Raw genomic sequence first — 115,343 nt, 5'->3', positions numbered from 1 at the left:
AGGCTTTTTCCGCTTCCGTCGTCTGCGTCATACGGTTCAGCAGCGGGGCCGTCACCAGCATCAGCACAGCGATGACGGCGGTGGCAATCCCGATCTGCTGGAACACTTTGCCGTACGTGACCAGCGAAATCAGCGGATCGGTAACGTTTTCAGGCACCGCCATCAGGTTGGCCACTTTACCGGCAATGACGGCAGCACCCGCGGTGGTCAGGAACCATGAGCCCATGATAAAGCCCATCAGGCGCTGTGGAACCAGCTGTGCCACCATCGCCAGGCCCAGTCCCGAAATCATCAGTTCGCCGATACTTTGCAGGCCATAGCTGAGAATGAGCCAGTTCAGGGACACGATACCGGCATCGCTGGCAAATTTCGCGCCGACAGGCAATACCAGGAACGCGGCAGAACACAGCACCATGCCGATAGCGAACTTGTGCGGCATCGGCAGCTTGTCGCCCAGCTTGTTATACACGGCTGCCAGAATGGGGCTGGCCAGCATAATCCAGAACGGGTTCAGCGCCTGGAACTGCTCTGGCGCAAAGGTAATGCCAAAAAGGGTGTGCTCAACGTTACGAATCGCAAAGAAGTTCAGCGACGTAGGCATCTGCATGTAAAGCACGAAGAAGACGATGGCTTCGACCATCAGCAGGAAAGCGACAATCATACGGCGACGTGCCGCGCCCTTCAGTGCGAAGGCTTCTTTGGCAAAGATCACCATAATGCCCAGCGCAATCAGGCCCAGCAGAATACGGGCAATGGCCTGATGGTGCAGCATCCAGTTAGCCAGGGCGATCAACACCACAATACCTGCCAGCGTCATCAGCAGTTTGCCGAACTGGAGTGGGGCAAAGTCCGGTTTGGAACCAAAGTCTTTCACCAGGCGCTTACAGAACAGGAAGTTAAGCAGCGTGATGACCAGGCCGATCACCGACAGCGAAAACGCCACGTTATAGCCATATTTTTCGGCTAACCACGGCGTCAGCATCATTGAAAACAGTGAGCCGATGTTGATGGACATGTAGAACATGGTAAAGGCGCCATCAATGCGCGGATCGTCTTTCTCGTAGCAGGTGGAAAGCAGGGAAGAGGGGTTCGCTTTAAACAAGCCGCTGCCCACCGCAATAGTCGCCATACCGATATAGACGACGCTGACGTTATGACCGGAGAAGGCGACAAGCGCGTAGCCGATGGCCAGCACCAGTACACCCAGCACGATAACGCGTTTGGTGCCCAACACTTTATCGCCCAGCCAGCCGCCGATAGCGACCAGACCATAAACCAGTGCGCTAAAGGACGAGAACAGGGTAATGGAGTCGGACTCCGACATGCCCAGCTGTCGAACCAGATAGACGGCCATAATGGCCTGCAGGCCGTAGTAGCCAAAACGTTCCCATAATTCGATTGAAAAGATCAGGTAAAACGCTTTGGGCTGTTTAAAAGCATTAAGGCTGACGGCCTCGTCGGTGTGTTTGTTTGCAGTTGACACTTGTACCTCTGTTATTTCATATCCTGCGTCGTGACAGGCATTCCGTCCGCGCCATGTGATCACACCATGGGCCAGATTTTTATTAGATGGGAAAAACGGCGACTAATTTGGCTGAATAAAGGCGGCAGGGCAAGCGTTTTCTACCTTCTGCCAGACAGGGTCAATATGGTGTTAAAACCTAAATAAATATTACTGATTGAAATTTTGTCATGTTTTCGGGTTTTTTATTGGTTCAAAATACCTGCGTGGAGCTTTTCAGATCGTCAATAATGACATTAACCACTAAACGGCGGTTGCGTAGAGCTTTGCTTTGGAAAGTGATCTTTCATCAGAATAAAGCGCCGGAAATGCGGCTTTTGACGTCGTTTTGCTGAAATAATCTGCATATTATGACGCAAAACGACGTCGGGTGCGCAATAAAGTTGATTAAACTCACATTATTCGCTGTTATTTCAGCAGAAGAAAAATGGTTTCATCAGGAAATAATGCGTCCGGCCCTTAATTAACAGGCGTAAAAAACCAGCAAAAATGCGCTCACCTGCTCGACAGCGCACGCGCACTCACGTAGCCTCTTTATTTCCTAAAAAGGATGTTGCTATGTCGTTATCTTTACGTCTCGCCTTAGTGGGGGACTACCGCCCGGACGCTGTTTCGCATCAATCCATTCCCCTGGCGCTGGCGCGCGCCGCGGCGCACCTTGCCATTCCGATTGAGCCTGACTGGATTCCCACCCCGGATTTAGATGATCTGTCCGCCGTTACGCAGCATGATGCCGTCTGGCTGGTGCCAGGCAGCCCCTATAAAAACGATGACGGCGTGTTTAGCATGCTGCGTTGGGTACGGGAAAACGGTAAGCCCTTTCTCGGCTCCTGTGGCGGGTTTCAGTATGCGGTTATCGACTATGCCCGCCACGTATTGGGCTGGGAAGATGCCAGTCATGCCGAAACCAGCGAAACCGGTCGGATGGTGATTGCGCCGCTAAACTGCTCACTGGTCGAACAGCGAGGGGAGGTCACGTTTGCACCCGGCTCGCGTATGGCCAGCGCCTACGGTGCGCTGACCAGCGATGAAGGTTATCATTGCAATTTTGGCGTGAATCCGGCTTTCAGTGCGGCGCTGCAGGGTAAAAACATGCGGATCACGTCCTGGGATCTGAACGGCGATGTGCGCGGCATTGAACTGACCGATCATCCTTTCTATGTCGCCACCTTATTCCAGTCCGAACGGGCGGCATTACAGGATAAGGATTCGCCGCTGGTGATGGCCTGGATGCGGGCGGCGCTGGCGCAGCGTCAGCGCTGAACAGTAAAACAGCCTGTGACCAGTCACAGGCTGTTATCCGGGCTTATTCGACCTTATCGGGATATTCACACAGATCTTCAATCAGGCAGGACCCGCAACGCGGTTTGCGCGCCACGCAGGTGTAACGACCGTGCAGAATCAGCCAGTGATGGCAGTCGACTTTAAACGCCTTCGGCACGACTTTTAACAGTTTCTCTTCGACCTGCTCGACGTTCTTACCCGGCGCAAAATTCGTCCGGTTGCAGACGCGGAAAATGTGCGTATCCACCGCAATCGTCGGCCAGCCAAAAGCCGTATTCAGCACCACGTTAGCCGTTTTACGGCCGACGCCAGGTAAGGCTTCGAGCGCGGCGCGATCTTCAGGCACCTGACCGCCGTGCTGGTCCAGTAAAATACGGCAGGTCTTAATCACGTTCTCGGCTTTACTGTTGAACAGGCCGATCGTTTTGATGTACTCCTTCACGCCGTCCACGCCCAGCGCCAGCATTGCAGCAGGTGTATTCGCCACCGGGTACAGCTTTGCAGTAGCCTTGTTAACGCTCACGTCCGTCGCCTGAGCCGACAGCAGAACCGCAATCAGCAGTTCAAACGGCGAGGTGAACTGCAGCTCGGTCGTAGGGTGAGGGTTGGCCTGCTGCAGACGACTGAGAATCTCAATGCGTTTCGTCTGGTTCACACGGCTTTTCCCGTGTTGCCCTGCGGCGCATCAAGCGCCGCGTCTTCTGCGCGACGCGCTGCGCGCTGCTTCATTTTCTGATCGATCACATATTTCCCCGCCAGCATCATGCCCAGACCGATAAAGGCACCCGGCGGGAGCATTGCCAGCAGCATTGGCGAGTTAAAATGAATCACGTCAATCCGCAACACTTTAGCCCAGGGACCCAGTAACTGATCCGCACCGTTAAACAATGTGCCGCTGCCGATGATTTCACGGATCGATCCCAGTACCACCATTGCGCAGGTGGCGCCCATACCGATAGCAAAGCCATCCAGTGCGGCAAGGGGAATACTGCTTTTCGAGGCCACGGCTTCAGCCCGGCCCACAACGATGCAGTTGGTCACGATCAGCGGAATAAAAATACCGAGTGACTGATACAGACCGTAGGCGTAAGCGTTAATCAGCATCTGCACGCAGCTTACGACAGAGGCGATGATCATCACGTAGATAGGAATACGGATCTCAGAAGGCACCCAACGACGCGAGGCCGAAATAAAACTGTTTGTCAGGGTCAGCACCAGCGTCGTGGCAAGCCCCAGCCCCAGAGCATTGGTGGCCGTAGCGGTCACCGCCAGCAAAGGGCACAGGCCCAGCAGTTGCACCAGCGCCGAGTTATTTTTCCACAGCCCGCCGACCAGCAGGTTTTTCGCTTCACTCATTGGCGTCTCCACATTCGGGTAACGAAGAGAGTTTCCCTTTCAGGGATTCAATTAACAATGCCGTACGTTTGGTGGCATTCACGACGGCGCGCGGGGTAATGGTGGCACCGGTAAACTGGTCGAATTCGCCGCCATCTTTTTTGACGGCAAACGCTTTGTCATTCGGCCCGGTTACCACTTTGCCATTAAAACTGTTGATCCAGTCAGAAATCCGTAACTCGATTTTGTCCCCCAGGCCTGGCGTTTCATGGTGCTCAATCACCCGCACGCCGAGTACCTTACCGTGAAAATCCGCGCCGACCAGCATCTGAATCGCGCCAGAATAGCCATCCGGAGCGGTGGTTTCCAGGGCGGCGGCCACAGGTTCGTTGCCTTTTCGCGCCAGATAAAGATGATGAGGACTGGCATTACCCAGCGCCGCATCAGTGACAACGTAACATTCCTGCTGAATGTGGTTATCGTACATATCGGTCGGCACCACCTGATCCAGCAGATTTTTTTGCTGTAACTGCGTCTGGTGCTCGACGGTGGGTTTGGTCACGGTATTTACAACAGCAGTAACGCCGGTGGTAATCGCGGCAAAGAGAGCCAGGGTCACGCCATTCTTGCGTATGGTGTCCAGCATCATTTAATCCTTTTGATGACCGTAAACGCGCGGCTGCGTGTAATAGTCAATCAGCGGTACGCATATATTAGCCAGCAGAACGGCGAAAGCAACGCCGTCCGGATAACCGCCAAAACTCCGAATGAGCCATACCAGCAGACCAATAAGGGCACCATAAATCAGACGGCCACGGTCAGTGGTGGAGGCGGTAACCGGATCGGTGGCGATAAAAAATGCGCCCAGCATCGTCGCCCCGGAAAACAGATGAATCAGCGGACTGTTCAGCGAGGCGGGAGCCAGTAACCAACCAAGCGTGGCGCAGACGGTCAGCGACAGCAACATCGCGGCCGGAATATGCCAGCGAATGGTGTTTTTCCACAGCAGGAATACCCCGCCAAGCAGGTAACCCACGTTGACCCATTGCCAGCCCAGACCGGCCAGAACGCCGCTGTAAATGGGCTGGGCTAACAGTTGCTCTGCACTGTGGCCTGCGCGCAAGCCGGTTTTAAAGGTATCCAGCGGTGTGGCCTGGCTGACACCGTCCACGCCCAACTGCAGTTGCTGTAACGTATCGCCCGCCAGCGTATGACCCGTAAAGATCATGCTCAGCGAGTCCAGCACGCCGGGTTTAATCACCTGTAAGGCTTCTGGCGGCATCCAGCTGGTCATCTGAACCGGAAATGAGATCAGAAGAACGACATAGCCGACCATGGCCGGGTTGAAGGGGTTTTGTCCCAGGCCACCGTACAACTGTTTGGCAATAACAATCGCAAATACCGTACCGACCACCACTAACCACCAGGGGGCCAGAGACGGGATGCTGATCCCCAGCAGAATTGCCGTCAGCAGGGCGGAGTTGTCGGCCAGCTGAGGGGCGACCGGTGTGTTACGCAGGCGCAGGATAGCCGCTTCTGTCAGCAACGCTGTCAGCGAGGCCAACACAACCTGCAATAAGGTTCCCACGCCAAAAAAGTAGCACTGCGCGGCAAAACCAGGCAGCGCCGCCAGGATAACCAGCATCATGATGTTGCCGGTACTGCGGCGGTTATGAGTATAAGGTGAACTTGCGATACGGAACGCCATTTAATCCTCAGGTGTCAATGTCGATTGCGCTTTACGCGCTTTGGCACGGGCGACAGCCGCCGCAATCGCGGCTTTACGCGCATCGGCGGGGTGATCGAGTTCAGGTGCCTCTTCGGCTTCGGCATTGGCATGATTAGCCTGCTCCTGCGCCCTCTCTGCCTGCTCAACGTCCCTGTGCGCTTCGGCCGCCGCGACAGCCGCCTCACGGGACGCGTCTTCTGCCTGCGCCTGTGCGGCAGCGCGCTTTTTCGCTTTGGCACGTTCAACGGCGGCAGCCACCGCGGCCTTACGCGGGTCTTCGGGTGCAGTGTCGGCCGTCTCACCGTCAGCCGCCTGGGCGGCTTTCTTCGCTTTGGCTCGTTCGACGGCAGCGGCTACCGCGGCTTTGCGCGGATCGTCGGATGCTGTGTCGGCAGCCTCAGCGTCAGCCGCCGCCCGGGCGGCTTTCTTCGCTTTGGCACGTTCAATGGCAGCGGCTACCGCGGCCTTGCGCGGATCGTCGGATGCGGTGTTGGCCGTCTCAGCGTCAGCCGCCTGGGCGGCTTTCTTCGCTTTGGCACGTTCGACGGCAGCGGCTACCGCGGCTTTACGCGGATCGTCGGATGCGGTGTCGGCAGCCTCAGCGTCAGCCACCGTCTGGGCGGCTTTCTTCGCTTTGGCACGTTCGACGGCAGCGGCCACCGCGGCTTTACGCGGATCGTCGGATGCGGTGTCGGCAGCCTCAGCGTCAGCCGCCGTCTGGGCGGCTTTCTTCGCTTTGGCACGTTCGACGGCAGCGGCTACCGCGGCTTTACGCGGATCTTCGGATGCGGTGTCGGCCGTCTTAGCGTCAGCCGCCTGGGCGGCTTTCTTCGCTTTGGCACGTTCGACGGCGGCGGTCACCGCGGCTTTACGTGGATCTTCAGATGCGGTGTCGGCAGCCTCAGCGTCAGCCGACGCCTGGGCGGCTTTCTTCGCTTTGGCACGTTCGATGGCGGCGGTCACCGCGGCTTTGCGTGGATCCGCCACCGCCGTTTCAGTCGTGTCCGTACTGTCAGGCGTCACCGGTTTCTTCGCTCTGGCACGCGCAATTGCCGCTTCAACCGCAGCCTTGCGTGGATCGGTCGTCTGACGACTCAGCGCCTGGGTTTCCGCCTGTGCCTCAGCCTGCCGTAACCGGGCCTGCGCATGTCGTGCCTCGGCAGCGGCATCTTCATTCTCAGCAGATTGTTTCGCCCGGGCGCGGGCTTTTGCCGCAGCCAGTTCTCCGCTTTCGCTGCGGGCTACGCGCTGTTTGGCTTCAGCATGACGTGCTTCACGCGCCTGCTTTTCCCGCTCCAGTCGTGCCTGGCGTGCCTCAAAACGCGCTTTCGCTTCCAGCGTGCGTTTGGCTTCCAGGTCGATGGCGCGCAGCTCAGCTTTCTCCTGGCGATAGTACTGCACCAGCGGAATGTTACTCGGGCAGACGTAGGCGCACGCACCACATTCAATGCAGTCATCAATGTGATGAGCACGGGCTTTATCGTGATCGCCTCCCTGGCTATACCAGTACAGCTGCTGTGGCAGCAGGTTGGCCGGACAGGCGTCAGCACAGGCAGAGCAACGAATGCAGGACTGTTCCTGTTGCGTGTTGCCCATCTCAGTGCCGGACGGGGCCAGAATACAGTTGGTGATCTTCACGACCGGCACATCCAGCGACGGCAGGGTAAAGCCCATCAGCGGGCCGCCCATAATGACCATTTGTCCTGGTGAAGGGTGAAAACCGACCTGGTGCAACAGGTGGCTGATTGGCGTCCCTAAGCGGCTCCACACGTTCCGGGGTTGCGCGATGGCTTCACCGGTGAGTGTCACCACGCGCTCGGTGATCGGTTCGCCATTGATAATGGCGCGCTTCACGGCCCATGCCGTACCGACGTTTTGCATCACCACGCCAATATCCGTAGAGCGACCACCATGCGGCACTTCCATGCCGGTGAGTATTTTGGTCAGCTGCTTAGCGCCGCCGGACGGATATTTCGTCGGGATAACGCGGATCTGTAAATCCCGCTCACCACCCAACGCCTGCTTCAGGGCGGCGATAGCCTCGGGTTTGTTATCTTCGATACCAATCAGCACGCGCTCCGCCTGAAGCACCCAGGCCAGAATGCGGCATCCTTCCAGCACCTCGGCGGCGCAGTCCTGCATCAGACGATCGTCAGCGGTGATGTAAGGTTCGCACTCAGCCGCGTTAATGATCAGCGTGTTGACGCCCTGCAGGCCGCCTTTCAGTTTGGTGGCCGTCGGGAAGCCCGCGCCGCCCAGACCGGCGATGCCGGCATCATGTATGCGTTTAAGAATGGCGCTGCGTTCATGCTGACGGTAGTCCGGAAGCGGGGAGAGCGGCATCCAGCGATCGTCACCGTCAGGCGTCAGAAAAATACACAGCTCTGACAGGCCAGACGGGTGCGCTGTCATGTGCTGAGCGATAGCGTCAATGACGCCCGACGTGGGCGCATGTACAGGCAGCATTCTGCCCTGTCCAAACGTAAGCGGCTGGCCGCGCAGCACCTTATCGCCAGGGGAAACGCAAATTTCGCCTTCGTGGCCAATATGTTGCTTCAGGGGAATGATAAACCGGTGCGGCAGCGGCAATTCAGCGAGCGGCGTGCCGTTGGACTGGGTTTTCATCTCAGGCGGATGAATCCCGCCCTGAAAATCCCAGATCTTCTCTTTTTTAAAGAAATTAAGCAGATTAAGCATGACTCTCTACCGGGATCACCCGAACAGGAATGGTATTCAGATCCCACTTCCAGTTGGCCGTGGTGGTGGCAACCGGACGCATTTCAATGCAGTCGGTAGGACAGGGGGCAACACACAGATCGCAGCCGGTGCAGACATCGCTCAGCACGGTATGCATGGCGCGCGTGGCACCGACGATGGCGTCAACCGGGCAGGCCTGAATGCACTTTGTGCAGCCAATACAGTTTTCTTCGTCAATCCACGCGACGGTACGCACGGGCGCTTTGGCCTCGTCATCGCCATCGATCGGTTGTGGCTCAACATTGAGCAGGGCGGCCAGCTTAAGCATGGTCTGCTCACCACCGGGCGCGCATTTGTTAATGGCTTCGCCATTGTTGCCCACGGCGTCAGCATAGGGACGACAGCCGGGGTAACCACACTGACCGCACTGGCTCTGCGGCAACACGGCGTCAATCTGCTCAACAATGGGATCTTCTTCGACTTCAAAGCGGCGTGAAGCGTAACCCAGCAGGGCACCAAAGACCAGGCTCAGGGCGCTCAGTACCGCCACCGCTATCCAAATTGCACTCATCAGAATTTCACCAGACCTGTAAAGCCCATAAAGGCCAGTGCCATCAGCCCCGCGGTGATCAACGCAATAGAATTCCCTTTGAAGGGGGCCGGGACATTCGCCAGCACCAGACGCTCACGCATCCCGGCAAATAACACCATCACCAGCGAGAAGCCCAGCGAGGCGCTGAATCCATACAGCGCCGCCTGAAGAAAGGTGTGATTGAGGTTAACGCTCAACAGGGGGACGCCCAGTACCGCACAGTTTGTCGTGATCAACGGCAGGAAAATACCCAGCAGGCGATACAGCGATGGGCTGGTTTTGCGCACCACCATTTCGGTGAACTGAACGACAACCGCGATCACCAGGATATAAGCCATGGTCCGCAGATACACTAAGTCCAGCGGAACCAGAATGAGGTGATTCACCAGCCACGCGCAAATGGAGGCCAGCGTAATCACAAACGTGGTGGCGAGGCCCATGCCAATGGCCGTTTCCAGCTTTTTGGAAACGCCCATAAACGGGCAAAGGCCGAGAAACTTCACCAACACGAAGTTGTTCACCAGCACTGTGCCAACAAAAAGGAGAAGATAATCGGTCATTTTTTCGCCTGAATACCAGAAAGCGGCTTATTATCATTGATAAAGCGCTGCATCACAACTCCATCGCATTATTGTCAGCCGCCAACCGCACTCAGAATTAAACTCTTGACGAAAACAGCAGCGTTATCGCTGAGTAAATGTCGCTTTTACCCGCGCGGAACGTTTGAAATAGGGAACAAAAACGGCGGCGGCGGCCAGTGAGAGTAGCAAAGTCTGCAACGCGCGTGCATCAGACACCGGCGTAAAGGCAAAGGTTTTCAGCGCCAGCAAAACGGTGATCAGCAACCACACGATATAGTGACGCGGCAGACGGTGCGAACGTTTAAAGAACATCCACACAACCCACATGCTGTAAGCCCACAATGCGGTGGCGGTCAATAATGAAATGGCCCAATAGCCCGTCACCAGCGAACGGTGGTTAAACAAGGTTTCGCGCCATTGCGCATCAAACAGTGGCGTCAGATACATGGCCATCACCAGCGCGGTGGTCAGCAGCGTCATCAGCAACCATGCCAGTGGCAGTAAAAGCCAGCCGCCAATACGTGGGGCTGTCATCGGGGTCGTCATTGCGGTTCATCCTGTTTCAACGTCGTCAGCGGGTCAGAATAGCATGTTAAGACAGACGCAAACCAACAGTGAAAACAGGAGGGCGGGAACAGGGGAGATGCGCGGGATTACACCACGTAGCGCCAGACTGACTTTGGTACGCAGCCCAGGTCGAACAAGCGGCCACCCGATGCGAGTTCGGCACGACGATGGTCGGCTGCCCGGTACATATTGATAATGTCTTTGTCGTCCGACAGCGAATAATTCAGATGGTCATACAGTTTTTCAAGACTTTCAAGGTTATTCACTTTGCGAAATTTTAACAGGTAATCGTGCGCAGTCATTTTTGTCATAACGAATCAATAAGAAAGAAGGCCAAGTATAGGGAGCCGCTTAACGCTGTCCAGTTCCGCGGATGAAAAAAAGCAAAAATCAGACAAACGTGGGGCATAGCTCGCTAAAGGTGAATTTTATCAGGTTTTGAATCGTCGCCATAATCCTGTCGCTGTAAAGCGGTGCATCCAGACCCAACCTAAAAGAATCATTTCTGAGTCACAAGTCACTTTTTATCTGCTTTTATGTACGAATCGATTGTGTATAACTGCGATTCAGGGCCGGATAACAAAATAACCAGGATAAACCTCAGGCCAGTGCGGTCAGCGGAATCGTTTCATGCCGGAGACAGGGGATTTCTGTGTGTGCTGGAAATCACAAAACAGACTTTTCCCGGGGCTGAAAACGGGATGGCTCATTCTGTACGCCTGGCTGTAATCGTTTTCAGCAGAGTCACACTTAAGCGATTCTGTTTATTACATTTATTTAACGTAAGTTGAAAAAAGACACAGGCGTTTTGTCCATAAGCCCGCGCTGAGAGCATTCCGTTAATCAACGTAACCCCTTTAAATCGCTCAGTTTTGTGAGGCGTGTCGCCCTAATCTGCCCTTTTTTACGTCAGGCTACACAGGCACTTTACCCTGTACAGCAAACGCCCTTCAGAGGAAGAAAAACTATGTGGAAACGTTTACTCCTGACGACAATGGTCAGCGCCGCATTAAGTGGCTCAGTGTTAGCGGCGGAAATGACAGTGGGATTCTCACAGGTAGGCTCAGAATCCGGCTGGCGTTCGGCTGAAACCAATGTCGCAAAAAGCGAAGCCAAAAAACGCGGCATTAATTTAAAGATCGCCGATGGTCAACAGAAACAAGAGAATCAGATTAAAGCCGTGCGCTCCTTTATCGCGCAGGGCGTGGACGCCATCTTTATTGCGCCTGTTGTGCAGACGGGCTGGGAGCCGGTATTAGAAGAAGCCAAAGATGCCAAAATCCCGGTATACCTGCTGGACCGCGCCATCGTCGTAAAAGATAACTCGCTCTATCAGGCCGTTGTCACCGCCGATAACGTTCTGGAAGGTAAGCTGATTGGTGACTGGCTGGTAAAAACCGTCGGCGATAAAAAATGTAATGTCGTAGAGCTGCAAGGCACGGTCGGCGCGAGCGTCGCCATCGATCGTAAAAAAGGCTTTGCTGAAGCGATCAGTGGCCACCCGAATATTAAAGTGATTCGCTCTCAGTCTGGCGACTTTACCCGCAGTAAAGGGAAAGAAGTCATGGAAAGTTTCATCAAGGCCGAGAACAACGGCAAAAATATCTGCATGGTTTATGCCCATAACGACGATATGGCCATCGGGGCCATTCAGGCGATCAAAGAAGCCGGTCTGAAACCGGGCAAAGATATTCTGACCGGATCGATCGATGGTGTGCCGGATATCTACAAAGCGATGCTGGCCGGGGAAGCCAACGCTAACGTCGAGCTGACGCCAGATATGGCCGGCCCGGCCTTTGACGCGCTGGAAAAATTCAAAAAAGACGGCACCCTGCCTCCCAAAATTATCAGAACCGAATCAAAACTCTTTTTACCTGCTGACGCGCAGGCCGAGTTAGACAAGAAAAAGAACATGGGTTACTAAGCCGCAGGCCGCCCTTCGGGGCGGTCTTCTTTGATGTAGGGCGGAGTTGACAGCATGACGATACACAATGAATCACCTCTTTTAGCCATCAACGGCGTCAGTAAAGGTTTTCCCGGCGTGAAAGCGCTGGACGATGTCTCTTTCAGCCTGCGCAAAGGCGAAATCATGGCGCTGTTAGGTGAGAACGGCGCAGGCAAATCAACCCTGATCAAAGTGCTGACCGGCGTGTACACCCGCGACAGCGGCACGATTACGTTAAACGGTCAGGCCATTTCGCCGCGCAGTACTGCTGAAGCACAGAAAATCGGTATCGGCACGGTCTACCAGGAAGTGAATATGCTGCCGAATATGTCGGTGGCCGATAATCTGTACATTGGGCGCGAGCCGCGTCGGTTCGGCATGATTGATCGTAAGCGCATGGTGCGCGAGGCGGATGCCCTGATGCGCAAATACGGTTTTGCACTGGACGTCACGCGGCCGCTTGGTCATTACTCCGTCGCGATGCAGCAGATTATTGCGATCTGCCGGGCGGTGGATCTCTCCGCCCAGGTATTAATCCTCGATGAACCCACCGCCAGTCTGGATGCCAGCGAAGTGGAAATGCTGTTCACCCTTATGACAGAGTTAAAACATCGCGGGATGAGCCTGATCTTCGTCACCCATTTTCTGGACCAGGTTTACCGCATTACCGATCGCATTACCGTTCTGCGCAACGGCAAGTTTATTGCCACGCACGACACCGCTACGCTGCCGCAACTTGAGCTGGTCAAACTGATGATTGGCCGGGAACTGATGGCGACCGCGCTGCAGCGTCAGGGCAGTACGCTGAAGAGCAACCAGCCGGTCGTGTCATTCGAAGATTATGGTAAGAAGGGCACGATCGAACCTTTCACGCTTCAGGTCCGGCCGGGTGAAGTGGTCGGGCTGGCAGGCTTGCTGGGCTCGGGGCGGACCGAAACCGCAGAGGTGCTGTTTGGCATTCGCCGCGCCGATCGCGGCACGGCAAAAATCAAGGGCAGGGTTGAACCGATCCGTACGCCCGCGCAGGCTTCCCGTCTGGGGATGGGCTTTTGTCCGGAAGACCGAAAAACCGACGGAATTATCGGGGCGGCTTCTGTCCGCGAGAACATCATTCTGGCGTTACAGGCGCAGCGCGGCTGGCTGCGCCCGATCAAGAAACGCGAGCAGCAGGCGATTGCCGAGCGTTTTATTAAAAGCCTGGGCATTCGCACACCGCACGCGGAGCAGCCCGTCGAGCTGTTGTCGGGCGGAAACCAGCAAAAGGTGCTGTTGTCTCGCTGGCTGGTGACAAAACCGCAGTTCCTGATTCTGGATGAACCCACGCGCGGCATTGACGTGGGCGCACATGCCGAAATTATCCGCTTAATTGAATCGTTATGTGCCGATGGGCTGGCACTACTGGTCATTTCCTCGGAGCTGGAAGAGCTGGTGGGCTATGCCGATCGCGTCATCATTATGCGCGATCTGAAACAGGTAGCAGAAATCCCCCTCGAGGCGCTTTCTGTGGCGGCAATCGTTAACGCCATTGCTGATGGAGGTACGCAGCATGCTTGAATCACCGGTTACCCCGACCCGGGCGACACGTCGCACGTTCAGGCTGCCGCCAGGCATGCCGCAACTTATCGCGCTGTTGCTGGTGCTGTTGGTCGACAGCCTGGTTGCCACGAATTTCTTCGCCATCCATTTACAGGATGGCCGGCTGTTTGGCAGCCCGATTGATATCCTCAACCGGGCTGCGCCGGTAGCCTTACTGGCCGTCGGCATGACCTTAGTGATTGCCACAGGCGGGATCGATTTATCGGTCGGCGCCGTTATGGCGATTGCCGGCGCGACGGCGGCCACGCTGACCGTGGCGGGCCACAGCGTGCCGTTTATTATTCTGGTCACGGTGGCCAGCGGGCTGGCCTGCGGGCTGTGGAACGGCATTCTGGTTGCGTTGTTACGCATACAGCCATTTGTGGCGACCCTGATTTTGATGGTGGCCGGGCGCGGCATCGCCCAGTTAATTACGCAGGGACAGATCGTGACGTTTAACAACGACAGCCTGGGCTGGTTCGGCAACGGCGCGCTCTGGCTGTTGCCGGTGCCGGTCTGGATCACGATTGCGGTCGCGCTGCTGGTCTGGCTGCTGGTGCGTAAAACGGCCCTTGGGTTGTTTATCGAAGCCGTCGGGATCAACCTGCGCGCTGCGCGTAATGCGGGCGTGAATGGCTGGCTGGTCGTGATGTCCACCTATGCCATCAGCGGAATCTGCGCAGCGGTGGCGGGGCTGATTGTGGCGGCCGATATTCGCGGGGCCGATGCGAACAACGCGGGGCTGTGGCTGGAGCTGGACGCCATTCTGGCGGTGGTGATTGGCGGTGCCTCGCTGATGGGCGGGCGATTTAACATTCTGCTGTCGCTGATGGGGGCACTGATTATTCAGGCGATGAATACCGGTATTTTACTGTCGGGCTTTCCGCCGGAACTTAATCAGGTGGTGAAGGCGGTGGTGGTGATGTGTGTACTGCTGCTGCAATCCCCGCGCTTTATTGCGATGTTTAAACGGAGACGTGCATCATGATTAAACGTCATCTGCCTTTAATGATTACGCTGCTGGTGTTTGTACTCGGCTATCTGTTTTGCCTGAGCCAGTTTCCCGGTTTTGCCTCGACGCGGGTCATCTGTAATATTCTGACGGATAACGCGTTTCTGGGCATTATCGCGGTGGGCATGACCTTTGTGATTCTGTCGGGCGGCATCGATCTGTCTGTGGGGGCCGTCATCGCGTTTTCTGGCGTCTTCCTGGCCAAAGTCATCGGCGATTATCACCTTAATCCGCTGGTGGCCTTTGCCCTGGTCCTCTGCATGGGGGCGCTGTTTGGTGCGATGATGGGCTGGCTAATCGACGCACTCAAAATCCCTGCGTTTATTATTACGCTGGCGGGCATGTTTTTCCTGCGTGGATGCAGCTATCTGGTCTCCGAAAACTCCATTCCGATTGATCATCCGCTGTACGCCACGCTTTCCGGCCTGGCCTGGAAAGTGCCGGGCGGCGGGCGGCTCAGTTTGCTGGCGTTGATCATGTTGCTGGTGGTTGTAGGCGGGATGATTCTGGCGCACCGCACCCGGTTCGGTAATCAGGTGTACGCCATCGGGGGCAATATGACTTCCGCGCAGCTGATGGGCGTTTCAACCCGCGCCACGACCATCAAAATCTATATGTTGTCGACCACGTTAGCCTCGCTGGCGGGTATTGTGTTTTCCATCTACACCTCTGCGGGTTATGCGCTGGCCGGGCTGGGCGTTGAGCTGGATGCCATCGCCTCTGTCGTCATCGGGGGAACCCTGCTGTCCGGTGGTGTAGGAACCCTTCTCGGCACGTTATTTGGCGTCCTGATTCAGGGGCTGATTCAGACCTGGATTAACTTCGACGGCACGCTCAGTTCCTGGTGGACCAAAATCGCCATCGGCATCCTGCTGTTTGCCTTTATCGCCCTGCAACGGTTACTCACCGTAATGTGGGACAGGCAGCAGAATGCACCGGTGAAGCGGCTGAGTTGACGTCAGGCAGGTGCATGAGAAAGCGGCGCTGCGGCGCCGCTTTTGTCGGTGTCGGGCAGGGAAGACGGACGCGACGAACCTGCGGCAACCTTATCGTCATCTCAGGCGCGGGCATCAACGATGAGGACTCGGGCGCAGGGGGAATAAGCCCGCACGGCCGCCGGGCTCTGTCTTTGAAACCGCCGCGCCGGTACCCGACGCGGTAAGGTTATTAAAAGCTCGTCCAGCCGTCGTCGGCATTGTCCGCCTTCGTGGTAACCGCCTTCGTCTGGCGTGAAGACATGACCGTGGGCGCGACACCGGCCGTCGCCACCGTGGTCGCCGGAGAACCCAGGCTGAACACGGAAACGGCCTGTAACAGCATGTCGGCCTGTTCTTTCAGACTGGATGCGGCAGACGCGGATTCTTCCACCAGTGACGCATTCTGCTGTGTGGTGCTGTCCATTTCCGTCACGGCGGTGCCCACTTGCTCAATGCCACGCGCCTGTTCGGCACTGGCAGTGGTAATCTCTTCTACCGTATCTGTCAGTTTGCCCACAGCAGACAGAATGCCTGACATGGTTTCAGACGCGTGAACGACCAGTTCATTTCCCTGGCCTACGCTTTGGGCGTTTGCCGCGATCAGCTGGCGAATTTCACCGGCTGCGGTGGCGCTGCGCTGTGCCAGCGATCGCACTTCACTGGCGACGACCGCAAAGCCTTTGCCGTGCTCGCCTGCACGGGCGGCTTCCACCGCGGCGTTAAGCGCAAGGATATTGGTCTGGAAAGCGATCCCGTCGATAACGGCGGTGATTTCAGCGATACGGCCGGAGCTGTCGCTGATGGATTTCATGGTGCCGGTGATCGCCTCTGTCGCGTCACTGCCTTTATTGGCCACTTCCCGCACACTGACCGCCAGTTGCCCCGCCTGACGGGCATTGTCGACGTTATTTTTGACCGTCATACCCAACTGCGTCATCGTTGCGGCGGTCTGTTCCAGCGAGCTGGCCTGTTCTTCGGTTCGTTGTGAAAGCTCTGCATTACCCTGAGCAATCTGTGTGCTGGCCGAGGCAACACTCTCCGCGTTTTTCCTGACCAGGCTGACCGTATTGATTAGCGAATCCTGCATTTCGCGGATGGCGGACAACAGTTTGCCCGTTTCATCTTTACCCGTGGTTACGACGACACCACTCAGATCGCCGTGGGACACGCGATAGGCGGCCTCAACCGCTTCTTTCAGTGGACGTGTAATACTGCGGGTGATAATCGCGGCGGATATGGCGGCCAACAGCAGCGCAACAATCCCGGCAATAATGAGTATCATCAGCGCATCGGCGCGATCTTCCCCCGATTTGTCGGCCGCGTATTTCATGCGCGCTTCCTGAAACGTCTGCATCTCTTTCAGCGACGCCATGAAGTCACCCTGCGTCTGGTAACGGGGGCCAAAAAGCAGCTGCGTCGCCTCATCACTTTTTCCCTGCTGAGCCAGCGCGACAACCTCATCGATAAAAGGCAGGAACAGGGCTGAGCGGGCGTTCAGTTGGTCAAAAATCGCTTTGCCCTGAGACGTGCTGACCTGTTTGCCCATCTGCGCGATCAGCGTATCCACTTCATGACGTTCCCCACGGTAATCACTTATGGCTTTCTCTCTTTTCGTCACGTCTTTAAGAAGAATGGCATTTCGTGCCAGACGGCTCATATCAGAGGTGTAATAGCGCAACGCAGCAGACGAGGAGGATTTGCTGTAGAGCGCGCCCGAGATCTCATCATTGGCGTTGCCGAGTGAGTTAATTTTTATCACGCCGATCAGGACCATAAAAATAACCAGCAGCGCCATAAAGCCGAAGGCGGCCCCAAGCCGTATTCCAATTCTGATGTTGTTCATATGCATTCCATAGTGTCAGGCCCCGGCATGAACGAGCCCGATGGGCGAGCTGATGCGAAGATGTTTTACGTAAAAGTCGGAAGGTGATCGGTATAAAATTTTGTAAGGTTAACTATCGCCAGTCGTGGTATCGGCATTATTCGGCAAAGGCTTTAGGTGAAATATTCACGTTGAGTAACATTTAACCATGTGAATAATTTGTTAAATAAAGCACGGCTGAGTGGTTGTCTTATGGCCTCGTGCGGCGCATCGTCAGAACGAGACCGCTAAAAGCCGTGACAGGCGTAAACTGCCAGGTTCAGAAAGGGCGTAACCCGTCGGGTGAGGAAAAAACGTGTCTGTGTCGATATGGCCGCCAGACAGCAGCGGTAGTGGGCGCAAAACGGCCGGACAGGGCGCGGACCCACACCGCAACGAAACAGACGGAAAGGCGGTTCAACGGTTGATGTCTCAGGTAACGCCCGTCCCCGTGCACAGGCCCGTTACTTGCCTATTCCCAGCTGCAGTTTCCGTTGGCAATTTCGCTCAACGGTTCTTCCCGCCACGGCCAGGGGTGCCTGAGCACCACGCGGCTGGCGAATTTGGCAATGCCGATTTCGTCGTCCAGCAGCCGCGCCATTAAATCCTGAAACCGGTAAAGGTTGGGGGCGATGATTTTCAACAGATAATCGTAGCCGCCGCTGATGTTGTAGCACTCGACAATCTCCCGATACTGACGGGCACCGGTTTCAAACCGCAGGAAATCAGCAGGGTAATGACTCGCCAGGGTGATCTCGGAGAACACCACCAGATTGCAGCCCAGTTTATTCAGTGAAATCCGGGCGGCATAACCGGCGATAATGCCGCTCTGCTCCAGACGGCGGGTTCGCGCCAGACAGGGACTGGGGCTGAGGTTTATTGCCTCAGCCAGTTCGACAATCGAACAGCGCCCCTCGCGTTGCAGATGCTCAAGTATCCGGATATCGGTGCGGTCAGGGAGCCTGGCATGTGACATAGATGGCGTATTCTCTCAGGTTGAATGGCCCATGCGTGCTGCGGTGGCGTCCGTCAACGCCTGGTCGAGCACGTCGATTATTATATCCGCCTGTTCGGCCGTCAACACCAGAGGAGGACGGATCTTCAATACGTTATGGCCCATGGCGCAGGCACTCAGCAATACGCCTTTTTGCCGCATCCGGTTCACCACCTGACTGGTCAGCCAGCGGTCGGCTGCGCGGCTCTGCCGATCAGAAACCAGTTCCACGCCGACAAACAGGCCCGCCCCCCGGACATCGCCGATGGCTTCGTGCCGGTGGCTCAGGCCGCGAATGCCTTCCAGCAGCCTGTTCCCGGTTTCACGCGCATGCGCAATCAGTCACTCTCGCTCAATGGTATCCAGCACCGCCAGGGCCGCCGCGCAGGAAACAGTATTACCGGCAAAGGTATTGAAGTAGCGGGAGCGCTGCCCAAACTCCGCCAGCACGTCGGCTGTGGCCAGTAAACCGGCAACAGGCTGACCGTTGCCCATGGGTTTGCCCAGCGTCACGATATCCGGTCTGAGTCCGTGACGTTGAAAGCCCCACATGTTTTCGCCCGTGCGGCCAAAGCCGGGCTGGACTTCATCGGCGATAAACAGGCCGCCAGCCTGCCGGATGGCGTTCACCGCGCCGTGCAGGAAGCCGGTCGGTCCGGGCAGGATCCCGTCGCTGGTAAAGAGTGAATCCACGATCAACGCGGCAGGCTGAATGCCGTGACGTTGCAGATCGGCAATGGCCATTTCCACATCCTGGGTAAAACGTTCGCTCAGATCGACACCGTCGGCGTGATAGGCGCGCGGGGCAGGGACCAGCCGAACATGCGGCCCCAGATCGACGCTTTTGCCCAGCGAGGGTGAGAACTGTGAGACGGCGTCCGTAATGCCATGATAAGCGGTTTCGGTCACAATAATTCCGGTGCCACCGGTCCGGATTTTGGCAATACGAAAGGCCAGATCGTTGGCTTCACTGCCCGTGCAGGTCAGCATCAGGTGAGCCAGGTGGGTTTCAGGTACCGTCGCCAGCAGGCGCTCGGCCAGAGTCAGAATCGTGTCATGCAAATAGCGCGTGTTGGTGGCCAGCGTTTTGACCTGATTGCAGATGGCGTCCGTCACCGCCGGATGGCAGTGCCCCAGCGAGGTCACGTTGTTATACACATCCAGATAGCGACGCCCTTCGGGATCGAACAGCCAGGCACCCTCACCGCGCACGATGTGCAGAGGATGTTCATACATCAGGCGATAGGCCGGGCCCAGCAACGCATCGCGGCGGTCAATCATCGCCGCGGTCACCGGGCCAACATTGGCCTGTCCGGGGATATAGGCATTAACCATATTCAGGTCGGTGGTGCTTTTCATGGAAGTCTCCCGTATCAGAGTTCGGCCAGCAGGCGATCACGTGCCGTGTCGCGGGTCAGGTCTGCCAGCATCGACAGCGCCTCCCAGGCGGCAGGATTGTGACGCATGATGTAAGGGCGGTTATGTGGATAGCGGGCCGCGCGCCATTCGGTAATCAGGACTGTAATCAGATGACGCGTCGCCATCAGGTCGGTGACAATAGCCTGTTCCAGATCGGTGAGCGGCAGGGTTTTGTGGTAGGCACCGACGAACTGCGCAGCTCCTGCGAAAGGATCGTCACAGCCGGTCATCTGAAAGGCCGCAGCAGTGGCCACTTCGCCTACCAGCGGTGCATAGATCATGTCGCCAAAGTCAATGATGCCAGTGAGACGCTCCTGTGCATCTGGCGCAACCAGCACGTTATACAGGTGATAATCGTTATGGATCACCTGCGCCCGCAGCGAGCCAAGACGCGGCAATACCTGGGTGGTGAAGCGCATCATAAATTTTTCTGCGAGGCGACGCCGTGCCGGATCGATGACTGCCTCCAGTTTGTCCATCAGGCGATGCGCGGCGGAAACATTCCACAGCAGATCGTGGCGGGCGGCCGGATGTAAAAAATCCTGTAACGCCAAATCCAGCCGGCCCAGACAGCACGCCATGGCCCGACGCTGTGCGGGGGTAGGTTGGGTATCCCTGACCTGAGTGCCCTCCAGCCAGCTCAGCATACGAACCAGCGTGGTGCTCCCTGCTGGTAACGTGACAACGTCACACTTCTTGCCCGCTGATGTGCGCACGACGCGCGGTATGGGCAGATCCGGTGCCACCTCGGCGATATGCTCAAGCGCGGCGATCTGGAAATCGACAATCGCCTTCGCTTCGGCGGGATTACTGATTTTCAGGACAAAACGCGTACCGGTCGGGGTTTCAATGCAGCAGTTCTGGTCGCGTTCGCTTGCCAGTGGCTGCACAATGGTATCCGTCATACCGTACCGCTCTGCCACTAACGCCTGTACGGCAGATAACGACAGCGCAGGCGCGGCGGTATTTAGAGCGACAGCCTGATGTGTCTCAGTTTCAGACATGATGTTTCCCTGCCGTTGAAGAGATTACAGGCCCAGCAGGCCGGGAAGCTGGCGGAAGTCGGTCAGGCGGTTCACACCGTAACCGTCAATGGCCGGCTCATGACCGCGATCGATAAACGCCCTGGCCATAAAGCCCAGATCGCACGCTGTCATCAGGTCATAACGAAAACTGGATGAACAGTGCATCATCTGTTCGGGGCCGCAGCCCAGTTGGTCGAACATATACTCAAAAATCCGGGCACGCGGCTTGTAGGCCTGGGCTTCTTCGGCGGTGTACACCGCATGAAAGGGCGCGCCGAGACGGGTAACGCTGTGCGGGATCAGGTCGATCATGGAATTGGATAAAATCACTAACGGAATATGCTGTGCTATCGTCGTCAGCGTCTCAACCACATGCGGATGAGGTTGCCAGCTGGCCACGGCAGCATAAAGCGTCTGCGCATCGCTTTCCTGATAGACGACGCCATGGGCATGACAGGCGCGCTGAAGCGCATTTTCAATCACCTGGTAAAATGGTTTCCAGGCACCCAGCACCTCATCAAGCCGGTAGAAACGAAAATGCGCCAGGAAAGTCGCCATGTGCGCTTCGCTGACCCGATCGGCATAAATGCCCTTTGCCGTTGGGCCCATTTCGAAATTGATTAGCGTGCCATAGCAATCAAAGCTGATAAATTTTGGCCTGAAAATCATTTGCTTAACCTCTTTCATGTGGATGAAAGAAGTATATCGCGCGACGCAAACACATAATTTCTTATTACCGCGACAAAGAAGGGGTTTTTGCTCAATTGCGGCCGCTTTACGGCATCGGCCCGGGTGGTGGGGAAGATCCTCACTGACGGGGCAGGCTGAAACGGCGGGACCGGACGTAATGATGCCCAAAAACGTAGTGCGTACGGGCATTGTGTTTTACACTGCGCGCTGCAAAAATTAAGGTGATAAACGATTAAACAGGCGACAATGGCGATGAACGGTACAATTACTACCTGGTTTCAGGATAAAGGCTTTGGTTTTATTAAAGATGAAAACGGCGATAACCGTTATTTTCATGTCATCAAAGTTGCCAATCCTGACCTGATTAAAAAAGATGCCTCGGTCACGTTCGAACCTACGACGAATAATAAAGGGCTGTCAGCGTTTGCGGTGAAAGTCCTGCCGGAGAGTAAATACATTTATATTGCGGGTGAGCGCATCAAACTTACCGCGATTAAATCTTACGTTGTTTTCAGTGAAGACGTTCCGGCAGATGCAGGGATTGATAAAGAAAACACGGTGCTGTCGGTGGGAATACTGATGAATAATATCCGACCCAAATCAGCGCAAAAGACGAAAGCGATGCGCACCCTGAAAAAACTGGCAATCACGACCTTTCAGGGCGCAACCTTAATCTTCACGGAAGATGAGATTGATATTGACGCTACCGTCAAAATGCTCAAAGTCTGATGCCCGATAACGCCGCTGGCCCGCTGGGACGACGGTCTGGCCGATAAGGCGATGTTCATGGAGCGAGGTCATGCGCCGCCAGCAGCCCATCCGGCAGCGCGGTTATGACGATGTACCGCCTGCCACGCGCCGCAGATCCGCACCTGACCTCGCGCTTTCCGCCTGTCTGCCGACGCAAAAAGGCGGGGCGGTAACGCCTCAGGCTCACTTCTACACTCTAATTTCACCGATGCAGAGACGACAATGACAAAACTCACTCTTCAGGAGCAGTTATTAAAAGCGGGACTGGTAACCAGTAAAAAAATGGACAAGGTCCAGAGAACCGCGAAAAAATCACGCGTGCAGGCGCGCGAAGCGCGAGAAGCCGTAGAAGAAAACAAAAAAGCGCAGATCGAGCGGGACAGGCAGCTCAGCGAACAGCATAAACAAGCGGTGCTGGCGAAAGAGTATAAAGCGCAGGTGAAGCAGTTAATTGAAATGAACAGAATCGTCGTGGCAAAAGGTGAGATCGGTTTTAACTTCACGGATAACAACCTGATTAAAAAAATCATGGTCGATAAACCTGTGCAGACCCAACTGATTAACGGTCGCCTGGCCATTGCCCGTCTGATGGCAGAAAACAGCGACGAGCCACACTACGCGATTATTCCGGCCAGCGTCGCGGATAAGATCGCGCAGCGCGATCCCGGCAGCATTGTCTTAAACAGCGCACTCAGTCAGGACGCGCAGGAAGAGGACGATCCCTATGCCGATTTCAAAGTGCCAGACGATTTGATGTGGTAATCCACGCGACATCAGCCGCTTCAGAGCGCCTCCGCCTGGTCGCGGGGGCGCGCAGAATAACCGCGTGGCGTTTTCCCCCTAAAACGGACTGTCATGACGGGCCTGAATCGCTTCTCCGCTGACAGGATGGGTAAAATGCAGCTCGCTGGCATGCAGCATCAGTCTGGGTGCCCGTGCGCTGTGCGGCGGCAGACCGCCATACCACTCACAGCCTAAAATAGGGTGCCCCAGGTGCTGACAGTGAATACGCAGCTGGTGAGTGCGACCGGTTTCAGGACGTAACTGCACCCGCGTGACCGGCAGAGACGGCCCGTCATCTGGGACATACGTAAAACGCGCCAACACCTGATAGCGCGAGCGCGCTGGTTTGCCGGTGCGTGCGCAAATCGCCATCAACGGAAACTGCTTCGCAATCGGCGCATCCACTCTTCCCTCATCGTGTTCAACGTGGCCGCAAAGTAGCGCGGTGTAAACTTTGCTGACGCTTCGCTGACTGAACTGCGCGCACAGGGCGGCATTGATCGCCTTATTACGGGCAATGACCATCAGCCCGGAGGTGCCGAAATCCAGCCGGTGAACCAGGGTACAACCGGGAAAGCGCGCTGCCAGCCGGAAATGGACCGAGTCCTGATTTTTCGGGTGCCTGCCGGACAGGCTCAGCAGCCCGCTGGGTTTGTTAATCAGCAGCAGGTGCGCGTCCTCATAGAGGATCGCGATCGCCTCATGGCAGGGCGGCGCAATAAAATCGTCGAACAGGGCAGACATCAGGCAGCCTCAAAGGGAAGCGGGCGCGGATAGTAACCCATTTTCCGCCCGCAGGCGAATTACGCCAGGCGCAGGACAAGCCCGCGCACGCCGCGTTAGTTAATGCCGGTCACTGCGGCTAACGGCTGATAGCCAGCGCGGTGATTGCTGGCGTGCTTACCGGCAGGCCGGACGTCATCAGTTCACTGCGGGGATCTGACCAGATCAGCACGGTTGCGGGCACCGCGCCAGTAAGCTCCGGGCGTGACTCGCTGTTCACCGCCTTGTTGCAGGCGGGAACAGACATCACGACAGGGCGCGACAGACCAGGCGCATCCTGCCAGATAACCGGGCCCGCGCCACAACAGGCTGCATTATCTTTCCGTCTTTCCCTGGCGCTGGCAGCGACACAGCCGGTTACGGGGCGTCAAAAAAGGTTAATAAAAAATACCTAAAGGTTTTTCATGAATACCCGTTATAGATAAATGCAGTGTGATCATTATAACTGCATAAAAAATAACGATTTAGGGCGGCTGAATAAAGGGAATGGCATTCATGATGAACAAAATTATCGTTACGGGCACGCTGGCTTTACTCTTTCTGACGGGATGTGCGGAGAATAAAAATACGCATTTGATCAAGGCGGAGAACGGCAGTTCACTAACCGTCAACACGATTTTCGCACCTACCGATATGAATAATAATACCTACGCGGATGTTAAACTGCGCCAGGTCACGCCGGCCCGAGCCGGGACAGGAATGGGAATAGCGGTACTGAGTGCCGTGCTGGGGGCGGCATCAGCACGGGTTCATTTGATAAGAATAACTACAAGGGCAGTGATATTGACAGCATGCCGGAACCCACCGCCGCGTATTTCACGCCCAAAGCCGACGTCAAAATCCAGCAATGGCTGAATAAAAATGGCGGGGGTTATGCTTACACACAACCCTTGTTCATTGCTGCCTCAAAATGGTCGCTGGTGTACACCGATATGTCGTCCGGCAACAGTAACTACGATTTAACGTATCGGGTCCTGTTTTATAAACGTCCGGAAGGCGGCACGATCCTGAGTCCCTATGTGGTTGCGGAATGTGAACCCGCGCATGTCACCGCACCGCTGAATGACTGGACGGCCAACCATTACGCCAAAGTCACGCAGGTGACGCAAAAGATGATGGATGCCTGCCTGCTGGAGCTGGATAATCAACTGCCACGCTTACTGAAAAAATAGTGAGCAGTACGGCCTGTTTTAACCGGCAGGCCGTGCAACAAGCGCCTTAGTCTCCGCTGTAAATCCGTCTCCCAACGTCCTTTATCCGCTGCGCCATAAAGATAATGACCACAGCAATTAATTTTCAGGCCGCGCCTGCCGATAATCTAATCACAACTCTGAACGGAGGGCGTTTCGATGTCTGAACTTAAACTGTCTTTATCTGCGGATGATACGCGCACACTGATCATTCGTGCAGGTTTTATGCTGCGTAATTTACGTAACAGCCTACGTGAACTGGGCTACGATCAAACCCTGTCCGAGGTCGCGGGCGGGATCCCGGATGCCCGCGCGCGTCTGGGCTATGTGGTGACCATGACCGAAAATGCGGCCAGTGAGGTACTGGGCTGCGTGGAGCTGACGCAGCCTGCGCAGACAACGCTACAGGATACGGCGGAAAGTCTGCTGGCGCGCTGGAACAGCACGGCTATCACACCGGAAAACGAGGCCGCGGCACGGGCGCTGGCGGAAGAAACGCGCACATGGCTTGGCACAGTGCCGCAGTTAACCGGTTTCACCCGTCAGCAACTTCAGGCGGTGATGATGGCTCAGGGTTTCCAGGACCTGACCGGCCAGATTATCCAGCGCATGACGAAAATGCTGAACGAGCTGGAAGTCCACCTGGTTCAGGTGCTGAGGGATAACGTGCCCGCACAGCCTGTGGCCAAAGTGGCCAGTCCACCGGCTGCTGCACAGCCATCAGAGAGCCCGTCAGCCTCGCAGGATGACGTGGACGATTTGCTCGCCAGCCTGGGACTCTAAGGCTGGACTCGCTCTCTTTAAGACCCATCTCTTCCGGCATACTAAAGGGTTGCCTGCGCCATTCGTCAGGCAGGGGGGCGACCTCTCAGCGATACCGCCCACCGGCGCCTTTTCCGCAACACCGACGGCACAGCGGGACAGTTTTCTTCTCCCGTTTTGCCAGCCGCACCGCGCATCCTGGCGCGGTACTGTCAACGGCGGCAGTCGCGTATGCCTGCCTGGCCGTCGGCTGTCAGGGCTTGCGCTGACATAAACATCCCCACACAGAACGGCGATCCGCTGCTTCGCGAAAGAATAAAAATGCTATAAATAACAGTTAATTGCATTCGGCTGTCTCGGGCCATATGCATGCTGGCAGGGCTTTTTTACCGACAGGTCAGTCAATTGTTAAAAAATTTCATAAACTAATGTGCGCAATGACTTCATTCGTAGATAACCGGGAACACAACGGTTACTGATTTTAGTGACTTATCCGACAACTCAGGTTGCTGACGGACTATAAGGGGAAATGATGCCATTACTTATTGGGGAGTTATCGGGTGCGCCAACATGGATACCTGCTGTATTGCTCGTCACGCTTTCATTTATCGTGGGCTTTCTGGCCCGGTTTATTTTTCTCAGGTTCATCCGCTTCTGGCAGAACCGGGACCGAAAACTGTTCAAATCACTGGAAAAGCACCTGCGCGGTTCGCTGTTTCTGTTTATCCCCTTGGTGTTGATCAATATCGGCATTAACTACATCGATCTGCGTCCTGAAACCGTGGCGTTTATCACCTCCACCGCCAATATCTTTATCATTTTATCGATTTGTTCCATTTTGATTCGGTTGACCAATGTGGCGCAGGATATGCTTTTCATTCGCTACGATATCAATCTGTCGAACAATCTGCGTGCCCGTAAGATTCGCACGCAGTTAATTTATGTGAAAAAAGTGGCCATCGTGATCCTGGTCTCGCTGAGTCTGTCGATGATCTTGCTCAGCTTTCCCGGCGTGCGTAAATTCGGCACGACCATCCTGGCCGGTGCGGGCGTCGCAGGCATCATCATCGGTTTTGCGCTGCAAAAGTCGCTGGTTAACCTGTTTGCCGGTATTCAGATTGCCTTTACCCAGCCGATCAAAATTGATGACGCTGTTGTGGTGGAAAAAGAGTGGGGCTGGATAGAGGAGATCAATCTGACGTATGTGGTCGTGCGTATCTGGGATCTCCGTCGGCTGGTGCTGCCGATTACCTATTTCACGGAAAACGCCTTCCAGAACTGGACGCGCAACAACGCGCAAATCCTGGGCTCGGTGTTTCTGTATGTGGATTACTCCCTGCCGCTTGAGCCGCTGCGCCAGCATTTCGAGAAAGTGCTCAGTGAAACCAAACTCTGGGATCAGCAAACCCAGGTGCTTCAGGTCACCGACACCTCTGAAAAAACCATGACAATCAGATTATTAATGACGGCACAAAATTCGCCCACCGCCTGGGATTTGCGCTGCTACGTGCGGGAAAAAATGATCGAATTTATTCAGCAGAACTACCCGCAGAGCCTGCCGCATGTCAGGGCAACGCTGACTGAGACGGACTCGCGCTGACGCCAGGGGTTCTCACGTCTGTATTGAGGCAGGAGGCTGGCTCACCCGTGTGGGGCAAGCGGGCGTGGGGCAAGGAAAGTGTGGCGTTAAGCCACAGGCGGGCGCGACGTCTGGACTGCATTGACACGCCGGTCTCAGGGACGGTCAGCGGCACCGCTGCGTGCGGGGCGGTGGCGTTCCTGGCGCACAGCGTGATTGAGCAAGATAACTGCCGCTGTCGACAGTCCGTCAGGGACAGGCTTTGTCGTGACGACGCCCACCTGTTCCTGGCGGTTTGTGCCGAATTTATTGCTCTCTGGCGGCGGTTGCCGCCTTTTTTACACCTGAAATGCCGCGACCATGCCGCGCAGCGCATGCGCCTGTTCCGACAGTGAGCGTGACGCCGAAGACGATTCTTCAACCAGTGCGGCATTGTTCTGCGTCACGCCATCCATCTGGCTCACCGCGATACTGACCTGCGAAATGCCCTGCATCTGCTCGGAGGAGGCCAGAGAGATATTATCCATGGCGTCAGCCAGTTCGCCGACCATTCCAACGATTTTCAGGATGCTCTGCCCGGTTGAGGAGGCAACCGTCACGCCGCTTTCCACCTGTTCAACGGCCTGTTCTATCAGCGTTTTAATGTCACGTGCTGCCGTAGCGCTGCGCTGGGCCAGCGTGCGCACTTCGCCCGCAACCACGGCGAAACCGCGTCCTTCCTCGCCGGCACGGGCCGCCTCAACAGCCGCGTTCAGGGCCAGGATATTGGTCTGAAAGGCAATGCTTTCGATCACGGCGGTGATGTCGCGCACTTTAGTGGCGCTGACCGAAATGTCATGCATGGTGTGCGTCATGCGCTGCACGTCAGATTCGCCCGTGCGGGCAAGCTGTGCGGTTTCACGTGCCGAATCGGCCGTCTGCTGTGCACCGGCCGTATTGCTTTTCACCGTGGCCGTCAGCTGCTCCATGCTGGCGGCCGTCTCCTGCAAAGCCGCCGCCTGCTGTTCGGTACGTGAGGACAGTTCGGTATTGCCCTGCGCGATTTCATCGGCAGCCAGCGCAACGGAGGCCGAAGCCTCTTTAATCTGGGAAACCAGTGCACGGAGCCTGGCTTGCATGACGTCAAGGGAGGCCAGCAGGCTGGTGGTGTCCTTGCGGCGCAGTGACACGGTGGCGGTCAGATCGCCGGCTGCGATGGAGGCGGCCAGCGCCTGCGCCTGCGCCGGTTCACCGCCCAGCTGGCGCATCAGCACGCTGATAGTGACCGCACAGGCACCGACCGCGACAATCACAGAAGCGGTGGCCAGTAGCATCAGAATCAGCGAGGCGCGGGCAGTAGAATGGCTGTTTTGTTGCACAGCAGCCTGGCTGTTTTTCTCCTGAATCTCTGTCATATCGCGCAGAGCATTCAGTAACTTAGTCTGAACAGGACGCACGTCCTTTAACAGATAGTCCGTGGTTTCTTTATCAAGATTGGCCAGCCCGAGCCTGGTTGCCTGATCCAGGGCGGCAAACGTTGGTCCTTCGCTGTCGGTAATTCTTTTGAAAGCCTCACGACCCGCCGGCGTAGAGTCGGTTGCCAGGATAGCGCCGAGCGCCTGACGGTTAGCAATAAAGAGCGCTTTCTGTTTCTGAATCCGCGTGACTTCAGGCTGCATCGCCTGGGTGTCGCTGAGCAGCGCGATATTCCTGACGGCAATGCCCATATCTCTGACTTCACCGTACATGGATTGCGCTAACTGATACTTTTTCATCTTGATGTTGACGGTATCGTCCATGCCTTCACGGGCATGATGCAGGGCCTGTTGGGCGATCCCGGTGCACAGGATGAACAAAAGAATAAGCAGGCCAAAACCTGCAATAAGGCGTGTGGATATTTTCATTATTGTCTCATTATGTAGGTTAAATTTGCTGTGTTTGCGTTCGTAGCAAAAAGGACATTACTTTTTACGGCTACGTTTAAATCGTATCAGAAATAAGCAGTTTTGCTTTTTCGTGCGCACATTTTGCCGAACAGGCCTCATCACATTTTCCAATGACGCATGGCCTTGTCACTTCAGCGTGAGCATGACACTATCCTTGCCTGTCTATACATGTACTGTCACCCTGCGTTGGCATCCGCCGGACGTAAACAGCAACGCACCCCATACACTGCCCAGTGAGGAAATGATGCCAGCCGAAACATCTGCAGCAGGTTATTCAGGCGTTGAGAAACCGCGCCTCTCTGAAAGCCGTTCCATTGATTACATCCCACTGCGGGAGCGACATGGTCATCCTTTTAGCCAGTTCACACTGTGGTTTGGCGGAAATCTGCAAATCACCGCGATAGTTACGGGTGCGCTGGCGGTGGTGTTGGGGGGCGATGTGGTCTGGTCACTGGTGGGATTACTGGTCGGACAGATCCTGGGCGCAGGCATCATGTCATTACATGCGGTTCAGGGGCCGCGCCTGGGTTTACCGCAAATGATCACCAGCCGCATGCAGTTCGGCGTCTATGGGGCGGTCATTCCGCTGCTGCTGGTATGCATGATGTATGTCGGTTTTTCGGCCAGCGGTACCGTGCTGGCCGGCCAGGCGCTGGCTAAGCTGGTGCATATCAGCAATGCGACGGGCATGATCCTGTTTAGCGCGATAATCATCGTCATTGCGGTGCTGGGTTACCGGGTGATCCATCAGCTTGGCAAACTGGCCAGCCTTGTTGGTGTACTGGCTTTTGCTTATCTGTTTATCACATTGGTGGTAACGCATGACTTAACGCCTGTCTGGCAGAATCAGCACTTCACGCTGGCTCATTTCCTGTTGGCGGTGTCGCTCTCCTCCTCATGGCAGATCGCATTTTGCCCTTATGTCTCCGACTATTCGCGCTATTTGCCTGCGAATGTCTCCGCGAAAACGTTGTTCTGGTCAGTGTTTTTCGGCACCGTAACGGGGACGCAGGCGTCCATGACGCTGGGTGTGATTGTCGCGGCGCTGGCCGGAAAGGCGTTTGCGGGCAATGAGGTTGGCTATATTGTCAGCCTGGGCAGTACGCCCACGATGGCGATGGTGATCTATTTCGCTATCTGCTTCGGCAAAATCACGTTCACCACCCTGAACGCTTACGGCAGTTTTATGGCACTGACCACTATTGTCTCGGGTTTCCGCCAGCAATCCGCAATGGGTCGGAGTGCACGCATTCTGTTTGTGGTCCTGATGGTCAGTGTGGCCTGTGTGATTGCATTGCTGAGTGAACCTGCTTTTCTGAAAACGTTCACCCATTTTCTGTTGTTTTTACTGGCGTTTTTCGTGCCATGGAGCGCGATTAGCCTGATCGATTTTTATGTGATCACCCAGGGCAAAGTGGATATTCCTGCGCTGTCACAGCCAGACGGACGTTATGGCCGCTGGAACAGGGTGGGGATTACCGTTTATGTCCTGGGTGTGCTGGTACAACTGCCGTTTATCGACAATCCACTTCACCATGGTTCACTCACCTGGCTGTTTGCCGGTAACGATGTGTCGTGGTGTATTGGCTGGTGCATCACGGCACTGCTGTGGTGGATGGCCCGCCGCTGGGATCGCCGGGGCACACCCGTCCATTCAGTCTCACCGGCAGAATAGCCGTTGCCATGCTTTCTGGCGGCAGGTAAGACGGGTTAACGGGGGAATGGAAAAGCGTTTTACGGCATCTTCCCCGTCTGAACAACGGACAACATCGCGTCACAGGCATTTCCGAAAGGGACCCGATGAATCATCCTGACCGTGTCGATGCTCATCGCAAACCGGGCACAGAACCGCCTCCGCCCGTACAGAATTCATGAGGTTACGTCTGGCCTTCGGGCGTTGCCGTCAACGTAACACACTGCTGTTCACAGAAGCTGGAGATCGCATTCGAACAGCATGATCCCCCTGTGTCGGGAGATGTCTGATACGCCGCGTTTTATCGTGACATGTTTACTAACAATATTCTGAAAAAAGAGTTTTCGCCCTCCCAGCCGCGCTATGCGCGACTTTGCCGTATTGGCTTTGCTTTCTGTCCGCTCTGTCCCACCCGAATTCCATTTTGTCATCTATATAGATTTCCCTGTCAGCCGTTACTGACAGGTGAAGGAAACACACATTTTCATTTGCAGAGATCTTTCCGGCAAATGTATTCAGCAAAATCGGACTACACACAGCAGTAGCAACATTATCGGGGAAAACACCATGAAAATTGCCACACGTCTCGCTGCAGGCTTCAGTCTGCTCATCCTGCTTTTTGTGCTCTGCACAGGCATTGCGCTTCACGCACTCTGGCAGGCACGGGACGACATGGATAATGCCGTCAACAATAAAATGTATCGGTACAATCTGATCCAGGATATGCGCAGTGCTGCCCGGGATATGTCCGTTGCGGTAAGAAATATTGCCTTACTGAGCGATGCAAAAGAGAAGCAAACCGAGTGGGAGCGGGTGCAGAACCAGAAAGCGAACTACCTGGCGAAACGCGAAAAACTGGTGAGCAGCATGTCGCAGAATGTATCAGCCGAAGGGAAAAATGCCCTGGAGAACCTGCTCGCTAAAGATGACCAGGCGCTGAACCTGATCACCATGGCAGGCCAGAAGGCGATGCAAAGCGACCAGGCGGCCATAATTGATTACCTGCTGAAAACGGTACGGCCGGTACAGCGGAAAATGCTGGATGCACTGGATCGGCTTTCTGAAATTCAGATGGAGGTGAGTCAAAAAACGGTTTCTGATGCCAGAGAGTCAGCGTCACGTACGGCCAGTCTGATGGCGATAATGGTCTTTTTGTCTGTGGTTGTTGCTGTGATGGCCTGCGTTATCATTATCCGTACGCTGATGCGCCAGCTGGGCGGCGAACCGGCGCAGGCACAGGCGCTGGCAGCATCGATTGCGTCCGGAAATTTAACGTCACCTGTCACACTTCGTCGCAACGACACGACCAGCCTGCTGGCTTCCCTTCATGTCATGCAGGCCAACCTGCGCAACATGGTCGCGAATATCCGGGATACGTCGAACGCTGTCGCGTTAGCCGCCGATGAAATTTCTAAGGGGAATGCCGAGCTTTCTTCCCGCACCGAACAGCAGGCGGCAGCTTTACAGGAAACGGCCGCCAGCATGGAGCAGCTGACGGCCACGGTGAAAAGCAACACCAGCGGCGCACGGCAGACCGCCGAATCTGCCCGCGAAACCGCCCGTCTTGCCCGAGGCGGCGAAGAGGATGTGCAGCGGATGGTCGATACCATGCAGGACATATCCATGAGCGCAACGAAAGTGCGTGATATTACGACCGTCATTGAAGGCATCGCTTTCCAGACCAATATTCTGGCGCTCAATGCTGCGGTTGAAGCGGCACGCGCAGGCGAAGAGGGCCGGGGATTTGCGGTAGTGGCCGGTGAAGTCAGAACGCTTGCGCAGCGCAGCGCTACGGCTGCGCGCGATATCAAACTGCTGATTGAAGAGGCGGTAGGTCAGGTAGAAAACGGCACCACGGTGGCGTCTACGACCGGACAGAGCATTGTCAACATTGTGGGGAGGGTGAACGAGCTGGCTGAGGCTATGGATAATATTTCTCTGGCTTCCTCTGAGCAAATGCAGGGCATTTCGCAGGTCAGCATCGCGGTGAGCCAGATGGATGGCGTAACGCAGAACAATGCAGCCCTGGTCGAGGAGTCATCCTCTGCCTCCCATTCGTTGTCAGAACAAGCGCATGCGCTGCGTAACATGGTGGAGGCATTTCAGGTCTGACAGATCACCGCCCGCCGGGCTATCCGGGCGGGCGGTGCAGTAACCGGATGAACCCTGTTATCTGATGCAACGTCATGAATGTTGAGGGGGATATCCTCACTGTCTCAGCTGACAGCGAGTCATTATCAGCATGACACGGGTGACTAACAGGATGCGCCTGGCTGCGAAAATCAACGCCCGGTGAGGCGCAGCCCCTGTCAGGGCTTTCTGATGCGCGCTGACCGGCTGATGGCGAAAGCCGCCTGTGAGACACTTTTCTGTTAACGTAAATATGTCCCGCGCCTGCGTCGTAAAAAAATAACCTCATGTTCACGATGCCGTTTAAAAAAGCAGACAGCAGCAAAGCGTTTATATGGCTGCAATGACACAGCATTGCAGAAAAGAGAAAAATGATATAAGGCTATTAAAATAGTGCGGCGCTTAATTGAGTTTTGCGAAAAAATAACATCTGATTACATCTCTTATGGTATTCCCTACAGTAATAATGCGGCGCTCAACTACACTTCCTGCGCTGCGCTATACAGTGTCGGCCTAAAGGTGGCAGTTTATTGATTGGTGTTAGCCCGGCATGCCGGGCTTTTTTTATGGCTATAAGTAATGAGTTATCGCTTAAGGATAAATTAAAAATAGGGTTTTATGCGTTGCCGGTTCATCACTGTACAGGCATTCAGCGTGGCTGATGACGTGAAATGTTCCCGTATTGAAAACGACAGGGTAACGGTTTAATGGCACGTGTCGCCACGCGATTTTGCCATAATTGTTTGTTTTAACAGTATTTTTATGGCGTTTCGTGTAGTGAGGCTGGCTGTCGCATCAGAAAGCAGCAGGACGCCGCTCTGCAATGTGAGGACGCGATGCAGGATTCCCCCCCTTACAGAACAGCGCTCCCGCGTAAAGAAAAAATATTTAAATATGTCATTTAAAATACTGCTTTAATTTTCTTGATGGTTTTTCCCTTTTAACAGGAAAAATGAATGATAAAGGCGGGGGCTTAACGTCAGGCACAGAAAAAGTGGTGTTATTACGTTTTAAATGCGCGGCATTAAATTTTTAGAAAACAGCGTTGCAAAAATAACTGAGGCCTTTCAGTGAGTTGTTTTTTCAGGAGGGAGGCATGTATAAATGGCGTGTAAACAGAGCGGGAACTCTGTTTGATTATTTTTTTATGGCGCCGATATTTTATTTGACTGTCTGTATGTCGCCTCTTTTCTGAATCATATCAGACGTATTTCTTTTCTCTTTTACCAGGTAAAAACAATGACTATAACTCAGCGTCTTTTATTCACGTTTTCGCTGCTTTCCGCAGCGCTGGTCGCTATGGTTGTCGTATCTGTCAGCGTGTCGCAAGGGTTTCAGACCCGCTTCAAATACGTTAACGAAAATACGGTCCCGTCAATCACCGGTATTTCAAAGATGATTGAAGGCAGTAATGCCGTCATCATCGCCCTTTATCATCATCAGAGCGTGACTGACCTGGCCAGGCAGGCTGTCATCGAAAAAGAAGTCAACGACACAATCAAACATATTCGTGCGCTTAATCAGCACTACCTTGCAGAGGACACGTCCAACGAGCAAGACAGGCAAATGACGGAAAAGGCGTTTACGATGATTAATAAAATAGAACGCGACCTGCCAGCCTTTCTGGCCGCCTCACGTGCTCAGAATGATGCTGTGTCTCTGGGAATGTTGCAGGGGACAATAGGGATTGGTGCCGAAGCCCGACAGCTCATTGCGAATTATCAGCAGCAACTTCAGCTTAATACCGATCTCGCCAATGCGCTCAGCAGAGAAAACGACAGAACCTATCACCATACACTGTTAACCCTGATCACCGGCTCAGCCGCCGCTATTTTGCTGCTGGGGTTTTTTACCGTTAAGACAATTTTAGCCATTCGCCGCCAGCTGAATGCCATGCGCCTGACGATGGAGCAGGCCAGCGAAAACCTCGATCTCACTCTCAAAGCAGATGACACACGCTCTGATGAAATCGGCCTGACGGCAAAAGCGTTTAATCATCTGATTCAGACTGTGTCGCTGTCACTGAACGCTGTGGAAAGTGCCGCGCAGTCTGTCAGTACAGCGTCATCGCAAATGTCAGCGGGTAACGAGGATTTATCGGCAAGGACTGAAGAGCAGGCGGCATCACTTGAGCAAACGGCTGCCAGTATGTCAGAGCTGAGTGAAACGGTGCGTCAGACGGCAGAAAATACCCGACTGGCCAGCCAGTTAGCGAAAAATGCGCGCGAGATTTCAGAAGACAGCGCAGATCGGGTGAAAACAATGCTGACGACGATGGGCGATATACGCGAAAGCTCGGCCAAAATTACCGACATTATTTCTCTCATTGAGGGGATTGCCTTTCAGACCAATATCCTTGCCCTGAATGCGGCGGTCGAAGCCGCACGGGCAGGTGAGCAGGGCCGTGGTTTTGCGGTCGTGGCTGGCGAGGTGCGCAACCTGGCGCAGCGTTCGTCATCATCAGCCCGCGAGATTAAAGCGCTGATTGAATCGTCAATGGGCTTTGTGGAAGCCGGTGCGGTACAGGCTGAAGGGGTGGGTACAAATATGCACAAAATGAACGATGCCGTCCGGCAGGTTACCGATTTGGTCGATGAAATCTCTGTCGCCGCCCAGGAACAGTCTCAGGGAATTAGCCAGGTCCATCTGGCCGTCAATCAAATGGATGATGTGACGCAGCAAAATGCGGCCCTGGTGGAAGAAGCATCCTCTGCGTCGCGTTCATTAATGGAGCAGGCCTCAGCATTAAACCGCCTGGTTGCTGCGTTTGTTATCCAGCGTGCAGGACCTGACGCGCTTAAGGAAGTGAAAAGCGCGATAGCTCCGCCCGCCATGATGCGCCCTGTCAGCAATATTGTTCCCGCTGCAGCGGAGACCAACTGGCAGAGTTTTTGAAAATCAACACAAACGCCTGTGCTGCTGAAAACGGGCGCAGGCTCTGAACGGGCAGGGGTCACCACAGATTCTCCGTGGTGACCTTGCGGTTCTTACAGAACGTGACCCTTGCAAAAAAACCACCTGCCGGAGTAAGTTGAAATCCGCCTGACGTGTCACGTCACCGAGGCACGCCACGACCGGGCGTGCGATGACAGAAACACGCAGGCTGTTCGCCGCTTCAGGCGGGAAACCCGGAAGGCAGAGCTCAATTCGTCATGCAGAAACCCAACCCTGAAGATGTGGCAGAGGCGTAAAGTGAAGGTGCAGGCAGGCGCGATGGGTCCGGCGCTTCACCGCACGGAATGGCGGGCGAAGGGTCGCGCGCGTGCGCTTCCTGAAGAAGCCCTTTCAATGCCGAACCTTAATTCTATACAGTCAGGTCACTATGAAACCATCACTGAGCAGATATGCGTTGGCCGTCTTTGCGAGTGCGGCTTTTCTCTTCCCGTCCCTGTCGGCTGTCGCCAGCCCGGTTCCGGCTGGCAACGTCCAGTCCGTGCCGCCGCAGGATGCGCCCTGTTGCGGCGCGCTCACGCCCAACGCGCAAAAGATTCTTGCCGTGCTTGACCATGCGGACGTGGAGCATTTATGGCTGAATCATCATCACGTCAACTGGGAAACGGGCAAGCCTGACAGACCGGATACCTATTCTGGTCCCGGTAATCATACGCACTGCAGCGCGTTTGCGGCAGCGGTAGGCGCACGCCTGGGCGTCTATATGCTCAGGCCGCCTCAGCACAGCCAGATTTTCCTGGCGAGCGCACAAACGCGCTGGTTTGACAGTAGTGAAGGGCGTCAGTCAGGCTGGATCAGGGTCAGCGATGCGTGGCACGCTCAGCAGCTGGCGAATAAAGGCATGCTGGTGGTGGTCGCCTATGAAAGCCCCGATCAGCACAGACCGGGTCATATCGCGGTTGTCAGGCCGTCACGTATCTCGCTGGCAAGATTACGCGCTGACGGTCCGGATATCACCCAGGCAGGCAGCCGAAATATGACGATCGGTCACGCCGCTGCCGCCTTTTCAGGCCATCGGGGCGCCTGGCCTGATGGGGTTAAATTCTTTGCGCATGCACTACCGCAATAAGGGTATTCGGGGCGCGCTTAGCGCCTTGTTATCACCAGCCTGAGGGGTGCCATATTATGCTAAACAGGGCCCGTTCTTTCCGGTCTGAAAACACAAGCACGTGGTGAAACAGCCAGCCTGTAGCGCTGTTCGCTTCATGCAACCTGTTAAAGCTTTCTGCTGGCAGCAACACCTGGTGCGGGCAGACCTGTCTCCATTTCCTCTGAAACCGACCCGCTGTATGACGACCTGTAAGCCGTTCCCTGTTATCTGGTATAACCGGCCTTATCACCTGAACGACGGCGATCCCGACTTCTTCCCGGAGCACATAATCCCTGCTATTCACAATCGAGTGGGTCTTTGTCGGGTAACCACTGACAAGACAGTGTCTGATTTCAGGCAGCGTCCGGGCCTGCATGATGTACGGATAAAAAAACGGCTATCTCTGCGCGGCGTCCCTTTTAGTAAGGAAACAGTTAAAAACCGCTGCGTTAGGAGAAAAAATGGCCGCCTTACATTGATGGGATGGCGAACTTTAAAAAGTGGGTAAAACCCATCCTGCGCATTCAGGCTGACGTGAGAATCAGGCGTAATTTTCCAACGATGCGCAATATCGCCTTGTTTCTCGCCTGCGCCCCTGGCGGTCTTGGTGTTTGTTTCAGGATTAACGCCTGACGTTATAAATCATTAACAGGCTTTTCATTACATTATCCTGTGGCGAGGGTTGAATACGTCATAAGCCTGTGAATCAAAGAGTTAGCGTGATTTTATATTGCATCGTGTGAGGAATACTTATATTACTAATTGACAAGCCGTGCGCTTCTCTGACGCTTCAGTGTGCAACAGACCCATCATAAGGTGACGTATGACAACAAAGCCCGCCGCTGAAATCAGGGTAGAGCCCGGTGTATTTAAGACGTTAAAAACCTTTCCGGCGACAGTTCACGCGCTGCTCATTTTTACCCTGATTATTCGGTTCAGCTATTTTATGGCCTGGCCATTTATCGCAATGATCATGACACAGAACTACCACATGTCGCCTGTTGCCATCGGTTGCGCGATGACCAGTAGTGCGCTGGTATCCGTGGGGCTGGGCATGTATGGCGGCCAGATTTCGGACAGGTTAGGACGACGGATTATTCTGCTGATGGGCTGTGGATTTTCGGCAGTCGGCTATATCCTTCTGGCGCAGGCGACGGGAGTCGGTCTGTTTATTACCGGCCTGATGATTATCGGCGTTTGCTTTGCGTGGGTCGATCCGCCTTTGCGTGCGTTAATGAGTGATTTACTGGGCGATCGTCGCCGCCGCGCACTGGCTTTGCAAGTGCGCTACTACCTGGTCAACGTCGCTGCGGTGTTGGGCCCCCTGGTGGGCATTGCTTTTGGCCTGACGTCTCAGAAAGGCACATTTCTGATAACCGGCCTGAGCTATTTCCCTTTTTTTATCTACGTGCTCCTGTTTATCCCGGCGGGTAAACCGGTGAACACGCCGCCGGCCGACAAGGTTTCCGCTGTTAGACTTCATCAGGTTATGGGAATTATTATCAGAGATAAAATTTTTGTGGCCGGGCTTTTGTGCAGCACATTGTGCAGTATCGTTTTTATTCATTTTGAAGCGGTACTGCCCCAGTACCTTCTGTTACTGAACAGCGACGCGGCTGTAAAGCTGGTGACGTTAATACTGGTCACGAATGCCTCGACCGTGCTGGTATTTCAAACCTTTCTGGTCCGCATTATGGCGAGGATGCATTTACCTCAGCGAATTCTGTTGGGTGCAGTGATTTTCTTTTTCTCACAGCTGTGTTTTTTCTCCCTGCGAACAGCGGATAGTTGGCTTTGGCTGTCTGTCACCGTGTTGTTTAGTGCAGGCGAAGCGATTCTGATGCCGAACCTGAATATTTTACTCGACCAGTTGGCACCCGCAGAACATCGAGGTGCCTACCTGGGCGCCTCAACATTGTCAACGCTCGGTATTGCTGCCGGGCCGCTACTGGGTGGTGTGATGCTGGCCATGACCGGGCCGGGCGTATTTATAAGCACGGCCATGCTGAGCCTCCTGCTCTGCGCCATTATTTATGTCAACAGGCAACGTATGCTGGCACGTTTGCAGGCGAAATCGTGAAGGCACCTGTATAGCGCAAACGGGAGGCGATCACGGCAACTGACATGCGCAGCAACGAACCAGAAGATCGGGTCAGGCGTGATAACTGTCCGGCGGGGAGGTCAGGATGCCGAACCGGCAAGAGCGTCGGCAGGGCAGGTCTACGATGCAAACCGGTTTACAAAGCACGATGAGGTGAAGAGGGAAGCCTGTATTCAGCTATGTGGGCAGGAAAGGCAGGCTGTTTTGCACAGTTTGCCTTGTGGGCTCGGTGAGAATTCACGCCTATTGTGCCCGTGTCAGCCGGCTAATCACAAATGCTAGCGTTGAGCGGGGCCTGCAACAGATGACTTGCCTGCTGCAAACCCGCATCCCTCTGTTCAGGCCGGTGTCTGATCGTCCCGTATTTCCTCCCGCGCCGCATGGCGAGTGGCATTGGCGACCGTGCCGTGGTCGATCAGTTTTGCCTGCAACAGCAGATTATACACGGGCGCATGGGGCCGGTTCAGACGGTTCTGCAGAAGCTGGATGGCTTCGTAGCCCAGCTCCCGACACGGGACGGCAAAGCCTGTCACCGGCCTGCCGGCCGCGCCCGCCAGCTGACTTGCCAGATCGGTCGTCATCAGTGAGATATCTTCGGGAATACGCAAGGAACGTGCCGCCAGCACAGTCTGAACGCCGGTAATAATCCCTTTGCCCACCGGCACTATCACATCGGGCCACTCCTCACGCGGATGTTCGTCCAGCCAGCCATTCAGGGCGGCTTCGGTTTCATGCTCAGAATAGGCTTCAACCACAATCAGGTCCTTTTGCGCGCTAAAGGGCAGGTGAAAATGGCGATACGCGTCTTTAATCCCTTCCAGCCGCAGAAACAGCGTTTCACGGCGCAGACAGGTGACGGTCAAAACCCGACGGTGCCCTTGCTCAAACAGGTGCTGCATGGCGCTGAACCCAATCGCATGGTGATCGGGGGAGACCGCATCCAGTTTCATGTCTTTATCGCGGGAATTTATCAGGACGCAGGGTTTATTCAGCGAGGCTGCCAGGCTGAATATCGCCTGATCGTCGGTGCCGATGATGATGATCGCATCGTTGCTTTTTGCGCCCGCCTTCTCCAGAAACAGTTTCACATCGGCACGCTGTTCCTCCAGTGGGCAGTAACTGATGTGCACATCATGGCTGGCACAGGCTTCGGCAATCCCGCGCGTCACTTCCAGATAGAAGTGATCGCCGCGCGGCGCAAAGGTCCGGGCGGGCGCAAAGACCACCAGACCGTTAATTAACAGGCGGCTGCTGACCATGTCGTGCAACACACCCAGTTGACGTGCACAGCGCACAATCGCATTACGGGCTTTTTCACTGGTATAGGCCTTGCCGCTCAGTACGCGCGAAACGGTACTGACAGAGTACCCGGTTTTTGCCGAAATTTCGTCCATCCTGAGCTTGCCCGCCATAGTGTGATCCCCGTCCCAATCAATTTTTGCAATTTTTTGCAGCCGTAGTGGCTTGATAGTAATGCGGTTTTACATGCTGTTCACAAACTACCTTGCCGCTCTGCGAACATTCTCACAAAAACAGTTTGTCCCACGACAGCCGCTTTTCTATGTTCCTCGCAAAGACGACAGCGACGGTCAAAGACGGAGAAGTGGCATGTTAAAAATTGCGATAGTAGGTATGGGTAATATTGCCAATTTACATATTCAGGCGTTTTTGCAGTTTCCCGAACGCGGCAAAATTGTGGCGGTAGTGGATGTGTACCCGGACAAAGCCCGCGATAAATTGCAGCGTTACGGCCTGAAGGATGTACGCGTGTACAGCGATCATCTCGCCATGCTGGCGGATGGCGCAGATATCGATGTGGTGGATGTCTGCACGCCGCCTTATGTGCATGCCGAGAATACGATAGCGGCGCTACAGGCAGGCAAACATGTGCTGTGCGAGAAGCCGATGGCGGCATCGCTTGAAGAGTGCGATGCCATGATCGCGGCGCAAAAGGCCAGCGGCAAAGTGCTCTCCGTGGTGGCGCAGAACCGCTTTACCGATGCCTTCTGGCGGTTAAAAGCGGCCGTGGATTCCGGCCTGGCAGGAAAGATTTGTCACGCCCAGGTTGATTCATTGTGGTGGCGCGGTCATGCCTACTACGACCTGTGGTGGCGCGGGACGTGGGAAAAAGAAGGTGGGGGCTGCACGCTCAATCATGCTGTGCACCACATCGATGCGCTGCAATGGATGCTCGGCGCACCGACGGACGTGGTCGCCATGATGAGCAATGTCGCCCATGACAATGCGGAGGTCGAAGATCTCAGTGCCGCTATTTTCCGTTACCCGAACGGCACGCTGGCACAGCTGACGGCCTCGGTGGTGCATCACGGTGAAGATCAAAAAATCATTTTACAGGGCGAGAAAGCGCGGCTCTCTGCGCCCTGGCAACCCGTTGCTTATCAGGCGGCGGAAAACGGCTTTCCGGAACAGGATCATCACATCGCGCTGGAAAACGAACTGGACCAGTTGTATGCGCAGATCCCGTCCTTGACATGGACACTGCATGCCGGTCAGGTGGATGACTTTTTCTCGGCCATTGAGCAGCAGCGTGCGCCGCTGGTAGACGGTGAGCAGGGCAAGCAGTCCCTGGCGTTAATCACCGCCATCTACAAGTCGGCTATAACCCATACCACCGTCACGCTGCCGATTGCCAGCAACGACACCTTCTACCGTACCGGTGGCCTGATTGCCAGCGCACCGCACTTTTATGAAAAACAGGCCTCCGTGGAAAATTTCGCGGATGAGGATGCGATCCCGTTAGGCAAAAACTTTGCGTGAGGACAACACCATGAATCAAAAGGATGGCATGAACTACGCGCCGAAAGGTAAACCCCAGCCGGTTGTAAACCCAGGCGAGTTTATTATCGCTGCCGCCGGGCTGGATCATGGGCATATCTATGCGATGTGCAATGGCCTGACTGAAGCCGGGGCGACGCTGAAATGGGTTTATGACCCGGATGCGACCAAAGTCGACAGGTTCCTGCAACAGTTTCCGCAGGCTCAGGCGGCGGATTCCCTGGAGACGATTCTCGCTGACACACAGGTGCGGCTGGTGGCAGGGGCGGCCATTCCCTCGGAACGCTGTGCGCTGGGACTGAAAGTCATGGCGGCCGGGAAAGATTACTTCACCGATAAAGCCCCACTCACCAGCCTGGAACAGCTGGACGATGCCAAAGCCATGTGCGCCAGAACCGGCCGCAAATATGCGGTGTACTACAGCGAGCGTCTGCACGTTGAGAGCGCGGTTTTCGCGGGACAGTTAGTGGAACAGGGCGCGATTGGTCGGGTGGTGCAAACGCTGGGCACGGGCCCGCATCGCGAAGGAACCGGTCGTCCGGACTGGTTCTATCAACGTCGCTACTTTGGCGGCATTTTGTGTGATATCGGCAGCCACCAGATCGAGCAGTTTCTCTATTACACCGGCAATGGTCAGGCCCGAGTGGTTGCCAGTCAGGTGCGCAATTTTCACCATCCGCACCATCCGCAGTTTGAAGATTTCGGCGAGGCGATGCTGGCAGGGGAAAATGGCGCAACCGGCTATTTTCGCTGTGACTGGTTCACCCCGGAAGGCTTATCGACCTGGGGCGACGGGCGAATGACGCTGCTCGGAACCGACGGTTACATCGAAATTCGCAAGTATACCGATCTCACGCGTGACGAGCAGGATGTGGTTTACCTGGTGAATCAGGACGGTGAGTTTCGCTACAGCGTGGCGGGCACGGTGGGTTTCCCGTTCTTTGGCCAGTTGATCACCGACTGTCTGCATCGCACAGAGCACGCCATGACACAGGAACATGCGTTTAAAGCGGCTGAACTGTGTATCAAAGCCCAAATGTTAGCTAACGCGGTGTAGTCAGCCCGCATGCCCATTCTTTTCCAATTCTGTTGATAACAGCGACGGCAGGCACTGGCTTGCCGTTATATAACACCGACCAGAACAGGAAGCAGATAAATGGTTAAACCGACTGAACGTCGCGTCGGGTATGGCGTAGCAACAGGCTACGGCATTACCGACTTATTTGGGGGCGGTGCCTTTGCAGTGATAGGTGCCTGGTTACTGTTTTTTTATACCACCTACTGCGGGTTATCGGTGCTGGAAGCCGGATCCATCTTCGCCATCGCCAGGGTGATTGATTCCGTACTGAGTCCGATCATGGGGTATATCACGGATAATTTCGGCCATACCTGGGCCGGGCGCAAATTCGGCCGTCGTCGTTTCTTCTTGTTAATTTCCTCGCCTCTGATGCTGCTGTACGGCGCATTGTGGGTCACGGATATGAGCTACTGGTATTATCTTGGCACCTATCTCACCATCGAATTGTTATCTGCCATGGTGCTGGTGCCGTGGGAAACCCTGTCGTCAGAAATGACCAACCGTTTCAGTGAACGCACTCGCCTTTCCGGCGTGCGGATGATGTTTTCCTCGCTGGGAAGTTTTCTTGCGGTCTCGGTACCGGGCGTCATCATGACGTACACGGGCAAAGACAACGCCATCACCTATACACTCACGGGGGTGATTTTCTCAGTGATTTACTGCGTCGCGGTATTTATTACCTGGTATACCACCTGGGAAGCGAAAGATATTCAGGATGCAGACGAGGTTCAAAAGCCACCGGCACCCGCGCGTCATTTTCTTTCGCATGTGAAACACATGTTTGTGGATCTCGCCTCGTCATTTAAAATTCGGGCGTTTCGTCAGCACCTGCTCATTTATATCTGCTCGTTCACAGCGATGGATGTGTTTCTTGCCGTTTTTACCTATTTCGTTATTTATGGGTTAAAACAGGATGCCTCATTAGCCTCGCTGCTTCTGAGTAATATGATGTTTATGTCTATCCCCGGCACCTTTTTATTTATGCTGTTGCTGGGCAGATTTTCTATGACGCCCTCTAACGCCTTGAGACTCTCTTATATATCTATTGCCGTCGTGCTGCTTTTTCTGTATGCCGTTTATCTCTGGCAGTGGCATGTACCCGTGCTGTTATTTAGCGCCGCCTTCCTGTTTATGGGGATAGCGCGCGCGGGGCTGTACTATATTCCGTGGAATATTTACAGCTTCATTCCCGATATTGATGAAATGGTAACCCGTCAGCGCCGGGAAGGCATCTTCGCGGGGGTCATGGTGCTTACGCGCAAAAGTTCGGTCGCGATTGCCATCTTTACTATTGGCGTGGTGCTCCAGGAAAGCGGGTTTGCCAAAGGGAACGGCGCTCAGCCTGATAGCGCAATCACCGCCATTGTCCTGCTGATGGCAGGCGTGACAGGCGCGCTTCTGGCCGTGAGTTTCTGGCTGACGTTCCAGTTCAAACTGACCCAGCGCAGCCACAAATTGCTGATTAAAGAAGTCGCACGCCGTAAGCTGGGCGGTTCACCTAAAGACTGTGATGCCGAAACCCGTGAGGTGATCAAAGCGCTGACCGGCTATGCCTATGATGATGTCTGGGGCGCCAGTAAAAAAGAACCTCTACAGGATGCTGCTGTAAAGTCAGAACTGAAAGGGTAAGCGAACAGGCCGTTGGCGTGACTCACCGGAGAAATATAAACCGCCAGAAGCGTCAATGGCCAGCCAGAAATAAGCAGAACGGATAAATGAATATCACGCGACGCGAGTGGATATGATTTTCGTCGTCATTATCCCGCTATTTGGCGGACGCTGCCTGCCCGTGATTATGCAAATGAAAAGTGACGCCGACTCGCTATTTACGCGTAATTTAAAATTCTGCCTTTTAAGCGAAACACGGCGGGTAACGCCGTTGGGACACTAAAAGCGCATGGGCTGCAATTAACCGCAGCGAGGTAACATTTTGCAAAAATTAAATCAGGCTTTGCGCCCTGCTTAACAGGCGTGTTCCCAATCCTGTACCAGGCTTAAGCAAAAGTCATTGACACAGGTTGGGATAAAAATGAAAGAAACGAATCGTACTTTTGGGGTCAAACCGTATGGCGGCTCAGCGGGTGGCTGGGGCGCATTAAAAGCTGTAGCGGATGCGATTCGGGGACAAATGGCGGTGAAACAGGACGTCATTGCCCTGTTCAGGGTGAACCAGCCCCAGGGTTTTGATTGCCCCGGCTGCGCCTGGCCTGATCCGCAGCATACGTCTTCTTTTGAGTTTTGCGAAAACGGGGCCAAAGCGGTGTCGTGGGAAGCCACCAGTAAGCGTGCCACGCCCGATTTTTTCGCGGCTAACAAGGTCAGCGATTTGTGGGCGCGCAGCGCGTTGGATCTGGAAGGCGAAGGGAGGCTGACCCATCCGATGAAATATGATGCGGCCAGCGATACCTATCAGCCCATCGCATGGGAAACGGCCTTTCGTGAAATAGGTGAGCGGCTACGCAGCTATAGCGATCCGAACATGGTTGAGTTTTATACCTCTGGCCGCGCATCGAATGAAGCCGCTTTTCTCTGGCAGTTGTTTGCCCGCGAATACGGTACCAATAACTTCCCAGACTGTTCCAACATGTGCCACGAACCGACCAGTGTGGGGTTGCCGGAATCCATCGGCGTAGGAAAAGGCACCGTCGAGCTGGATGACTTTGACCATTGCGACCTTGTCTTATGTATTGGTCATAACCCGGGCACCAACCATCCGCGCATGTTGGGCACGCTCAGAGAGGTGTCAAAACGTGGTGCGACGATTGTTGCGATTAATCCGTTACGCGAACGCGGGCTGGAGCGGTTTACCTCACCGCAAAGCCCGATCGAGATGCTGTCGATGGGCTCAACCGAGCTGGCGTCAACCTATTATAAAGTGCGCGTAGGCGGTGACGCGGCCATGTTGAAAGGGATCATGAAATTCCTGATCGCTATGGATGCGACGGCCAGAGAACAGGGCGAACCGGGTGTGCTGGATGAGGCCTTTATTCATGAACACACTGAGGGCTTCGAGGCGCTGAAGGCCGATCTGGAGGCGACCAGTTGGGCGCACATTCTGAAAGTTTCAGGGATGGAGCGTGAAGAGATTCAGCATCTTGCCCGGCTGTATGCGGAGGCGGATCGCACCATTATTTGCTACGGCATGGGCATTACACAGCATCAGTACGGAACACAGAATGTACAGCAAATCGCGAATCTGTTGCTGATGCGCGGCAACATGGGCAAAAAGGGGGCCGGAATTTGTCCGCTGCGCGGCCACTCCAATGTTCAGGGTGATCGCACGGTTGGGATTACCGAAATCCCGTCTGACAGCCTGCTGAACAGTCTGGAAAAGGTGTTTGGCTTTACGCCGCCCAGACAACACGGTCACGGCGCGGTTGAGGCAATTCGCGCCATCCGTGACGGCAGTGCTAAAGCGCTGCTGTGCCTTGGCGGCAACCTGGCTGAAGCCATGTCTGACCCACAGGTCACCTTTCCTGCCATGCGCAATCTGGATTTGGTGGTGCACATGGCGACGAAGTTGAACCGTTCACATCTGTTGATGGCAAAGCACAGTTATCTTTTTCCGGTACTGGGACGCACGGAGGTGGATGAGCAACCCTCGGGTGCGCAAAGTGTCACGGTTGAGGATTCCATGTCGATGGTACATGCTTCACGAGGCACGCTCGATCCCGCCTCGCCGCACCTGAAGTCAGAGCCGCTGCTGGTGGCCAGCCTGGCGAAAGCCACATTGCCTGATACGGTTGTCGACTGGGACAAGATGACGCGTGATTACAGTAATATCCGCCAGGCCATTGAAGCGGTGTTTCCGGGCTTCGAAAACTATAATCAGCGCATTCAACAACCGGGTGGTTTTCGCCTGCCCAATGGCGCATCCGAGCGCATCTGGCACACGCCATCAGGAAAAGCGCAGTTCCTGGTGATGGCGGGCATCAATGAAGATCCACGCTCACTGACCTGCCACGATCTGGTGCTGACGACATTGCGCAGCCACGACCAATACAATACCACGCTCTATGGTCTGAACGATCGCTACCGGGGCGTAACAGGACGCCGGGATGTGCTGTTTATCAACCCGGATGAGGCCGAAAAACGGCAGTTACGCGTCGGCGAGCAGGTCAACGTCATCGCCCTGGACCCGGACGGCAACCCGACCTCAAGGCGCATGGATAAGCTGACCATCGTGGTGCACGATATGGCCTATGGTTCGGTCGCAGCCTATTATCCGGAAGCGAACGTGCTGGTACCGCTGGACAGCCATGATACCAAAAGCGGTATACCGGCCTATAAAAGCACCCCTGTCAGGCTCGAACGCGTTCAGCCTGAAAGCGCACTGGCCGGCTCTGCCACGCGTCGTTAGCCGGTATTCACAGAACGTGTGCGCCCTCTGAGAGAAGCGGTACGCAGCGGGCGCAGACTCGCGTCGCCGCCGCATTGTGCGCCGCCAGTGGCATTGAGTTATATGGGGCGCATCACTGGGGGCATGAACCGCCGCGGATGCGTAACCGGAAAAGGCGGCCCGGAACTAACCTGTCCGGCGCAATCACCGCCATGCTATGGCCCGCGTTAGTCCACGGTCTTTCATAAAACGTCAGGATTGAAGGACAAATGAGTGCGTTTACTGTAAGGCAGGGGTCACGCGTATCCACACCAGAACAGCACGCAAGGGGTGTCAGAACGCAAGGGAAAGCGCCGGAGAACATACCGCAGCCACGCGGAGTGCAGAGAAAACGCTAACCTGTATGCGGAATGAAGAGGGGAAGGGCAGCATTAACGCGAACCGGCTACTGAACGCTGATTTGGCTGGCCTGCCAGATCAGATGGTGATCGTAAGACTTACGCTGATGAGCTGGCAGCGGCACAGAGGTGTCCACGCAGACATCCACACTAAAGCCCTGTGCCGTTAACCGGATGGCCTCAAGCAGCACATCTGTGTTCTGTACTTCACCTGCAATCTCAAGCAACAGCGGTACGCTGGCCGAGCGAGAAGCTGCGCGAGTCACACAGGCGTGATGATGCTCCGTGACATGTTCAAAGCGGGCAAGCCTGCGCGCAGCGCCACGACGCTGGTCCTCGCGCAGCCAACTGCAGAGTGGACGCATTAAAGACCGGACAAAATCGTCACCGGCAAAGTCACGACTCAGGCTACGGATAACCCGGATCAACTGCCTGTCTGAACCAAACTCCAGGCTGGTCAGGATTTCGCCACGGCGGGCGGGCCAGCCATACGTCATTACGCCCTCTGATTGCCTGCGGCCATCGTGTATTTCCTGCGCCGTTGCGCCGTGGGCATTGGCTGACATGACTTCGCGGATTTCTTCGAGCTGGGCTTCTGTCCAGTAGTCTGTCACGGGATCTACAGCAACAAGTCCATACCGTTGCCAGCGTCGTACATTGGTCAGGGAGGCGCCTGTGAGCGCACAAAGCGTGTCGGATGACAACATAAAAACTCCTGTTTATAAAAATCAGATGTGCGCCAGCGCCAGGAAGATAAGCGGCCTTCCTGGCGTTGCGCGTTTCGGTGGAGATATAAAGAGATGCTCGCCAGCGCGGCAAAGGCAGACGGGCGAAATCGCAAAGGGAACTAGCCCGTACGACGGCTGACTTTTCCCCCTTTACGGCCCGCCTCTACTGCACGCTCGGGGTTGTTCCTGAAGTTTCCGCTACTGTTTTTGCCGCCTTTCCGACCCGCTTCAGAGGCTCTCTCGGGGTTTGCTGCAAAATTTCCTGCGCCGCCACGATATTTGACCATGGGTCTATCCTCTCTCATTTCATCATTAACAGTGGAAAGCCTCATTTTGGTCGATGGTTTCTGATAATTCCAATGCGAAACAATACAATGGAAAAAAATAAAAAACGGTTTTTTTAATGCCGCTTCGTCTTGAAAGGTTTTTTACTCTTTGAAAATGAGGATTATTAGCATTAAATTTGTACGAAAGTTTCATTCCATGTACAGCTTTACTGCCCGATTTTTTTAAGACGAATCTTAACTGTTTTGTAGCCTGTCGGCCTGACGGCGACATATTCAGGCTGCCACGCAGCGATCCCATTTTCTTTTTTCACCCAACAGAAACGCTCAATCCGCTTATCAACACACAGGGCGCGATAGCATTTTTTGATGTCAGTGAATGCCACTATTTTCATAGCTGGCGTTGGGGGCGTCCTGTTATGTTTTAACCGACGAAACGGGAGGTCGTCTTTTTAAACCGCCAGGCGAGAAAATAAAGCGGTATATTCACACGCGCGACAGGCGCGGGGAGCCTTTTTTAGGCGCAGGGTTTTATTTAGAGCGCGATGAGTAATGAATATTCACAATCGGCGTGGCTTTTCTGATCGCGTGCTGTTGCCGCTGACGGATGACTGAAATACATTACCTGTTACTGACGACAGACCACTCTCTTTTATTTCCAGACAGCGTTAGTGTGCCCCTGATCAATAAGGCCGTTAACACGTGGCCGACGCCCACAGGTAAAGCTTAATGGCAGAGCACGGTATTACAGGGCAGGCGTCAGACGCGGTAGCGTCGTTTTCTGAGGCTGGCAAAAGGTTGAGTGGGATGCTGCGGGAGCACGTGGTGGTGCGTAAACAGATTGTCTTTTAACCGTGAAGGGATGTCAGCCTAAGGCTGAGTATTTATTTTGCCTGAAAATTGCCGTTCTACACGCCTAAATGTAACCTCTTGTTAATTTTTTGACGAATGAAAACAGTCGCATTTAAACAAGAGAAGCGAGTTTTATGGTGATTATCTTGTTGTTTTTCGCTTTTATTTTCCGCCCTCCGTTGCGGTTGCGCGGCAGTATTAAAAGCGCTAAACAAAGCGGCGAATGTTTTATCCGCCACGCTTGCAGATTAACAGGCGCGTTATAACCTTAACAGTGCCATGCAAATGGTGAAGCAAAGAAGCAGACAACTTTAACCTGAAGAGGAAATATTATGACTGAACATCGTGGCGGATCAGGTAATTTCGCGGAAGATAAAGAGAAAGCTTCTGAAGCCGGTAAAAAAGGCGGCCAGAACAGCGGCGGCAATTTCAAAAACGATCGTGAAAAAGCCTCAGAAGCCGGTAAGAAAGGGGGCCAGAACAGCCATCGTGGCTCCTGATACCGGCTTATAAGGGACTGAACAGCGGAGCAGGGACTGCTCCATGATCCCACCGTTTCCGCAGGCATGACCAATGCCCACGCTAATTCATCAGAGACGGCAGCGGCCCCCGCACGAAAAAGCCCGGTCAGTGCCAGGCTGTTCTTACACAAAGGGATGATAACGACAAGGCAGGGATGGCAGGCGAGTCACGTAAGCGCTCACCTGCTGCAGATTACCCGCGTGAACTATGCTGAAAGCTCCTGACGGACAATAGCCGCGCCCGCGCTTAAGGCATGGAGCTTGCCACGCGCCACCTCACGGGATAATGGCGTCATACCGCAGTTGGTTGACGGATAGAGTTTGTCGGCATCCACAAACTGCAACGCCTTACGCAGCGTCGCGGCCACTTCTTCCGGCGTTTCAATGGTATTGGTTGCTACATCAATGGCACCCACCATGACTTTTTTACCCCGAATCAGCTCAATCAGCTCCATCGGCACGCGCGAATTCTGACATTCCAGCGAAACGATATCGATTTTTGATTTTTGCAGTTTCGGGAAGACTTCTTCATATTGACGCCATTCCGTCCCCAGCGTCTTCTTCCAGTCGGTATTGGCTTTGATACCGTAGCCGTAGCAAATATGCACAGCGGTTTCGCACTTCAGGCCTTCCACAGCGCGTTCCAGCGCGGCGATGCCCCAGTCATTGACTTCATCAAAGAACACGTTAAAAGCGGGCTCATCAAACTGAATAATGTCGATGCCAATCGCTTCTAACTCTTTGGCTTCCTGATTCAGAATTTTGGCAAATTCCCAGGCCAGTTTCTCACGACTCTTGTAATGGCCGTCATACAGCGTATCAATCATGGTCATCGGACCCGGCAGCGCCCATTTGATCGGTTGCTTAGTCTGCTGACGCAAGAATTTCGCATCGTCAATAAAGACGGGTTTCTGACGGCTAACCGCGCTGATCACCGTCGGTACGCTGGCATCATAACGATTACGGATACGGACAATTTCGCGCTTCTCGAAATCAACACCATTCAGGTGCTCAATAAATGTCGTCACAAAGTGCTGGCGCGTTTGTTCACCGTCGCTGACGATATCAATACCGGCCTGGATTTGATCGTCCAGAATTAAACGCAGCGCATCTTTTTTCCCTTCAGCCAGTTCTGAGCCTTGCAGCTTCCAGGGCGACCACAGCGTTTCAGGCTGAGCCAGCCAGGATGGCTTCGGTAAACTGCCTGCGGTTGAGGTAGGTAACAACGTTTTCATAATAGGTGACCTTGTATTTCGGTTAATCAAAGCGCGTAACTGGCAGACCACTCTTCAAGAACGGCTTTATAAGGTTTAATGAATTTCTCTTCGGTAAATTTCCCTTGTTCTACCGCTAACAGGCTACGCTCTTCGCGATCGTAAACAATGCGCGTTAATGAATAGTCCAGATGGTTCAGGCTTGGCTGATAACACTGGCCAGCCGGTGAATTAGCATTGTAAATCTCAGGACGATAAATTTTCTGGAACGTCTCCATCGTACTAATGGTGCTGATCAGCTCAAGATTGGTGTAATCACTCAACAGGTCACCCGAGAAATAAAACGCCAACGGGGCAACACTGTTTTCCGGCATGAAATAGCGCGCCGTCAGGCCCATCTTGTGGAAATACTGGTCAGTCAGGGAATAGGCATCCTGCTGGTATTCAATACCCAGTACCGGATGACGGTTTCCTGTGCGGGTATAAACGTTTTTGCTGGACACGCTCAGGCAAATGACCGGCTGTTTTTTAAAGTTCTCTTTAAAGGCCGAAGAGTTCACGAAGCACTTGAAAATATTGCCGTGCAAATCGCCAAAGTTAGCAGGTGCGCTGAAGCCGGTGTTGTTTTTATTGTGCTCAGACAGCAGCACGCTGAAATCATAATCGCGCACGTAAGAGGAGAAGTTATTGCCAACAATACCTTCAATACGCTGCTGAGTTTTTTTATCGACGATATGGGTTTTCAGAATTTCAATTACAGGAAACGCGCCGCGTTGCGTCTCGTTTTCGATATTTAACTCAACCGAGATAATTTCAAGTTCCACACCATAACGATCGGCCTTTGGATTATCCCAGTGCGCCAGCGAGTTGAAGCGATTATCAATCATCGTTAAGGCATTGCGCAGGTTTTCCTGACGGTTTGTCCCGCGCGCCAGGTTAGCAAAATTGGTGGTGATGCGCGTATTTTCAGACGGGTTGTAATTCTCATCGAAAACACTGCTCTTAATCGTAAATGTGAATTCTTTTTTCATCGTGATGCACCCTGCGTTCTGATGTGAAAAACGGTCTGTGGCTGTTAGTTATCCAGACTGGCCTGCATTCTGGTTTTTCGTTTAACCGCTTTCACGTTGTGTGTTTGTCAATAAAGCATATTTTATGCCAGAGCCGCGGAGGAAGGGAAAGCGACTTAATTTCAACACAACATGAGCCATCTTCATGGTCGACAGAGGTAAAGCCTCTGCCATACGCGTAATGGAGACAAACGGACAGAGTGTGCCGTGATGCAATGCGCCCTGAACCCTTGTGGCGTAAGGCCTGCCAATATCCCGGTTTCCGTCTCCTCATGAAAACGGCTCATGTGAAGGTTTCTCATGTTGCGGGAAAAGCGGTGATATTTATTCAGGTTAATGAGCCTCTTTCATGAGCGTTGTACAGGCCCGCAGCAAGCGCTACCGTACTCACGCAGGGATTTTCAGCCCCGCGCAGCCATATCCCCCTGAAGCCCGCCATCATCCCTGGTTTCGGGCCGCCCGATCAGGCGTTTTCTTTACTGAACTTGCCTGGTGAAACACCGATGACACGCTTGAAGGCTTTTGCAAAGGCGCTCTCAGATTCATAGCCCAGACCGGCAGCAATCGCGGTAAGCCCGCCATTCCCTTTTTTTAACTGGTCGCAGGCAAGATGCATGCGCCATTGCGTGAGATAGTCGACGGGCGCGATGCCCACCGTTTGCTTAAATCGTTCAGCAAAAACCGCGCGTGACATTCCCACCCTGGCTGCCAGTTCCGCCAGCGTCCACTTGTGTTCGGGGTGCTGGTGCATGCAGGCCAGCGCCGCGCCCAGCTTTTTATCCTTCAGAGCCGCAAGCCAGCCTGACTGCTGCGGGTCATTTGCATACAGCCGTAACGCCTGAATGAGCAGCATAAATGCCAGCTGTTGCACGATGAAAACGCTGCCGGGCTGCGCTTCACGGACTTCCTGTGACATTCTTTCCAGCGCCCATTGCATGGCGGCTCTGTCTGCGCTGCGCCGGATATGCACCACTGGCGGCAGCGTACCTAACAGCATCTGTGCGGGCCGTCCGGTCAGCAGGAAATGCCCGCCTACCAGTAAACAGGCGGAGGTTTCATCAAGCTTTGCCGCTGTCACGGCAACCATCTCAGACCGCACCGTCTGGAAATCGACAGTCTGCGCGTCCGGGTTTGTGGCCAGCCTGAAAGGTGCGCCTGGCGGGAGCAGATAGCACTCGCCGGCGTTAAGGCGCAAGGGTTCCGCAACACCGTCAACGGTCAGCCAGCAGGCACCCGCTACGACGGCATAGCACTTCACGCCATCATGAGCGGGCCATTGTACCGACATCTCCGGCGTCAGTATCACACCACCGGAAACGTAACGTTGTGGTTCAAGCAGGGCTAAGAGCTGTGAAAGCGGGTCCATGATCATCCCAGACGGTCAGACATAAAAAAGCGACGTTATCACATAGAGCGCATTCCTTCTCCACCGTAAAGTAGACAACCACGGTTGCGAAGGCTGACACGAGGACGAACAGACATGCGGTTATTTCTTACAGGAGCAACGGGTTTTATCGGGTCGGCGATTGCGGCCGATCTGATCGCGGCAGGGCATGAGGTGGTCGGACTGACCCGACATCAGCAGGGTGTCGACAGGCTCAGCAAAGCAGGCGTCGAGCCCTTTTGGGGGGATATTAACGATCATAATAGTTTGCAACGGGGCGCGGCAAGCTGCGAGGGGGTGATTCATACCGCCTTTAACCATGATTTTTCGACGTTTCTGACAAACTGTGAAGCCGATCGGCAGGCAATCGCCGCGATGGCCACGGCACTGGCAGGAAGCGCACGGCCCTTAATCATCACCTCGGCGGTGGGACTGGGCTCGCCGGGGCAGGGAAAACCTGCCGTAGAAGACTATTTCAACCCGCTTCATCCTAATCCGCGCCGGGCATCCGAGCTGGCCGCAATAGTGGCACTGGAAAAAGGGGTCAACGTTTCCGTTGTGCGGTTATCTCAGGTACATAATCCGTTGAAACAGGGCCTGGTTACGTCGCTGATTGAGGTGGCGAGACAGACAGGCGTTTCCGCTTTTATTGATGAAGGCCAAAACCGCTGGTCAGCAGTGCATCTTGACGATACGGTTTGCCTCTACAGGCTGGCGCTGGAAAAAAACAGACCAGGAAGCCGTTATCATGCTGTCGCCGAAGAAGGCATTACGCTGCGCGTGCTTGCCGACGCCCTCGGGCGGATCCTCAACCTGCCGGTCATATCCCTTTCAGCCGCTGAAGCTACCGATCATTTTGGCTGGCTGAGTCATTTCGTTGCGCAGGATATGTCCGCCTCAGGCAGGCTTACTCGGGCGCAACTGGGATGGCAGCCCACAGGGCCGGGATTGATTGCCGATCTTGAACGCATGCCGGGCTAAGCGTGCTTAGCTGCCGGGAAGATGGCAATATGCGACGAGTCAGTATCATTTTCCCCTGATTTGAGAGGTCATATGTCTGTGACGCCAGTTTACCGCGTAGGTGAGTGCGAGGTCTTTAAAATTCCTGAACTGGACGCGTCTCTGTCCACGGAATGGCTGTTTCCCGCGCAGGCGTTAGCGAGCGGAACGCCGGAAACGATTACGCTCTCTGTTCACAGTTGGGTGGTCCGCACGCCTGACAACCTTATTGTGATCGATACGGGCAGCGGCAATGGTCGCGAGCGGGCAGGCTCTCCGCTCTCCCATCAGCTGAATACGCCGTATGCGCAGCGCTTACGTGACGCGGGCGTCGATCCTGACGCGGTGGATATCGTGCTGATCACCCATCTGCATGGCGATCATGTGGGCTGGAATACGCACTGGATGGACGGTAAATGGACACCGTTTTTCAAACATGCCCGCTACTACTGTTCGGATAGCGGGTTGAAAGGCTGGCAACACGATCCGGCACGCAAAACGCTGTTAGAGGACAGCATTAATCCGGTTATCGCGGCGGGTTTGCTGGAGACGTTCGATGTGACGCAAGAGCCGGTGTTTGCTGATGTGCTGCGCTATGTGCCCACGCCCGGCCACAGTCATGACCACGCGTCGATTATTCTGCACAGTGCGGGCGATTATGCGCTGTTTTCCGGTGACCTGATGCATAACGATTTGCAGGTCAGTCAGCCCCAGCTTGCCTCGCGCTTTTGTGCTGATGCCGCGCAGGCCGAAGCCCAGCGGCGCTGGGCAATGACGTGGGCGAGTGAGCATCAGGCACGCTGGTTTAGTTCGCATTTTCCGGGCTCGTCGGCAGGTTATGTCAGCCGCACCTCAGCGGGATTTGAATGGCAGTTTATCTGAGTTTTACGTTCTGTAGTTAAGCTCACGGACGTAAAACGGTAATGAGAAGAGTCCTGTTAATGATGCAAAAATCACAACAATTTATGCTGTTAGCGCTGGCGCAGTCCCGCCATGCGCTGCCGCATTGCAGACCTAACCCACCGGTAGGGTGCGTAATTGTTCACAATGGTCGGGTTGTCTCGACCGGATTTACCCGTTCACCGGGTCAGTACCATGCTGAGGCTGATGCACTTTCCACACTTACGTTACCTGTAGAAGAGTGCGAAATCTATGTCACGCTAGAGCCCTGTGCCTTTCAGGGCAGAACCCCGTCCTGCGCACTAACACTGGCCCGGCTCAGGCCCAGACATATTTACATCGCCATTGAAGATCCGCATCCGCGTAATCGCGGAGAAGGGATTGCGATCTTAAAGCAAGCGGGCATCGGCGTGACGCTGGGCGTGGCGAGAAATGACGTTGAGTGTTTTCTGGCGCCCTATTTAATTCGCTCGCTTGCGTAAAATGTAGGTGAGAAGGCGTGCTGTTAGCCAGACATCGGCATTTACATCCCTGAACCGCTGGTGAAACATCGTGAGATTCCCTTTCAAAGCGTAACGACTGGAAATGAACTTCTGTTTTATCTCTGTTCCGGGGCATGTGATGTTAGGTGTGCGGTGAGGCCTTTTGCCCGCCAGGGAGCAAAACGTTTCCGCGACATCCCGTAAACAGACCACCAACGCGCACTGAGTTAAGGGTAAAAAATGGAAAAACCATTTTTACAACAGCCATCTCCTGAGTCGTCCCGCGTGGCCGCGGCTGGCGGCGTTTCCTCTGCCTCACTGTTTGTGCGGCGTAATCTGTTCTCGCTGGTGGTGGGGACGGTGAGCCTGATCTGTTTTGTCGACAATCATGCGTCCGGTCTGCGCCAGGTGCTGTCCAGCCGACACGCGTCCGCGCGTCCGCTCAGCGCCGCTACTGTACCCAACCCGACCGGACAAATCGCTGCCGTCAGTGAACATTTGCCGCATGCCTCCGTGCCTTCAGTCGTTATGATCGCCGAGGCAAACCGTCAGGCACTCAAAGGCATGCAACTCGTCAGCGATCAGTTGAAGCTGGAGCAGGGCAGCCTGCTGCAGGACATGGCCCACACGCAGCAGCTGGCACTGCAACAGGTCAGTGATAACCACTTCCAGGCCGCCATGCTGAACGGACAACTGGCGCAACTTGATCAGCAAATCAAAATCGAGTCCGCGCAGGTTGGCATGGCGCAAAACCTGGTCAACAAATGGCGACCGCTGCTGAACAAAGGCTATATTTCGGCGTTGCAGTTTGCACAGGAGCAGTCGGTGGTCTGGGGCTATGAAAGCCAGTACCGCGCGTTGCTGCAACAACAGTATGCGACCCGTCAGCAGATTAGCGTGCTGGAAGATCAGGAACGTCAGATTCCGCTGGCGACCGCAGTGAAACTCAATGTGCTGCGGCGGCAGCTGGCGCAGGTGAATGAGAATCTGGCCCAAAATACGCTGACCGAGGCGCGGATAGCCTGGCAGCCTTCCGCAGCGCCCGTGAAGCCGCTTCTGGTCAAGGCAGACAAGGCCGCCGGGACGCCCACGCAACAGACAGAGCAAGACAGCCGCTTCCTGTCTGACAGGCCCGCTCGCGTCAGCCACAGCGACGTTCACTATCAAAACATTAACGATCAGACGGGCAGTCATAGCGTGACGCCGCGTCACACTGCTCTCACGCACAACGTCTGAGCCGCATAACAGTCACGTAACGGTGCCTCGCGGAGGGGAAAATTAACGAAGATAATCTGTCCCGTTATCGGGCGGTCATATCGCCAGGCCGGCAGCGGCTTTTGCCGATCGACTGGCAAAGGAAACAGACAGCGGTCAGGGGGGATTATTGCCCGATATCAGGGCAGTAACGCTGAGCCTCAGGTTGAGCGCGACGCATAAAAAAGCGGGCCGCCAACGGGCTGACCCGCCGCTTTGTTAATGCGTTCGCTAGCGGTGCTTAACGCTTCATATGGTAATAGGCGTCATTCCAGCGCAGCGCATCTTTAAAGGCCGGAAGCCGGGTGTGCTCATCAATCACCAGCACTTCAATGCCGTGCATCTCGCCGTACAGATACATATCGTCCAGCGTCAGAGCCTGACTGAACACCGTATGGTGCGCACCGCCTGCCAGAATCCAGGCTTCAGAGGCGGTCGCCAGAGACGGCTGCGCTTTCCACAACGCGCGGGCTACCGGCAGTTTTGGCAGTGGTTTAGGCTGTTCAATCGCGTCCACTACGTTAACCAGCAGGCGGAAACGATCGCCCATATCGATCACGCTGGCGTTAATGGCACGACCGGCCGGCGTGGAGAAAATCAGCCGCGCCGGATCGGCTTTGTTGCCGATGCCGAGGAACTGCACGTCGATCAGCGGCTTCTCTTCCCGCGCGATAGACGGGCACACTTCCAGCATATGAGAACCCAGCACTAAATCGTTGCCCGGAGAGAAGTGGTAAGTGTAATCCTCCATAAAGGAGGTGCCGCCGGGACGGTCACCCGCCAGCACTTTAAAGATGCGCAGCAGCGCGGCGGTCTTCCAGTCTCCTTCGCCCGCAAAGCCATAACCCTGGCCCATCAGGCGCTGTACCGCCAGGCCGGGCAACTGCGTCATGCCGTGCAGCGTCTGGAAGTTGGTGGTAAACGCCTTGCAGCCTTCGTCGTCCAGAAAACGCTTCAGGCCCAGCTCGATGCGTGCGGCGTCCAGTACGTTTTGCCGTTTTTCACCGCCTGCGGCGGCCACGTCGGAGAAACGATACTGGCTTTCATATTCGTCAACCAGCGCATTGACATCACCCTCGCTGACGCTGTTGATCACCTCCACCAAATCCCCCACGCCCCAGCCATTAACCGCATAGCCGAACTGGATTTGCGCCGCCACTTTATCGCCTTCGGTGACCGCGACTTCACGCATGTTGTCACCAAAACGCGCGACTTTGAGATGCTGACTGGCCTGTTTGGCCAGCGCCGCACGCATCCAGTTGGCGACGCGCTGCTGGCTGTGTTTATCCTGCCAGTGGCCGGTCACCACGCTGTGCTGCAGGCCCATGCGCGCACCAATAAAGCCAAACTCACGGCCACCGTGCGCCGTTTGATTCAGGTTCATAAAGTCCATGTCCATGCTGTCCCAGGGGATCTCGGCATTGAACTGGGTATGAAACTGTAGCAGGGGCTTCGTTAAGACATTCAATCCGCCGATCCACATTTTGGCCGGCGAAAAGGTATGCAACCATGTAATGATACCGATACAGTTTTGATCGTGACTGGCGTCACGGCACAGCGACAGCGCTTCATCAGGCGATTTGACCAGCGGTTTCAGCGTCAGACGTACAGGCAAACCCGCCTGATTTAATCCGTCCACCACCTGCCGGGCATTGTGTTCAACCTGACGTAACGTTTCCGCGCCGTAGAGGTGCTGTGTACCAATGACAAACCACACGTTGAACTGTTGCATAAAACCACTCCTTTACTTAGCGGAAGCGGAACGGGCGGCATAATGGGGTTCTGCCGTCTCGCACCATTGTTGATAGCGTTGATAAAGTGCCTGATAACGCGCGACGCGCTGCGGATCGGGCTGCAGCGTCACGTCAATCGGGCTGGCCATGACGTCCTGTGCCTGCTCCACATCGCGGTGAACGCCCGCGGCGACGGCAGCGAAGATGGCTGCGCCCAGCGCACAGCACTCATCGGAGGCGACGATATCCAGCGGCCGGTTCATCACGTCGCAGCAGGCCTGCATAATGGCGGGGGATTTACGGGCAATGCCGCCGAGGGTAAGAATGTTTTCCACCGGAATTGCCTGCTGCTCGAAGCACTCCATGATGGCGCGGGCACCAAAGGCGGTGGCCGCAATCAGGCCGCCAAACAGGGCCGGAGCATCCGTGCCGAGATTCAGGTCGGTAATAACCCCTTTCAGGCGCTGGTTGGCATTGGGCGTACGGCGGCCGTTGAACCAGTCCAGCACTACGGGCAGGTGATCCAACTGCGGACTGGCGACCCAGGCCTCGGTCAGACGGGTGATCAGTGACGTTTGCATCTCCGCCAACTGCGGTTTAAGTTCGGGATGGTGCTGCGCTGCCAGCTGCAACGGCCAGCCCAGCAGGCGGCTGTACCAGGCATAAATATCGCCAAACGCCGACTGGCCTGCTTCCAGACCAATCGCGCCCGGCACGACGCTGCCATCAACCTGACCACAGATGCCTTTGATGGCGCGGTCGCCGACTTTCCCGGTGTCAGCAATCAGGATGTCGCAGGTCGACGTGCCAATCACTTTCACTAAGGTATAGGGTCGCGCACCGGCGCCGACTGCGCCCATATGGCAGTCAAATGCGCCGCCCGAAATCGTAACCTGCTGCGATAAACCCAGGCGTTGCGACCATTCCGGGCTCAGCGTGCCCACCGGGATATCCGCGGTCCAGGTCTCGCTGAACAGGGGAGAATCCAGCTGTTGAGTCAGCGCCGGGTCCAGCGCGTTAAGGAAGTCGGCGTCGGGTAAGCCGTTCCAGTCAGCATGAAACAGCGCTTTGTGACCAGCGGCACAACGCCCACGACGGAGTTTGTCCGGGGCGACGGTATCGCTGAGTAAGGCGGGCACCCAGTCACAGAGTTCAACCCAGGACACGGCCGCATCGCGCACGGCAGTATCCTGGCGGGTAATATGAAGAATCTTGGCCCAGAACCATTCCGACGAGTAGATCCCGCCGATATAGCGGCTGTAATCGGTAAAGCGGCCGCTGCGACACAGGCGGTTAATCTCTTCCGCTTCTTCAATGGCCGTATGGTCTTTCCACAGCACAAACATCGCATTGGGGTTTTCCGCAAACTCCGGTCGCAGGGCAAGTACCTTGCCGTCACGATCGATCGGAGCGGGGGTGGAGCCGGTGCTGTCGACACCGATGCCGACGACGGCGGCCCGTTGCGTGTCGCTCAGCGCCGCGAGCACACCCAGCATGGCCTGCTCCATAGCATCAATATAGTCCTGAGGATGGTGACGAAAGCGGTTGCTGTGAGGATCGCTGTAAAGTCCCTGCTGCCAGCGTGCATAGTTGGCCACGGCACTGTGCAGCTCCTGACCAGTGTGACAATCCACCGCCAGCGCACGCACCGAATCACTACCAAAGTCCAGCCCCAGGGTGATGGCTTCAGTACGCATTTGACTCTCCTGTTGTGAATAAACCTCCTTATCCTGAGTTGTGTAAAAAAGAAGGGTTAGTCACGGCTGGCTGAGAATATGCACTTTTCTGCCACACGCAGTGAATTTGTGATCCATTGCAAAAGTTAACAGACGGTTAAATTTGCTGAATATATGGATCATTCTGTCGTGATTTTAAGATGTGATACCGCTCTACATTTTTCTTCTTCATTCCCGCTAAAACTAGGCCAGCGTTTAAGCAGGCTACCCACATGGCTCCCGCTAACGTGCTGATTTACATCTGTACCTACAAAAGAGAGTGAACTGGTAGCGTTTACACCGATCCGTATTTAACAGCGATAAAACCACTAGCGCCGGAGAGCATCATGCATAAATTCACTAAAGCGCTGGCAGCCATCGGGCTGGCAGCGGTTATGTCACAATCAGCTATCGCCGAGACCATGAAGCTGGGTTTTCTGGTGAAGCAGCCGGAAGAACCCTGGTTCCAGACCGAATGGAAATTTGCGGATAAAGCCGGTAAAGACCTGGGCTTTGAGGTGATCAAAATTGCCGTTCCGGACGGTGAAAAAACCCTTAACGCTATCGACAGTCTGGCCGCGAATGGTGCAAAAGGCTTCGTGATCTGCACACCGGATCCCAAACTCGGCTCCGCCATCATGGCAAAGGCGCGCGGTTATGGCCTGAAGGTGATCGCCGTGGACGATCAGTTTGTGAACGCCAAAGGCAAGCCGATGGACAGCGTACCGCTGGTCATGATGGCCGCGACCAAAATTGGCGAACGTCAGGGACAGGAACTGTATAAAGAAATGCAGAAACGCGGCTGGGATGTCAAAGACACCGCCGTGATGGCGATCACCGCTAACGAACTGGACACCGCGCGTCGTCGTACCGGTGGTTCGATGGATGCCCTGAAAGCGGCCGGCTTCCCGGAAAAACAGATCTATCAGGTCCCGACCAAATCGAATGACATCCCCGGCGCATTTGATGCCGGTAACTCCCTGCTGGTTCAGCACCCTGAAGTGAAGCACTGGCTGATTGTCGGTATGAACGACAACACCGTGCTGGGCGGCGTGCGTGCGACCGAAGGTCAGGGCTTTAAAGCCGCTGACGTGATCGGTATCGGTATCAACGGCGTCGACGCCGTCAGCGAACTGTCAAAAGCCAACGCGACCGGCTTCTATGGCTCACTGCTGCCAAGTCCGGACATCCATGGCTATAAGAGCAGCCAGATGCTCTACAACTGGGTAAGCAAAGGACAGGAGCCACCGAAATTCACCGAAGTGACAGACGTCGTGTTGATTACGCGTGACAACTTCAAAACCGAGCTGGCGAAGAAAGGGTTGATGTAATAACAGGCAGTACGGATAACACCATCGGGTCATCAGGAAAGCAGGGCTGAACACCGCGACGGTGTTCAGCCTGAGCGTCAGGTGCCCCGATTCCTCACAGCCATCTATTGGAGACACCATGAACACTGATTCAGCCTTTCTGTCGTTTCATGGCATCAGTAAAACTTTTCCCGGCGTGAAAGCGCTGCAGGATATTTCATTTGAATGCCATGGCGGTCAGGTGCACGCGCTGATGGGGGAAAACGGTGCCGGTAAATCGACACTGCTTAAAATCCTCAGCGGCAGCTATCTGCCCAGTGGCGGCGAGATTCGCATCAAAGGCAAGCCGATGAATTTCCAGCACACCACGGATGCGCTGGATGCGGGTGTCGCCATTATCTACCAGGAACTGCATTTAGTGCCCGAAATGAGCGTGGCGGAGAATATCTATCTGGGTCAGTTGCCGCATAAACATGGCCTGGTGAACCGCAAGCTGCTGCGTTACGAAGCCGGGCTGCAACTGAAAAATTTAGGTATGGACATCGATCCGGACATGCCGCTGAAATACCTGTCGCTGGGCCAGTGGCAGATGGTTGAGATTGCCAAAGCGCTGGCCCGTAACGCGCGCATCATTGCCTTTGATGAGCCAACCAGCTCGCTGTCCGCACGCGAAATCGACAATCTGTTTCGGGTGATCCGCCAGTTGCGCGCGGAAGGGCGCGTGGTGCTGTATGTCTCGCACCGTATGGAAGAGATTTTTGCCCTCAGTGACGCCATCACCGTGTTTAAAGACGGGCGCTATGTGCGCACCTTTACGGACATGGCCAATACGCATCACGACGATCTGGTACAGGCGATGGTCGGACGTAATCTGGGTGATATCTACGGCTACGCGCCGCGGGAAAAAGGCCCGGTACGGCTGGCGCTACAGGACGTAGAGGCGAAGGGCGTCAGAGCGCCAATCTCGCTGAATGTGCATGCCGGGGAAATTGTCGGCCTGTTTGGTCTGGTGGGCGCGGGACGCACCGAACTGCTGAAAGGGCTGTTTGGTGCCACGCGCCTGCGCGCTGGCCGCATTCTGCTGGACGGGGAACCCCTTAACGTGACGGCGCCAATTGATGCGATTCGGGCGGGCGTGATGCTGTGCCCTGAAGATCGCAAAGCCGAAGGCATTATTCCGGTGCATTCGGTGCGCGACAACATCAACATCAGCGCCCGCCGTCATAACCTCACCGCCGGTTGCCTGATCAAAAACGGCTGGGAGGTGAAGAATGCCGACAGCCATATCCGTTCCCTCAAAATCAAAACGCCCAGCGCTGACCAGTTGATCATGAACCTGTCCGGCGGTAACCAGCAAAAAGCCATTCTTGGCCGCTGGTTGTCCGAGGAGATCAAGGTGATTTTGCTGGACGAGCCTACCCGCGGCATTGATGTCGGGGCTAAACACGAAATTTATAACCTGATTTACCAGCTGGCGAACAACGGCATTGCGGTGCTGTTTGCCTCCAGCGATCTCCCGGAAGTGATGGGCCTGGCCGACCGCATTATCGTGATGCGCGAAGGGGCGGTCGCCGGGGAATTACTGCATGACGAGGCCACAGAGCAGCTGACGCTGAGCCTGGCCATGCCTAAAACGACACATGCGGCCGCCGTGGCCTGACAGGAGAGTACCGTGACTTCTTCCACGACATCAAATACGCCGCCAGCCGCCCCTCGCCGGGGTGTGCATTTTGGGCGCGTCTGGGACAACTTTGGCATGCTGGTGGTGTTTGCCCTGCTGTTCATCGCCTGTGCGGTTTTTGTCCCTAACTTTGGCTCCTTTATCAACATGAAAGGCCTGGGGCTGGCCATGTCGATGTCCGGCATGGTGGCCTGCGGTATGCTGTTCTGCCTGGCCTCCGGCGATTTTGACCTGTCGGTGGCCTCGGTGATTGCCTGCGCGGGCGTGGTCACCGCCGTGGTGATCAATATGAGTGAAAGCCTCTGGCTGGGGGTGGCGGCCGGGCTGTTACTCGGTGTCATCACCGGATTTATCAACGGGTTTGTTATCGCCCGACTGAAAATCAACGCCCTGATTACCACGCTGGCGACCATGCAGATTGTGCGCGGTCTGGCCTATATCTTCTCGGACGGTAAAGCGGTGGGCATCGAAGACGAGCGCTTCTTCGTACTGGGCTTCGCCAACTGGCTGGGCGTGCCCGCGCCCATCTGGATCACGCTGGGTACCATGGTGATCTTCGCTTTCCTGTTGAACAAAACCACCTTTGGCCGCAACACGCTGGCGATTGGCGGGAATGAAGAGGCTGCACGGCTGGCGGGCGTGCCGGTTGTGCGTACCCGCATCATTATCTTTATTCTCTCTGGCCTGGTTTCTGCGGCGGCGGGCATCATCCTGGCGTCACGCATGACCAGCGGTCAGCCCATGACCTCAATTGGTTATGAACTGGTGGTCATCTCGGCCTGCGTACTGGGCGGCGTGTCACTGAAAGGCGGCATCGGCAAAATCTCCTATGTGATCGCCGGGGTACTGATTCTGGGCACCGTTGAGAATGCGATGAATTTATTAAATATCTCGCCATTCTCACAGTATGTTGTGCGGGGTTTGATACTGTTGGCAGCGGTGATATTCGACCGCTACAAACAAAAGAATAAAGTCTGATTTGGCGTGAAACCTTCCCGCGGACGCGAAAGGTGTCCGCGCGTGATCAATCAACGACGAAGTGAGGACAGTATGTATCACCGTGAATTACCGGCAGAGCAGCAGAACCCTTTGCTGCCCGGATACGCGTTTAATGCCTGGCTGGTGGCGGGATTAACCCCGATCACCGCGGATGGTCCGCTGGATTTCTTTATTGATCGCCCACACGGCATGAAGGGTTATATTCTCAACCTGACCATCAAAGGCAAAGGGCGGGTGTTCGACGGCGAAAAGGCCTTTGACTGTGAACCGGGTGAAATGCTGCTGTTCCAGCCAAAAACGGCTCACTATTATGGTCGGGCGCCCGACAGTCCGCAGTGGTTTCACCGCTGGGTCTATTTTCGTCCGCGCGCGTACTGGCATGACTGGCTGCGCTGGCAGGATGAACAGGAAGGCGTCGGTCGGCTGCGCTTACCGGAGTCACTGCGGGGCGAATTTGATCGCCTGTTTGCCACCATTGAACAAACCCACAACTCATCGCGTCGTTTTGCCGAAGAACTGGCAATGAATTTGCTGGAACGGCTGTTGTTACGGGCGGTGGAAGAAGATCCACGTAACCATCAGCAAATCCGCGATCCCCGTATCATCGAAGCCTGCCAGTATGTGAATAATCATCTTGCCAGCGAGGTCAAAATCGAGGAAGTGGCGCGCCATGTGTGTCTGTCACCTTCGCGGCTGGCGCACCTGTTCCGCGAGCAAATGGGCGTGAACCTGCTTCGCTGGCGGGAAGATCAGCGCGTCATTCGCGCTAAGTTGCTACTGCAAACCACGCAGGAACCCATCGCCAGCATTGGGCGTGAAGTGGGCTACGACGATCAGCTTTATTTTTCGCGCGTCTTCCGTAAGCGCGTCGGCGTCAGCCCGAGTGATTTCCGCCGCCGCAATCAGGACGTACACGATAATCTGGCCAGTCAGAGCGCCTGGAACGGTGCACGGCGCTCAGTCTCCTGATTTTAAGGGGAATCCTCCTTGTCCTGACCCGACTATTAGTCTTAAATCAGTCTGGTTAGCGATTAATGAGGAAAAGGAATGAGCGAGAAACTGCGAGTAGGACTCATCGGCTATGGCTTTGCCAGCAAAACCTTCCACGCGCCCCTGATCGCGGGCACGCCGGAGGTTGAACTGGCTGCCATCTCCAGCAGCGATGCCAGCAAAGTCCATGCCGACTGGCCCGCCGTGCAGGTCGTCGCCGAGCCCCAGGCCCTGTTCGACGATCCTACGTTAGATCTGATTGTTATCCCTACACCGAATGATACGCACTTCCCTCTGGCTAAAGCCGCACTCAACGCAGGCAAGCACGTCGTGGTGGACAAACCGTTCACCGTGACGTTGTCACAGGCGCGCGAGCTGGATGCCTTAGCTAAAGCCAAAGGGCTGCTGTTATCCGTATTCCATAACCGCCGTTGGGACAGTGATTTCCTGACGCTGAAAGGCTTACTGGCAGCGGGTGAGCTGGGTGAGGTGCGTTATTTTGAATCGCACTTTGACCGTTTCCGTCTGGAAGTACGGCAGCGCTGGCGCGAGATGAAAGGGGCGGGCAGCGGCATCTGGTACGATCTGGGACCGCACCTGCTGGATCAGGCGCTACAGCTGTTTGGCCCGCCGGTGGCGATTAACGTTGATCTGGCGGAAATGCGGCCGGGTGCCCAGACCACCGACTATTTTCATGCGACGCTGACCTATCCACAGCGCCGGGTGGTGCTGCACGCCAGCATGCTGGTGGCGGCCGAATCCGCACGCTATACCGTGCACGGTACGCGCGGCAGTTACGTCAAATACGGTCTGGACCCGCAGGAAGATCGGCTGAAAGCGGGGGATTTCCCGCCGGGCGAGAACTGGGGTTACGACATGCGTGACGGTACGCTGACCCAGGTGGAGGGCGACGCGCTGAATGAAAAAACTATCCTGACACAGCCGGGCAACTATCCCGCCTATTACGCTGCGATTCGTGATGCCATTTCCGGGCGCGGGGCGAATCCGGTGACGGCGGAAGAAGCCATTCAGGTCATGGAACTGATTGAGCTGGGGCTCCAGTCGGCGGAAAAACGCCAGACGATGTCGCTGAAATAAGCGCTTTCAGCGCTAAAAAGGCCGCGAATAACGCGGCCTTTTTTATGCTTACTGCACTTTCGCCCGGATGGCGGCTTTTTCTGCCGCGCTTAAAAACGCGATAGTCAGGCCGTTGTCCTGTGCCTGACGCATTTGCGCCTGGCTCAGTCCCGCAGCCGGGGCGGCATGCAGGTACTCATGGGCCAGCTCAATGCCCTGTACGGCGGGATCGTCGGTGTTGATGGTCGCCAGCACGCCATGCTCCAGGAACGTTTTCAGCGGATGCTGCGCCAGCGAGGCGACGGTGCTGGTCTGGATATTGGAGGTCAGGCAGGATTCGATACCAATACCGTTTTCCGCCAGATAGTCCATCAGCGCGCGATCTTCAATAGCCTTCACACCATGACCGATGCGTTCAGCGCCCAGATCACGAATCGCCTGCCAGATACTTTCCGGGCCTGCGGCTTCACCGGCATGCACGGTAATATGAAAACCGGCATCCCGGGCGCGACGGAAGTGGCTCAGAAAACGGTGACCCGGCGCACCGAGTTCATCCCCGGCCAAATCCACGGCGGTAATATGGTCGCGATGGGCGAGGAAGCCGTTCAGTTCATCCAGACAGGCCTGTTCGCCAAAAGTCCGGCTCATGATGCCCGTTAAGCGCACGGTGATATCATGCTGCTGGCAGCCGGCCTTTACGCCATCAATCACCGCCTCAACCACACCGGCAATCGGCAGATGGTGGGTCATCGCCATATAGCCGGGTGAAAAGCGCAGCTCGGCATAGTGAATCCCGGCGCGGGCGGCATCCTCGACGTTCTCACGCGCGATTCGCTGACAGGCGTCAAGATCGCCCAGCACTTTCACGCCCCAGTCCAGCTTTTGCAGAAAGCTGACCAGATCCGGTTGCGTTTCGGTGACCTGAACATGCGGACGCAGGGTGTCCAGCGTATCCGCCGGTAAGGTCAGGTTAAACTGGCGGCCTAAATCAAGGATGGTTTGTGCACGGATGTTGCCATCAAGGTGGCGGTGAATGTCGGTAAGGGGAAGCGTTGAATCAATCATGGAGTGCACTCGTCTGGATATCTGTAAAGTGCAGAGCATTATAAAAATATCTTGCGCAACAACGCCAGTGATTTGCGCAACAAGTGTGAAAGGCAGGGGTTAACTGTTCACTTTATAAACGGGAACGCGGCGCAGGCCGCCTGATGAGAGCGAATCGGGAGAGAAAAGCGGGCGGTGCAGTGACGTAAAAAAGGCGGCCAGGGCCGCCTTAATCGAAAAGGTTGACCTTATTGCGGCATGCCTTCGTTTGTCGGGACGCCAAGCATATAGCGTGACATGAACTGCTCCAGCGACATCTTATCGCCGTTCATGTTCACCTGACCGTTGGCATACTGTAGGCTGGTAACGATGTTGTTGTCCTGCGTTTGTGTCAGACGGAACATCTGGCCCATCGCTGCCAGCCCTTTAACCTGCTGATCGGCCAGTTTCTGCGCGTCGTCAGCCTGATAACCTTCAGCCAGGCCAATATGGCGCATGGTTTCCGTCGCCATCGGCATGTTGACAGACAGCTTCAGATCCAGCGTTTTCAGTACGCGATCAACGGATGCCGCCAGCGTCTGCGGTTCGCCTGTCACCGTGGACGGATCGTTAAAGTGGGCATTCAGGTTGAAAGTACTCTCGCCTTTATCGTTCTTCCAGCTCAGTGGTGCGATGCTGATGGACGGGGCCCCTTTCAGCAGGGTCGGCAAATTGTTCAGCAGGATCGCGCGCACACCGTTCTGGAAACGCACCGGATCGTCTTCCACGCCAGGCTGGTTCATCAGGGTGGTCAGCTGAGCGTTATAGTTATCCGAGAAGGTTTTAACGCTTTGCGCATCAAACTGTGACAGCTTCATTTTTAATGCGAACTGACCCAGGTTCTGCTTTTGCACCTCAACGCCGTCAATTTTGTAATTAATGTCGCCATTGATTTTGCCGGACTGATTATCAAAAGAGGAATCACCGACCATCTTGTTAAGAATAACCGCGTCCTGACCGCTGACTGCGGCGGCCACTTTATCCACGCTGATGGACTGATCGCCAATGCGTACGCCTTCGTTGGTGAGATGCGTATCCGCTTTCAGCTTCAGGCCGTTCAGCGTAAACATCACCGGCTGATCGACCTGATTTTTGGTGGTGATGGCAATGCTGTCGATATCACTGTCCAGGCCCACTTTATCGCCTTTGTTGTCTGCGCTGATATTCAGCGTGCCGCCGCTGGTGGCTAAGCGTTGCGCTGTTTGCGCATTTTGATAATCGATGGGCAGAATTTTTATTGCGGTGTCGGTGCTGCCGCTGTAACCCACACGCGTTTCGGCGTTGATAAACGACTGATTGTTGGTCAGTTCAAACAGCTTTTTGACCGCATCGGTATTGGTCAGCGTGGTATGCACGGACGCCATGCTGGGGATCAGGTTGGCTTTTTTCAACTGTGCGAAGGGGAACGGGCCGTGGTCGATCTGCTCGTTCAGGATGATGCTCTGGCCGGGCTTGAGCAGAGGATTATCTTCGGTCTGAGAGCTGGCCTGGATAACCACATTCATTTTGCTGCTGAAAATGCCGCGTTGATAATCCTGATAGCTGACTTTCAGACGACTGTTGGGCGCCAGGGTGGTTAACTGAGCGTTAGCATTTTGAATCATTTGATCCATATTGCTTTCCAGCTTTTTGCCGGTAAACCACGCCGCGCCTGTCCAGACTACGCCCAGAGCGACTACCACACCAACGGCAACTTGAGTCTTTTTCATTGCTGAATCGTCCTTATCCTTGATTTCACCCGTGTCACAGACAGCGGGTGAAGAAGCGCCCGCAGGCATTTTAGCTAATAGTTTGAAATAATAGCAGTTAAGCGCAATGGCGTCAGCCGTCTCAGTTAAACGTGTTATACACGCGCGCCACCCGGCCCTGGCCGGTGAGTGACACTGGCGCATCGGTGGCGGCCACGAAACAGGACTCGCCGGGTTTTAGCACCAGTTGCTGCTGGCGATTGGTGACGGTGGCCTCACCTTCAATACAAAACAGCAGTGCCGCGCTTTCCTGATGCAGGGTAAGCGGCTGCGCATTCACCGTATGAATGGAGAAAGCAAAGTCGTCTACCGGAATGGGAAAATACTCGCCATCCTGCTGTATCTCAGGTTGTGTAAGAAGCTGGCTGGCCGGCTTTTCGTCAAATTTGAGGTTGGCCATCAGTTCCGGAATATCAATATATTTTGGCGTCAGGCCAGCGCGCAAAACGTTATCGGAGTTGGCCATGACCTCCAGCGCCACGCCATGCAGATAAGCATGCGGCGTTTCCGCAAACAGGAACATCGCCTGTCCGGGCTGCAGAGTAATCACATTGAGCAGCAGCGGCGAGAATAACCCGCTGTCATCCGGATAGTATTCCGCAATCTCATGAATGGTTTGCCAGGGTTCGCCTGTCTGCTGACTGACGACGTTTTTCAGTACGGTTAACGCCTGCGCTTTTTCGTCCTGTTGAAGCGACAGCAGGGTTGAAAACAGTTGCGCCAGGTTGTCGGGGCTGGGCTGGCGCAGAAAATGCGCGATCTCAGGATGCGCGTCCGCCACTGGGGTGAGCAGTGTCACCATCTCGTTGCGCTCGCGAAACCCATTGATGGCTTTAAACGGCGTTAAGGCGTACACCAGCTCCGGTTTATGGTTGGCATCTTTATAGTTACGCTCAGGCGAACTGAGCGGTACAGAGGCGGCATTTTCACGCGCAAACCCCTCTTCGGCGGCGGATTTGCTGGGGTGCACCTGAATTGAGAGCGGCTGATCGGCACACAGCACTTTAAATAAAAAGGGCAGTTCGCCAAAGCGTTTTGCCACGGCGTCGCCCAGCATCTGCGACGGATGGGCCGCGATGACATCGCGTAACGAGCGGGATTGCCCCTCAACGTCAACGGCGGACGGGCTTTTGGGATGCGCCCCCATCCACAGTTCCGCCATCGGTAAGTCTTCAGGATTGGCGATGCCATACAGGGAGGTTAATGCCGTCTTGCTCCCCCAGGCATAATATTGCACCGCATTACTCATCTTTTTCATTTCACTGCCTTTCTGGCATGGGAATATTGCGCTTATTAAAGCAGAAACTGACATGGAAAATACATATCCAGCGCAAGAAGGATGCTAAGCTCGGATGATGTTAAAAATTTGTATGAGTTTATCTGCTTCATGCGTACCGAACACCCGCGCGTGAACGAAGGGTTTATTTAAAACGGTGAAAGGAGAAAGTCATGGCAGCCAATCGCGTTGAAAAAGATTCAATGGGGCCAATTGATGTACCGGCTGATAAACTTTGGGGCGCACAGACACAGCGCTCCCTGGAGCATTTCCGTATCTCAACAGAGAAGATGCCGGTAGCGCTGGTGCACGCGCTGGCGATGACCAAACGCGCGGCCGCCAGCGTTAACCGGGATTTAGGCTTACTGCCTGCGGAGCGGGCGGAGGCGATTATTCAGGCCGCTGATGAAGTGCTGGCGGATAAACACAGCGATGAATTCCCGCTGGCGATCTGGCAGACCGGCTCCGGCACCCAGACCAACATGAACATGAATGAAGTGTTGGCCAACCGTGCGAGTGAGCTGCTGGGCGGTGAGCGCGGCATGTCCCGCCTGGTGCATCCCAACGATGACGTTAATAAAAGCCAGAGTTCAAACGATGTCTTCCCGACGGCGATGCACGTTGCGGCGGTCATTGCGGTACGTGAGCACCTGATTCCCCAACTGAACGTCCTGAAGCAAACCCTGCGTGCCAAATCTGACGCCTTTAAAGACATCGTTAAAATTGGCCGTACCCATCTGCAGGACGCCACGCCGCTCACGCTTGGTCAGGAGATCTCCGGCTGGGTCGCCATGCTGGAGCACAACCTTAAACATATTGAGCAGAGCATTCCGCATCTGGCCGAGCTGGCGCTGGGCGGCACCGCGGTGGGAACTGGCCTGAATACCCATCCTGAATATGCTGTACGTGTGGCCAAAGCCCTGGCGGAACTGACAGAGCAGCCGTTTGTGACCGCCCCTAATAAGTTTGAAGCCCTGGCCACCTGCGACGCGCTGGTGCATGCACACGGTGCGCTGAAAGGCCTGGCGGCTTCACTGATGAAGATTGCTAATGATGTCCGCTGGCTGTCATCCGGTCCGCGCTGTGGTATCGGCGAAATTGCTATCCCGGAAAACGAACCCGGCAGCTCCATCATGCCGGGCAAGGTTAACCCCACCCAGTGTGAAGCGATGACAATGTTGTGCTGTCAGGTCATGGGTAATGACGTGGCGATTAACATGGGGGGCGCATCAGGCAACTTCGAACTGAACGTTTATCGTCCGATGATTATCCATAACTTCCTGCAGTCCGTTCGTTTACTGGCGGATGGGATGGACAGTTTCAATCACCACTGCGCTGTCGGTATCGAACCGGTGCGTGAGCGTATTGATCAGTTGCTCAACGAGTCGCTGATGCTGGTCACCGCGCTGAATACGCACATCGGTTATGACAAGGCCGCTGAAATTGCCAAACAGGCCCATAAACAAGGCTTAACGCTGAAAGCTTCGGCGCTGAAGCTGGGCTATCTGACGGAAGCGGAGTTTGATGCCTGGGTGCGTCCGGAAGACATGGTAGGCAGCATGAAGTCGTAAGTGAGGTCTGTCAGGGCCTGCACAGGCCCTGATATCACACCGGGCAGTCCACCCAGAGATGCAGCCGTGGGATCAGCAAATGCAGGGGTTCTGCGGCGGGTTTATAGCGATGCGTAATTGCCTCCGCATCGTAATTCAGCAGCTCACCTAACTTTGGCACCTGGGTGCGATCCCGGCACAGCACAAGAATCGGTGACGGGCAGGCAAGCTGCGTTTGCTTTTTCTCTTCCGCACGCCAGATGCGCGCAACCGGCTGCACTTTCACCGGACGTTTAATCTTCAGGCGCGCGGATGCGGGCAGGGCGCGTACATCCGCCAGTTCCTGCTGCACTTTTTCCGCCCACTGCTCGCGTGTCCAGGGAGCCTGGGCACGGCCAGCCTTCAGACTCTTTTCCAGTTGGGCGATGATCTCGTCCCGTTTAACGTTCTTAATGACCTGCTTGTTTGCCCAGCCAAAGCGCACACTCTCTGGCGCGGGAAGGGCGGTGATGGTCCGGTAAGCATTCAGGGTAATTAAGCCACGCAAATGCTGATGCACAAATTCGAACCGGGCTTCGGAAGGCAGACCGGACTCCACGGTGATCATGTGCTCAAGACGGGCTTTCAGCTGGTTGATGCTGTTGATAAACGCGGTAAGCTGCTGCGCGTCCTGCTCGCTGCATTCGATGCAGAGCGCACCCGGCAGGCGCACGGCGGCTTTAGTGCTGAGCTTTTCTGACTGGTGCTGCATGAACAGACGGCAATAGTGGTTGAGCGCCCGCTCCCGCGCCTCTGTGCCCAGGTGCTGCTCCACGGCAATCTGAGTAATCGCATCGTGTTCATGCCCTTTTTCAATCGGGGGCAGACTGAAGACCCGGGCGATTAACAGCGGCTGCGCCTCAATCTGCTGCCGTAATGCTCCCAGGGCTTCTTCGAGATCCTTGACGCACTGCTGCATATCTGTGACTAAATCATAACGCACCGCAGTCTCTCCTGTAGTTACAACATGCTCAATGTGGCAGAAAGATCGCGCTGCTGCAAACGTCTTTATAGTTACAACATACTAAAAAGGCTTTCTGAAACGGTGCGGTCTGTGGCATGAGCAGGGCGAAGATAGCACAGGGTGCGATGGGGTCCACCAGAAAAAAGCGAGTGACAACTCCACGCGGGACAGAGTGCATTACCATCGTCACCAGCGTAGACAGAACCGGCGGGAAGCGGCTGGTCACCGACGGTGACAAAACCAAAAAAGGTTATTCGGTGCCTGGCGGGCGCTCTCGCCGCCTTCAGGCACCGGGGTTAAGCGGCGCAGGATTAGGGATGTCGGCTGAACAACTGATAAATCCGTTCCGGGAGCAGGCTGAATAAACATATTGATACAGCTTCGCAACATGACAGCAGCGTTTCGCCTTTTTTGCGCCAGAACAGGGTTACGATGATCACGGCTACGGCCGCCACACCGAGCGCGCCTGCCATATCCAGTGGGAAGTGAACCCCGAGAAAGATGCGTGACCAGGCAACCAGCAGTGAGACGAGCGTGAGAATGCCACCGGAGCCCCAGTTACCCCTGGCCCATAATGCCAGCGTGATACTGAAAAACAGCGTGCCGTGGTCGCTGGGAAATGACGTATCCGCAGCGTGATCGATCCACAGATGACCCAGCCGAATCATAAAAGGGCGCGGATGAAAATAGAATGCTGAACAGAGAAAATTCAGTGTCAGCCCTGTGATGGCCGTTACGATGGCAAACAGGGCGGTTTCGCGTTCTGCGCGCCCACCTGTAAACCAGTAAATCAGCAGCATAAGCGGCAGCAGAAAGATCAGATACTCTGCGCTGAATGTCGCAAAATCGATGAGCCAGCCGGGCGTGCCGGGAAGGGCATTAATGGTAAGGAACAGATCCTGATTATAGGTTTCCAGCAAAGTATTCATCAGCGCGTGGGCTCGGTGGTAAGAGAGGACAAGGGCCATTTTCCCCGCGCAAGATTAATAAAACCTTAATCCTCATTCGCCGCGTTCATCTGTTCAGCCCGCTGAATGAGCGGAAACACCTTCTCAAGAAAGAGGCCCGCCTTGCGGCCGCCATAAACACCACAGCGGTAAGCGCAGGGTATTCTCAGGCGGGCATGATGTGTCAGCGGCAACGCGCATTTTCTCCCTGACAAACAGGGGGGATCTCGTTCAGTCAGTGCCTGACCCTTAACCCCACTCATGAGTGAAGAACACACCGCGTCGGTAACGTGACGTGGTGCCTGAAACATCACTTCGCTAAGACTTTCAACTGCGATCGGGCCGTGAAAAAACGACGATACGACAAATAGACGGCGATGATGGTCGATAAACTGGCTGTGCCAAGCAGCATAAACGTAACCATAATCTGGTACTTAATCGCCTTAAGCGGGTCAACACCCGCAAAGATCAGCCCGGACATCATGCCGGGTAAACTCACCAGACCAACAGTTTTGGCGGCATCAACGGTGGGGATCATCGCGGCGCGAATGCTGTCGGCAAGGATTCGCTGCGAGGCCAGTTTGACTGGCGCGCCAAGGCTCAGCATCTCCTGAATTTTTTGGGCATTGTCGCTGAAGCGCTGGTTCAGGTTGCTGTAACACAGCCCCACAGCAACCATGGCATTGCCGGCAATCATGCCGGAAACCGGAATGACCTGCATAGGCAGAAAGGCGATTGCACCGCTCATGACCAGAATGGTCAGCGTAATGGCGGTGCCACTCGCGATCGCAACGAACGAAATCACAAAGGCATTACCGATGTTACGGCTGCGCTTACGGGCATTAAGCGCCGCATTGACGCAGATAAACAGCACCATCAGCACGGTCAGCCCGCCGTTATTCACATCAAAGACCGACTTGAGGACATAGCCTACGATGGCCAGTTGAACGATCGCGCGGCTGACGCTCCACAGAATATCTTTGCTCATGCCAAGCTTCTCTTTCTGGCTGATAAGCAACGCAATCAGGACCAGAACCAGCGACAGCAGTAGCGAGTTGTCACTTATTGTTGTCTGATGCATTCATCTTCTCCCTGTCAGGTGACGTGAGGCGAAGCACATGCTCCGCCTGCTGTATGTCGTTAACATCGTGACTTATCCAGACGACGGCCATCGGGTGTTCTGCGACAAGCCGCCTGATCAGCGACTGTACCGTCAGGCTGTTTTCTTCATCAAGCGCGCTGGTCACTTCGTCAAGTAACAGCACGGTCGGCACAAACTGCAGATGGCGCAGCAGCCCAATACGCTGCTTTTCGCCGCCAGAGAGGGGCTCAATCGCAGCATTCAGCATATCCGGCGAGAGATTAACGCTCTCCAGCGCCGCCTTGAGTTTCGCCTGTGGCGGCGTCTGGCGGCGAAGTAGCCAGGGCAGGGCAAGGTTGTCATAAACCGTCTGACCGAAAAGCTGTGGCGTCTGAAAACAGTACGAGACCTGCTGACGGTATTCCTCGGCCCTGAGCGTGGCGATATCGCGGCCCTGAAAGTGGATCTCTCCGGTCGTTGGCGTTAACAGAGAGGCAAGGATCTTCAGGAAGGTACTTTTGCCACTGCCGGAGGCACCGGTGAGCACGACAACGTCGCCCGGCGACAGCTGTAAAGAGACCGGCTGCAATAGCTGTCTGCCGCCGTGTGAAAAGGTGACATCCTGCGCATCGAGCAGGGGCAGAGAAGGGGCCATCGTTGCTTCCTGGATAGGGGTTAATAAGTCCGGTTCGTCGATATCTGAAAGGCGGTGCATTCAGCCTTTTACTCCTTGCGTGGCTTTCCAGCCCGGCCTGGCATCTTCCTGTTTATGCCGTGTCCTGTCAGGCCATGAGTCAGAATAGCCGAATTCACCACCGGTGCTAACGGAACGCACGAGCCGGTTCAGACGGGCAACGACATCACGCCGCGCGTCCCGCTTCGGCTCAGGCCTGAGCGGGACATGCCTTTTTCATTTTGGTTGCTGATTTTTTCACACCCTGCCGGGCGATTAACTGTGCGGCAGGGCAACAGCACATTTTGAATGTCCTTATCGCCTTAGCTGCGTGTGCTCTACCACCACAGGGAGAAGAAATCCCGCTGGGGCGTGCGGGTAACCGGACCGTTGGGATGCGTAAAAAGGCGGTAAAGCCAACGGCGGCATTTTTCCTTCTAGCTGAACATGTTATAAAAACACTTTGTTTGCTAACGGATCCTCAACATGGACGTGATTAAAAAGCCGGGTGTCACGCAAATTGTCACGCTGGGCCTGGTTCAGATCCTCTCCTGGGGCGGTTCGTTTTATCTGATGGCGGTCATGGCCGCGCCTGTTGTAGCAGAAACCGGATGGTCGCAACAGTGGGTTTACGGCGCGTTATCGCTGGGCATTTTAGTGTCTGGGTTGCTCGCTCCGCGCTGTGGCCACCTTATTGCACGCACGGGCGGTCGCCTGATGCTGGCACTCAATGGCATCGTGATGGCGGCAGGGCTTACCCTTATGGGATTCAGCCATCACTTACCGGTGTTTTTACTGGCCTGGGTCATCATCGGTATCGGCATGGCGATGGGGCTGTATGATGCGCTGTTTGCGACGCTGGGCACCCGCTATGGTGGGCAGGCACGCAGCGCCATTACCGGCATAACCCTGATTTCCGGTTTTTGTACCAGCGTGGTCTGGCCTGCCACCGCGCTGCTTATTCACTGGCTGAACTGGCGGGGCGCGTGTTTCGCCATCGCCGCGCTGTTGCTGGTCAGCGTCTTACCGGCCTATTTTTATGCTTTGCCCAAAGGCCATCTTATCTCACCCGTCAAACGTAAAAGCGCACCCGGCACAGCGCCGGATTTGCCCGCAGTCTTGTTTTACCTGTTGTGCGCCATTTTCACGCTGGCCTCGGTGATTATGACGGCCATTTCGGTGCAGCTTATCACCCTGTTGCAGGCCAGTGGTTACAGCATGGCGGCGGCGCTGGCAATCAGTACGCTGCTGGGGCCGTGCCAGGTGGCATCCCGTCTCATTGATATGGCCTTTAAAGGGGGCCATCCCATCTGGACCACTTTTTTTTCGGTGGGGCTGGTGGCGCTGGGGTTGTTGTTGCTGGCGCTGTTTCCGCAACTGGCCCTGTTAAGTATGATCTTTTACGGTGCGGGAAACGGCTTACGCGCCATTGTGCGCGGCACTTTGCCGCTGATGATGGTAAAACCTGAAGCGTACGCGGTACTGGCAGGCCGGATGGCGCGTCCGGCGTTAATGGGGCAGGCGGTAACGCCGTTAGGCGTGGGCTATGTGTTTGCGACGTTGGGGCCCAAAGCCACGCTGTGGTTACTGTGCACACTGGCAGTGATAAATCTGCTGCTGGTGGTGGCACTGAAAAAGCGGCTTCCAGCGCCAGCGCCATCTGTGCGCTAATGCTGTCCGCTACCGCTGGGCAAATAAGCACCTTGTGCGGTCGCGGGCTTCCGGGTGGGGAATATGTGCCTTGTGGCGGGTGGGTTGCTTCTAAAAAGTGACAGTGTTTGTTATATTCATCCCTGTTTGTTGGTTCACTTAGGCGGCTATATAACAACAAGAATGCACCGCAATTCAGGATACAAAGATGCTTGATTATCGCTTCCCGACAGCTTTGCAAATGGTTCTGAGTGTGGCGGTGGCGGAGCAAATGGGAAAACGCTCTACCAGCGCGATTCTCGCTTACGGGCTTGAAGCAAACCCGAGCTTTATACGTAAGTTAATGGTCCCATTAACCCGTGATGGCATTATCGTGTCCACGCTGGGTCGTACGGGTTCCATTCATTTGGGCAGACCCGCAGCTGAAATCACGCTGCGTGATATTTATGTCTCTGTGACAGATGATAAAAAACTCTGGGCGGCTCGCCCGGATGTGGCACCGCGTTGCCTGGTCAGCGCCAACCTGTGCTGGTATTTTAAATCGATTGCCGAGGAAGCCGAGCAGGCATCACTGGCGGTACTCGCGAAGCGCACCGTCGCCGACGCGTTAAATGAGCTGAAAACCCACGACACCAGCAACTGCACCGCCGTGCCTGAGCCTGAGGTGACGGAACCGGATACCGACTGCAAAAAAAGCCGCTGATGCGGCTTTTTTTACGTCTTATGTAAACTGACGACCATCACGTGCGAGGGTGTTGCATTCATCATCGGCAGGTTTCACCGTCACGTCCTCTCTGCCTGTCTCTGACGAACACCCGTACTCAGTTATCCCGTCCGCGCTCGCACAACGCCTTTTAAATAAAATAAATGCTAACCGGCTCCGCCAGGGCACGGGTCAGGCGTTGTATATACTGACGTTGAGAGGCAGTGCCCCGACGTCCGCAGGATCGTCGGGGCACACGCATTACTGCGCGTGTTCCGTAACCGGGCGAGCGGCGTTACGCGTCACCAGCTTACGCAGCGCCACATAAAACACCGGCGTTAAAAACAGGCCAAACAGCGTCACGCCTAACATACCGGAGAACACCGTGACGCCCGTCACGCCGCGGACTTCCGCGCCTGCGCCTTCCCCCAGAATCAACGGGATAGTTCCGGCGATAAAGGCGATAGAGGTCATCACGATAGGGCGCAGACGTAACCGACAGGCCTCAAGCGCGGCGTCGACAATCCCTTTACCCTGCATCTCCAGTTCGCGCGCAAACTCCACAATCAGAATGGCGTTCTTACAGGCCAGGCCCATCAGCACCACCAGACCGACCTGCACAAAGACGTTGTTGTCTCCGCCTGTTAACCACACGCCCAGCAGGGCCGACAGCATGGTAACCGGCACAATCAGGATCACCGCCAGCGGTAACGTCCAGCTCTCATACAGCGCGGCCAGCACCAGGAAGGCCAGTAACACCGCCACCGGGAAAACAATCAGCGCGGTATTGCCCTGCGTCGCCTGCTGGTAGCTGAGGTCGGTCCATTCGATGTTCATGCCGTTCGGCAACAGCTGGCCGGACATCGCCTCAAGCTGGCGCATCGCCTGGGCGGAGGACAGTACCCGAGGGTCCGCATCACCGATCAGGTCCGCCGCCGGATAGCCGTTGTAACGAATAACCGGATCGGGCCCGTAAGTGGTGGTGATATGCACCATGCTGCCGATGGGCACCATCTCGCCACGATCGTTGCGGGTACGCAGGTTGGCAATGTCCTCCACGCTGTCACGAAATTCGCCATCTGCCTGTGCCATCACCCGCCAGGTCCGGCCAAAGCGGTTAAAGTCGTTAACATAGGACGACCCCAGGTAGGTTTGTAGCGTACTGAACAAATCCGTCAGCGCCACGCCCTGTGCCTTGGCCTTATCACGGTCAACCTGCACATCCAGTTGCGGTACGTTGGCCTGATAAGACGAGATTGGGAAGTGCATGCCCGGCGTCTGCATTACCGCGCCGGAGAGTGTATTAATCGCGGTTTGCAGTGCGCCATAGCCCAATCCGGCCCGATCCTGCACGTAAAGCGAATAGCCCGAACCCTGGCCCAGACCCAGAATCGGTGGCGGCATAATGGAGAAGCCAAACCCCTGCTGGATACGGGCGATTTTTGCATTGATGTCCGCGTTAATCTCCGCCGCCGTGCGCTTACGTTCACTGAAAGGTTTCAGGCCGAAAAACACCGTGCCGCTGTTCGGCGTATTGGTAAACTGCAGCGCATTCAGGCCCGGAAAGGCAACCGCATAGGCCACGCCTTCCGTTTGCAGACCGATTTCGCTCATCTGCCGGATGACCTCATCCGTGCGCGCCAGCGACGATCCTTCCGGCATTTTCACGCCGCCAATCAGGTAAAGCTTATCCTGTGTGGGGATAAATCCGCCCGGTACGGCATGGAACATCCAGCCGGCACCCGCCAGTAACACCAGATACATGCCAAATACCGCGCCGCGCCGCCGCAGGGTTTTCGCTACCATCGACTCGTAGCCATGGGCCGTGCGGTGAAAGAAACGGTTAAACGGGCGGAAAATCCAGCCAAACAGCCAGTCGATCAGGCGCGTGGGCCTGTCTTTGGCGGCCTGGTGATCCTTAAGCAACATTGCTGCCAGCGCAGGCGATAAGGTCAGCGAGTTGATGGCAGAGATGACGGTCGAAATGGCAATGGTGGTGGCAAACTGCTTGTAAAACTGACCGGTGACGCCCGACAGAAACGCCATCGGCACAAACACGGCACAGAGCACGAGCGCGATAGCGATAATCGGCCCCGATACTTCGCGCATGGCCTGATGCGCCGCCGCTTTGGGTGACAGACCCATTTCAATATTGCGCTCAACGTTTTCCACCACCACGATGGCATCATCCACCACGATGCCGATGGCCAGCACCAGACCGAACAGGCTCAGGGTGTTAAGCGAGAAACCGAGCAGGTAAAGCACGCTGAACGTGCCCACTACGGAAACAGGGACCGCCAGCAGGGGAATGATCGAGGCCCGCCAGGTTTGCAGGAACAGAATCACCACCAGCACGACCAGAAAGACTGCCTCCAGCAGAGTCTGGACCACGGCCTTGATGGAGTCGCGCACAAACACAGTGGGATCGTAGGGCGCTGCCCATTTCACATCGTCAGGAAAGCGGGTGGCCAGCTCATCCATTTTGGCTCGCACCGCGTTGGAAAGATCGATCGCGTTGGCCCCGGGGGCCTGAAAAATACCAATGCCGACGGCATCTTTATTGTTCAGCTGCGAACGCAACGCATAGCTGCCCGCACCCATTTCGATGCGTGCCACATCGCGCAGCCGCACCAACGAGCCGTCCTCAGCGGTTTTTAAAATGATATCGCCGAACTGCTGCTCATTTTCGAGCCGGCCCTGCATGTTGATCGACAGCAGAAAATCGCTCTGCTTTTTCAGCGGTTCCGCACCAAGCTGCCCGGCAGAAACCTGCACGTTCTGCTCCTGCATTGCGCTGACGACGTCGGCGGCGGTCAGGCCGCGTGCGGCCACCTTGTTGGGATCCAGCCAGACGCGCATGGCATATTCGCCTGCACCAAAGATCTGGATCTGCCCGACGCCTGGCAGGCGGGCCAGTTCGTCTTTCACTTTCAGCGTGGCGTAATTCCGCAGGTAAAGAGAATCATAGGTACTGCCCGGCGAAAACAGATGCACCACTAAGGTCAGCGTAGGCGACATTTTTTGCGTCGTAATGCCCAGCCGGCGCACGTCTTCAGGCAGTCGCGCTTCCGCCTGAGCGACACGGTTTTGTACCTGAACCTGCGCCTGGTCCGGATCGGTGCCGGGACGAAACGTGACGGTGGTCACCAGCACGCCATCCGAACCGGCGACGGACTTCATGTACATCATGTTTTCGACGCCGTTAATCGCTTCTTCCAGCGGGGTCGCCACGGAATCGGCAATGACCTTTGGGTTCGCGCCGGGGTATTCGGCACGCACCTGCACGCTCGGCGGCACCACGTCGGGATACTCACTGATGGGCAATAACGGTATGGCGATCAGGCCGGTCATGAAAATCAATACCGACAGCACGGCGGCAAAGATTGGCCGATCAATAAAAAAGCGGGAAAAATCCATATCAACCTCGGGTTATTGAGCGGCGGTAGCGGCCATATCGACAGTTTTGGCCGTCACCGGCATTCCGGGCATAAACACTTTTTGCAGTCCGGCAACGATGACCCGGTCGCCCGCCTGCAAACCGGCCTCGACGATACGCAGTCCGTCAGCCATGGCACCAGGCTTAATGTCGCGGCGCTGCGCTTTCCCCTGAGCATCAACGATATAAACATATTTGCGATCCTGGTCGGTCAGCACGGCTTTATCGTCAATTAACAGGGCGTTGAAGGTTGCACGACCCGGCAGGCGAACGCGCGCAAAGAGGCCAGGCGTAAAGATACGCTGATGGTTATCCAACTGCGCACGCATGCGAATGGTGCCGGTGCTGGCGTTGAGTTGGTTATCCAGGAAGTCGACGTTACCCCGGTGCGGGTAACCCTGTTCGCCTGCCAGCGCAATCTCGACGGGCAGGGCATGACGTTGCTGGCCCTGACGCGCCATGGCCTGGTAGTGCAGGAAGGTGGTTTCATCGACGTCGAAATAGACCACCATCTTGTCTTGTGAAACCAGCGTCGTCAGAACGCTGGCGCTGTCCCCGGCGGTTACCAGGTTTCCTGCGGTGATCATGGCCCGACTGGCGCGGCCGTCAATGGGCGCCGTGACGCGGGTAAAATCCAGATTCAGTTGGGCCATGGCGACAGCCGACTCGGCGGCCTGCACATCGGCCTGCGCCTGGCTGGCGCTGGCGCGTCGCTGCTCCCACATCTCACGTGATACCGCCTGAGTACCGAGCAGTTTTTCTGTGCGCGCCGATTCACTGCGGGTCAGGCTGGCCTGACTCCGCGCACGCGCCAGCGAGGCTCTCGCCTGATCCAGTGCGGTGCGGTAGCTACGGTCGTCAATGGTGAACAGGACCTGACCCTTTTTCACCTCATCCCCTTCATGGTAATTAACCGTGGTGATGTAGCCTGAAACCCGTGGGCGCAGTTGGACGCTTTCAACCGTTTCTATGCGGCCATTAAAGCTGTCCCACTGACTGACCGGTTTTGTCACCACCACAGCCGCACTCACCTCGGGCGGCGGCGGCGGGGCGCTGTTCGCCTGACCCGTGTCACATCCACTTAACTGACTGATGACCAGTCCCATCCCCAGCAGGGTAACTCCCTGACGAACCCAGTTGCTTATCATTGTTGTGATTCCGCGATGAACAGTGAAGTAAAGCCCGCAGGCCAATATTTGCAACTTCTATGGTTGCAATTTATCGCGAGGAGTGTAGGCTTGTGTGTCTGAGAACTGCAAGAATAACTGATACACTTTATGTGCGGTCTGATGAGCGATGATTTATCGGCCAGTATCCAGCCTGACAGGGCATGAGGTAAGTCCCCATAAAATGTGCGGCATTTAATGTATTAATTAAACTTGCATTAAATGGCATTGTCAGTCACGCTTTAAGTGTAACTGCAACTGATACTAATACTGTTCGCTGTCGCGACCGGAGAAGACAAATGATGAGTAACGCTTTTATTCACGATCTGATTAACTGGATTGACAACAATATTGAAGCACGCCTCGATCTCGATACGGTTTCTGAGCGCGCGGGCTACTCAAAATGGCACCTGCAACGGATGTTTAAAGAGCACACAGGCTATCCACTGGGTGAATATATCCGTATGAAAAAATTAAAAAAATCAGCGGATCGCCTGACCAGCACCAACGAACCTATTCTGAACGTAGCCATTTCGCTGGGCTTTGACTCGCAGCAGTCGTTCAACCGCAGCTTCAAGCGTCAGTATGGTGTTGCTCCGGGTGCGTGGCGTCGTCACAGTGTGCCGTCGCAGGCTGCAATGCAGTAAACCCCGCCAGGGCCAGGTCATCTGGCCCGCGCTGTTTTATCCGCTGAGAAAACTGCTATTATCTGCATCCTGTTTTCCAGGGATGTCATCATGTCAAAAAAACTGTGGTTAGGATTAGTCCTCATCCTTATCCTCTCCTGGATAGGTCTGCGACCCTATCTGACGTCTGCACCTGCCAAAACCTCTGCCGCAGACATCGCCGCCTTAACGGATGTGCGAACCGTCGCCCGCTGGGTGCTACAGCATCAGCAGTTGCCCGATTACTACATCACAAAGAAGCAGGCCCGCCGTCTGGGCTGGAATCCTGCGAAGGGCAATCTGTGTGACGTGCTGCCAGGCCGGGCGATTGGCGGCGATCGCTTTTCCAACCGCGAAAGAAAGCTACCTGAACGTTCCGATCGGCAGTGGTATGAGGCGGATGTGAACTACCGCTGTGGCCATCGTGAGGCGGATCGCCTGGTATATTCGTCGGACGGGCTGGTGTTTCTTTCCACTGACCACTATCGCAGTTTTAAGCCGGTGCAGTAACGATGTTGCGCCTACGGTTTGATCTCGGTGAGCTGGCGGATCGCGATGCCTTTTACCGGCAGTTTGCCGCGCAAAGCGACTGTTCCGGCGACTTCGGCAATAACCTGGACGCGCTCTGGGACTGGCTGACAGGTGGCATGGCCCTGCCGGCGGAGATTTATCTGCTGAATGCCGATCGGCACGACGCGGATCTGGCCCCGGTTCTGGCGTTGCTGGAAGAGGCGGCGCAGTCGCTGAGTGGCGAACTGCGCCTGATATACGCTTAGTTACGCAGCGGTTTGAGCAGGTCGGCTAGCGCTTCGCGCGCGCTGACCGGCAGATCGCCCCCACCGGTATAGCCGTTGTTTTCGATAATGACCGTGTTCAGGCCCACCAGCCAGTCATATATGTAGTACGCCGTGTGGTTTGCTGGCGTAGCCGACAGTTTTGTCAGTCGCTGACCGGCGCTGAAATTCACACTCGGCGCAGGCGGACGTGAGAAGATCGACTGGCCACGGTTAACCCGGCTGGCCGGACGTTCCGCTTCCGGACGCTGCAGGAAGCCCAGCCACGCGACGAAATCCCCCAATACCGTCATGGCACGCGTCACCTGACGATCGGCGCGCGACTCATGCGACATGCTCTGCGCGTCCGGTTCATGCAGGGCGGTTTGCAGCGACTGCAGGATACCGGTGCGGAAACTGGCGGTGATCAGTTCTTCTATTAACCATTCCATCGTGGCTTTGTCGATATTCAGCAGCGTGAGCAGGCTCTGATTTTCCGGCAACTGGCGCAGATGGTTCAGCCACAGGCTGAAGACCTGGCGCGGGAACTGAGTCAGGCCCTGGCCAAAGCTGGACTGCTGAGGCGCGGGCTGTTCAATTTCAGCATCGCTGAACAGGTCGAACTCAAAACCGATACCAAACTGGTTCTCCGGTGCCTGAATACTGGTGGTGGCGGCAGGAACGGATGAGCCCGACTGATTCAGCCACAGCTGACGCAGGGCTTCACGGGAAGGCTGCAACCGCTCCAGCAGTTCTCCATGCAAACCGGTGCGATGTTGCAGGCATTTCAACAAGGTATCCGCGATGTTCTGCTTGCGCGCCGCCTGATCGGGCGACGCACCGGCTTCGGTCCAGGGCTGTAGCCGACGTTCAACGACCATGTGCTGAATCTGCGCCAGTTGCGCGATAAGCTGATCGCGGCGGGCCTCTGGCTGCATCTCATCCTGTAACCATTCGGACATGCGATCCACACCGGCGCGATCCAGTGCCAGCATGGAACCCCATTGCTGACCCGGCTGGCCGACCTGACGCTGTACCGCCTCATCCACATTCACCTGCTGATGGCGCGCATCATAAGGCGTGATCGCCCAAATCAGACGCGGTTTTTCACCCGCGTCGTTTTTTGGCTGAAGGCGTTGCCATTCGCGCAGGGCGCGGCTGGCGATATCCACATCCTGACGCTGGCTGGCGGCGGTGCAGATCAGCAGCAAATCGATGCCCTGGCGGGCGGCATAGATGCCGGGGAGCAGTGTACGTTTGTGCTCCAGCAGCCGTGCGCGCAGCGCATCCTGCTGCTGCAGGCGCTGGCGTTCTTCCCGCAGCGCCGCATCACTCGGCGTACCGGGTGCAGGCAGCTCCAGCATGTCCGCTTCGTCATAGATCGCGGTGCGCGGCGTGGAGCTGAGCGGAATCGTCACCTCCAGCGTCAGCAGCGCCAGTAATCCCAGCGCCACATGTTGCGGCTTGGCCAGGCGGTTTCCGTTTAACGGGCAGATCTCAATGTGCAGCGAGAGATCCTGTTCGCTGGCCGGGACGATAAGCTGTTCGGCAGGCAGCAGAGACGAATCGGTTAACAGGCTAAGCGGCCCCAGCACGCGTGTGCTGTTACGCAGTTGGTGGCGCAGATGCAGCAAGCTCCGCACCAGCTCATTCAGGGCCGGTTCGGCGGGCCAGAGCAGAGAGAACAACTGGACCCGATCGTCGACGCTCAGCCACGGGGCCAGTTCAACCGCCTGAGGCCAGAAGTGCCGATCCAGTTGTGCATCATACAAATGATGGCGGCGGCACCATGACCAGAGCGTAACCAGCGCATCGCTCTCCAGGCCAGGCAGTGGCGTCGTTAAACGATGACGCTGCAGACGTTGTATCACGCTGTCGATGTTTGCGGTATCGGGCTGGCTGACGCCTTCGCCACACGAAATCGCCAGGCGTAGCACCTCGGCTTCGCTCATCAGGGCCAGCTCAACCGGCCACTCCGACGACAGCGGCTCGCGCTGATGGGTAAACCGCGTCGCCGTGGCGAAATCAAGGTTACCCGGGTTGATATGCTGAAAATAGTTAACCGGCTTGTCGCTTAGCGCGGTGATTAACTGTCCCTGGGCATCGGCGACCATCTCCGTTAACAACCAGGCTTTGCCTGCCTGAGACTGCCCAAACAGGGCTAAGGTGACGGGGCGGGCCACCTGCTGCGCCAGCGCCTGCGTTTGCACACGGGCCTGACGTAACTGCAGGGTCAGGGTTTCGGCTTCCAGTGCCAGACGGGGCGACTGTTCGCGGGTGTTTTCAATCCATGCCAGGCTGCCATTCAGGGCGTCCTGCAATAAACTCAGGCGTTTTGCCAGCGTTTGCGGCTGGCGGGGTTTAACCGATCTCATCGTTTACATACACTCCCGCTGTCAATCCAGTATTGCGCATTGGCATTGCCAGTGGCGGAGAGAGTATTCAGTTTGAGGCTCAGATGTTCAAGCGGAACGCGCGTTCCATCGTCCAGTCGGGCTTCGCTTAACACCAACGTCTCGGGGCCAGGCGCATCCGGACCGGCCTTCACCGCCAGCTTCACGCGCAGCACGCTTTCACCCGCAACCTTACGCGCCAGCGCGGCATCATTGAGCGTCAGGCTGTACAACGGCGACGCGGGCCAGCGTTCATTATCCAGTTGGCGGAAGCCCAGACAGACGTTGCCACGAATCCGGAAGCTGCTTTTGCGATCCAGCGAGAAAGCGGGATCGTCCAGGTCGATGTCGCTGTAGCACAGGTTCTCATCGGTCAGGGCCTGGTTTTCGTCCAGCATGCCGAGATAACGGATCGTGGAATAGGGCTCGAAATCCCCCGCGCGGAACCAGAAGCTGCTCAGGCGCAAATCCAGGGCCAGCAGGCATAACATCGCGCCCACGGCGGCCGTGGATTTCGGGTTATCGATACGACCATGTTTGTTAAACGGATACCAGTCACTGGTGTGATAGCCTTCCAGCGACAAAATGCGGCTGCCCGGCAGCGGTTGCAGATGACGCACCAGCGCCTGAATGCCGGGGAAGCGTGAGGGCCGTCCGGTCAGCAGCAGGACGTCACACTGATACAGTGAGACCACTTCACACATAGATCGCAGTGCCGGAATGATCGCCATGCGGTGCTGCATAAACTCGCCGTGAAGCTGCGCCATGCTGACCACCAGCGGCACCTCAAGCAGGTCAAAGCGGCTGTTGCCGCCTAATTCACGCTGGATTTCGCCATTAACAAACGCCAGCACCGCGTCTGCCGGACGTTGATCGACCAGCTCACCAAACAGCGCATTAATTTCGGCATGGCTTTCCAGCGGATCCCAGTTCTCGTAACGTTCAAGCACCGCCTGCGCCAGGGGAATAAACACCTGCAACGTGGCTTGCTGCCGCAGCGTCGCCTGACCGTCCATCCGGCTGTCGTGGCCAAACAGTTTGTTGATCAGCGGTTCGGCCAGCGTCAGGCCGGCTTTCTGCAGGCTCTGTTGCAGGGCCGGCAACACCCACAGCTGAATCACATCCAGTAATATATCGTCGCCGGCCACTTTAAAGCCTTCACGGAACAGCAGACGCGGCGTAATTTTGACGTTATTGCCCTGGCCGTCATCGAGACGGTACTGGGTAATCGCCAGGTCGGTAGTGCCGCCGCCAATGTCGATAGAGGCAATGCGCAGGCTCTTGCCGGGCTGCTCATCGGCTTCACGCGGACGATCCGGACGCGCCATGCTGCTGAAGAAGTCTTCTGCGCGGCCGGCAAAGTTCACCTGGGTTTCGTTAAACAGCCACACCATCTGACCGCAGGTGGCTTCATCCCACTCCATCTGCACGTCCGGCACGGGTTTACTGCTTTGCGCCTGCGTCTCCGCCGTAAATTCCTCGTCGGCCGGATGCCAGCCTTCGGCTTTCCACACCAGCGCAATCGCTTCCTGCATGCGACGACGAAAGATTTCACGTTCAGGTTTTGGCATGGCGGACGGAAGCGTCAGAATCACATGACGCAGCTGGCGCGGTGCATGACTTTGCGGCATGCGCTGACGCTGTGCCGCGCTGTTCATTTGCATCAGTGCCTGGGCCAGCAGCTCACACAGCATAAACGTCATGAGTGAACTGCGGCTGTAGTGAGCGGAGAACACCGGCAGGCGTTCATCCAGCGGCAGCGCATACAGCGGCTGACCTTCGTCATTCATCAGTGAGGTGAAAGGGGCGGCGCAGGCCTGCGGTTCACCTTGTGGGCTCTGCTGGTTAAAGCGCCAGCCCGGCTGATAGCGCGCTTCGTCCCACAGGTAACGCCGCGGGCTGGACAGCCCGGTGCTGCCTTCCAGGCCGGCACGCTGCAAGGCCAGGCGGCTGGCTTCGCGTCCGACGCGGGTCAGTGAAGGCCACATAAAGGCCTGCTCACGGCCGCTTTCCAGCGAAAAGTTGGCTTTACCAAAACGCGCTTCGGCAAATTCCAGCCGACTGTCGAACAGCTCGTTATACACACGATGTGGTTGAGACAGATCGCGCATCTGCAGCTCGTAGGTCTGCTTCAGGCCGTTGCTCTCTTCCGGATGGTCTTCCACCAGAATACCGCAGGTGTGCGAGTTGCCGACGTCAAGAATGATATCCACGTTGACGGCTGGCGTTTGCAGCGTGGCGGCCTGGATGTGAATCTCCGTGAGGTTAAGCTGCTCGCCCAGCAATTCCAGCAGGTTGAGGTAGTGCGCCTGATATTCAAACTCACGTAGCGCCTGGCTGATGGCCTGTTCACGGCGATCGGACACGCGGTCGGTGAAGGATTCGCGCAGCCAGCCATCTACCCAGGTGTGATCAAGAAATTCCCCCAACTCGTAGTTGTGCCAGGCCAGGGCAAAGGTAACGCCGTTCTGTGCGTCGGATGGCGTCAGTCCCAACTGTTCGCCGCCATCTTCTTCCGCCACGCAGCGCGTATCAAACGCCAGCGTAACGCGGTGCGTGTTGCCTGCGCTGTCAGGTTTTTCCAGCGCCACTAACCGCATGCGCGCCCAGTTTTCCGGGCCGCCGATAAAGCGACGACCTGAGGCGCAACGCAGCATTGGCAGCGGCAGCCAGCAGGCTTCCAGTAAGGTCAGGGAGTCGGACAGCGCGATATCGGTTTCGGGACGCACGACTTCCGGTGCGCCACCGTCCTGCGGGTAAAGTAAAAATTTACCGCTGTTACCGTCCATATTCAGACGCAGTAACGGGCCATTTGCGGTCTGGCGCACAAACTGACGGCGCGCCTGGGTTGCGGAGAGTTGCAGACCAAAATCCAGGAACTGCACGCCGCTGTTCTCAATCAGAGAAATTTTTTGCTTATCATCGATCAGGGGAGCCAACATAGTTACTTACTCTCACGCTTAATCGTAATGGGATACACACGATCCCCGGTGTATTGCGCTTCGCAGGCGGCGGCGCCAATGCTGGAATGACACACTAACATCGGCATACGGTAACGCGATTTGTCCGCGCACCGGGCGGTAAAGCGGCTTTCTATCACCATGTTACCCGCGCTGGTCATCGCCGCCGTGACATCGGCCTTACAGGTGGTGTTCCCCTGGTTGATCTGTACGCTGCCCTTGCCATTGTTAAACTGGAAGTGCATGACAGGGGGTTTACCGGTTGGCGTTTTGATGTTTTCGATCTCTACGCGCCAGCGTCCGTCAATCACCTGAACCTGACCATCACGTACGGCATCCGGTGTCACCACCAGATCGTCGGGTTTCGCGGGCACCGCAGGCGCAACCACGTTGGAAAGCGTCGCAGACGGTGCCGCTGCAGGCACAGGCGCAGCGCTGGCGGCGGTTTGCGCACCCGCTACCACGGCGGCCGGTTTCTGCGGCAAAGTGTCAGCCAGTTTTTCAGCCGGCACCATGGCTGCCGGCCTGATGGCGGCAACAGGGGCGGTGTTTTGAGCGACCGGGGCGGACGGCGTGACGGGCTCCGATTGCGGCATATGCAGGATAACCGCCGTCGCGGCCGCTGCGGCAACGGCCAGCGTCGGAATCAGATACCACAGACGGAAAGCCGGACGACGCGCGGCCTGAACGGGCACAGGCTCTGGTACAGGTTCCGGCTCAGGCGCGGGCACCTCTGCGACCGGCGGTACCACCACGGCGGGTTCGGGCACCACCACCGGTTCGGGCGCAGGCGGCACAACAGGTTCGGGTGGCAGTTCGACCAGCGAAGCAGGCAGCGACTCCTCCAGGCTTTCACGCAGGCAGGCGAGTGCATCATCACGGTTGCGCTCCTGCGCATCCACAAATCCCCAAAAGGTGATGACAGGTTTACCGTTCACCAGATAAACATATTGCTGATTAGGGAATTGCAGGCTCTTGCCGAGTAGCGCGCCAAACAGGCGCATGGCCGGATTGGCAGCCTCGCGGGCGCGGGCGCTAATGGCCTGCAGATCCTGCTGGCAGGCAGTGAGATGTTGCAACGCCTGACGGCGTTCATAATCGCTCGCGGCCATCCAGGATTTGACTTTGCCGGAAAAAGGGGCGTACCAGTCAAGCCGGTCGCCACGTTCATTGGTTTGCGGAATCGCCAGGCAGTCTGCCAGTGCGCTTTGGCGGCGCAAACGCAGGGTCTCACGGATTTGCAGGGCGGACGTAAATACTGGCTGGCCGTTCTCACCTAAAGCCAGAACCGCATCCAGATTGCCGCTGCGCAGAAAAGTTTTTGCCACCTGTTAGGCCCTTATCGGTCGTTGTCTGAGGCAGAAGATCGCGTGTTATCGTCAATTACGGTGATTTTACGTGGGGCAATGGCAAATCAAACCGCAGAAAAAGAGGTCAAATGCGTGGTTTTTTCGCCCGCTGCCGGGAAAATAACCAATGCCCAGATGATGTTACGCTGTTTTACGTTTTAATAACAGATGCGCGATAACGCCACCCACTAATCCCCAAAACGCGGACCCGATCCCTAAAAGCGTCACGCCCGACGCCGTGATTAAAAAAGCCAACAGCGCGCTGTCGCGGTCAGCAGGCTCTGCCAGTGCCCGTTGCAGACTGCCGCCCAGGGTCGTCACCAGCGCCAGGCCCGCCACTACGTGCACCATTACAGCCGGCAGTGCGCTGAACAGCACCGCAATCAGCGCACCGGACACGCCAGCCAACAGATAACATCCGCCGGCCACTGCCGCGGCAATCCAGCGACGACGGGGATCGGGATCGACCTCTTCGCCCATACAAATCGCTGCCGTAATGGCCGCCACACACACCGAAAATCCGCCGAACGGCGACAGAATCAACGCCAGTAATCCGGTCCAGCTCATGAGCCCGGACACCGACGGACGATAGCCGTGTGCCTGTAGGGTGGCGACGCCGGGCGCATTTTGTGACGCCATGGTGACTAAAAAATAGGGTAGACCAATACCGATAAGCGTGTGCAGTGAAAACGACGGCCAGACAGGCGCAGGAAGGCTGAAACGGGCAGCCTGCGCCGGAAAATGAAGACTGTTCTGGGCTACCGCCAGGGTAACACCGACCAGAAGCGTGATCAGAATGGCATAACGGGCCAACCAGCGGCGCGCCAGTAACCAGCTCATACACATCGTGGCGGCGAGGGGAAAGTTCACGGCGAAGTCGCTAAACGTCTGCAAGCCAAAGCGCAGTAAAATGCCCGCCAGCATGGCTGCCGCCAGCGACGCCGGGATGTGATTCATCAGGCGGGCAAACAGGCCCGTGACCCCGCATAACACAATCAGGACATTGGCAAAAACAAATACGCCCACGGCCTCATTGAGAGACGTGCCCGGCAGGCTGGTAGCCAGCAAGGCCGCCCCCGGCGTGGACCAGGCGGCCAGCACCGGCATGCGGTAAGCCAGGGAAAGCCCCGTTGAGGCGATTCCCATTGCGATGCCAATGACGGAGAACCAGCCTGCGATCAGCGCAGGCGGCGCACCAGCCGCCTGGGCGGCCTGATAAACAATCGCACCTGTGCTGCTGTAGCCGACCAGCACGGCGACAAAGCCTGACACCACCATAGGCAGGGTAACGGGAAACGGCGGATGGCGCAGTGACATAGTCTCTTCCTCTTGTGCGTTATAGCGCACATCGTCGCATAGTGCGCTATAACGCACAAGTGCTACACTGATGCGCTTATGCAGGAGACAATATGGAAAATTTGCATCACTATCTTGGCGAGGCGCTGAAACAACTGAGGCAAGCCAATGGCTGGAGCCTTACGTTAACCGCCGAGAAAACAGGCGTCAGTAAGGCGATGCTGGGGCAGATTGAACGCGGCGAGTCCAGCCCGACGATTGCCACCCTGTGGAAAATCGCCACCGGCTTTAATGTCCCGTTCTCGTTTTTTGTTCATCAGTTGCCCATCGCCGAAGGGGAAGTGGCCCGTTATCGCCAGCACAATGCGCAGATGGCGGTGACGCCGTTGTTACCTTATGACGATCGGCTACGCTTTGATTTGCTTGCCGTTGAGCTGGCACCAGGCGCGCAGAGTGATTCTGCCGCGCATGAAAAAGGCGTGATCGAGCAGGTGGTGGTGCTGGAAGGCGAGCTGTTGCTGGGCATTGCTGATACCTGGCGGCGGCTGAAGCGGGACGAGGCCTTTCAGTTCCGCGCGGACGTGGCCCACAGTTATCGCAATCCGCTGGATACGCGCCTGCGCTTTCACAGCCTGATTCACTATGTCGAGCGACGCTGAGCACCGGATCGGGTTTGCCCATTAATCAGCCTGACTTACAAATTGAAACGACCCGCGCCTGTTCAGCGCTGCCCGGCACGCTATAATTGCCTCCCCCTGTATGGCGCGCCTGTTCGGGCACTGGCGGCGAACCGGCGGTGCGTAGCGGCATCAGCCTGCGCCATACTTCTTATACTGTTTCCAGAGGACTCACCATGGCTTTAACCACACTTGATGCGAAAACCGCTCTGATTGTTATCGATCTGCAAGAGGGGATTGTTGCGCTGCCGGTTGTGCATGAGCCACAGCCGGTTATTGAACGCTGCGCAGCCCTGGCGGCCGCCTTTCGTGAAAAAGACCTGCCTGTCGTGATTGTGAATGTCGCGGGCGGCGCACCGGGCCGAACCGAATCCCCCCGGCATCAGGGCGAATTACCGGCAAACTGGGCCACACTGGTACCGGCGATGACACCGCAACACAACGATATCACCGTCACTAAGCACACCTGGGGCGCGTTTAATCAAACCACGCTTCATGATCAGCTACAAAAACGCGGTATTACGCAGGTGGTTATCTGCGGTATTGCCACCAGTATCGGCGTAGAGTCGACGGCACGTCAGGCTTACGAATTAGGTTACAACGTCACGTTAGCGGTCGATGCGATGACGGATTTAAATAGCGATACGCACGAAAACAGCATTAAACGCATTTTTCCTCGCTTGGGGGAAACCGGCAGTTGTGACGATGTGCGTGCAAAACTTAACGCCCTGTAAGGGTTAAGCGACTTGCCAGGGGATGAGCAGCATCACGCTCATTCCCTGGACGTCTTTCGGCTGACGCGTCGCCAGAATCAGATCAGGCTGCATCGCCGTCGCTGCAATCAACGCATGGGTGTCAGCACGTCGAACGGGCACATACAGCCGTGCGCAGTTGCGTGCAATCCTGCCAGCGTCCGCTCATGATACACCGCCAGCACCTGGGTCTGGTACGCGTGGCGTAAGCGCTGCGCCTGTTCACTGTCCCGCATTGCCGGGCGCGCGATGCCGCGTCTGGTTTCCAGCCATGTCAGGGCCGAAATAAAGGTCCTGTCAGCCTCAGCACCACCGGCCCCCGCGAGAACGCAGGGATCCATTCGCGGCGTCCCGCAAAATTATCCCGGCATGTAACAACGTCATGCCTGAAAAATAAGGGAAAGAGCGAGTCAGCGGTCACGAAGCACCTGCGCAGCCGCCTGCGTTTACTGGAACTGTCAGGCCAACGCTGTAGTTGCGTCACGGTACAGATTTGTAATAACGGCCATTGCTTTCGTTGACGATGACTGAGCCCATATAGTCAACCAGATTATCGACCCGGCCAACCAGATCCTGTGTTTATGCATCAACCAGCCATTTTTAGCCGCTGTTTACCACCGTTACGGCATACGAAGGTGCACGCACTGTGTTGCTGTCATCTGCGGCAATATTGCTCATATAACGCCATTCCGCGACCGCATGAAAGCTCTGTTCAGGGGCTTATTCTAAGCCGGTATCGACCCGGTTGCGCATGATACCGGGCATCCGCTTAACGTCGCAGTCAGCGGCAGAGAAAAGATGGCAGGCAGCACAAAAAACGGCAGGCTTTACCGGCGTAATCGCTTAATATCCCTCTGTATTTGGCCTGAAAGCGGCTATCCCCGGGGATGTCGCCAGCCCGATGCGGGGCGAACGCCACGACGACTGGCGGCAGGTCGCAGTATAGGGGGATAAACGAACCCACGGGCACAGTCGCCCTCATGTTAATCGTTTTGTCTGTTGTCTGGAAAAACGTAAATGTTCAGCCGATGGATGTAACCGTGAGACGGGCATCCTGGGTAGATCTCTCCCGCGTTTGGCCCGGTTGCGGGCCGAACGACAGGCGGCGTTGTCAGTAACTGGATTGGGAAGCCACAGCGGACGTTAACGGAAGGACGAGGTAACCGATGCTACCTTTTATCTTACGCCAACCCGTATGAGCAACACGGGCCTGACTATTCACTACAAGGAAATCAGCATGAACGTAGCGGTTTTAGGATTGGGTGCCATGGGGCACGCCTTTGCAGCGAATTTACTGAAAAAAGGGTTTGAGGTTCACGGCTGGAACCGCACGCGCGCACGGGGCGAAGACCTGGTTGACGCCGGGCTGAACCTTGCGGATTCGGCATCTGAAGCGGTAAGCGAGGCTGATGTCGTGATTGCGATGTTATCCGATGGCGAAACGACAGCGCAGGTGCTGCATGAGGTGAACGCGGCTCTGAAGCAGGGCGCCACGCTGTGTCAGATGGGGACCATTGGCGTTGAAAATACCGATGCGCTGATCGCCTTCTTTGCTCAAACGCGCCCGGATGTGGTGTTTATCGATGCACCGGTTTCCGGCACCAAAGCGCCTGCGGAAAACGCCCAGATTCTGGTGCTGGCCAGCGGCGACCGTTCGCGTGCCCAGGCTGCTGAAGCGGTGTTTGCCGCGATAGGTAAAGGCACGCAGTGGCTGGGCGAGGCGGGCAAAAGTTCGCGTATGAAACTGGTGATCAACAGCTGGTTGATCGGCCTGATGCAAAGTCTGGCGGAGAGCAACCGGCTCGCTGAACAGTTTGGTTTTTCAACCAACGATCTGTGGCAGGTGCTGGACGGCGGTCCGCTGGCCGCGCCGTATGCCAAAATGAAGCTCGCCATGATGGAAAGCGAAGATTACACGCCGCAGATGCATCTGCAGTGGGCGCTTAAAGATGCCCGGCTGGCGCTTGAGGCGTCGGACAGCACACTGCCCGCGCTGGAAAATATCGCCCGCGTCTGGCAGCAGGCCGTGGAGGCCGGGCACGGCGAAGAGGATTTAGCGGTGATCTATAAGTACCTTAAGTCGCAATGAGTGCAACGATCAGTTTCGATTTCAGCACGCGTCCGCTGGTGCCGCTGGCGCACGATTATCCGCACGGGGCAACGGAGCCCTGGCATTTTCATCGTTGTGCGCAGTTGATTCATACCTTAAGCGGCGTGGTGCGGGTTGAAACCGAACAGGGCAGTTGGGTGGTACCGCCCAGCCGCGGCGTGTGGCTTCCAGCCATGACGCGCCATAGCTTACAGATTACCGGCGCGGTCGCGGCCCGGGTGCTGTTTGTGGACCCGCTGGCCAGGGCCGATCTGCCTGCCAGTTGCCAGGTCGTACAAATTTCGGCCCTGCTGCGGGCGCTGATCGTCAGCGCCATGGATTTACCGGTTTCCTATGCGCCCGCCAGTCGGGCGGAACGGATTTACGAGCTGATCCTGGATGAAATTCGCGGCATGGATGTGCTGCCCTTTGCCTTGCCCGTGCCGGACAGCCCGCGTTTACAGGCATTGTGCATGCAGATTCAGGCGGAGCCCGCCGGTGACTGGACGTTGGCCCGCGCCAGCGAATGGCTTAATGTGTCTGGCCGGACGCTGGCCCGTCACTTCGAACGTGAAACCGGGCTTTATTTCAGCGAGTGGGTGCGCCGTGCGCGCGTGGCCATTGCCCTGACCCGGCTGGCACAGGGCGACCCGGTTCTACAGGTCGCCCTCGATCTGGGCTACGAGAGCCCCGGTGCGTTTAGTGCGATGTTTCGTCGTGTGCTCGGTGTGGCACCGACGGACTACTTCCCGGCGGCAGAAAGTGACCTGCCGCGTTGAGGAGGGCCTGCAGGGCGGCACGTGACGTATCGCTGTCGATGCTGACGCCCCATGCGCGCTCTCCCTGAAGATTGATACAGCTGACATAGGCAACCGATCGGCTGTCGCTGCGTTTTCCCAGCGTGTGTTCATGGTAATGTTCGATCGTTAACGTCAGATCGCAGGCGTGACGCAGCGCGTTGACGGCGGCGGACAACAGCCCGTTACCGCAGCCTGTCAGCAGGAGAAGGTGGTCGTGATGGCGGACGTGGGCGCGCAGGCGCGTTTGCTCGCCTTGTTCGCTTTCACTCTGGGCATCCATCAGACGCAGCGTGGGCCGATCAATCTGGTAGTGACGACAGAACAGTTGCCAGACCGCGTGCTGCGTCATTTCTTTTCCGTGGGCATCGGTTTCCTGTTGTACACACCGACTGAAATCCTGCTGAAGGGCGCGCGGCAGTTGCAGACCGTGGTTCTGCTCCAGCAGCCAGGCCGCCCCACTTTTCCCCGACTGGCTGTTAACCCGAATCACCGCTTCATAACTGCTGCCGATATCCGCCGGGTCGAGGGGCAAATAGGGCATCTGCCACACGGTTTCCTGCTGCTGTGCGCGCCAGGTAAACCCCTTTTTGATCGCATCCTGATGCGAACCGGAAAACGCAGTGAACACCAGTTCGCCGGCATAGGGATGACGCGGATGGACGGGCAGTTTATTGCAGGCGGTGACGACCTCAATCACGCGGGCCATGTCACTGAAATCCAGTCCGGGGGCAACACCCTGGGTATAAAGATTTAACGCCAGCGTCACCAGATCCACATTCCCCGTGCGCTCTCCGTTACCTAACAGGCAGCCTTCAATGCGGTCCGCACCGGCTAACAGCGCCAGTTCCGCGCAGGCAACGCCCGTGCCGCGATCGTTATGCGGATGAACGCTAATGCACACTGCCTGTCGACGACTAAAGTGACGGCAGAAAAATTCAATCTGATCGGCATACACATTGGGCGTGTTAACTTCAACCGTGGCGGGTAAGTTGATGATCATGGGGCGCTCAGGCCCGGGTTCCCAGACGGCGGCCACCGCTTCACAAATGTCGAGGGCAAACGCTGGCTCGGTAAAGCAGAAGGTTTCCGGCGAGTATTCAAAGGTCCACAGTGTCTCGGGCGCGGCCTCGCAGGCGGCCCGGATTTGCCGCGCGCTGTCGGTAGCCAGCGCCACAATCTGCGCTTTACTCTGGTTAAATACACGTTCCCGGAACAGCGGTGCGGTGGCATTGTACAAATGGATAATGGCGCGCGGTGCGCCTTTCAGGGCGCAGAAGGTCGTCTCAATCAGATCGTGGCGCGCGGGGGTTAAAACCTGCACCGTCACGTCTTCAGGAATGCGCTGCTGTTCAATCAAATCCCGTACGAAGTCAAAGTCGGTTTGCGAGGCTGACGGGAAGGCGACTTCGATTTCTTTGGCCCCGCAGTCCAGCAATAATTGCCAGAACTGCAGCTTTTGGGCGCGACTCATCGGTTCAGCCAGCGCCTGATTGCCATCCCGCAGGTCGGTTGACAGCCAGCGCGGCGCACGGCTGATTGACCGCGAAGGCCACTGACGGTCAGGCAGGTCAACCAGGGGGAAAGGGCGGTATTTCTCGGCGGGATTCGTTAACATTGCGTTCTCCTTTTCGGTGTCAGCTCAGTGTGGCGAAAGCGCAGCCATGCGGCGCGCGCAAAACTGACAACCTGATACGCAAAAGTGACAACCGTGATTCATGGGCTGTGGCACGGCGTGCGCTGCCATTTGCCGAAGCGGGGCGACAGCGTTAGCATAACCCGATGTTCTTGAGGGGGTTTTCTATGCAGATTTTCGACGGGCACAACGATCTGTTACTGAATTTGTGGCTGCACCATCGTGATGCGCCTGCTGAGGCGTTCTTTGCCGGCGTGCCTGAGGGCCATCTGGATTACCCTCGCATCCAGCAGGGCGGATTCGCAGGTGGGCTGTGCGCGATTTTTGTTCTGCCGAAGGATTACCTGGCGCAGGTCGCGTCCACGCGTGCTGCAGAAGAACCTTATGATCCCCTGACGATAATGTGGCAGCAGCTTGACCTGCTGCAGCGTATCGTGGCGCACGCGGAGGGGCGGGTAAAACTGTGCCGCAGCGCGGCAGAAATCGACGCCTGTCGCGCAGAGGGCGTTTTGGCGTTAGTCGCCCATATCGAAGGCGCGGATGCGCTGGATCCCGACGGCGAGGCGTTGACGGCGTTTTATCATGCCGGGGTGCGCTCGATTGGGCCTTTCTGGAATCTGAAAAACCGCTTCGGCGAAGGGGTTAGCGGCAGCTTTCCGGGATCACCCGACACCGGTCCCGGCCTGACGGCAGAAGGGGAAGCGCTTATCAGGCAGGCGGCCGCGCTGAATATGATGATTGATGTGTCCCATATGAACGAGAAGGCATTCTGGGATACCGCGCGGCTCGGCCTTTCCCCACTGGTCGCCAGTCATTCCAATGCGCATGCTCTCTGTCCGCAACCCCGTAACCTGACGGATGATCAGCTTCGGGCGATTCGCGACAGCGGCGGTGTGGTCGGGATTAACTTTGGCAACGCTTTTCTGCGTGCTGACGGAAAACGTGACAGCGACACCGATTTGACAGAAATCGTCAAACATTGCGATCACCTTATTAACATAATGGGCAGCGATCATGTGGCCTTCGGGTCAGACTTTGACGGCATTTCGGTGCCCGATGCGCTCGGCGATGTCAGTGGGTTGCCCCGGTTGCTCGCTGTTTTTCGCGACAAAGGCTATGATGAAAGCGTGCTGGAGAAATTGACGTGGGGAAACTGGCTGCGGGTTTTACACCTTACCGGCATCCGTTAACACGTTTTCTTACGGGCTTTTCGTTGATTTCACCCCAGGGTCTGCGAGAAAATAGCGTGACAAGGTTCGCATTTTAATCCCTGTTACGATGCTGTCTTGCAGTACGTTCTTTGTCTGTTTATTTATAAGGAAGAAAATTATGTGGAAAAAACCAACATTTGTTGATCTGCGCCTCGGTCTGGAAGTAACACTGTACATTTCCAACCGTTAATCCTTTGCCCGCCGCTTGTGCGGGCATTTTGTTTCAACACCTGGTCCCTTTCATGTTTATTAAAGTCCTTGGTTCGGCGGCAGGCGGCGGATTCCCGCAATGGAACTGCAACTGTCCCAACTGTCAGGGTGTCCGTAACGGCACCGTTCAGGCGACGCCGCGTACGCAGTCCTCTATTATTGTCAGCGATAATGGCGAGGACTGGGTGCTGTGCAATGCCTCCCCCGATATCAGTCAGCAGATTTTGCACACGCCAGAACTCATCAAAAAAGGTGTGCTGCGCGGTACGGCGATCGGCGGCATTATCCTGACTGACAGCCAGATCGACCATACTACCGGTCTGCTCAGTCTGCGTGAAGGTTGTCCGCATCAGGTATGGTGCACGCCGGAAGTCTATGACGATCTCACCACGGGTTTCCCGGTGTTCACCATGCTGAAACACTGGAACGGCGGCTTACAGCATCGTCCCATTCGCCCGTTAGCGCCGTTTAGCGTGGACGTCTGTCCGGATCTTCAGTTCACTGCGATTCCAATCCTCAGTAACGCACCACCGTACTCGCCTTATCGCGATCGGCCGTTACCGGGCCATAACGTGGCGCTGTTTATTGAAAACCGCGCAAACGGCCAGAAACTGCTGTATGCGCCCGGACTGGGCGAGCCGGATGCGGTGATTCTGCCGTGGCTCGAACAGGCGGACTGCCTGCTGATTGACGGCACGGTCTGGCAGGACGATGAATTACTCTCCGCGGGCGTGGGCAAAAATACCGGCAAGGCCATGGGCCATCTGGCGCTGGCCGAAGAGCAGGGACTGATGGCGTTACTCGCCCGTTTGCCCGCAAAACGCAAAATCCTTATTCATATTAACAACACCAATCCCATTCTTGACGAACAGTCGCCTCAGCGTCAGTACCTGACTGAACAGGGCATTGAGGTGAGTCAGGACGGAATGGCGATACAGTTGCAGGACGAAAGATGCTGATTACGGAAACCCTGTCGCCTCAGGCCTTCGAACAGGCGCTGCGTGATAAAGGCGCGTACTACCATATCCATCACCCTTATCACATCGCGATGCACAATGGCCAGGCCACACGCGAGCAGATTCAGGGCTGGGTGGCGAACCGCTTCTATTATCAAACCAGTATCCCGTTGAAGGATGCGGCCATCATGGCCAACTGCCCGGACCCGGCCACCCGGCGTAAATGGGTACAACGTATTCTGGATCACGATGGCAGCCAGGGCGCTGATGGCGGCATTGAGGCCTGGCTGCGGCTGGGCGAGGCGGTCGGGCTGACGCGTGAGGCATTGCTTTCTGAACAACATGTCCTGCCGGGCGTGCGTTTTGCGGTAGATGCCTATGTCAACTTTGCCCGCCGCGCTAACTGGCAGGAGGCGGCCTGCAGTTCGCTGACGGAGTTGTTCGCGCCACAGATTCATCAGTCACGCCTCGACAGCTGGCCTCAGCACTATCCGTGGATTAAAGAAGAAGGCTATTTTTACTTCCGCAGCCGTCTGAGTCAGGCTAACCGCGACGTGGAACACGGTCTTGCCCTGGCGCTTGAGTTCTGTAATACGGCGGAAAAACAGAACAGGATGCTGGAGATTCTGCAGTTCAAGCTGGACATTCTCTGGACGCTGCTGGATGCCATGACCATGGCTTACGAACTTCACCGCCCGCCTTATCACAGCGTGACCGATAAGGCCGTCTGGCACACAACCCGACTGGTATAATGATGAACGAACACACAATTGTCGCCTTTCGCCGTGGCTACCGTATGCAATGGGAAGCGGCACAGGACAGCCATGTGGTGCTTTATCCCGAAGGCATGGCGAAGTTAAATGAAACCGCTGCGGCCATTCTGGCGCTGGTGGACGGCAAACAGGATATCGCTTCCATTATTGCCACGCTGGATGCTCAGTTCCCGGACGCGGGCGGCGTGGGCGAAGATGTGAAAGAATTCCTGCAGTCAGCTTATGAACAGAAGTGGATACAGTTCCGTGACCCAACCTAAACCCGGCGTCAACCCACCGCTCTGGCTGCTGGCAGAGTTAACCTATCGCTGTCCGCTGCAGTGTCCGTACTGTTCGAATCCCCTGGATTTTGCCCAGCAGGCGCGCGAGCTTACCACCGCACAGTGGATCGAGGTCTTTCGCCAGGCCCGTGCCATGGGCAGCGTGCAGCTGGGCTTTTCGGGCGGTGAACCGCTGACGCGTAAGGATCTGCCCGAACTCATCAAAGCGGCGCGTGATTTAGGGTTTTATACCAACCTGATCACCTCCGGCATTGGTCTGACGGAGAAAAAACTCGACGCATTCAGCGAGGCCGGTCTGGATCATATTCAGATCAGTTTTCAGGCCAGTGATGAAACCCTCAACGCGGCGCTGGCCGGCTCGAAAAAAGCCTTTCAGCAGAAGCTGGAGATGGCGCGCGCAGTGAAAGCTCACGGCTATCCGATGGTGCTGAATTTCGTACTGCATCGCCATAACATCGACCAGATCGATAAGATTATCGATCTGTGCATTGAGCTGGAGGCGGATGATGTTGAACTGGCGACCTGCCAGTTTTACGGTTGGGCACAGCTGAACCGCGAAGGGTTATTGCCGACGCGCGAGCAGATTGCCCGGGCGGAGGCGGTCGTTAACCGCTACCGCACGCAGATGAACGAGCGGGGCAGTCTCACTAATCTGCTGTTCGTTACGCCAGATTACTATGAAGAACGACCAAAGCCGTGCATGGGCGGTTGGGGCGCGATTTTCCTGAGCGTCACGCCAGAAGGCACGGCGCTACCGTGCCACAGCGCGCGACAGTTGCCGGTGGCCTTTCCCTCGGTCCTGGAGCAGTCGCTGGAAGACATCTGGTATCACTCGTTTGGTTTTAACCGCTACCGGGGGTTCGACTGGATGCCGGAACCCTGCCGCTCCTGTGATGAAAAAGAGAAAGACTTTGGTGGCTGCCGCTGCCAGGCCTTTATGCTGACCGGCGATGCCGATAATACCGATCCGGTCTGCAGTAAGTCACCGCATCACAGCACAATCCTTGAGGCGCGCCGTCAGGCAGACTGCAGTGATATCAAAATCGGTCAGCTACAGTTCCGCAACCGCACCAATTCTCAGTTGATCTATAAAACGCGGAATCTGTAATGCACACACGCAGCCTGACCCTGAACGGACTCCGCGTGACGCTCGTCCACCAGCCGGACGCAACGCAGGCGGCGGCGCTGGTGAAGGTGGCGGCGGGCAGTCACGATGAACCTGATAACTGGCCCGGCCTGGCGCATCTGCTTGAGCATATGCTGTTCAGCGGTGGCCAGCGCTGGCCCGACGAAGGGCGGCTGATGAGCTGGGTGCAGGCGCAGGGCGGGCAGGTGAATGCCACCACCCTGGCGCGCCAGAGCGCCTTTTTTTTTGAAGTCGCCCCGGACAGTTTGACTGATGGCCTGCTGCGCCTGCAGGATATGCTGAGCGCACCGCGGTTAACGCCAGAGGCCATTACTCAGGAAATTGCTGTGATTGATGCCGAGCATCGGCTGCTGCAGCATCACGCTGCGGCCAGAGCAGAGGCGGCTATATTCTCAACGGTCATCGCACCGGCCAGTTTCCAGCGCTTTCAGACCGGCAACAGGGCGGTTTTTGGTGACAACGTCACTGAGTTGCAGGCCGCGCTGCGGGCGTTTCATCAGCGTTTTTATCACGCCGGCACGATGACGCTGTGGCTTCAGGGGCCGCAGCCGCTGGACGAACTGGCAACGCTGGCTGAGATTTTTGCTGCTCCTTTTGCCCTTCGCGATGCGGGCAGTCTTCCGGCACCAGACGTTGAATTATCGGCCGACAGGAGGCTGATGTTGCAGCAGGACGGCCCGTCCGAAGTGACGCTGAGCTGGCTGTTACCAACGGCGCTAAGTGACAGTGTCACGCTGTTGCGCGAGTTTTTGCTGGATGAAGCCCCCGGCGGCTTGCTGGCCGCCTTGTACGCGCGCGGGCTCGCCAGTCAGTTACAGCTAAAATGGCTGTATCAGTCCGCAAAAACGCAGTGGCTGATGATGACAGTGACGAGTGAGCAACCCGCCGTGGTAGAGGCATTACTGAAGTCATTTTTCGCCGCCTTGAGTCATACCACAGCGACGCAGCGGCAACACTACTGGCACCTTGCGCAGCGGCGGCTGGCTGCATTGTCGCCCTTAATGCAGCTTCAGGCGCGGGCTTTAGGGTTTGCCGCCACGGGCGACTGCCCCGAACTCTCGCCCTTATTACAGACGCTGGCCGGCGTGCCAGCAACCACCCTGGTTTGTGCCGCCGACGTGGCTGGCGAATCACGCAGCGTACAGGGTTATGCGCTCACCCTGGCACGCTGGCAGGTGCCCGACATCAGTGTTCCCCCTGTTAAGTGGTTTTTTTATCCCGGCCCTAATCCTTTCCCGCCCGCCAGGCTGCCCACCACCGCGGTGACGTTGCCACACATTCACCCGGATGAAACCTCCGGCACGCTGATACTTCGTCCCGAACTGTACAGCACGCTGTGGGCAGGTCAGGCCTGTGAAAGCGCCTTGCGGCCGGTGTTTGCAGTACTGCGTCACTTTGGCGGCGGTGGGGAATGGTGTGAAAGGCAGGGCGTCTGGCAACTGACGCTGGACTTACCCGCCGACGAGGCGTTGCTCAGCGCGGCGCTGGCGCAACTGTTATCCTGCCTGATGCCGACAACGGAAGAGGCCAGCTCTGCCATTCCCAGTATTGCAATACGCGAACTGCTACGACAATTGCCTTACTGCCTGGCGTCGTCCGTGCAGCCGCAGCGCTGGCGGGCCATCCTTCTGGGCGGTAATGCCCCTCGACATCAACAACTTGCGCACCAGCTCAGCGTGCTGAAGGTCAATTCTCCTACATTACCCGCGCGGGCATGGGTGAGCGGCGAAAGCAGGATACCGCACCCCTCGGACGACAGCGCCATTCTGCTGTTCATACCACTGGCCGATCCTCAACAGCTGGCCGCACTGCGCGCGCTGGCGCTGCTTTACGCGCCGCGATTTTATCAGCGCTACCGTGTTGAACACCCCATCGGTTATGTCGTCAGCTGCCGTTACCAGCGTTGTGTGGATATCGACGGTATTCTTTTTGCGCTTCAGTCACCGACCCTGTCTGCCACAACGCTGATTCAGTATTGCGACGATTTCCTGCAGCAGATGACGTCCGTGACAGACGCGGCCGATCTCGACGGGGTGAAAACACAGTTAGCCGCAGCGCAGGAAGAACCCACCGTCGAGGCGCTGCGTCAGGCTAACGGACTGCCCACACTGACGTCACAGGATATTGCTGCCCTCAGCACTCAGCAGTTAACGCAGCTGCATCACCAGTTATGCAGCCAGAAATCAGCGTGGCGCATCTTACGTACAGACGATAAGCAGTAAAATAATTACTCGTCGATATTGTTGAATGATTTTGATTGTTTACGCCAAATCTCTTCACTTTTTATTCCTGCCGCTTTGCACCAGACTTAATGTGACGCCATAAAAAAGGAATGAAAAGTGAAAGATATTAAACGTTTTACACTGCCACTGATCGCAGTTGCCGCGCTGTATATCCCGGTTTCTCAGGCTGAGACAATGCACTACCAGCTGGACCCACAGCATACGTCGGTCGTTATGAGCTGGGAACACTTCGGCTTCTCGCATCCTACCGCCGATATTCCGGATGCCACGGGGTCACTGGTGTTCGACAGCAGCAAACCCGAGCAGTCGCGTGTTGACGTGACCTTGCCTGTCACCAAAATTGACAGCCATGTGCCTGCACTGACGAAAGAATTTAAAGGCGCCGACTATTTTGACGTCGCCAAATACCCGAGCGCGACCTTCCGCAGCACCAAAGTCATTGCTAAAGGCGATAACAAATTTGACGTAGAAGGTAATCTGACGCTGAAAGGCATCACCAAACCGGTTACGCTGCACGCCACGCTGAACAAGCAGGGTGAGCATCCGATGGTGAAAAAGCAGGCGATTGGTTTTGATGCGACCGGCACCATCAAGCGTTCTGACTTCAAACTGGATAAATACGTGCCTGCGGTCAGCGACGATGTCAAACTGACCATCTCCACCGAAGCGTACGCAAAATAACGCTTCCAGCATGTTTTCCCGCCCGGCACATCCGTTGCCGGGTTTTTTATGCCCGCTTCACCCAATGCCACCGGTACAACACAGCCCGCTTTGCGCAAACGTTCATCATCGTGCCGCGCGTGTAAAAAAACCGGTGAACGCTTAACCGGACAAGATGAATCCTTTTTCGCTGCCGAAATAACCGGTATCTGTGCTGCCCGTATAACTAACCCGCCAGCATCACAGTGAAAAGTGAGGCGAAAATCACAAATCTGCATCGCGGTTTTTTTGTTATCCGGACACGCGCCTGAAATAACCGTTTCTCTTCGCCTGATGATATTTAACCCGTTGTTTTATCAACCGAAGCTCACAGACCGGGCGCGCTTATTAATTGTGATTTAATTCACATAAACACCTGTTTTAACCCCGCTGTCAATCTATCCACCCGGCAAAATACTCTCGTTTTTGTGATCTCACTTGCAAATATAAGGCTTGTATCCCGAAACAATAGCCCGCAGACGCATTGAGCCAGAGAGGAATGGAGAATGAGAATCGGGATGGTAATCAGCGGCGGCGATGTTACCGGCATAAATAATTTTATTTTTCAGATTGCGAGAATGACGCAGGCGGAAATGCTGTTATTTAATGGCGGTATTCCGGGACTTCTCGATAATGTCTGTCAGGAAATTGCACAACGCGATTTAGTGGATTTCTCTGTTACCTCGATTCCGGTTATGCAGTCGGGAAGGACCACGCGAAAATTAATTCGCAGCGAATACGAAACCATCACCCGACAGCTTAAGGCATTGCGTATTGATGTATTAATTATGGCCGGCGGAGATGGCTCACTGCAATTTTTACATACGCTGAGCGAATTCGGTGTGAACTGTTTTGGCATCGGTATGACGATTGATAACGATGTCTTCGGCAGTGATTACACCGTGGGCTTTTCCACTGCCTGTGAGCAGGTACTTAAAGAGGTGGCAAAACTGCGGAATACGGGCCGCGCATTAACCGGCCGGGTATTTATGGTCGAGTTGCTCGGCGGTTACTGCGGTGAACTGACGCTGCAATCGGCAATAAAATCGAATGCGGATTTTGCGTTAATCCCCGAGTGTCAGATTCCGACGGCGACGCTGGCCGGGCGCATCACTCAGCGCCTCAGTGAACAGAACAGCGTCATTATCCTGTGCTCTGAGGGCTATACACGTGAATATTCACCGGGCTTTCAGGGCGCAATCGATACCTTAATTAAGCAACTTGAACCGTTGATCGGTGTGCGCATTCGCAAAACGATTGTCGGTTATGGACTGCGTAATGGCGATCCCACCTGTGAAGAAATTTATCAGGGCACCATTATGGCAAGTGAAGTGGTTCGTTGTATTCAATCCGGAATGCGCAATAAAGCCGTCATTATTAACGGCAGCAATAAGCCTATTCCGATTGACTTAATAAGCATGAAAAAACGCCTGGTCGATACAGAAGGGCACCATTATAAACTCGCTAAACAACTGCAAATAGTGTGAGGAGAAAACATGCTGAAAATTTTATGTGTTTGTGGTTGTGGTCTGGGTTCAAGTTTCGCCATCGAAATGAGTGCGAAAGCCGTTTTAAAAAAACTGGAAATTGAAGCCGATATCGATCACACCACAATTTCAGAAGCTAATGCATTTAAATCCGACATGATTCTGACGCAAAAAGCGTTTGCGGATGTTTTAAATGCTGACGCCACACCAGAACAGATTAAACGGGTCATTATATTAAATAAACTTACCGATAAAGCCGAAATTGAGCAAAAGATCGTGGCTTTCTTAAAAGAACGTAATATGAAGGTTGCTAATCATGAATAGTGTAATCAATTTTCTGGTTAAAGATTTACTGGGGCAGGCATCCATTCTTATCGCTTTTATTGCGCTGATTGGGCTGGTGCTGCAAAAGAAATCTGCGGGAAAAGTGGTGGAAGGGACGTTTAAAACCCTGCTCGGCTTCTTAATTATGATGGCGGGCATCAATATTATTGTCGGCGCACTGACCTTCCTGAACAGTATCTTCACCCACGGCTTTGGCATGCAGGGCTACATCACTGATGTGGCTGCCATCGCCGGGCTGGCCAACCGTGAACTGGGCTCCGAAGTGGCCATGACGCTGCTGGTGATCTTTATCGTCAATATCATCATTGCCCGCCTGACGCCGTTTAAATACATCTTCCTGACCGGACAGGCGTTGTTATGGATGGCCACGATTGGTGCCGTCATCGGCTATAAAGCAGGCTTAACCGGCTTACCGCTGATTCTGACCGGCGGGATTTTTGGTGGCGTTATGGCTGTCGTGATGCCCGCGCTGGCCCAGCCGGTGATAAGGCGCATTACCGATTCGGATGATGTCGCCCTGGGCCACTTCTGTACCATCGGCTATCTGCTGACGGCGGCCGTGGCGAAGGTGGTCGGTAAAGGGTCACGTTCGACGGAGGATCTGAAGTTACCGGACAACTTCAAATTTTTACAGGACACCTACCTGTCAATGGCGGTGGTGATGGTGCCAATGTACCTGATCCCTGCGCTGGCAGCCGGTCCCGCCTTTATTGCGCAGTACAGCAGCGGCACCAACTACCTGATGTATGCCTTTATGCAGTCCATTCAGTTTGTCGCGGGCGTGTTTGTCCTCTACAGCGGTGTGCGACTGCTGCTGAATGAACTGGTTCCTGCATTCCGTGGCATTGCCATGCGGCTGGTGCCGGATGCGAAGCCTGCACTCGACTGCCCGGTCATGTTTCCTTATGCGCCTAACGCAGTCATTGTCGGTTTCCTGGCGACCACGCTCGGCTCCGTGGTCGGCATGCTGGTGTTCCCGATGTTTGGTCTGGCAATGATTCTGCCGGGTCTGCTCACCAACTTCTTTGCAGGCGGCACGGCAGGCGTGTTTGGTAATGCGCTGGGGGGCCGGCGCGGGGCGATGATCGGGGGCTTCGTGCACGGCTTATTCATTACCTTCCTGCCGGCCATTCTGGTGCCGATGCTGGAAAGTTATGGCTTTACCGGCGTGACCTTCAGCGATTCCGACGTCATCAGTACCGGGCTGGTTTTGGGACATGCTTTCCAGAATAACTGGTTGTTCGTCGCCGTATTCGTCGCCTTTGTTACCGCTATCGCCTGGTTTGTTAACGGAAAATCCACTTCATCCCGTGAGGAAAACGTGCATGAAACTTTATAATTTCACTGACCTGCTCAAGATTGCCAAAGAACGTGATTTTAAAGCGGTGGGATCGTTTAATCTACATTGTCTGGAAATGCTGCCCGCCTTTTTTAAGGCGGCAGAACAAACCCACAGCCCGTTAATGATTCAGATATCTACCGGTACGGCAAAATATCTCGGACACGAATTACTGGTCGATGCCGTTAAATCTTTAGCGAAAAGTAAAAATATTCCAACCTGTCTGCATCTGGATCACTGTTCTGATTTAGAGGCGATTCAGACAGCGATTAACGCCGGATTCAGTTCGGTCATGTACGATGGCTCACATTTACCGCTTGAGGAAAATATTGCTAATACCCGACGGGTTATTGATATGGCGCGCCCGCTAAATGTCTCCGTGGAAGCTGAGCTGGGCGCAATCGGCGGATCGGAAGATGGTAAATGCGTGGAGATGGATGAAATTGCGTTTACCCCTGTAGAGGATGCCAGGCGCTTTGTGCACGAAACGGGCGTCGACATGCTGGCGATTTCCATCGGCACCGTGCACGGCCTGTATACCGGGAAAGCCCATATTCAGCACCAGCGCCTTGCCGCAATCACCGACGCCACCGCGACGCCGCTGGTCCTGCACGGCGGAACGGGCGTGAGTGATGAAGATATGCGCCTGGCTGTCAGCAGCGGTATCGACAAAGTGAACGTGGGCACCGAGATGAATGTCCAGTGGGTGGCGCAGTGCAAAACCACGTTCGAAAAAGGCAAAGTAAACGACAGCGTGCGTAATTTCCTGGTGCCCGCTAATAATGCGGTAACCAATGTATTAGTGGAAAAAATGCAGTTATTCCGCTAACCCCATTTATCCCGACGTAAATAAACCTGAAGTGCCCGCGCGCTTTTCGGGGCAGGAGTCGCTATGTTTGGATTCATGAAAAAGAAAGTGGAAAATCATCCGCAGGATGCGGCTGAACAGGATCGCCTGGCAGAATCCGTCAGCGAGAAAATAAGGCAGCTGGAAGCGAAGCTGGCCAGTAATACCGCCGATACCGACACGCAAAAACAATTAATGCTGGAATATAACCGGGCATTATCACTCTATGCAAAAAGCCGTCGTTACCGGGATCACATCGATCCTCTGTTTGTGAAAATTGATGAATTACGCAATCTGGTGCGAAAATCAGTTTAAGGAGCAGTAATGACCATTAAACAGTTATTACAGGAAGCCAATGCCATTCAGGTCGGGGTTGCGGCCAGCGACTGGCAACAGGTGATCGCCATGGCGGCCAAACCGCTGGTGGCGGGCGGCTATATTCGGGCCTCGTATCCTCAGGCTGTCATTGATAACACGCTCACGCACGGTGCCTATTATGTGTTTGAAGAAGGTATCGCCATTCCTCATGCCCGCCCGGAAACGGGCGTTATTCGCGACTGTTTTAGTCTGATTGTGCTGGCAGAACCGATCTCGTTTGAGGGCAGTGAAAAGGCCGATATCGTCATCATGTTCGGTGCCCGTGACAGTAATGCCCACATTGAAGAGGGCATTCGCGCGATTGTCTCGCTGCTTGACGATGACGCGACGCTGGTCAAACTACGCCAGGCCAGTAGCGTGGCGGACGTCATGGAGATCTTATGACCAGACAGGCGGAAAGTAAGCGAGTAGTACTGGTTAACGGAATTCCCGCCTCGGGCAAAAGTACGCTGACCCGGATGCTGTCCGGGCGTTTCACCTTACCGGTATTAACGCTGGACAGCATTAAGGAGCCCTTCATGTCCAGCTTCGCCCCGGTCGATCGTCAGCGTAACCGACAGCTCGGCTGTGCGGCTTACCAGGCGATCTGGAATATTGTGGGCCAGTCACCGGTGAACACGGTTTTTCTGATTGATGCCTGGTTTGGGTTTCAGTCGAAAAGCGTGCTGGAGCAGGGTTTGCAGCGAGCGGGCGTGGATGAGGTGCTGGAGATCTGGATGCAGATCTCACCCGATGAGGCGGTGGCGCGTTACCAGGCTCGCCTGGCGCAACGCATGCCGGGTCACCCCGGCGCGGAGTATCTTCCGGAACTGCGTCGTCTGGCGGAAGAAGCACAACCCATGGCACTGGGGCCGCTGCTGCGGGTTAATGCCAGGGCCATCGATGAAGCGGCGGTTTGTCAGTGGCTGGCTCAGCATACGGGAAAGAAGGACTATACTGCGTCTGTTGAGGATGAAACAGAGGAGCCGCCCCATGCCACAGCCCCCTTATCTGCAAACGGGCGAGAGCGTCGTGCTTTATGATGGTGTATGCAAACTTTGTACAGGATGGGTGCGTTTCCTGTTGCGCCACCGGCTGGCGCGGCAGGTCCGTTTTGCTTCCGTCCAGAGTGAGGAGGGCAAAGCACTACTGAGATGGGCCGGCCTGCCTGACGACAATATCAGCACGATCGTCTACATTCGGGATGAACAGCACTGGCTTCGGGCGCAGGCTATTTTTCGCGTTTTTCAGCAGTTGCCGCTGCCGTGGCGCATCATGAGCGTGCTGCGCTGGTTGCCGAAACGCCTCAGTAACCTTTTTTACGACGCCATTGCGCTGAACCGCTACAGGCTGTTTGGCCGCTATGCGACGCAACAGCCCATTCGCGCCGATTATCCAGGCCGGTTCCTGTCGCATCAGGCCTGACGACACCGTTTACCCGTCATCGCCTGCAAAGGTGAATTAAAACCATCATTTTTCTTCAGGTTTACTAATATTTTACAGGCAGGTTAACAACGTAATGGAAGGTAATACGTTGTGCCTGGGCTGTATAACTATTGAAAATGGAGAAAATCATGCGCAACACCTCTGGACGATCGGCCATCGCCGTGACGCTTTACGCTCTCCTCGAACCTCTACCGGTGGGCTTTTTTGTAGCGGCCTGGCTGTTCGATATCGTCTATATGAAGACGACTGTCATCTTCTGGTCTGTCAGTGCCAGTTGGTTAATCGCGATAGGTCTGGTCATTGCTGTTCTGCCAAGAGTAATTAGTCTTATTTATCTGTTCCGCGGCGGCAGCGCGCCAGAGAAAACCCATTTCTGGATCTCGCTGGTGGCTATCCTGCTGGCTATCGCCAACGCCTTTATTCACAGCCGTGATGCGTACGCCGTGGTGCCCACGGCGGTGATTCTCTCAACGCTGGTGGTGATACTGCTACTGCTGGCGAATGTGCAACTTGCCCTTCGTCAACGCATCGCTTAAGGAGAAGCCCCAATGAAAATGCCACAATATTCCCTGATAGCGTTGGCGCTGACGGCCCTGTTAGCCGGGTGTGATAACGGTGCGTCGGTCGCGCCTGAAAAACAGATTGGTGCGAATCCTGAGCTGCCGGAAGCCAAAAATTTTATGGTACCGCCGATGCAGGTGCCCAAAGGTGTTCCGTGGAAGAACGGCGAAATGCCTAAGGTCGCCGAGGGGCTGAAGATAGAGAAGATTGCCGATAAGCTTCAGCATCCGCGTCAGGTCTACGTGCTGCCGAACAACGATATTTTGGTCGCGGAATCCAACGGCACACCCAAACCCACGACCAAGCCGAAAGAGTTGATTACGGGTCTGGTAAAAAATGCCTCAGGCAAAGGGGGCAAAGGCGGTAACCGCATCACCCTGTTGCGTAATGTGAATGGCAAGTGGGAGCAACACCGCTTTATCGAGAATCTGACCGCGCCGTTTGGCATGCAACTGGTCGGGAATACCCTGTATGTGGCAAATGCAGACAGTCTGGTGAAATTTCCCTACAGCGAAGGCCAAACCGAGATTCGCACCGCGCCGGAAGAGGTGACCGAATTACCCGGCGGGCCCATTAACCACCACTGGACAAAAGCGCTGTTAGCCAGTCCTGATGGCAGCAAACTGTACGTCGGCGTCGGGTCGAACAGCAACATCACCGAAAACGGTATTGGTGCGGAATACCGCCGTGCCGCCGTGCTGGAGGTCGATGCCGCCAGCGGTGCCAGCCGCATTTATGCCAGCGGCTTGCGTAACCCAACGGGGCTCGACTGGGAGCCGCAGACGAAGCAGTTGTGGGCGGTCGTCAACGAGCGTGACGAAATTGGCTCGGATCTGGTGCCCGACTACCTGACGTCTGTTAAAGAGAAGGGCTTCTATGGCTGGCCCTACAGCTATTTTGGTCAACACGTTGATGTACGCGCTCAGCCGCAGCGACCGGATCTGGTCAAAACAGCCATCAAGCCTGATTACGCTCTGAGCTCGCATGTCGCCCCACTGGGCCTGTTGTTTTATGGTGCAGAGAATATGCCGCAGTACCGGGGCGGTGCCTTTATCAGCGAGCATGGGAGCTGGAACCGTAAGCCACTGAACGGCTACAAGGTCATCTGGGTGAAATTCGAAAACGGGAAACCGGTGGGGCAACCGCAAACCGTGGTGTCCGGCTTTTTGACTGAGGATGAAAAAGAAGTGCACGGCTTACCGGTGGGCCTGGCCAGCGATAAGCAGGGCGGGTTAATTATCGCCGATGATGCAGGTGATACGATCTGGCGCGTCAGTTCAGCGAAGTAATTGCGACTGCGCAGGCATAAAAAAAGGATTTGGCATAACGCCAAATCCTTTTTTCTTTTGTTCGTCCTGCGGCGGGTAACCGGAGGACAAACGAGGTGCTCAGCACTCTCCACAGGTTGAGTGTAAAGAGTGACAGCGAAGACTTCAAGTTTGGCCAAAATACTGTATATTTATACATGTGTTGAGCGTCGGGCATCGCACCGTGGTTAACTGATTGCTTCCAGGGGAGCACGGTTATGTAAATCCCGGCAGGTCCCAGGTGGTGCTGGCCTGTGGCTTAAACCATGAGTGCCGCTCAGCCCTCTCCACAACGTTGTGCTCAGGCAGTCGGCGGGTAATGTCAGAGTCCCGGCTGCTGAACAGCGCGCTCCCTAAGCAGGAGAAGGAAAGTGATGGAACTGACTAAGCTGATTCTGGAGATTATCCGGGTCATCTTGCAGATCATCGTTGCCCTTTTGCAACTGACCGGTCATGCAAAATAACCGGAACTTTGACCAAGGCGGAGCTAACCACTCCGCCTTTTTCGTTGTCAATTGTCTGTCATGTTATCCGGCTACAGTGGCGCGGCAGTCAGGCGCCTTACGTGCATCACTTATCCAGACCTCAGACCAGAGCCGGGAGCGTTTCCATGTCACTTGCCGCGGTAAAACCCGCCAAACTTCAGCAAACCGAAATCGATGCCAGCGTACGCATGCGTGAAACGCAGATTGGCGCGCAGTGTGAAATTCTGGCTCACAGCTATCTGGAATACAGCACCCTGGGCGATTTCTCCTATGTAGGTGAACATTGTTGCATTGCCGACAGTGAGATTGGCCGTTTCACCGCGATCGCTAATCAGGTCCGGATTGGCGCGCCGAATCACCCGATGAATCGCGCGTCACAACACCGCTTTACCTATTGTCCGGAGTATTACGACGCGACCGCCACGCGCGACCACGGTTTTTTCACCGCCCGGCGAGAAGACAGAGTGATCATTGGCAATGACGTCTGGATCGGTCATGGCGTGATCGTATTGCCCGGCGTCACGGTGGGCGACGGGGCGGTGCTGGCGGCGGGCGCGGTGGTGACGAAAGACGTTGCAGCCTATACCGTGGTCGGTGGC

At 55.7% G+C, this 115,343-nt stretch carries 97 protein-coding genes and 3 pseudogenes (2 of these 100 running past the window's edge); 58 read left to right on the top strand and 42 right to left on the bottom strand.

The genetic code is table 11. The annotated features are described in order from the left end of the window. Positions 1-1,483 carry the 5' portion of a dipeptide/tripeptide permease DtpA gene (dtpA, locus tag C7433_RS02615; RefSeq protein WP_033741223.1) on the bottom strand. Its footprint begins 2 nt before the window's first position, so only the first 1,483 of its 1,485 coding nucleotides appear in the window; its start codon is at positions 1,481-1,483; only part of the stop codon is in view: it crosses the left edge, with 1 base visible at position 1. Between the two features lie 597 nt (positions 1,484-2,080). Here dtpA and C7433_RS02610 point away from each other — a divergent pair. Beyond that, positions 2,081-2,785: a CTP synthase gene (locus tag C7433_RS02610; RefSeq protein ID WP_110267561.1), complete on the top strand. Its 705-nt coding sequence runs from the start codon at positions 2,081-2,083 to the stop codon at positions 2,783-2,785. A gap of 43 nt (positions 2,786-2,828) precedes the next feature. Here C7433_RS02610 and nth read toward each other — a convergent pair whose 3' ends face one another. The 9 genes from nth to ydgT all read right to left on the bottom strand — a co-directional run bounded on the left by nth (position 2,829) and on the right by ydgT (position 10,609). After that, positions 2,829-3,461, bottom strand: coding sequence for an endonuclease III (gene nth / locus C7433_RS02605; RefSeq protein ID WP_006119017.1), 633 nt, complete (start codon positions 3,459-3,461; stop codon positions 2,829-2,831). Beyond that, complete coding sequence (locus tag C7433_RS02600) at positions 3,458-4,162, bottom strand: electron transport complex subunit E (RefSeq protein ID WP_054633871.1); 705 nt, start codon at positions 4,160-4,162, stop codon at positions 3,458-3,460. Before C7433_RS02600 ends, nth begins: the two co-directional genes overlap by 4 nt. Continuing rightward, complete coding sequence (rsxG, locus tag C7433_RS02595; RefSeq protein WP_006119019.1) at positions 4,155-4,787, bottom strand: electron transport complex subunit RsxG; 633 nt, start codon at positions 4,785-4,787, stop codon at positions 4,155-4,157. The genes C7433_RS02600 and rsxG overlap by 8 nt, the downstream gene beginning before the upstream one ends. A gap of 3 nt (positions 4,788-4,790) precedes the next feature. Continuing rightward, positions 4,791-5,849 (bottom strand): electron transport complex subunit RsxD, encoded by a 1,059-nt coding sequence (rsxD, locus tag C7433_RS02590; protein ID WP_006119020.1) that lies wholly within the window; start codon positions 5,847-5,849, stop codon positions 4,791-4,793. After that, positions 5,850-8,567, bottom strand: a complete 2,718-nt coding sequence (gene rsxC, locus C7433_RS02585; protein ID WP_110267560.1) for an electron transport complex subunit RsxC — start codon at positions 8,565-8,567, stop codon at positions 5,850-5,852. After that, entirely contained in the window at positions 8,560-9,138 is a 579-nt protein-coding gene (gene rsxB, locus C7433_RS02580) for an electron transport complex subunit RsxB (RefSeq protein ID WP_033741239.1), read from the bottom strand. Before rsxB ends, rsxC begins: the two co-directional genes overlap by 8 nt. Next, complete coding sequence (rsxA, locus tag C7433_RS02575; protein WP_013025663.1) at positions 9,138-9,719, bottom strand: electron transport complex subunit RsxA; 582 nt, start codon at positions 9,717-9,719, stop codon at positions 9,138-9,140. Before rsxA ends, rsxB begins: the two co-directional genes overlap by 1 nt. A 123-nt stretch (positions 9,720-9,842) precedes the next feature. Next, positions 9,843-10,286: a DUF2569 domain-containing protein gene (locus tag C7433_RS02570; protein ID WP_033741245.1), complete on the bottom strand. Its 444-nt coding sequence runs from the start codon at positions 10,284-10,286 to the stop codon at positions 9,843-9,845. 107 nt (positions 10,287-10,393) lie between these two features. Continuing rightward, positions 10,394-10,609: a transcription modulator YdgT gene (gene ydgT / locus C7433_RS02565; RefSeq protein ID WP_033741248.1), complete on the bottom strand. Its 216-nt coding sequence runs from the start codon at positions 10,607-10,609 to the stop codon at positions 10,394-10,396. Between the two features lie 665 nt (positions 10,610-11,274). Between ydgT and ytfQ the strand changes: the two genes are divergently transcribed. From ytfQ to yjfF, 4 genes are read left to right on the top strand one after another with little or no spacing between them, the layout of a single operon-like run. Beyond that, on the top strand, positions 11,275-12,231 hold the full coding sequence (gene ytfQ, locus C7433_RS02560; protein ID WP_033741249.1) for a galactofuranose ABC transporter, galactofuranose-binding protein YtfQ: 957 nt from the start codon (positions 11,275-11,277) through the stop codon (positions 12,229-12,231). Positions 12,232-12,285: 54 nt separating this feature from the next. Next, entirely contained in the window at positions 12,286-13,806 is a 1,521-nt protein-coding gene (locus C7433_RS02555) for a sugar ABC transporter ATP-binding protein (protein ID WP_110267559.1), read from the top strand. Beyond that, the gene (gene ytfT, locus C7433_RS02550) at positions 13,799-14,815 is read left to right on the top strand and encodes a galactofuranose ABC transporter, ATP-binding protein YtfT (protein WP_110267558.1); all 1,017 of its coding nucleotides are present in this window, start codon (positions 13,799-13,801) and stop codon (positions 14,813-14,815) included. The genes C7433_RS02555 and ytfT overlap by 8 nt, the downstream gene beginning before the upstream one ends. Continuing rightward, positions 14,812-15,795 (top strand): galactofuranose ABC transporter, permease protein YjfF, encoded by a 984-nt coding sequence (yjfF, locus tag C7433_RS02545; RefSeq protein WP_033741251.1) that lies wholly within the window; start codon positions 14,812-14,814, stop codon positions 15,793-15,795. The genes ytfT and yjfF overlap by 4 nt, the downstream gene beginning before the upstream one ends. A gap of 211 nt (positions 15,796-16,006) precedes the next feature. Here the strand turns inward: yjfF and C7433_RS02540 are convergent, their stop codons facing one another. From C7433_RS02540 to C7433_RS02520, 5 genes and pseudogenes are all read right to left on the bottom strand, one after another. Further along, on the bottom strand, positions 16,007-17,659 hold the full coding sequence (locus tag C7433_RS02540; RefSeq protein WP_110267557.1) for a methyl-accepting chemotaxis protein: 1,653 nt from the start codon (positions 17,657-17,659) through the stop codon (positions 16,007-16,009). Positions 17,660-18,149: 490 nt separating this feature from the next. Further along, the gene (locus tag C7433_RS02535; protein ID WP_033741252.1) at positions 18,150-18,653 is read right to left on the bottom strand and encodes an Lrp/AsnC family transcriptional regulator; all 504 of its coding nucleotides are present in this window, start codon (positions 18,651-18,653) and stop codon (positions 18,150-18,152) included. 15 nt (positions 18,654-18,668) lie between these two features. Further along, positions 18,669-20,030 (bottom strand): annotated as a pseudogene (locus C7433_RS02530) (aspartate aminotransferase family protein). A gap of 14 nt (positions 20,031-20,044) precedes the next feature. Continuing rightward, entirely contained in the window at positions 20,045-21,094 is a 1,050-nt protein-coding gene (locus C7433_RS02525) for a phosphotransferase (RefSeq protein ID WP_110267556.1), read from the bottom strand. A 24-nt stretch (positions 21,095-21,118) separates the two neighbouring features. Next, entirely contained in the window at positions 21,119-21,784 is a 666-nt protein-coding gene (locus C7433_RS02520) for a haloacid dehalogenase type II (RefSeq protein ID WP_039340502.1), read from the bottom strand. 267 nt (positions 21,785-22,051) lie between these two features. Here C7433_RS02520 and C7433_RS02515 point away from each other — a divergent pair, with 267 nt between their 5' ends. Together C7433_RS02515 and C7433_RS02510 are read left to right on the top strand one after the other, a co-directional pair. Continuing rightward, on the top strand, positions 22,052-22,534 hold the full coding sequence (locus C7433_RS02515; RefSeq protein WP_033741260.1) for a cold-shock protein: 483 nt from the start codon (positions 22,052-22,054) through the stop codon (positions 22,532-22,534). Positions 22,535-22,777: 243 nt separating this feature from the next. Further along, positions 22,778-23,317, top strand: a complete 540-nt coding sequence (locus C7433_RS02510; RefSeq protein ID WP_033741262.1) for a DUF2058 domain-containing protein — start codon at positions 22,778-22,780, stop codon at positions 23,315-23,317. A 78-nt stretch (positions 23,318-23,395) separates the two neighbouring features. Here C7433_RS02510 and C7433_RS02505 read toward each other — a convergent pair whose 3' ends face one another. Together C7433_RS02505 and C7433_RS23615 are read right to left on the bottom strand one after the other, a co-directional pair. Further along, positions 23,396-24,082 carry an RluA family pseudouridine synthase gene (locus tag C7433_RS02505; protein ID WP_110267555.1) on the bottom strand — a complete coding sequence of 229 codons (687 nt, stop codon included), beginning with the start codon at positions 24,080-24,082 and terminating at the stop codon, positions 23,396-23,398. A 118-nt stretch (positions 24,083-24,200) separates the two neighbouring features. Continuing rightward, on the bottom strand, positions 24,201-24,371 hold the full coding sequence (locus C7433_RS23615; RefSeq protein WP_233255747.1) for a hypothetical protein: 171 nt from the start codon (positions 24,369-24,371) through the stop codon (positions 24,201-24,203). Between the two features lie 248 nt (positions 24,372-24,619). Between C7433_RS23615 and C7433_RS02500 the strand changes: the two are divergent. From C7433_RS02500 to C7433_RS02490, 3 genes and pseudogenes are all read left to right on the top strand, one after another. Beyond that, a pseudogene (locus C7433_RS02500) lies at positions 24,620-25,293 on the top strand (hypothetical protein). A gap of 177 nt (positions 25,294-25,470) precedes the next feature. Continuing rightward, on the top strand, positions 25,471-26,094 hold the full coding sequence (locus C7433_RS02495) for a protein phosphatase CheZ (RefSeq protein WP_110267554.1): 624 nt from the start codon (positions 25,471-25,473) through the stop codon (positions 26,092-26,094). Between the two features lie 511 nt (positions 26,095-26,605). After that, on the top strand, positions 26,606-27,673 hold the full coding sequence (locus C7433_RS02490; protein WP_033741268.1) for a mechanosensitive ion channel family protein: 1,068 nt from the start codon (positions 26,606-26,608) through the stop codon (positions 27,671-27,673). 317 nt (positions 27,674-27,990) lie between these two features. On the opposite strand, the gene C7433_RS02485 is transcribed toward C7433_RS02490, so the two are convergent. Continuing rightward, positions 27,991-29,535, bottom strand: a complete 1,545-nt coding sequence (locus tag C7433_RS02485) for a methyl-accepting chemotaxis protein (protein ID WP_033741269.1) — start codon at positions 29,533-29,535, stop codon at positions 27,991-27,993. A 286-nt stretch (positions 29,536-29,821) separates the two neighbouring features. On the opposite strand from C7433_RS02485, the gene C7433_RS02480 reads away from it, so the two are divergent. The 5 genes from C7433_RS02480 (at position 29,822) to C7433_RS02455 (ending at position 39,522) form a co-directional block, all read left to right on the top strand. Further along, positions 29,822-31,252, top strand: a complete 1,431-nt coding sequence (locus C7433_RS02480; protein WP_110267553.1) for a cytosine permease — start codon at positions 29,822-29,824, stop codon at positions 31,250-31,252. Between the two features lie 585 nt (positions 31,253-31,837). Further along, the gene (locus C7433_RS02470; RefSeq protein ID WP_110267551.1) at positions 31,838-33,382 is read left to right on the top strand and encodes a methyl-accepting chemotaxis protein; all 1,545 of its coding nucleotides are present in this window, start codon (positions 31,838-31,840) and stop codon (positions 33,380-33,382) included. Between the two features lie 1,257 nt (positions 33,383-34,639). Further along, positions 34,640-36,295: a methyl-accepting chemotaxis protein gene (locus C7433_RS02465; protein ID WP_110267550.1), complete on the top strand. Its 1,656-nt coding sequence runs from the start codon at positions 34,640-34,642 to the stop codon at positions 36,293-36,295. Positions 36,296-36,722: 427 nt separating this feature from the next. Next, positions 36,723-37,421, top strand: a complete 699-nt coding sequence (locus tag C7433_RS02460; RefSeq protein ID WP_110267549.1) for a hypothetical protein — start codon at positions 36,723-36,725, stop codon at positions 37,419-37,421. 844 nt (positions 37,422-38,265) lie between these two features. Continuing rightward, positions 38,266-39,522 (top strand): MFS transporter, encoded by a 1,257-nt coding sequence (locus C7433_RS02455; protein WP_006119040.1) that lies wholly within the window; start codon positions 38,266-38,268, stop codon positions 39,520-39,522. A 359-nt stretch (positions 39,523-39,881) separates the two neighbouring features. On the opposite strand, the gene C7433_RS02450 is transcribed toward C7433_RS02455, so the two are convergent. After that, entirely contained in the window at positions 39,882-40,955 is a 1,074-nt protein-coding gene (locus tag C7433_RS02450) for a LacI family DNA-binding transcriptional regulator (protein ID WP_033741281.1), read from the bottom strand. Between the two features lie 196 nt (positions 40,956-41,151). Between C7433_RS02450 and C7433_RS02445 the strand changes: the two genes are divergently transcribed. The 4 genes from C7433_RS02445 (at position 41,152) to C7433_RS02430 (ending at position 47,777) form a co-directional block, all read left to right on the top strand. Next, positions 41,152-42,321, top strand: coding sequence for a Gfo/Idh/MocA family protein (locus C7433_RS02445; RefSeq protein ID WP_054687784.1), 1,170 nt, complete (start codon positions 41,152-41,154; stop codon positions 42,319-42,321). Positions 42,322-42,331: 10 nt separating this feature from the next. Then, a complete protein-coding gene (locus C7433_RS02440) occupies positions 42,332-43,396 on the top strand; it encodes a Gfo/Idh/MocA family protein (RefSeq protein ID WP_110267548.1) in 1,065 nt (354 codons plus the stop codon). 99 nt (positions 43,397-43,495) lie between these two features. Further along, on the top strand, positions 43,496-45,046 hold the full coding sequence (locus C7433_RS02435; protein ID WP_058709181.1) for an MFS transporter: 1,551 nt from the start codon (positions 43,496-43,498) through the stop codon (positions 45,044-45,046). Positions 45,047-45,446: 400 nt separating this feature from the next. Then, positions 45,447-47,777 carry an FdhF/YdeP family oxidoreductase gene (locus tag C7433_RS02430; RefSeq protein ID WP_110267547.1) on the top strand — a complete coding sequence of 777 codons (2,331 nt, stop codon included), beginning with the start codon at positions 45,447-45,449 and terminating at the stop codon, positions 47,775-47,777. Positions 47,778-48,201: 424 nt separating this feature from the next. Here C7433_RS02430 and C7433_RS02425 read toward each other — a convergent pair whose 3' ends face one another. After that, positions 48,202-48,861, bottom strand: a complete 660-nt coding sequence (locus C7433_RS02425) for a hypothetical protein (RefSeq protein WP_110267546.1) — start codon at positions 48,859-48,861, stop codon at positions 48,202-48,204. Positions 48,862-49,001: 140 nt separating this feature from the next. Next, positions 49,002-49,169 carry a general stress protein gene (locus tag C7433_RS02420; protein ID WP_006119050.1) on the bottom strand — a complete coding sequence of 56 codons (168 nt, stop codon included), beginning with the start codon at positions 49,167-49,169 and terminating at the stop codon, positions 49,002-49,004. Positions 49,170-50,350: 1,181 nt separating this feature from the next. Here C7433_RS02420 and C7433_RS02410 point away from each other — a divergent pair. After that, positions 50,351-50,518, top strand: coding sequence for a general stress protein (locus C7433_RS02410; protein WP_006119054.1), 168 nt, complete (start codon positions 50,351-50,353; stop codon positions 50,516-50,518). Between the two features lie 227 nt (positions 50,519-50,745). Here C7433_RS02410 and C7433_RS02405 read toward each other — a convergent pair whose 3' ends face one another. The 3 genes from C7433_RS02405 to C7433_RS02395 form a co-directional block, all read right to left on the bottom strand. Continuing rightward, complete coding sequence (locus tag C7433_RS02405; RefSeq protein ID WP_039340472.1) at positions 50,746-51,774, bottom strand: methionine synthase; 1,029 nt, start codon at positions 51,772-51,774, stop codon at positions 50,746-50,748. A 26-nt stretch (positions 51,775-51,800) separates the two neighbouring features. Beyond that, a complete protein-coding gene (locus C7433_RS02400) occupies positions 51,801-52,784 on the bottom strand; it encodes a DUF1852 domain-containing protein (RefSeq protein ID WP_033741287.1) in 984 nt (327 codons plus the stop codon). Positions 52,785-53,286: 502 nt separating this feature from the next. Then, entirely contained in the window at positions 53,287-54,189 is a 903-nt protein-coding gene (locus tag C7433_RS02395; RefSeq protein ID WP_110267544.1) for an AraC family transcriptional regulator, read from the bottom strand. Positions 54,190-54,303: 114 nt separating this feature from the next. Here C7433_RS02395 and C7433_RS02390 point away from each other — a divergent pair, with 114 nt between their 5' ends. The 4 genes from C7433_RS02390 to C7433_RS02375 all read left to right on the top strand — a co-directional run bounded on the left by C7433_RS02390 (position 54,304) and on the right by C7433_RS02375 (position 57,824). Beyond that, positions 54,304-55,188, top strand: a complete 885-nt coding sequence (locus C7433_RS02390) for an SDR family oxidoreductase (RefSeq protein ID WP_058709177.1) — start codon at positions 54,304-54,306, stop codon at positions 55,186-55,188. Between the two features lie 72 nt (positions 55,189-55,260). Next, positions 55,261-56,088 (top strand): MBL fold metallo-hydrolase, encoded by an 828-nt coding sequence (locus tag C7433_RS02385; RefSeq protein ID WP_110267543.1) that lies wholly within the window; start codon positions 55,261-55,263, stop codon positions 56,086-56,088. Between the two features lie 62 nt (positions 56,089-56,150). Then, a complete protein-coding gene (locus C7433_RS02380) occupies positions 56,151-56,588 on the top strand; it encodes a bifunctional diaminohydroxyphosphoribosylaminopyrimidine deaminase/5-amino-6-(5-phosphoribosylamino)uracil reductase RibD (protein ID WP_110267814.1) in 438 nt (145 codons plus the stop codon). 240 nt (positions 56,589-56,828) lie between these two features. Further along, complete coding sequence (locus C7433_RS02375; RefSeq protein WP_110267542.1) at positions 56,829-57,824, top strand: hypothetical protein; 996 nt, start codon at positions 56,829-56,831, stop codon at positions 57,822-57,824. Between the two features lie 259 nt (positions 57,825-58,083). Here C7433_RS02375 and araA read toward each other — a convergent pair whose 3' ends face one another. Next, positions 58,084-59,574, bottom strand: coding sequence for an L-arabinose isomerase (gene araA, locus C7433_RS02370; protein ID WP_039340462.1), 1,491 nt, complete (start codon positions 59,572-59,574; stop codon positions 58,084-58,086). 12 nt (positions 59,575-59,586) lie between these two features. Next, entirely contained in the window at positions 59,587-61,272 is a 1,686-nt protein-coding gene (locus C7433_RS02365; RefSeq protein ID WP_110267541.1) for a ribulokinase, read from the bottom strand. 365 nt (positions 61,273-61,637) lie between these two features. On the opposite strand from C7433_RS02365, the gene C7433_RS02360 reads away from it, so the two are divergent. From C7433_RS02360 to C7433_RS02340, 5 genes are all read left to right on the top strand, one after another. Next, entirely contained in the window at positions 61,638-62,621 is a 984-nt protein-coding gene (locus C7433_RS02360; RefSeq protein ID WP_006119064.1) for an arabinose ABC transporter substrate-binding protein, read from the top strand. Between the two features lie 118 nt (positions 62,622-62,739). Next, positions 62,740-64,260 carry an L-arabinose ABC transporter ATP-binding protein AraG gene (gene araG / locus C7433_RS02355; RefSeq protein WP_110267540.1) on the top strand — a complete coding sequence of 507 codons (1,521 nt, stop codon included), beginning with the start codon at positions 62,740-62,742 and terminating at the stop codon, positions 64,258-64,260. Between the two features lie 12 nt (positions 64,261-64,272). After that, positions 64,273-65,259 carry an L-arabinose ABC transporter permease AraH gene (gene araH, locus C7433_RS02350; RefSeq protein ID WP_033741305.1) on the top strand — a complete coding sequence of 329 codons (987 nt, stop codon included), beginning with the start codon at positions 64,273-64,275 and terminating at the stop codon, positions 65,257-65,259. Positions 65,260-65,331: 72 nt separating this feature from the next. Next, entirely contained in the window at positions 65,332-66,249 is a 918-nt protein-coding gene (gene araC, locus C7433_RS02345) for an arabinose operon transcriptional regulator AraC (protein WP_006119067.1), read from the top strand. Between the two features lie 78 nt (positions 66,250-66,327). Beyond that, positions 66,328-67,368, top strand: coding sequence for an oxidoreductase (locus C7433_RS02340; RefSeq protein ID WP_110267539.1), 1,041 nt, complete (start codon positions 66,328-66,330; stop codon positions 67,366-67,368). A 48-nt stretch (positions 67,369-67,416) separates the two neighbouring features. Here C7433_RS02340 and add read toward each other — a convergent pair whose 3' ends face one another. The 3 genes from add to manA all read right to left on the bottom strand — a co-directional run bounded on the left by add (position 67,417) and on the right by manA (position 71,436). Further along, complete coding sequence (gene add, locus C7433_RS02335) at positions 67,417-68,412, bottom strand: adenosine deaminase (protein WP_058709172.1); 996 nt, start codon at positions 68,410-68,412, stop codon at positions 67,417-67,419. A gap of 227 nt (positions 68,413-68,639) precedes the next feature. Beyond that, a complete protein-coding gene (locus C7433_RS02330) occupies positions 68,640-70,139 on the bottom strand; it encodes a YdgA family protein (RefSeq protein ID WP_054687773.1) in 1,500 nt (499 codons plus the stop codon). Positions 70,140-70,260: 121 nt separating this feature from the next. Next, entirely contained in the window at positions 70,261-71,436 is a 1,176-nt protein-coding gene (gene manA, locus C7433_RS02325; protein WP_054633837.1) for a mannose-6-phosphate isomerase, read from the bottom strand. Between the two features lie 191 nt (positions 71,437-71,627). Between manA and fumC the strand changes: the two genes are divergently transcribed. Then, positions 71,628-73,025, top strand: a complete 1,398-nt coding sequence (gene fumC, locus C7433_RS02320; protein WP_006119076.1) for a class II fumarate hydratase — start codon at positions 71,628-71,630, stop codon at positions 73,023-73,025. A gap of 34 nt (positions 73,026-73,059) precedes the next feature. Here the strand turns inward: fumC and tus are convergent, their stop codons facing one another. The 4 genes from tus to C7433_RS02300 form a co-directional block, all read right to left on the bottom strand. After that, a complete protein-coding gene (gene tus / locus C7433_RS02315) occupies positions 73,060-73,962 on the bottom strand; it encodes a DNA replication terminus site-binding protein (RefSeq protein WP_039341588.1) in 903 nt (300 codons plus the stop codon). A gap of 356 nt (positions 73,963-74,318) precedes the next feature. Continuing rightward, positions 74,319-74,936 (bottom strand): undecaprenyl-diphosphatase, encoded by a 618-nt coding sequence (locus tag C7433_RS02310; protein WP_006119078.1) that lies wholly within the window; start codon positions 74,934-74,936, stop codon positions 74,319-74,321. Between the two features lie 328 nt (positions 74,937-75,264). Continuing rightward, positions 75,265-76,035, bottom strand: coding sequence for an iron export ABC transporter permease subunit FetB (gene fetB, locus C7433_RS02305; RefSeq protein ID WP_058709169.1), 771 nt, complete (start codon positions 76,033-76,035; stop codon positions 75,265-75,267). Next, the gene (locus C7433_RS02300; protein WP_110267813.1) at positions 76,013-76,690 is read right to left on the bottom strand and encodes an ATP-binding cassette domain-containing protein; all 678 of its coding nucleotides are present in this window, start codon (positions 76,688-76,690) and stop codon (positions 76,013-76,015) included. Before C7433_RS02300 ends, fetB begins: the two co-directional genes overlap by 23 nt. Positions 76,691-77,194: 504 nt before the next feature. On the opposite strand from C7433_RS02300, the gene C7433_RS02295 reads away from it, so the two are divergent. Further along, positions 77,195-78,379, top strand: a complete 1,185-nt coding sequence (locus C7433_RS02295; RefSeq protein WP_039340446.1) for an MFS transporter — start codon at positions 77,195-77,197, stop codon at positions 78,377-78,379. Between the two features lie 187 nt (positions 78,380-78,566). Continuing rightward, entirely contained in the window at positions 78,567-79,061 is a 495-nt protein-coding gene (locus tag C7433_RS02290) for an Rrf2 family transcriptional regulator (RefSeq protein WP_006119082.1), read from the top strand. Positions 79,062-79,322: 261 nt separating this feature from the next. Here the strand turns inward: C7433_RS02290 and oqxB are convergent, their stop codons facing one another. Continuing rightward, entirely contained in the window at positions 79,323-82,478 is a 3,156-nt protein-coding gene (gene oqxB / locus C7433_RS02285; RefSeq protein ID WP_110267538.1) for a multidrug efflux RND transporter permease subunit OqxB, read from the bottom strand. 12 nt (positions 82,479-82,490) lie between these two features. Further along, positions 82,491-83,603 carry an efflux RND transporter periplasmic adaptor subunit gene (locus C7433_RS02280; RefSeq protein ID WP_369974374.1) on the bottom strand — a complete coding sequence of 371 codons (1,113 nt, stop codon included), beginning with the start codon at positions 83,601-83,603 and terminating at the stop codon, positions 82,491-82,493. Between the two features lie 359 nt (positions 83,604-83,962). Between C7433_RS02280 and C7433_RS02270 the strand changes: the two genes are divergently transcribed. The 3 genes from C7433_RS02270 to C7433_RS02260 all read left to right on the top strand — a co-directional run bounded on the left by C7433_RS02270 (position 83,963) and on the right by C7433_RS02260 (position 85,104). Next, positions 83,963-84,310: a helix-turn-helix domain-containing protein gene (locus C7433_RS02270; protein ID WP_006119087.1), complete on the top strand. Its 348-nt coding sequence runs from the start codon at positions 83,963-83,965 to the stop codon at positions 84,308-84,310. Positions 84,311-84,400: 90 nt separating this feature from the next. Further along, positions 84,401-84,838 carry a ribonuclease domain-containing protein gene (locus tag C7433_RS02265; protein WP_006119088.1) on the top strand — a complete coding sequence of 146 codons (438 nt, stop codon included), beginning with the start codon at positions 84,401-84,403 and terminating at the stop codon, positions 84,836-84,838. Between the two features lie 2 nt (positions 84,839-84,840). Continuing rightward, complete coding sequence (locus C7433_RS02260) at positions 84,841-85,104, top strand: barstar family protein (protein WP_033741324.1); 264 nt, start codon at positions 84,841-84,843, stop codon at positions 85,102-85,104. Here the strand turns inward: C7433_RS02260 and C7433_RS02255 are convergent. From C7433_RS02255 to C7433_RS02240, 4 genes are all read right to left on the bottom strand, one after another. Then, positions 85,101-87,476 carry a virulence factor SrfC family protein gene (locus tag C7433_RS02255; RefSeq protein WP_058701953.1) on the bottom strand — a complete coding sequence of 792 codons (2,376 nt, stop codon included), beginning with the start codon at positions 87,474-87,476 and terminating at the stop codon, positions 85,101-85,103. The genes C7433_RS02260 and C7433_RS02255 overlap by 4 nt on opposite strands. Next, positions 87,473-90,436, bottom strand: a complete 2,964-nt coding sequence (locus C7433_RS02250) for a virulence factor SrfB (protein WP_039340438.1) — start codon at positions 90,434-90,436, stop codon at positions 87,473-87,475. The genes C7433_RS02255 and C7433_RS02250 overlap by 4 nt, the downstream gene beginning before the upstream one ends. 2 nt (positions 90,437-90,438) lie before the next feature. Then, positions 90,439-91,782 carry an SrfA family protein gene (locus C7433_RS02245; protein ID WP_110267536.1) on the bottom strand — a complete coding sequence of 448 codons (1,344 nt, stop codon included), beginning with the start codon at positions 91,780-91,782 and terminating at the stop codon, positions 90,439-90,441. A gap of 162 nt (positions 91,783-91,944) precedes the next feature. Beyond that, entirely contained in the window at positions 91,945-93,120 is a 1,176-nt protein-coding gene (locus C7433_RS02240; RefSeq protein ID WP_054687768.1) for a benzoate/H(+) symporter BenE family transporter, read from the bottom strand. 92 nt (positions 93,121-93,212) lie between these two features. On the opposite strand from C7433_RS02240, the gene C7433_RS02235 reads away from it, so the two are divergent. Both C7433_RS02235 and C7433_RS02230 read left to right on the top strand, forming a co-directional pair. After that, positions 93,213-93,758, top strand: coding sequence for a helix-turn-helix domain-containing protein (locus C7433_RS02235; protein WP_033741332.1), 546 nt, complete (start codon positions 93,213-93,215; stop codon positions 93,756-93,758). 194 nt (positions 93,759-93,952) lie between these two features. Then, positions 93,953-94,510, top strand: coding sequence for an isochorismatase family protein (locus C7433_RS02230; RefSeq protein ID WP_039340433.1), 558 nt, complete (start codon positions 93,953-93,955; stop codon positions 94,508-94,510). A gap of 107 nt (positions 94,511-94,617) precedes the next feature. On the opposite strand, the gene C7433_RS02225 is transcribed toward C7433_RS02230, so the two are convergent. Beyond that, positions 94,618-94,869: a hypothetical protein gene (locus C7433_RS02225; protein WP_110267535.1), complete on the bottom strand. Its 252-nt coding sequence runs from the start codon at positions 94,867-94,869 to the stop codon at positions 94,618-94,620. A 139-nt stretch (positions 94,870-95,008) separates the two neighbouring features. Continuing rightward, positions 95,009-95,308, bottom strand: a pseudogene (locus C7433_RS23815) (TonB-dependent siderophore receptor); the annotation flags it as partial. 457 nt (positions 95,309-95,765) lie between these two features. Between C7433_RS23815 and C7433_RS02215 the strand changes: the two are divergent. Together C7433_RS02215 and C7433_RS02210 are read left to right on the top strand one after the other, a co-directional pair. Then, positions 95,766-96,617, top strand: coding sequence for an NAD(P)-dependent oxidoreductase (locus C7433_RS02215; protein ID WP_233255746.1), 852 nt, complete (start codon positions 95,766-95,768; stop codon positions 96,615-96,617). Then, positions 96,614-97,396 (top strand): helix-turn-helix domain-containing protein, encoded by a 783-nt coding sequence (locus C7433_RS02210; protein ID WP_110267533.1) that lies wholly within the window; start codon positions 96,614-96,616, stop codon positions 97,394-97,396. Before C7433_RS02215 ends, C7433_RS02210 begins: the two co-directional genes overlap by 4 nt. Here the strand turns inward: C7433_RS02210 and leuA are convergent. Further along, complete coding sequence (leuA, locus tag C7433_RS02205) at positions 97,317-99,032, bottom strand: 2-isopropylmalate synthase (protein ID WP_110267532.1); 1,716 nt, start codon at positions 99,030-99,032, stop codon at positions 97,317-97,319. The two genes, C7433_RS02210 and leuA, sit on opposite strands and share 80 nt — an antisense overlap. 185 nt (positions 99,033-99,217) lie before the next feature. Between leuA and C7433_RS02200 the strand changes: the two genes are divergently transcribed. The 19 genes from C7433_RS02200 to C7433_RS02105 all read left to right on the top strand — a co-directional run. Then, positions 99,218-100,240, top strand: a complete 1,023-nt coding sequence (locus C7433_RS02200; RefSeq protein WP_033741345.1) for a dipeptidase — start codon at positions 99,218-99,220, stop codon at positions 100,238-100,240. Positions 100,241-100,379: 139 nt separating this feature from the next. Beyond that, positions 100,380-100,451 carry a pyrroloquinoline quinone precursor peptide PqqA gene (pqqA, locus tag C7433_RS02195; RefSeq protein ID WP_009090272.1) on the top strand — a complete coding sequence of 24 codons (72 nt, stop codon included), beginning with the start codon at positions 100,380-100,382 and terminating at the stop codon, positions 100,449-100,451. Between the two features lie 52 nt (positions 100,452-100,503). Further along, on the top strand, positions 100,504-101,430 hold the full coding sequence (gene pqqB, locus C7433_RS02190) for a pyrroloquinoline quinone biosynthesis protein PqqB (protein WP_033741347.1): 927 nt from the start codon (positions 100,504-100,506) through the stop codon (positions 101,428-101,430). Beyond that, positions 101,424-102,179, top strand: coding sequence for a pyrroloquinoline-quinone synthase PqqC (gene pqqC / locus C7433_RS02185; protein ID WP_033741349.1), 756 nt, complete (start codon positions 101,424-101,426; stop codon positions 102,177-102,179). Before pqqB ends, pqqC begins: the two co-directional genes overlap by 7 nt. A 2-nt stretch (positions 102,180-102,181) precedes the next feature. Then, positions 102,182-102,460 carry a pyrroloquinoline quinone biosynthesis peptide chaperone PqqD gene (gene pqqD / locus C7433_RS02180; RefSeq protein ID WP_110267531.1) on the top strand — a complete coding sequence of 93 codons (279 nt, stop codon included), beginning with the start codon at positions 102,182-102,184 and terminating at the stop codon, positions 102,458-102,460. Then, positions 102,447-103,589, top strand: coding sequence for a pyrroloquinoline quinone biosynthesis protein PqqE (gene pqqE / locus C7433_RS02175; RefSeq protein WP_110267530.1), 1,143 nt, complete (start codon positions 102,447-102,449; stop codon positions 103,587-103,589). The genes pqqD and pqqE overlap by 14 nt, the downstream gene beginning before the upstream one ends. After that, positions 103,589-105,850, top strand: a complete 2,262-nt coding sequence (gene pqqF / locus C7433_RS02170; protein ID WP_110267529.1) for a pyrroloquinoline quinone biosynthesis protein PqqF — start codon at positions 103,589-103,591, stop codon at positions 105,848-105,850. Before pqqE ends, pqqF begins: the two co-directional genes overlap by 1 nt. A 117-nt stretch (positions 105,851-105,967) precedes the next feature. Beyond that, positions 105,968-106,552, top strand: a complete 585-nt coding sequence (locus C7433_RS02165) for a YceI family protein (protein ID WP_110267528.1) — start codon at positions 105,968-105,970, stop codon at positions 106,550-106,552. A gap of 524 nt (positions 106,553-107,076) precedes the next feature. Further along, positions 107,077-108,057: a 6-phosphofructokinase gene (locus tag C7433_RS02160; RefSeq protein WP_054687763.1), complete on the top strand. Its 981-nt coding sequence runs from the start codon at positions 107,077-107,079 to the stop codon at positions 108,055-108,057. A 9-nt stretch (positions 108,058-108,066) separates the two neighbouring features. Next, a complete protein-coding gene (locus tag C7433_RS02155) occupies positions 108,067-108,381 on the top strand; it encodes a PTS sugar transporter subunit IIB (RefSeq protein ID WP_033741363.1) in 315 nt (104 codons plus the stop codon). Next, complete coding sequence (locus C7433_RS02150; RefSeq protein WP_110267527.1) at positions 108,374-109,741, top strand: PTS sugar transporter subunit IIC; 1,368 nt, start codon at positions 108,374-108,376, stop codon at positions 109,739-109,741. The genes C7433_RS02155 and C7433_RS02150 overlap by 8 nt, the downstream gene beginning before the upstream one ends. Further along, a complete protein-coding gene (locus tag C7433_RS02145) occupies positions 109,728-110,570 on the top strand; it encodes a class II fructose-bisphosphate aldolase (protein WP_058701942.1) in 843 nt (280 codons plus the stop codon). The genes C7433_RS02150 and C7433_RS02145 overlap by 14 nt, the downstream gene beginning before the upstream one ends. 63 nt (positions 110,571-110,633) lie before the next feature. Further along, the gene (locus tag C7433_RS02140; protein ID WP_033741367.1) at positions 110,634-110,903 is read left to right on the top strand and encodes a hypothetical protein; all 270 of its coding nucleotides are present in this window, start codon (positions 110,634-110,636) and stop codon (positions 110,901-110,903) included. Positions 110,904-110,912: 9 nt separating this feature from the next. Then, positions 110,913-111,350, top strand: a complete 438-nt coding sequence (locus C7433_RS02135; RefSeq protein ID WP_033741369.1) for a PTS sugar transporter subunit IIA — start codon at positions 110,913-110,915, stop codon at positions 111,348-111,350. Further along, on the top strand, positions 111,347-111,988 hold the full coding sequence (locus tag C7433_RS02130) for a glucokinase (RefSeq protein ID WP_039340414.1): 642 nt from the start codon (positions 111,347-111,349) through the stop codon (positions 111,986-111,988). Before C7433_RS02135 ends, C7433_RS02130 begins: the two co-directional genes overlap by 4 nt. After that, positions 111,939-112,370, top strand: coding sequence for a thiol-disulfide oxidoreductase DCC family protein (locus tag C7433_RS02125; protein ID WP_033741374.1), 432 nt, complete (start codon positions 111,939-111,941; stop codon positions 112,368-112,370). Before C7433_RS02130 ends, C7433_RS02125 begins: the two co-directional genes overlap by 50 nt. A gap of 149 nt (positions 112,371-112,519) precedes the next feature. Further along, on the top strand, positions 112,520-112,927 hold the full coding sequence (locus tag C7433_RS02120) for a DUF2231 domain-containing protein (RefSeq protein WP_110267526.1): 408 nt from the start codon (positions 112,520-112,522) through the stop codon (positions 112,925-112,927). Between the two features lie 12 nt (positions 112,928-112,939). Continuing rightward, entirely contained in the window at positions 112,940-114,241 is a 1,302-nt protein-coding gene (locus C7433_RS02115; RefSeq protein WP_110267525.1) for a sorbosone dehydrogenase family protein, read from the top strand. 628 nt (positions 114,242-114,869) lie between these two features. Then, on the top strand, positions 114,870-115,343 hold the 5' portion of the coding sequence (locus C7433_RS02105) for a DapH/DapD/GlmU-related protein (protein WP_033741380.1). Its footprint extends 156 nt past the window's final position; the window shows 474 of its 630 coding nt (coding positions 1-474); it begins with the start codon at positions 114,870-114,872; its stop codon lies beyond the right edge, outside the window.

This window comes from Pantoea sp. PNA 03-3 (assembly GCF_003201175.1).
Classification (GTDB): Bacteria; Pseudomonadota; Gammaproteobacteria; order Enterobacterales; family Enterobacteriaceae; genus Pantoea; species Pantoea stewartii.
The sequence above is the reverse complement of the archived record's forward strand: the minus strand, read 5'-3'. Positions and strand labels throughout refer to the sequence as shown.

Excerpts from the sequence above, each read along its gene's own strand:
- C7433_RS02225 (WP_110267535.1), bottom strand. The coding sequence starts at position 94,869 with ATGGATCCCTGCGTTCTCGCGGGGGCCGGTGGTGCTGAGGCTGACAGG.
- C7433_RS02400 (WP_033741287.1), bottom strand. The coding sequence starts at position 52,784 with ATGAAAAAAGAATTCACATTTACGATTAAGAGCAGTGTTTTCGATGAG.
- C7433_RS02410 (WP_006119054.1), top strand. The coding sequence starts at position 50,351 with ATGACTGAACATCGTGGCGGATCAGGTAATTTCGCGGAAGATAAAGAG.
- C7433_RS02515 (WP_033741260.1), top strand. The coding sequence starts at position 22,052 with ATGGCGATGAACGGTACAATTACTACCTGGTTTCAGGATAAAGGCTTT.
- C7433_RS02265 (WP_006119088.1), top strand. The coding sequence starts at position 84,401 with ATGTCAAAAAAACTGTGGTTAGGATTAGTCCTCATCCTTATCCTCTCC.
- C7433_RS02150 (WP_110267527.1), top strand. The coding sequence starts at position 108,374 with ATGAATAGTGTAATCAATTTTCTGGTTAAAGATTTACTGGGGCAGGCA.
- C7433_RS02365 (WP_110267541.1), bottom strand. The coding sequence starts at position 61,272 with ATGCGTACTGAAGCCATCACCCTGGGGCTGGACTTTGGTAGTGATTCG.
- add (WP_058709172.1), bottom strand. The coding sequence starts at position 68,412 with ATGATTGATTCAACGCTTCCCCTTACCGACATTCACCGCCACCTTGAT.
- rsxG (WP_006119019.1), bottom strand. The coding sequence starts at position 4,787 with ATGCTGGACACCATACGCAAGAATGGCGTGACCCTGGCTCTCTTTGCC.
- C7433_RS02485 (WP_033741269.1), bottom strand. The coding sequence starts at position 29,535 with ATGAAAATATCCACACGCCTTATTGCAGGTTTTGGCCTGCTTATTCTT.
- ytfT (WP_110267558.1), top strand. The coding sequence starts at position 13,799 with ATGCTTGAATCACCGGTTACCCCGACCCGGGCGACACGTCGCACGTTC.
- yjfF (WP_033741251.1), top strand. The coding sequence starts at position 14,812 with ATGATTAAACGTCATCTGCCTTTAATGATTACGCTGCTGGTGTTTGTA.
- tus (WP_039341588.1), bottom strand. The coding sequence starts at position 73,962 with ATGCAGCAGTGCGTCAAGGATCTCGAAGAAGCCCTGGGAGCATTACGG.
- C7433_RS02280 (WP_369974374.1), bottom strand. The coding sequence starts at position 83,603 with ATGGGACTGGTCATCAGTCAGTTAAGTGGATGTGACACGGGTCAGGCG.
- C7433_RS02520 (WP_039340502.1), bottom strand. The coding sequence starts at position 21,784 with ATGATTTTCAGGCCAAAATTTATCAGCTTTGATTGCTATGGCACGCTA.
- C7433_RS02490 (WP_033741268.1), top strand. The coding sequence starts at position 26,606 with ATGCCATTACTTATTGGGGAGTTATCGGGTGCGCCAACATGGATACCT.
- leuA (WP_110267532.1), bottom strand. The coding sequence starts at position 99,032 with ATGTTAACGAATCCCGCCGAGAAATACCGCCCTTTCCCCCTGGTTGAC.
- C7433_RS02135 (WP_033741369.1), top strand. The coding sequence starts at position 110,913 with ATGACCATTAAACAGTTATTACAGGAAGCCAATGCCATTCAGGTCGGG.
- C7433_RS02230 (WP_039340433.1), top strand. The coding sequence starts at position 93,953 with ATGGCTTTAACCACACTTGATGCGAAAACCGCTCTGATTGTTATCGAT.
- C7433_RS02375 (WP_110267542.1), top strand. The coding sequence starts at position 56,829 with ATGGAAAAACCATTTTTACAACAGCCATCTCCTGAGTCGTCCCGCGTG.
- ydgT (WP_033741248.1), bottom strand. The coding sequence starts at position 10,609 with ATGACTGCGCACGATTACCTGTTAAAATTTCGCAAAGTGAATAACCTT.
- C7433_RS02430 (WP_110267547.1), top strand. The coding sequence starts at position 45,447 with ATGAAAGAAACGAATCGTACTTTTGGGGTCAAACCGTATGGCGGCTCA.
- fumC (WP_006119076.1), top strand. The coding sequence starts at position 71,628 with ATGGCAGCCAATCGCGTTGAAAAAGATTCAATGGGGCCAATTGATGTA.
- C7433_RS02145 (WP_058701942.1), top strand. The coding sequence starts at position 109,728 with ATGAAACTTTATAATTTCACTGACCTGCTCAAGATTGCCAAAGAACGT.
- C7433_RS02210 (WP_110267533.1), top strand. The coding sequence starts at position 96,614 with ATGAGTGCAACGATCAGTTTCGATTTCAGCACGCGTCCGCTGGTGCCG.
- C7433_RS02385 (WP_110267543.1), top strand. The coding sequence starts at position 55,261 with ATGTCTGTGACGCCAGTTTACCGCGTAGGTGAGTGCGAGGTCTTTAAA.
- araC (WP_006119067.1), top strand. The coding sequence starts at position 65,332 with ATGTATCACCGTGAATTACCGGCAGAGCAGCAGAACCCTTTGCTGCCC.
- C7433_RS02445 (WP_054687784.1), top strand. The coding sequence starts at position 41,152 with ATGTTAAAAATTGCGATAGTAGGTATGGGTAATATTGCCAATTTACAT.
- oqxB (WP_110267538.1), bottom strand. The coding sequence starts at position 82,478 with ATGGATTTTTCCCGCTTTTTTATTGATCGGCCAATCTTTGCCGCCGTG.
- fetB (WP_058709169.1), bottom strand. The coding sequence starts at position 76,035 with ATGCATCAGACAACAATAAGTGACAACTCGCTACTGCTGTCGCTGGTT.
- C7433_RS02270 (WP_006119087.1), top strand. The coding sequence starts at position 83,963 with ATGATGAGTAACGCTTTTATTCACGATCTGATTAACTGGATTGACAAC.
- C7433_RS02300 (WP_110267813.1), bottom strand. The coding sequence starts at position 76,690 with ATGGCCCCTTCTCTGCCCCTGCTCGATGCGCAGGATGTCACCTTTTCA.
- rsxC (WP_110267560.1), bottom strand. The coding sequence starts at position 8,567 with ATGCTTAATCTGCTTAATTTCTTTAAAAAAGAGAAGATCTGGGATTTT.
- C7433_RS02120 (WP_110267526.1), top strand. The coding sequence starts at position 112,520 with ATGCGCAACACCTCTGGACGATCGGCCATCGCCGTGACGCTTTACGCT.
- rsxD (WP_006119020.1), bottom strand. The coding sequence starts at position 5,849 with ATGGCGTTCCGTATCGCAAGTTCACCTTATACTCATAACCGCCGCAGT.
- C7433_RS02160 (WP_054687763.1), top strand. The coding sequence starts at position 107,077 with ATGAGAATCGGGATGGTAATCAGCGGCGGCGATGTTACCGGCATAAAT.
- C7433_RS02295 (WP_039340446.1), top strand. The coding sequence starts at position 77,195 with ATGGACGTGATTAAAAAGCCGGGTGTCACGCAAATTGTCACGCTGGGC.
- C7433_RS02405 (WP_039340472.1), bottom strand. The coding sequence starts at position 51,774 with ATGAAAACGTTGTTACCTACCTCAACCGCAGGCAGTTTACCGAAGCCA.
- C7433_RS02290 (WP_006119082.1), top strand. The coding sequence starts at position 78,567 with ATGCTTGATTATCGCTTCCCGACAGCTTTGCAAATGGTTCTGAGTGTG.
- rsxA (WP_013025663.1), bottom strand. The coding sequence starts at position 9,719 with ATGACCGATTATCTTCTCCTTTTTGTTGGCACAGTGCTGGTGAACAAC.
- C7433_RS02390 (WP_058709177.1), top strand. The coding sequence starts at position 54,304 with ATGCGGTTATTTCTTACAGGAGCAACGGGTTTTATCGGGTCGGCGATT.
- C7433_RS02435 (WP_058709181.1), top strand. The coding sequence starts at position 43,496 with ATGGTTAAACCGACTGAACGTCGCGTCGGGTATGGCGTAGCAACAGGC.
- C7433_RS02200 (WP_033741345.1), top strand. The coding sequence starts at position 99,218 with ATGCAGATTTTCGACGGGCACAACGATCTGTTACTGAATTTGTGGCTG.
- C7433_RS02255 (WP_058701953.1), bottom strand. The coding sequence starts at position 87,476 with ATGAGATCGGTTAAACCCCGCCAGCCGCAAACGCTGGCAAAACGCCTG.
- C7433_RS02555 (WP_110267559.1), top strand. The coding sequence starts at position 12,286 with ATGACGATACACAATGAATCACCTCTTTTAGCCATCAACGGCGTCAGT.
- C7433_RS02440 (WP_110267548.1), top strand. The coding sequence starts at position 42,332 with ATGAATCAAAAGGATGGCATGAACTACGCGCCGAAAGGTAAACCCCAG.
- C7433_RS02570 (WP_033741245.1), bottom strand. The coding sequence starts at position 10,286 with ATGACGACCCCGATGACAGCCCCACGTATTGGCGGCTGGCTTTTACTG.
- C7433_RS02535 (WP_033741252.1), bottom strand. The coding sequence starts at position 18,653 with ATGTCACATGCCAGGCTCCCTGACCGCACCGATATCCGGATACTTGAG.
- manA (WP_054633837.1), bottom strand. The coding sequence starts at position 71,436 with ATGAAAAAGATGAGTAATGCGGTGCAATATTATGCCTGGGGGAGCAAG.
- C7433_RS02600 (WP_054633871.1), bottom strand. The coding sequence starts at position 4,162 with ATGAGTGAAGCGAAAAACCTGCTGGTCGGCGGGCTGTGGAAAAATAAC.
- C7433_RS02360 (WP_006119064.1), top strand. The coding sequence starts at position 61,638 with ATGCATAAATTCACTAAAGCGCTGGCAGCCATCGGGCTGGCAGCGGTT.
- C7433_RS02470 (WP_110267551.1), top strand. The coding sequence starts at position 31,838 with ATGAAAATTGCCACACGTCTCGCTGCAGGCTTCAGTCTGCTCATCCTG.
- pqqB (WP_033741347.1), top strand. The coding sequence starts at position 100,504 with ATGTTTATTAAAGTCCTTGGTTCGGCGGCAGGCGGCGGATTCCCGCAA.
- C7433_RS02425 (WP_110267546.1), bottom strand. The coding sequence starts at position 48,861 with ATGTTGTCATCCGACACGCTTTGTGCGCTCACAGGCGCCTCCCTGACC.
- C7433_RS02330 (WP_054687773.1), bottom strand. The coding sequence starts at position 70,139 with ATGAAAAAGACTCAAGTTGCCGTTGGTGTGGTAGTCGCTCTGGGCGTA.
- araG (WP_110267540.1), top strand. The coding sequence starts at position 62,740 with ATGAACACTGATTCAGCCTTTCTGTCGTTTCATGGCATCAGTAAAACT.
- ytfQ (WP_033741249.1), top strand. The coding sequence starts at position 11,275 with ATGTGGAAACGTTTACTCCTGACGACAATGGTCAGCGCCGCATTAAGT.
- C7433_RS02610 (WP_110267561.1), top strand. The coding sequence starts at position 2,081 with ATGTCGTTATCTTTACGTCTCGCCTTAGTGGGGGACTACCGCCCGGAC.
- C7433_RS02310 (WP_006119078.1), bottom strand. The coding sequence starts at position 74,936 with ATGAATACTTTGCTGGAAACCTATAATCAGGATCTGTTCCTTACCATT.
- C7433_RS02450 (WP_033741281.1), bottom strand. The coding sequence starts at position 40,955 with ATGGCGGGCAAGCTCAGGATGGACGAAATTTCGGCAAAAACCGGGTAC.
- C7433_RS02140 (WP_033741367.1), top strand. The coding sequence starts at position 110,634 with ATGTTTGGATTCATGAAAAAGAAAGTGGAAAATCATCCGCAGGATGCG.
- pqqC (WP_033741349.1), top strand. The coding sequence starts at position 101,424 with ATGCTGATTACGGAAACCCTGTCGCCTCAGGCCTTCGAACAGGCGCTG.
- C7433_RS02115 (WP_110267525.1), top strand. The coding sequence starts at position 112,940 with ATGAAAATGCCACAATATTCCCTGATAGCGTTGGCGCTGACGGCCCTG.
- C7433_RS02155 (WP_033741363.1), top strand. The coding sequence starts at position 108,067 with ATGCTGAAAATTTTATGTGTTTGTGGTTGTGGTCTGGGTTCAAGTTTC.
- C7433_RS02215 (WP_233255746.1), top strand. The coding sequence starts at position 95,766 with ATGAACGTAGCGGTTTTAGGATTGGGTGCCATGGGGCACGCCTTTGCA.
- araA (WP_039340462.1), bottom strand. The coding sequence starts at position 59,574 with ATGCAACAGTTCAACGTGTGGTTTGTCATTGGTACACAGCACCTCTAC.
- C7433_RS02235 (WP_033741332.1), top strand. The coding sequence starts at position 93,213 with ATGGAAAATTTGCATCACTATCTTGGCGAGGCGCTGAAACAACTGAGG.
- pqqD (WP_110267531.1), top strand. The coding sequence starts at position 102,182 with ATGAACGAACACACAATTGTCGCCTTTCGCCGTGGCTACCGTATGCAA.
- rsxB (WP_033741239.1), bottom strand. The coding sequence starts at position 9,138 with ATGAGTGCAATTTGGATAGCGGTGGCGGTACTGAGCGCCCTGAGCCTG.
- C7433_RS02380 (WP_110267814.1), top strand. The coding sequence starts at position 56,151 with ATGCAAAAATCACAACAATTTATGCTGTTAGCGCTGGCGCAGTCCCGC.
- C7433_RS02465 (WP_110267550.1), top strand. The coding sequence starts at position 34,640 with ATGACTATAACTCAGCGTCTTTTATTCACGTTTTCGCTGCTTTCCGCA.
- C7433_RS02395 (WP_110267544.1), bottom strand. The coding sequence starts at position 54,189 with ATGGACCCGCTTTCACAGCTCTTAGCCCTGCTTGAACCACAACGTTAC.
- C7433_RS02510 (WP_033741262.1), top strand. The coding sequence starts at position 22,778 with ATGACAAAACTCACTCTTCAGGAGCAGTTATTAAAAGCGGGACTGGTA.
- C7433_RS02525 (WP_110267556.1), bottom strand. The coding sequence starts at position 21,094 with ATGTCTGAAACTGAGACACATCAGGCTGTCGCTCTAAATACCGCCGCG.
- C7433_RS02455 (WP_006119040.1), top strand. The coding sequence starts at position 38,266 with ATGACAACAAAGCCCGCCGCTGAAATCAGGGTAGAGCCCGGTGTATTT.
- C7433_RS02340 (WP_110267539.1), top strand. The coding sequence starts at position 66,328 with ATGAGCGAGAAACTGCGAGTAGGACTCATCGGCTATGGCTTTGCCAGC.
- pqqF (WP_110267529.1), top strand. The coding sequence starts at position 103,589 with ATGCACACACGCAGCCTGACCCTGAACGGACTCCGCGTGACGCTCGTC.
- C7433_RS02240 (WP_054687768.1), bottom strand. The coding sequence starts at position 93,120 with ATGTCACTGCGCCATCCGCCGTTTCCCGTTACCCTGCCTATGGTGGTG.
- C7433_RS02420 (WP_006119050.1), bottom strand. The coding sequence starts at position 49,169 with ATGGTCAAATATCGTGGCGGCGCAGGAAATTTTGCAGCAAACCCCGAG.
- C7433_RS02480 (WP_110267553.1), top strand. The coding sequence starts at position 29,822 with ATGCCAGCCGAAACATCTGCAGCAGGTTATTCAGGCGTTGAGAAACCG.
- C7433_RS02495 (WP_110267554.1), top strand. The coding sequence starts at position 25,471 with ATGTCTGAACTTAAACTGTCTTTATCTGCGGATGATACGCGCACACTG.
- C7433_RS02540 (WP_110267557.1), bottom strand. The coding sequence starts at position 17,659 with ATGAACAACATCAGAATTGGAATACGGCTTGGGGCCGCCTTCGGCTTT.
- C7433_RS02130 (WP_039340414.1), top strand. The coding sequence starts at position 111,347 with ATGACCAGACAGGCGGAAAGTAAGCGAGTAGTACTGGTTAACGGAATT.
- C7433_RS02505 (WP_110267555.1), bottom strand. The coding sequence starts at position 24,082 with ATGTCTGCCCTGTTCGACGATTTTATTGCGCCGCCCTGCCATGAGGCG.
- C7433_RS02260 (WP_033741324.1), top strand. The coding sequence starts at position 84,841 with ATGTTGCGCCTACGGTTTGATCTCGGTGAGCTGGCGGATCGCGATGCC.
- C7433_RS02460 (WP_110267549.1), top strand. The coding sequence starts at position 36,723 with ATGAAACCATCACTGAGCAGATATGCGTTGGCCGTCTTTGCGAGTGCG.
- C7433_RS02125 (WP_033741374.1), top strand. The coding sequence starts at position 111,939 with ATGCCACAGCCCCCTTATCTGCAAACGGGCGAGAGCGTCGTGCTTTAT.
- C7433_RS02250 (WP_039340438.1), bottom strand. The coding sequence starts at position 90,436 with ATGTTGGCTCCCCTGATCGATGATAAGCAAAAAATTTCTCTGATTGAG.